Here is a 114,675-nt window from a genome sequence, read left to right on the forward strand (position 1 = left end):
TCCTCGCCGTCGGCACGACGTACGAAGCCGCGCGCATCAAGGACTGGTTCGGCGGCGACCTGCTGGTGCTGACGCCGTACCGCCGGGGCGAGGAGCCCGTGCCGCTGCCGGACCGGGTCATCCGCTCGGTCTCGTCGATCGACGGCGTGTACGGCCTCGTGGGTGCCCGCGTCGTCATCGAGGTGATGTCCTCGATGAAGCGGCACGGCATCAGCGAGCAGGACCTCGCGCAGCTGCACTCCGCGATCGAGAACGTCCGGCTGGAGGGCTTCGCCATCCACCTGCCGCTGGACCGCACCGACGGATCCGACGCCGTCGAGGAGGTCATCGGCTGGATGGACCGGCTGCGCGCCGCCCGGCTCCCGCTGCACACGATGTTCGTCAGCCACCTCAAGGCCGAGGAACTGGCCCGGCTGCGGCAGCAGTTCCCGCAGACCCGTTTCCGTGCCCGTATCGGCACCCGGCTGTGGCTCGGGGACCACGACGCCACGGAGTACCGCGGCGCCGTGCTGGACGTCACCCGCGTCGCCAAGGGCGACCGTTTCGGCTACCGGCAGCAGAGGGTGGCGTCGGACGGCTTCCTGGTGGTCGTGGCGGGCGGTACGTCGCACGGGGTGGGCCTGGAGGCCCCCAAGGCGCTGCACGGCGTCATGCCGCGCGCCAAGGGCGTCGCCCGCGCCGGTCTCGCCACGGTGAACCGGAACCTCTCGCCGTTCGTCTGGGGCGGCAAGCAGCGCTGGTTCGCCGAACCCCCGCACATGCAGGTGTCCATCCTCTTCGTGCCGTCGGACGCCCCGGAGCCGAAGGTCGGTGACGAGCTGGTGGCCCATCTGCGGCACACCACCACGCAGTTCGACCGCATCGTCGACCGCTGACGGCGGCCACCTGCCCCGACAGCCCGAAAGGCCGTACACGCCGTCCGCGTGCACGGCCTTTCCCGTCGGTCCGCCCCGAAGGTCTGTTCGCTCAGAGCGAACCGTCCGCCGCCTTGCCGTTGCCCCACTCCACGTGGGGCCCCTCGAACTGGGCCGCGTGCCGCGGGGGATGAGCCGCGGCACCGAGGACGAACACGTCCTCCGCGCGGTCGAGCACACCCCCGGAGGGATCGTCCTCACCGTCGCGGCGCACCACGTCCCGGTCCGGCATGAGGATGTCGCGCACGACGAGGACGCACAGGTACAGGGTCCCCAGCAGGTGTACGGCGATCGCCCAGTGATAGCCGTCGGTCGGCAGTCCCTTGTGGGCGTCCCCGCTGGTCGTGTACGCGAGGTACATCCAGATCCCCAGGAAGTACGCCACTTCGCACGCCTGCCAGATCAGGAAGTCCCGCCACTTCGGCCGGGCCAGCGCGGCCAGCGGGACCAGCCACAGGACGTACTGCGGTGAGTAGACCTTGTTGGTGAGGATGAACGCCGCGACGATCAGAAAGGCCAACTGGGCGAAGCGCGGACGGCGCGGCGCGGTGAGGGTGAGTGCCGCGATGCCCACGCAGCACAGCAGCATCAGAAGCGTGGCGAGGGTGTTGACCGTCTCGGTGCTGAGCGGGTCGCTGGAGTTCTGCACCAGGATCAGCCAGAAGGATCCGAAGTCGACACCCCGCTCCTGGCTGAACGTGTAGAACTTCGACCAGCCCTCGAAGGCGAAGAGCATCACCGGCAGGTTCACGACCAGCCAGGCGACGCCCGCGCCCGCCAGTGCCTTGCCGAAGTCCCGCCACTTGCCGGCACGCCAGCACAGCACGAACAGCGGCCCGAGCAGGAAGAGCGGATAGAGCTTGGCGGCCGTGGCGAGGCCCAGGAGCACGCCGAAGGCCACGGAACGGCCCCGAGCCCACATCAGCATCGCCGCGGCCGTCAGAGCGACCGCCAGCAGGTCCCAGTTGATGGTGGCGGTCAGGGCGAAGGCGGGTGCCAGGGCGACCAGCAGGCCGTCCCAAGGGCGGCGCGCGTGCGTCCGGGTCACACAGACGGCGATGACGGCCACGCAGACCATCAGCATCCCGGTGTTGACCATCCAGTACCACTGCTGCTGGTCCTGGATGCTGCCGCTGCCGGGCGTGATCCAGGCCGCGACCTCCATGAACACACCGGTCAGCACCGGGTACTCGAGGTACTCCATGTCGCCGGGGAGTCGGTCGAAGTACGGCACCAGCCCCTCGGAGAAGCCGCGCCCGCTGTACAAGTGCGGAATGTCCGAGTAGCAGGCGTGCGTGTACTGCGAACTGGCTCCGTAGAACCAGGCGCCGTCGTAGCAGGGTGCCTTCTGGACCAGCCCGAGGACGAAGACACCGATCGCCACGAGCACGATCACCCGCACCGGAGTCCACCAGGACGTCCCGAGCAGGGCGCGCCGTCCGAGGGGACCGCCGATCAGCTCGCTGCCACGCGCGGCGACCTCGTCGACCCTGGTGGGCCGCACCGGGTCGGGCTCGCGCTCGCTCGCTTGCGTCGTCTGTGCACTGGGCATGGGGCACATCCTGCCGTACGTGTCCGGGAATACGACGAGGGCCGCCGCACCTGTCAGGTGCGGCGGCCCTCGTTTCACGTGAAACAACGATCCGGTTTCACGTGAAACACCCACGATGGGCGATACGTCGGCTACTCGTCCGGGCCTCCGAAGAGCCCGCCCTGGCCGCCGTTGTTGTTACCGCCACCGTTGTTGTTACCGCCGTCCTCATCCGTCTCACTGGGTGAGGGCGACGTCGTCACACCACCGTCGGTACCACCCGCGTCCGTCCCGCCGGGCCCGGTGCCACCGGTCTCGTCGCAGTCCCAGTCGAAGGGACGGCAGGTCTCGGTCACCGAGGGCGAGGGAAGGACCTCGGACTCCGTGGGCGTCGGGGTGGGCGACGGGCTCTCCTCCTCGGTCTCGGTGACCGAGGGAGTCGGCGTCGGGATCGGGTCCTCGTTGAGCACCTCTCCGATGGGCTCGGGAACGGGGAACTTCACGACCGGCTTGCCCTTGAGCGCCAGCTCCATGTAGTCGTGCCAGATCTCGGACGGGAACGAGGCACCGTGAATCGACTCCTGACCACCGGTGCCGTACATCTCCAGGAACGTACGGTTCTTGATGTTCTCGTCGTCGGGGTAGCGGAACATGCTGATCGCGGTGGACAGCTGCGGGGTGTAGCCGACGAACCAGGCCGACTTGTTGCCGTCGGTCGTACCGGTCTTGCCGGCCACCTCCCGGCCCGTGAGCTGGGCGTTGGTGCCCGTTCCGTCCTCGACCACGGTCTTCAGCACGTCGGTGACGTTGTCGGCGACCTTGGAGCTGAAGGCCTGCTTGGCCGACGTCTCGTGCTCGAAGAGCGTGCCGTCCTTGTCGGTGACCTTCTGGACGGAGTACGGGTCGCGCTGCTTGCCGCTGGCGGCGAAAGTGGCGTACGAGCCCGCCATGCGGATCGCGCTGGGGTCGGAGATGCCCAGGGAGAACGACGGGTAGTCGATGCCGGCCAGGCTGCTCTCCAGGACACCCGAGTCGGTGGCGGCCTCCTTGACCTTGTCCAGGCCGACGTCCATGCCGAGCTGCACGTAGGCCGAGTTCACCGAGAACTGCATCGCCTCACGGAGGTCGATCTTGTGGTTCGGTGCGTCGCCGTAGGTCTCGTCACCGTCGTTGACCTGCAGCCACTCCTTGCCCTTGTCGTCGTGCCAGACCGACTTGTCGTAGTTCTTGATCTTGAGCTTGTTCTTGCCGCTGTACAGGCTCTTGGGGGAGACGACGGTCCGCTCGTCCTGGGCCTGGGTCGGCCCGAGGTCGGGATCGCGGACACCCCACTTCATGGCCGCCGCGAGCACGAACGGCTTGAACGTCGATCCGACCTGGGCGCCGGTCTCGTTGGCGTTGTTGGTGAAGTGCTTGGTCGCGTCCTCACCGCCGTAGATCGCCACGATGGCGCCGGTGGCCGGATCCACGGAAGCGCCGCCGAACTGGACGTGCGTGTCCTTGTCCGGCCGCTTCTTGGGATCGATGTTGGCCTTCTGGACCTTCTTGACCGACTTCTCGAGCGCGTCGATCTTCTTCTTGTCGAAGGTCGTCTTGATCGTGAGACCGCCCTCCCGGAGCTTGCGCTCGGTGACGCCGGTCTTCTCGCTGTTGTTGACCAGGTAGCCGTTCGCGAGGTCGACCAGGTAACCGATCTGCCCGCTCAGGGCCCGGTTCGCCCGGGGGTTCTCGACCTTGGGCAGCTTGGTGTGCTTGGCCCGCTCCGCGGCGTCCAGATGGCCGTACTCGACCATCTTGTCCAGCGTGTCCTGCATCTGCCGCAGCGCACGCCGCTTGTTGGCTTCCTCGGTGGCGGCGGGGTCGATGGACGTCGCGCCGGCCGGGTCGTAGTAGGTGGCGCCCTTGAGCATGGCCGCCAGGAAGGCGCACTCGCCCGCGTCCAGGTTGATGGCGTCCTTGTTGAAGTACGCCCGGGCCGCGGCCTGGATACCGAAGGCGCTGCGGCCGTAGTAAGCGGTGTTGAGGTAGCCCTCCATGATCTTGTCCTTGGGGATGGAGGCGCCCACCTTGATGGAGACGAAGAGCTCCTTGAACTTACGCGTGGCCGTCTGGGACTGGTCGTCCAGCATGGCGTTCTTGACGTACTGCTGGGTGATGGTGGAACCACCCTGCGTCTCGCCGCCCCGGGCCATGTTGAACACCGCGCGGGCGATGCCCTTGGGGTCGATGCCGCTGTCCGTCTCGAAGGTCTTGTTCTCCTGCGAGATGACCGCATTTCGCATGTTCTTGGGGATCTGCGACAGATTGATGATCTGCCGGTTCGTCTCCCCGCCCGTGGACACCATCTCGGAGCCGTCGGCCCAGTAGTAGACGTTGTTCTGTGCCGTGGCTGTGTCGGCGACGTTGGGCACACCCACCATGGCGTATCCGATGCCCGCGACGGCGATCATGCCGCCGAAGAAGCCCAGGCACAGGCCGGAGAAGAGTTTCCAGGAGGGGGTCCAACGGCGCCAGCCGTCGCGGCCGGCACGCGGATAGTCGATGATCCGCTTCTTGTCGGAGGCGGCACGCCCTCGACCCGGTCCGGCCGCGGCCGCGCGTCGGCCGCCCCGGCCGGGGTCTGCTGGTCTGCGGCGACTGCCACCACTCCTCTGTGCCGCGCGCCGGGCCTCGGCTCGGCCGGTGTACGGCCGCTCCTCGCCTCCCGGCCCAGAGGAATCCGACGCGTACGCGTCGGAAGGAGACCCGGTGGCGCCTCGCGGTGCCGCACGGCGGCCGGAGGACGAACCGGACTGGCCGCGTCGGGCCGCGGCACGTCCGCCTCCCTGCGGCTGCGGCGGTTTGCGACGGTGCTCGCTCATCGAACGACTACTCCTAGGGCAGGCGCACCCTGGCGCGCCTGGAAACGGCGGCTGGTTTCCGGTCCCCCCGAAGTACGGATGTGGTCGGTTCCTCATTCACCCGTACTGCACCGGGGACAAGGACGCCCCCGGAGGCAACTTGGTTCCCGGTGGTGTGCATGCCGCACAGACTACGCAGCTCCAAAACGCGCCTAGTCCTGAAGTTCACCCCAAAACAGGCAACTTGCTTCTCACGAATCAGTGATGTGACGCCGTTCACGATTCCCCCTCTTGTCGCATTCAAGGAGGCGTTCTATCGTGCTGATGTATCGAGTCGATACATCAGCTCGGCATAGAGACCGTGACGGCACACGACCGCGGCAGTGAGGAGGCGACCATGAGCCGGCGTTCCGGGATCCTTGAGTTCGCCGTCCTCGGCCTGCTCCGCGAGTCCCCGATGCACGGCTACGAGCTGCGCAAACGGCTCAACACGTCACTGGGTGTGTTCCGGGCGTTCAGCTACGGGACGCTTTACCCCTGCCTCAAGACGCTGGTCGCCAACGGCTGGTTGATCGAGGAGCCGGGAAACACCACCGAGGACGCCCTCGCCGCTCCCCTCGCCGGACGTCGCGCCAAGATCGTCTACAGGTTGACGGCGGACGGTAAGGAGCACTTCGAGGAGCTGCTCGCCCAGACGGGTCCGGACGCGTACGAGGACGAGACCTTCGCCGCCCGGTTCGCCTTCTTCGGCCAGACCTCCCGTGACGTACGCATGCGCGTGCTGGAGGGCCGCCGCAGCCGGCTGGAGGAGCGCCTGGAGAAGATGCGCGCCTCCCTCGCCCGCACCCGGGAGCGACTCGACGACTACACGCTTGAGCTCCAGCGCCACGGGATGGAGTCCGTGGAGCGCGAGGTGCGCTGGCTGAACGAGCTCATCGAGAGCGAGCGGGCCGGGCGGGACCTTCACGGTTCCGCCGCCGGGGGGTCCGCTCCGCAGGACACCACATCTGGAGCGTCGGGCGACCTGCCCCGGCCCGGGGACACCACCCGGCCGGATTCGCCCGACGACACCGCCACGTGAGGCCCCCGTCAGGGCCTCACCGAATACACACAGGGAGCAACCGGAATGGGTTCGGTTCGCGTAGCCGTCGTCGGCGTGGGCAACTGCGCCGCGTCGCTGGTGCAGGGAGTCGAGTACTACAAGGACGCCGACCCGGCGTCCAAGGTCCCCGGCCTGATGCACGTCCAGTTCGGCGACTACCACGTCCGTGACGTGGAGTTCGTCGCCGCGTTCGATGTCGACGCGAAGAAGGTCGGTCTCGACCTCGCGGACGCCATCGGCGCCTCGGAGAACAACACCATCAAGATCTGCGACGTTCCGAGCACGGGCGTGACCGTCCAGCGCGGCCACACCCTGGACGGTCTCGGCAAGTACTACCGCCAGACCATCGAGGAGTCCGCCGAGGAGCCGGTCGACGTCGTCCGGATCCTCAAGGACAAGCAGGTCGACGTACTCGTCTGCTACCTGCCCGTCGGCTCCGAGGCGGCGGCGAAGTTCTACGCCCAGTGCGCCATCGATGCCAAGGTCGCCTTCGTCAACGCCCTCCCGGTCTTCATCGCCGGCACCAAGGAGTGGGCGGACAAGTTCACCGAGGCCGGTGTCCCGATCGTCGGCGACGACATCAAGTCCCAGGTCGGCGCCACCATCACGCACCGCGTGATGGCGAAGCTGTTCGAGGACCGGGGCGTCATCCTGGACCGCACGATGCAGCTGAACGTCGGCGGCAACATGGACTTCAAGAACATGCTCGAGCGCGAGCGCCTGGAGTCCAAGAAGATCTCCAAGACGCAGGCCGTCACCTCGCAGATCCCCGACCGGGACCTCGGCGAGAAGAACGTCCACATCGGCCCGTCCGACTACGTCGCCTGGCTCGACGACCGCAAGTGGGCCTACGTCCGCCTGGAGGGCCGTGCCTTCGGTGACGTCCCGCTGAACCTGGAGTACAAGCTCGAGGTCTGGGACTCCCCGAACTCGGCCGGTGTCATCATCGACGCCCTGCGCGCCGCGAAGATCGCCAAGGACCGCGGCATCGGCGGCCCGATCCTCTCCGCGTCGAGCTACTTCATGAAGTCCCCGCCGGTGCAGTACTTCGACGACGTGGCCCGCGAGAACGTCGAGAAGTTCATCAAGGGCGAGGTCGAGCGCTAAGGCTCTCCCTCTCCGGGCAGAGGGTCCCCGAGGCAGTGCGCCCGGGGACCCTCCCCGTATGTGAGGCTGTGCCCATGGCCGTCGTACGCGATCTACGCGTCCTGCTCCGCTTCCGGAACTTCCGGCGCCTGCTCGCCGTGCGGCTGCTGTCCCAGGGCGCCGACGGCGTGTACCAGGTCGGCCTCGCCACCTACGTCGTCTTCTCCCCGGAGCGGCAGACCTCGCCCGTGGAGATCGCCTCGGCCATGGCGGTACTGCTCCTTCCCTACTCCCTGGTGGGCCCGTTCGCCGGCGTCCTGCTGGACCGCTGGCGCCGCCGCCAGGTCTTTCTGTACGGCAACCTGCTGCGCGCCCTGCTCGCGTCGGCGACGGCGCTGCTGATGATCAGCCAGGTCCCGGACTGGCTCTTCTACGTCTCCGCCCTGTGCGTCACCGCCGTCAACCGGTTCGTCCTCGCGGGCCTGTCCGCGGCGCTGCCCCGCGTCGTCGACGAGGACCGCCTCGTGATGGCCAACTCCCTCTCCCCGACGGCCGGGACGCTCGCCGCGACCGCCGGCGGCGGCCTCGCCTTCCTCGTACGGCTGGTTTTCGCGGACTCGGACGCCGCCGTGGTGCTGGTCGGCGCCGCGCTGTACCTCTGCTCGGCGCTGGCGTCCCTGCGGATCGGGCGCGAACTGCTGGGCCCCGACCGCACACTGGTGCCCCGTCGCCTCGGGCCAGCGCTCACCGGCACAGCCCGCGATCTCGTGGCGGGCCTGCGTCATCTCACCGCTCCCGCACGGCGGGAGGCCGCCTGGGCGCTGGCGTCGATGACGCTGATGCGCTTCTGCTACGGCGCCCTGACGGTCATGCTGCTGATGCTCTGCCGATACGCCTTCAGCGCGAACACCGACGACGGACTCGCCCTGCTGGGGCTGGTGGTGGGTGTTTCGGGCGCCGGCTTCTTCGTGGCGGCGGTGCTGACGCCGTGGGCAGCCGGCCGATTCGGTCCCGGACGCTGGATCGTGCTCTGCGCGGCCTTCGCCGCCGTCCTGGAGCCCGCGCTCGGCCTGCCCTTCGCCATCGGGCCGACGCTCGTCGCCGCCTTCGTCCTGGGCCTGACCACCCAGGGCGCGAAGATCTCCACGGACACGCTGGTGCAGTCGGCGGTCGACGACGGCTTCCGCGGCCGGGTCTTCTCGCTCTACGACGTCCTGTTCAACGTCGCCTTCGTCGCCGCCGCCGGAGTGGCCGCCCTGATGCTGCCGCCGGACGGACGCTCGGTGCCCCTCGTCCTGACGGTGGCGGTCATCTACGGGTTGGTTGCGGCGACTATGGCCCGCTTTGCACGCCAGTAAGTGTCACATCAAAGACACAGAGTCACTCCTGGCTGCCGAGTTGTCAGTGTGGCGCTGTAACTTACGTGCGTCTTATGCGCGGGGGGCTGCTCCCACGCTTCTCACGTCTACGTTTCCAGGGGGACCCCCAAGTGACCACTCCGCCGCCCCAGGGCAATCCGTACGCACAGGGCCAGCAGCCGCAGGGCCAGCAGCCCCAGGGCCAGAACCCCTTCGCCCAGGGCCAGAACCCCTACGCGCAGGGCCAGCCCCCGCAGCCCGGATTCCCGCAGCAGGGCGCCCCGTACGCGCCGGTCCCGCCGGAGCAGCCGCGCCGCAAGCTGGGCTTCAAGCAGATCAAGAACATCGTGGTGGGTGTCGTGGTCGCCGGTGTCGTGATCGGCGGCTTCATAGCCAGCCGCGACGACGCCAACACCGCGTCGGTCGGCGACTGCATGAGCATCTCCAACCCGGACAGCATCACCGACCCGGACCTGGAGGTCGTGGACTGCGGCGACGCCAAGGCGGCGTTCAAGGTAGCCGACAAGAAGGATGGCACGTCGGAAGGGTGCGACCGCACCAAGTACAGCGAGTACACCGAGACGGGCGGCAGCAGCGACTTCACGCTGTGCCTGGAGGAGCTCTCGGCCCAGTAAGCACCTGGGAACAGACGAAGAGGGGCCTATGTTTCACGTGAAACATCGCCCCTCTTTCGCTTCCGGAAGTCTCCTGAAGACCCTGTGACGGGCCTATGTTTCACGTGAAACATAGGCCCGTTTCACGGTCTCAGCTCTGCTCGGCCCACCACTCCTTGAGTGCCGCGACCGCCTCGTCGTGTCCCATCGGACCGTTCTCCAGACGAAGTTCCAGCATGTGCTTGTAGGCGCGGCCGACCGCTGGGCCCGGCTTGACGCCCAGGATCTCCATGATCTGGTTGCCGTCGAGATCGGGACGGATGGCGTCCAGTTCCTCCTTCTCCTGGAGCTCGGAGATGCGCTCCTCCAGGCCGTCGTACGCCCGCGACAGCGCCGCGGCCTTGCGCCTGTTGCGCGTGGTGCAGTCCGAGCGGGTCAGCTTGTGGAGCCGGTCGAGAAGGGGCCCCGCGTCCCGGACGTAACGGCGGACGGCGGAGTCGGTCCACTCGCCGGTGCCGTACCCATGGAAGCGGAGGTGGAGCTCGACCAGACGCGAGACGTCCCTCACGAGATCGTTCGAGTACTTGAGTGCCGTCATCCGCTTCTTGGTCATCTTCGCGCCGACCACCTCGTGGTGGTGGAACGAGACCCGGCCGTCCTTCTCGAAGCGACGTGTCCTCGGCTTGCCGATGTCGTGGAGCAGAGCGGCCAGCCGAAGGGTCAGGTCCGGGCCCTCCTCCTCCAGCTCCATCGCCTGCTCCAGGACGATCAGCGTGTGGTCGTAGACGTCCTTGTGGCGGTGGTGCTCGTCACTCTCCAGCCGCAGGGCCGGCAGCTCCGGCAGCACGTGCTCGGCGAGCCCGGTGTCGACCAGCAGCCTCAGGCCCTTGCGCGGGTGCCGGGAGAGGATCAGCTTGTTCAGCTCCTCCCGGATCCGCTCGGCCGAGACGATCTCCAGGCGGCCCGCCATCTCCCGCATCGCCGTGACGACCTCGGGCGCGACCTCGAAGTCGAGCTGGGCCGCGAAGCGCGCCGCGCGCATCATCCGCAGCGGGTCGTCCGAGAAGGACTCCTCAGGGGTGCCCGGCGTGCGCAGTACCCGCGCGGCGAGATCGTCGCGACCGCCGTGCGGATCGATGAACTCCTTCTCCGGCAGCGAGACGGCCATCGCGTTCACGGTGAAGTCCCGGCGGACGAGATCCTCGTCGATGGAGTCGCCGTAGGAGACCTCGGGCTTGCGCGAGGTACGGTCGTAGGCCTCCGAGCGATAGGTCGTGACCTCGATCTGGAAGCCGTCCTTCTGCGCACCGACCGTGCCGAAGGCGATACCGACGTCCCATACGGAGTCCGCCCACGGCCGGACGATCTTCAGCACGTCCTCGGGGCGGGCGTCGGTGGTGAAGTCGAGATCGTTGCCGAGCCGTCCGAGCAGTGCGTCCCGGACCGATCCGCCGACCAGGGCGAGTGAGAACCCGGCCTCCTGGAAACGGCGGCCAAGGTCGTCGGCGACAGGCGCGACCCGCAGCGGCTCATTCGTCGCATGGGGCGGCACCTGACTCAGGGCACGGGTGTCTTCGTTGGCGTTCGGCACAACAGAACAGGGTACGTGGCCCGGACCACCGCGAGCGTCTCGATTAAGGGCGTGCGAACACCCGCCCCGATACGGCACAAGCCCAGCCCTCACGACGTTCGGAAGTGTTCCTCTTCATAGGCGCACATAGGGGACAGCGGGCCCGGCTCCCCCGATCTTGTGGACCGGACCGCGGCACTTCCCCTCAGCGGGCATCGTTACCATGCGTGGACGCACATCCGAACGACCACTGACGACGACGAGGGACGGGCAAGCGCGTGGCCGAGGCGGCAGACTTCCAGGGGACGAGTCCCTCAGCTGCCCGCCGGTGGCTGAGGCGCACCGGAGCGTTGCTGGCCGGGGCGCCGCTGCTGGCGGGGTTCTTCCAGCTGCCCGCCGCCCCTGCCGCGCAGGCCGCCGGCCAGGACTCCGCACAGCAGGTCTCCGGCTCCCGCACCGTGTCCGTCGCCCTCGACTCGCTCAGCCCCAGCGCCCCCACCGGCGGCGACATCCTGACCATCTCCGGCACGGTGACCAACAAGGGCAAGCAGCCGATCACCGACGCCCATGTGGACTTGCGCACCGGACCTGAGATCGACACCCGCTCGTCGATCGACAGCGTCGCCAAGCGCACCGGGCACTCCCCGGAGTCCGACGGCACCCAGATCGACGACACCTACCGTCAGGACTTCGCGAGCCTCACGCCGGGCGTCGCCCAGCGCTTCGACATCGCCGTGCCCGTCGACGAGCTCGACCTCGGCGACGCCGGGGTCTACCAGCTCGGCGTCACCCTCTCAGGAGAGACCGCCGCCCAGCCCTGGGACCAGGTGCTGGGCATCCAGCGGACGTTCCTGCCCTGGCAGCCCGAAGAGGCCGACACGAAGACCAGGACGACGTTCCTGTGGCCGCTGATCTCGACGGCCCACATGACGGCGGAGACGGGTTCGAACGAGCAGCAGACGCCGGTCTTCCGCACCGACGAACTGGCCAAGGAGATCTCCCGGGGCGGCCGCCTGGAACAGCTCGTCTCGCTGGGCAGGAACCTCGACGTCACCTGGGTGATCGACCCTGACCTCCTGGCCTCCGTCGACGCGATGGCGCGCGGCTACCGCGTCCAGGGCGAGGGCGACGCCACCGCTCCGGGCAGGCAGCAGGCGGTCGCCAAGCAGTGGCTGGCCGACCTGCAGAAGGCGGTGACGGACAAGGAGGTCGTCGCCCTGCCCTACGCCGACCCCGACCTCGCCTCCCTCGCCCACAACGGCACGAACGTCACCGGCTCGCTGAGCCGCCTCAAGGAGGCCACGGACGTCGTCGCCAACACGGTGGAGCCGATTCTCCATGTGAAGCCGAACACGGACTTCGCGTGGCCCGTCGAGGGGGCCGTCGATCCGTCGATCGTGAAGGTCGCCACCTCCGCCGGCGCCGACAAGGTGATCGCCCGCAGCGACAGCCTGGAGGAGACCGGCGCACTGTCGTACACGCCGTCCGCGGCGCGTCCCATCGGCGGCGGCACCACGGCGGTGGTCGCGGACACGCGGCTCTCCAAGGCCTTCGAGGGCGATCTGACGCGGGCCTCCGCGAAGACGCTGTCCGTGCAGCGCTTCCTGGCCCAGAGCCTCGCCCTGAACCTCCAGACGAACCAGCAGCGCAGCATCGTCGTCGCCCCGCAGCGCATGCCGACCGCGAGCCAGGCCCAGGCCATGGCCGAGGCGATCTCGTCGCTGCAGACCGGCGGCTGGAGCGAGGCGCAGAACCTGAGCGCGGCCGCGAGGGCCAAGCCGGACCCCGCGGCCGCCACGAAGGTGCCGTCGGCCTCCGAGTACCCCTCCGCCCTGCGCAAGCAGGAGCTGCCGCGCTGGGCCTTCGACCAGATCGCGCGGACGCAGGCCAAGCTCGACAGCTTCCGGGTCATCCTCACCGACCAGTCCCGCGTGGTGACCCCCTTCGGCAGGGCCATAAACCGCGAGATGTCCACGTCCTGGCGTGGCCGGGCCACCGAGGCCCAGAACTACCGGGACGGCGTGGAGGACTACCTGGACGGCCTCGCCGCGGGGGTCACGCTGATCGACAAGTCGGAGACCAAGCTCTCCGGCCGCAGCGCCACGATCCCGGTGACCGTCCAGAACAACCTGGTGCAGGACGTGGACCACCTGGTCCTGCGGCTCACCTCGACGAGTCCCACCCGGCTGGAGTTCGGCGGGACCGGCTACGCCGAGCAGCCCGTCACCGTCTCGGGCGGGCACAGCCAGTCGGTGAAGTTCGGCACATCGGCCAACGCCAACGGCCGGGTGACCGTGAAGGCCCAGTTGTTCACCAAGGACGGCAAGGCCTACGGGCCGCCCAAGTACTTCGACGTGAAGGTCACCGAGATCACCGCGACGGTGATGCTGGTCATCGGCGGCGGCGTCCTGCTCCTTGTCCTCGCCGGCTTCCGGATGTACACCCAGCGCAAGCGGGCGGCCTCCCGGGAGGCCGACGAGGAGGGTGAGGAGGGCACGGACCCGTCCGGCGAGCCCGACGAGGCCCCGCAGAACCCTGAGGGCCCCGCGGAGCGTCTCCAGGAGGAGTCCGGCTCCCGGCCGGGGGCAGGCGACCCGGAGCAGCCGAGTGACCCTGGGCCGGACACCCCAGCGGAAAGCGCCGACCCGTCCGGGACGGGTGAGAGAGTGGACCGTTGACATGTCGTGGCCGGTGGGCCCGGGACGATGAGGTGGGGTAACCATGAACGCGCCGTACGACGGTGACCGCGGCCAGGCCGCGGGCAGCTCGGGGCACCCCGAGGGTCCGCCGCCCGAGCGCGGCCAGGTGCCGCCGCAGCACCCCGCGGACATGTACCTCCAGGACGCCTACGAGCAGGACCCCTACCGGTCGCAGGACCTGGCCGCCCAGGACCCGGTCACCGAGGCGCTCTACGACCGCGCCGCGCACCCCCCGCCGCCGCCGGGGACGTACCCGCCGCCGCAGCAGCTGTACGCGCAGCCGCCGCAGTCGCCGTACGCCCCCGACCCGCGCGTGTGGGCCCAGACTCCGGCCCCCGAGCCGGCGGGCCCCACGCAGCACCTGCCCTACGGCGACGACCCGCGCACGACCCAGTACGTGGGCGTGGACGACCTGGTGACCGAGGCCGGTGACCAGCGTCACGAGCCCGACGCCTTCGCCCATCTGTTCCGGGACCAGCAGCAGACCGGCGCCCGCCCGCCGATGGACTACGCGGGCGTGCCGGGCCCGGCCGCGGCGCCGGGTCAGTACGAGGGGGCGCACGGCCAGGAGGGCCAGTACGGCGGCCCCCAGGCTCCCGCAGGGCAGTACCAGGCGCCCACGCCCCGGCACGCCGCCGAGCCGGCCCCCGCCGCCCCTCCGGCCGCCCCCGCCGCTCCGGCGAAGAGCGGACGCGCCGCGGGGCTGCTGAAGTCGAGCGCGGTGATGGCGGCCGGCACGATGGTGTCCCGCCTCACCGGGTTCATCCGGTCGGCGATGATCGTCTCGGCGCTCGGCGTCGGCCTGCTCGGCGACACCTTCCAGGTGGCGTACCAGCTGCCGACCATGATCTACATCCTGACGGTCGGCGGCGGGCTCAACTCGGTCTTCGTGCCGCAGCTCGTGCGCGCCATGAAGGAGGACGACGACGGCGGCGAGGCCTACGCGAACCGGCTGCTGACGCTCGTCATGGTGGCGCTCGGCGCGCTCACCGTGCTCTCGTTCCTCGGCGCCCCCCTGCTGATCCGCATGCTGTCCGACGCGGTGGCCAGCGATCCCGCGGCCAACGAGGTCGGCGTCACCTTCGTGCGCTTCTTCCTGCCCTCGATCTTCTTCATGGGCATCCACGTCGTGATGGGGCAGATCCTGAACGCGCGTGGCCGGTTCGGCGCGATGATGTGGACCCCGGTCCTGAACAACATCGTCATCATCACCACGCTCGGCATGTTCCTCTGGGTCTACGGCACGGCCGAGCGCTCGGGGATGACGGTCACGAACATCCCGCCGGAGGGCGAGCGGCTCCTCGGGGTCGGTGTGCTGCTCGGTCTGGTCGTGCAGGCGCTCGCGATGATCCCGTACCTTCGCGAGACCGGTTTCCGGATCCGGCTGCGGTTCGACTGGAAGGGTCACGGACTCGGCAAGGCGGTCACCCTCGCCAAGTGGACCGTCCTGTTCGTCCTCGCGAACCAGGCGGGCGCCATCGTCGTCTCCCAGCTGTCCACGGCGGCCGGCAAGGACTCGCCCGTCGACGGCACCGGCTTCGCGGCCTACGCCAACGCCCAGCTGATCTGGGGCCTCCCGCAGGCCATCATCACCGTCTCCCTGATGGCCGCCCTGCTGCCCCGCCTCGCGCGCTCCGCGGCGGAGGAGGACACCGGCGCCGTCCGTGACGACATCTCCCAGGGCCTGCGGACGACGGCGGTGGCGATCGTGCCCATCGCCTTCGGCTTCCTCGCGCTCGGCATCCCGATGTGCACCCTGATGTTCGGCTCCTCGGGCAGCAGCGAGGCCACCAACATGGGCTTCATGCTCATGGCCTTCGGCCTCGGGCTGATCCCCTACTCGGTGCAGTACGTCGTCCTGCGGGCCTTCTACGCCTACGAGGACACCCGCACCCCCTTCTACAACACGGTGATCGTGGCCGCCGTCAACGCCGGTGCGTCCGCCCTCTGTTACTTCGCGCTCCCCTCCCGCTGGGCCGTCGTAGGCATGGCCGCCTCCTACGGCCTCGCCTATGTGATCGGCGTCGGTGTCGCCTGGCACCGGCTGAGCAAGCGGCTGGGCGGCGACCTCGACGGCGCCCGCGTCATGCGGACGTACGCGCGCCTGAGCATCGCCTCGGTACCCGCCGCACTGCTGAGCGGCGCGGCCTGCTACTACATCTCCAAGGCACTCGGACAGGGTGTCGCCGGATCGTTCGCCGCGCTGGTCGCCGGCGGGGCCGTCCTGCTGGGCGTCTTCTACGTCGCCGCCCGGCGGATGCGCATCGAGGAGCTGAACTCGCTCGTCGGTATGGTCCGGGGGCGTCTGGGCCGCTGAATCGGGGGGTACGCGCACAACCATCGTCCGCCATCGCGTGTCGTGCATAGCGGCGGACTGTGGGCACAATTGGTTTCGGCGTCGGACGGCGCGCAACGGAGTTCGCCGGCGCGCTATGAATGGGGAGGCAGGAACGACGGTGGCGGAACGGAGCACGGCTGCCGTCGACGTGGCAGACAACAGCGGCGACGAGCCGCTGACCGCCAAGGCGGACCAGTCCACGGCCGACGGGGTGGCCAAGAACCCGGAGCGGGACACGGAACACAACCAGGCACAGGGGAGTGGGGGGACCGAGGGTCCCGGAGCCAAGGGTGCATCGCCCGAACTGCACAGCGGTCACAAGCTCGCCAGACGCTATCGGCTCGAGGACTGTGTCACCCGTCTGGACGGTTTCAGCAGTTGGCGCGCGTTCGACGAGAAGCTGCGCCGCGCCGTCGGCGTGCACGTCCTGCCGGCCGACCACACACGGGCCCGGGCGGTGCTGGCCGCGGCCCGCTCGTCCGCCCTGCTCGGCGACCCGCGCTTCGTCCAGGTGCTGGACGCCGTCGAGGAGAACGACCTCGTCTACGTCGTGCACGAGTGGCTGCCGGACGCCACGGAGCTCACCACGCTCCTGTCCGCCGGGCCACTGGAGCCGCACGACGCCTACCAGATGGTCAGTCAGGTCTCCGCCGCCATGGCCGCCGCCCACCGCGAGGGCCTCGCCCATCTCCGGCTGAACCCCAACGCCATCCTGCGCACCTCCAGCGGACAGTGGCGCATCCGCGGCCTCGCCGTGAACGCCGCGCTGCGCGGCATCAGTTCCGACACCCCGCAGCGCACCGACACCGAGGCCATCGGCGCCCTGCTGTACGCGTCCCTGGTGCAGCGCTGGCCCTACGAGAGCGACGCCTACGGTCTCTCGGGCCTGCCCAAGGACGTCGGCCTCATCCCACCGGACCAGGTGCGCGCCGGCGTCCACCGCGGACTCTCGGAGCTCGCCATGCGCGCGCTCGCCAACGACGGCGCGACCGCCTCCCGGCACGAGTCCCCGTGCACGACGCCGGAGGAGCTGGGCAAGGCGATCGGGGAGATGCCCCGCATCCGGCCGCCGGAACCCGCGTTCGGCGCGCCTCTGGACTACCAGCGCACCACCTACCAGCAGGGCACGTACGGCCGCACCGCCTCGCACCCCGGCGCCACCCAGCCCGTGGCGTCCCCGCCGCCCCCGCTGCAGAGCCGTACCGGCAAGGCCCTGAAGTGGGCCGTCTCCGCGCTTCTCATCGCCGCGCTGGGACTGGGCAGCTGGCAGCTCGCGGACGCGCTGATGGAACGCGGCAACCAGTCGGACGACCCCAACAAGTCGCAGACGACGGACGGGAACGAGAAGGGCTCCACGGAGAACAAGGTCACGGCCAAGCCGCTCACCATCGAGGGGGCCCAGGAGTACGTCGCCAGCGGCGAGGCCCAGGCGGCCGCCGACGTCGGACTCACCTACGACGGCGACAGCTCGACGTACTGGCGTACCAGGCGCTACAACGACGGCCCGGAGCTGGCTCCCTACAAGCCCGGTGTGGGCATCGTCTACGACCTCGGCTCCTCCCAGAAGATCTCGGCCGCGTCGATAGGGCTCCGGTACGCGGGTGACCACACGACGGTCCACCTCTACGCGGCCGACTCGCTGACCCCGTCGACCGGGGTCGACGGAATGCAGGAGATCGGAACCGCGACGTCCAGCGGCACCTCTCTGAGCGTGAAGGCGTCGAAGTCGGTGAAGTCGCAGTACGTGCTGCTGTGGATCACGGCGGTGCCCAACGCGCCCTCCGACGGCTACAGCGGCCCCGGCTACAAGCAGGCCGTGACCGATGTGAAATTCACGGGCTGACGTCTCACCGAGGGGAGAGGGGGTCCGATGGCGGAGGGCGCCGGGTACGAGACGGCCAGCGACCAGGATCTGCTCGCCCGCCACGTGGAGGGCGACCCCGATGCCTTCGGTGAGATAGTGCGGCGGCACCGCGACCGTCTCTGGGCGGTCGCGCTGCGCACGCTGGGCGACCGCGAGGAAGCCGCTGACGCCGTCCAGGACGCTCTGGTCTCCGCCTATCGGGCCGCCCACACCTTCCGCGGCCAGTCGGCCGTCACCACCTGGCTGCACCGCATCACGGTGAACGCCTGCCTCGACCGGGCCCGCAAAGCGGCGTCCCGCAAGACGTCCCCGGTCGACGACACCGAGCGGCTGGAGCAGCTGCTGGAGCCGCACGAGTCGGCGTCCGCGCCCGCCGAGCGCAACGACCTGCACCGCCAGCTCCTCGAAGCGCTCGGCACCCTTCCCCACGACCAGCGGGCCGCCCTCGTCCTGGTGGACATGCAGGGCTATCCCGTCGCCGAGGCCGCCCGCGTCCTGGACGTCCCGACCGGCACGGTGAAGAGCCGCTGTGCCCGCGGCAGAGCCAGACTCCTGCCGCTGCTCACCCATCTGCGACCGGGGAGCACCGGCGAGGGCGAAGATCCGGCCGCCGGACGGAACCGGGCGGAGGGGACATCCGTCCCACCGGCAGCGGGCCCGCACGACGCGGGTCCAGGCACTGCAGGGCCAGGCGACTCAGCTGCTGTGAAGGGCGGAGGTGGGCGAGCGTGACTTCCAGGACGGACACGGCCGGGCACCCGGACGTCTCGGAGATCTCCGACCTCACCGAGGGCCTGCTTCCACCCGACCGGACAGCGGATGTACGACGCCACCTGGACGAGTGCGAGCTCTGCGCGGACGTCTTCGCCTCGCTGGAGGAGATCCGCGGCATGCTCGGCACCCTGCCGGGCCCCTCCCGCATGCCCGCCGACGTCGCCGAACGGATCGACGCCGCCCTCGCCGCTGAGGCGCTGCTCGACGCCACAGCTCCCGACCCGGCAGACACTGCGCCCGGCACAGCGAACACCACCGCACCCGTCGCGGCGGCCCACACGGGCGAGGGCGCGGATGTTTCACGTGAAACATCGCCTCCCGCCACCCGCCCCACGGGTCGCGCCCGCACCTCCACCACCGGTCCGGGCCGTAAGGAACGCAAGCCCGGCAGGCGCCGCAAGGTGGCCGTTCTGGGAGCCGTCCTCTCGGTCGGCGCTCTGGGACTGGCATCCCTCCTCGTGTCCTCGATGGACGGCGACCAGGGCACCACCGCCGAGGGACACCACTCCACGGCTCCGGACACCTTCGCCGCGAGCAAGCTGGAGAAGCAGGTCACGGATCTTCTGGCCAAGAGCGAATCCGGTGGTACCCCCCGCACGCCCCGCGAGAGGGGTGCGGAGCCGAACGTCGACTCCGAAGGCCCCCGCGTCCTCACCAAGCCCGCTGTCCCGGTCCCCGAGTGCGTGCAGAACGGCATCGGTCGCGACGACGACGCCTTGGCGACCGAGCCCGGCACGTACAAGGGGACGACGGCTCTGCTCGTGGTCATGCCCGACACCGTGAACCCCGCACAGGTGACGGCCTACCTCGTGGATGCCACCTGTGTGGAGCAGTCCCCCAAGGGGTCGGCCGAGGTGTTTCTGAAGCAGTCATACGCGCACCCCTGAGACAGCCGGAGCTCCTGAGGGGCAAGCCGTTCCGAGAAGGCATGCCCACCCCTCGCCTGGCCCGTTCTCCCACGGGTATCCGCTCCTGTGACGGCACTCCGTGTGCCCGGGCACAGCGGGAATGCGAGCCCCTTAGGATCCGTTGGGTGGGGTGAGAGTCCGCAGAGGTCTCCCACCGGTCGAAGACGCAGTCCAGAGACGAGGAATCAAGCCGTGAGCGACGTCCGTAACGTGATCATCATCGGCTCCGGGCCCGCCGGCTACACGGCGGCGCTCTACACCGCGCGCGCGTCGTTGAAGCCACTGGTGTTCGAGGGAGCCGTCACCGCCGGCGGCGCCCTGATGAACACCACGGAGGTCGAGAACTTCCCCGGCTTCCAGGACGGCATCATGGGCCCCGAGCTCATGGACAACATGCGCGCCCAGGCGGAGCGCTTCGGTGCCGAGCTCGTTCCGGACGACGTCGTCTCCGTCGACCTGACCGGTGAGATCAAGACCGTCACCGACACCGCCGGCACGGTGCACCGTGCGAAGGCCGTGATCGTCAGCACGGGCTCCCAGCACCGCAAGCTGGGCCTGCCGAACGAGGACGCGCTGTCCGGCCGCGGCGTCTCCTGGTGTGCCACCTGTGACGGCTTCTTCTTCAAGGATCAGGACATCGCCGTGATCGGCGGCGGTGACACCGCCATGGAAGAGGCCACCTTCCTCTCGCGCTTCGCCAAGTCCGTGACGATCGTCCACCGCCGGGACACCCTGCGCGCCTCCAAGGCGATGCAGGAGCGTGCCTTCGCCGACCCGAAGATCACGTTCGTCTGGGACAGCGAGATCGCGGAAATCCAGGGCGACCCGAAGCTCGCCGGCCTGAAGCTGCGCAACGTCAAGACCGGTGAGCTCTCGGACCTGCCGGTGACCGGTCTCTTCATCGCCATCGGCCACGACCCTCGCACCGAGCTCTTCAAGGGTCAGCTGGAGCTGGACGAGGAGGGCTACCTCAAGGTCGAGGCCCCCTCGACGCGGACGAACCTGACCGGTGTCTTCGGCGCCGGAGACGTGGTGGACCACACCTACCGCCAGGCCATCACCGCGGCCGGCACCGGTTGCTCCGCCGCCCTGGACGCCGAGCGCTTCCTCGCCGCCCTGGCGGACGAGGAGAAGGCCGAACCCGAGAAGACCACTGTCTGATCCCCTCCCCACCCCCACGCACCAACCAGTTAAGGAGCCCGCCGTGGCCGGCACCCTGAAGAATGTGACCGACGATTCCTTCGAGCAGGACGTCCTCAAGAGCGACAAGCCCGTACTGGTGGACTTCTGGGCCGCCTGGTGCGGACCGTGCCGCCAGATCGCGCCGTCCCTCGAGGCGATCGCCGCCGAGTACGGCGAGAAGATCGAGATCGTCAAGCTGAACATCGACGAGAACCCGGGCACGGCGGCCAAGTACGGTGTCATGTCGATCCCGACCCTGAACGTCTACCAGGGTGGCGAGGTCGCCAAGACCATCGTCGGCGCCAAGCCGAAGGCCGCGCTTCTGCGTGACCTTGAGGACTTCATCGCCGAGTAGCGGACTGCGCCGTCGCATCGGCGGCGCATGTTTCACGTGAAACACGAATGGGCCAACCCCCACGGGTTGGCCCATTCGTTTGCCGTCAGTCCCAGAGCCGCAGCGGGCTACAGCGGTCGCAGCGCCGGCTCCTTCTGGACTGCGCCGAGCAACCGGTCCAGTGCCATCTCGACGTCCTCCTTCCAGGAGAGAGTCGTCCGCAGCTCCAGCCGCATACGCGGGTAGGCGGGATGCGGCCGGACCGTCTTGAAGCCCACCGCCAGCAGATGGTCGGCGGGAAGCACACAGGCGGGTTCCTTCCAGCGCGCGTCCCCGAACGCCTCGATCGCCTTGAAGCCCCGCCGCAGCAGGTCCTTGGCGACCGTCTGGACCATCACGCGCCCGAGCCCCTGACCCTGGTACCCGGGGACGATGAACGCGGTCATCAGCTGCACCGCGTCGGGCGACACAGGGCTGGTGGGGAACGCCGTCGAACGCGGCACATAGGCCGGCGGCGCGTAGAGCACGAAACCGACCGGCACGTCGTCGACGTAGACGACCCGGCCGCAGGAGCCCCACTCCAGCAGGACGGCCGAGATCCAGGCTTCCTTCTCGTCGGCGGCGGTGCCCGCCTTTACCGCTGCCTCGCCGCTGACCGGGTCGAGTTCCCAGAAGACACACGTGCGGCAGCGCCGGGGAAGGTCCGGAAGGTTGTCCAGCGTGAGCGGTACGAGCCGACGCCCCATGAAGGCTGTTCCTCGCTTCCCTCGCCCGCGGCATCACGGGCGGCAGTCAGAGCACTCCGTTCCCTGAGCAGGCTGCCGACGAACCCGCCGACCGCCCCCAGGCCCAGTCCCGCGCTCAGCAGTCCGGTCCGGCTCATCGTTCGCATGGCCCCCGCCTCCCCATAGACGTACCGCAGTCGTACTGCCAGGTGGATGCGCCATACCCGATCGCATCGTATCCATGAAGCGATTCCATCGATACCGCCAGAAAGCAAAGTGCGGGCCGTGTTCCGGTACACACCGGACACGACCCGCACGAGCGGCCACCGAGCGGGACCATGTCGCCGCCCGGGGCCTCAGTCCTCCGTCTCCTCGGCGTCGTCGCCGTCCAGGAGACTCCTCTGCAGGACGGGGCCCTCGCCCGGGGCCAGCGAGCCGAGGATCCGCTCCAGGTCCTCCATGGAGGCGAACTCCACGGTGATCTTGCCCTTCTTCTGGCCGAGGTCGACCTTGACCCGTGTCTCGAAGCGGTCCGACAGTCGCCCCGCGAGGTCGGTCAGCGCCGGGGAGACCCGGGCACCGGCCCGCGGCCCCTTGGAGCGCTGGGCCGTCGTCGGCCGTGATCCCATGAGGGTCACGATCTCCTCGACCGCGCGTACCGAGAGACCCTCCGCCACGATCCGGTGGGCCAGCCGGTCCTGCTCCTCCGAGTCCTCCACGGAGAGCAGGGCGCGGGCGTGTCCGGCGGACAGCACGCCTGCCGCCACCCTCCGCTGCACCGCCGGCGAAAGCTTCAGCAGACGCAGCGTGTTGGAGACCTGCGGACGGGACCGGCCGATCCGGTCGGCCAGCTGGTCATGGGTGCAGTTGAAGTCCTTCAGCAGCTGGTCGTAGGCGGCCGCCTCTTCCAGCGGGTTCAGCTGCGCCCGGTGCAGGTTCTCCAGCAGTGCGTCGAGGAGAAGCTTCTCGTCGTCCGTGGCACGGACGATCGCCGGGATGGCTTCCAGGCCCGCCTCACGGCAGGCCCGCCAGCGCCGCTCGCCCATGATGAGCTCGTAGCGCGCGGGCCCCAGCTGACGTACGACGACGGGCTGGAGAAGGCCGACCTCCTGGATGGAGGTGACGAGCTCCTGGAGCGCATCCTCGTCGAAGACCTCACGCGGCTGACGCGGGTTGGGTGTGATGGAGTCGAGCGGCAGCTCGGCAAAGTGGGCGCCCATGGGAGGTGCGGGCATGTCCACCGCGTCGTCCACCGGCGGCTCTTCGGTTTCACGTGAAACAGGCGGCAGTGTGGCCACCTTGGCCGCGGCCACGCCGCGGTCGGACGTCAGCACCGGTACCGCCGTGGGAGACGCGGAGGCGGCACCTCCCACCGCTGCCTGGGCCGGCGTCCTCTCGGTCGGGGCCGCAGGGATCAGTGCCCCGAGTCCACGGCCCAGTCCCCTCCGTCGCTCGCTCACTGGATCCCCTCCACCATGCTGTGGTCGCTCTGGGCGCCGATATGGGCGTGCGTCGCGTCGTAGCTGACGCCGACACCCCTCAGCGCGATTTCTCGTGCCGCCTCCAGATAGGAGAGGGCACCACTCGAACCTGGATCGTAGGTCAGGACCGTCTGCCCGTAGCTCGGCGCCTCGGAGATACGGACCGAGCGCGGGATGCTCGTCCTCAGCACCTCGTCACCGAAGTGGCTACGCACCTCGTCGGCGACCTGGGACGCGAGGCGTGTCCGGCCGTCGTACATGGTGAGCAGAATCGTCGAGACGTGCAGCGCGGGGTTGAGGTGCCCCCGCACCAGGTCGACGTTGCGCAGCAGCTGACCCAGTCCCTCCAGCGCGTAGTACTCGCACTGGATCGGGATGAGGACCTCCTGGCCCGCCACAAGGGCGTTGACCGTCAGCAGGCCCAGCGAGGGCGGGCAGTCGATCAGGATGTAGTCCAGCGGCTGCTCGTATGCCTGAATCGCTCGCTCGAGACGGCTCTCGCGCGCCACCAGGGACACCAGCTCGATCTCCGCACCGGCGAGATCGATCGTGGCGGGGGCGCAGAAGAGACCCTCGACGTCGGGGACCGGCTGGACGACCTCCGAGAGCGGCTTGCTCTCGACCAGCACGTCGTAGATCGAGGGAACCTCGGCGTGGTGGTCGATCCCCAGCGCGGTGGACGCGTTGCCCTGCGGGTCGAGGTCGATCACCAGGACGCGACCGCCGTGCAGAGCCAGCGAAGCGGCCAGGTTGACGGTCGTCGTCGTCTTGCCCACCCCACCCTTCTGGTTGGCGACCACGATGACACGGGTCTGTTCAGGTCTCGGCAGACCCTCTCCGGCCCGGCCCAGAGCCTCGACCGCCAGTTGGGCAGCACGACCGATGGGAGTGTCGTCCATCGGGGGCGGTGTTTCACGTGAAACATCCTCCCCCGGCGACTCGGTACGGGGACCGGGGACCGGATCGGTCATCGGTCCCGCGATGTTGGCGTCGGACCGCAAGGATTCACTCTCCTCGACTTCAGGCTCGCAATGAACAGAGCCTCCCATGCCTTCGGGGTCGTGAACCAGTGAGGCCTGTTGTTCTGTGGAGAAATCCACCTCTGTGGACAACTCCGGACCCCCTGAGGGGGACGGAGCGTCATCGGAAACGGCCGGAGCCTCGCCGAGTGAGCCGAGGGGCTTGCGGTCTCGGGGTTCGGCCGCGGCCCGGCCGCGGCTGATAATGCCGTGCAACAGTGAGCGACGTTTCACGTGAAACACGATGCACAGCAGCCGCGACCGGACTGTCGCGACACTCCGGGTTGCATAGGTTTGGCAGCTTGTGTGGAGTACGTCTCGTCCTCAGGACGGATCAGCGGCGCCGGCGTACCCGTCCCGTCCGCGCGGCCTTCGCCCGCTTGGCGGCGAACCGCACACCGCCAGGGCTCTCCCCGACCTCGACCCGTACGACGGTGGACTGGGGATCCACGACGCCTTCACCCACATGCAGGATGGAAGTGCCCACCGCCCCGAGCTTGGTCAGCGCGGTACCCGCTGCCTTGAGCTCCTCCTCCGCGGTGTCGCCCTTGAGCGCGAGCATCTCGCCGTAGGGACGCAGCAGCGGGATACCCCAGGTGGCCAGCCGGTCCAGCGGGGCCACCGCCCGCGCCGTCACCACATGCACCGGGGGGAGCGTGCCCATGACTTCCTCGGCGCGACCGCGCACGACGGTGACATGGTCGAGGCCGAGCAGCTCGACGACCTCGGTGAGGAAGTTCGTCCGGCGCAGCAAGGGCTCCAGCAGTGTGATCTTGAGGTCCTCGCGGACCAGGGCCAGCGGGATACCCGGCAGACCGGCGCCCGAGCCGACATCGCAGACGGTGACGGCCTCGGGGACGACCTCCGAGAGAACCGCACAGTTCAGGAGATGCCGCTCCCACAGGCGGGGCACCTCCCGGGGGCCGATGAGCCCTCGCTGTACGCCTGCCTCGGCCAGCAGTTCCGCGTACCGGACCGCGTCCGCGAAGCGATCGCCGAATACCGCACGGGCTTCCTCGGGAGCGGGGGGGAGCTCCGCTGCCTCCGTCACGGGGACCGTCCTTCCGTACCCTCCAGCGCTCGCGCGCTGACTACCAGGCTGACAAAGATCGGCCCCGCCTGCGCAACAGACGGGGCCGGTGGAGCGTGGGACCGCTCAGGCGGGCAGCACGACGACGAAGCGCTGCGGCTCCTCGCCCTCGGACTCGCTGCGCAGCCCCGCGGCCTTGACGGCGTCGTGCACGACCTTGCGCTCGAACGGCGTCATCGGCTTGAGCTTCACGGGCTCGCCGCTGTTCCTGACCTCGGTGGCGGCCTTGGCGCCCAGCTCGGAGAGCTCGGAGCGCTTCTTGGCGCGGTAGCCCGCGATGTCCAGCATCAGCCGGCTGCGGTCACCGGTCTCCCGGTGCACGGCCAGGCGCGTGAGCTCCTGGAGCGCCTCCAGCACCTCACCGTCCCGGCCGACCAGCTTCTGCAGGTCACGGCCACCCGCGTCACTGATGATCGAGACAGCGGCGCGGTCGCTCTCGACGTCCATGTCGATGTCGCCGTCGAGATCGGCGATGTCCAGCAGGCCTTCGAGGTAGTCCGCCGCGATCTCGCCCTCCTGCTCCAGGCGGGTCAGGGTGTCTGCACCCTCGGCAGCGGCGGAGGTGGTGCCTTCCGTCACGGGATGGACTCCTTCTTACTTCTTGGAAGAGGACTTGGGCCGCTGCGGGCCCTTGCGCTGGCCGGACTGGGCCCGACTGCGGCCGCCGCCGGACTTGGGGGCCGCCTTGCCGGCCGCGTCCGACGATCCCGCGTCCGCCGGTTCGTCGGACTTGCTGAGCGAGGTCGTCGGCGCGGTGCTCTCGGCGCCGGTCTTCTCGGCACCGCCCGCGGGCTTGGGACCGCCGGCGCCCTGGCGCTTCGCCTTCGGCTGCCGCTTGGGCTGCTGACGCTTCGCGACGCCGGTGGTGGCCGGCGTACCGTCCTCGGTCAGGGTGGCCACGGCGCCCTCGCTCTTCACGACGTTGCCGTCGGGCTGGGCCGCGAGACCCGCCTTGCTGAGGCCGTTGATGAACTTGCGCTCGTAGTCGTTGCGGTCCCGGCCCTTGGCGACGATCGCCTTGATGATGGCGCGCTGACCACGTCCGCGGGTCTTGCCGTTCTGCGCGACGTGCTTGGTCAACCGCTCCAGGTACGCGGCCTGCGCCTTGGAACCCGGCGTCGGGTTGTTGTGGATGACGTACATCTGCTGGCCCATGGTCCACACGTTGGTGGTCAGCCAGTAGACGAGGACACCGACCGGGAAGTTGATACCGAAGACGGCGAACATGATCGGGAAGATGTACATCAGCATCTTCTGCTGCTGCATGAACGGCGTCTTCACCGAGGTGTCGACGTTCTTCGTCATCAGCTGGCGCTGCGTGTAGAACTGCGACAGCGACATCAGGACGATCATGATGGCGGTGACGATCCGCACGTCGAGGATCGACGAGCCGAGCGCCTCGACCTTGTCCGCGCTGTCGGTGAACTTCGCGGCGAGCGGGGCACCGAAGATGTGCGCCTTCTGCGCGCTCTCCAGGAGCCGCTCGTTGATCACGCCGATCGTGTCGTTCGACGCGATGCTGTTCAGCACGTGGTAGAGGGCGAAGAAGAACGGCGACTGCGCCAGGATGGGAAGGCACGAGGAGAGCGGGTTGGTGCCCGTCTCCTTGTACAGCTTCATCATCTCTTCGGACTGACGCTGCTTGTCGTTCTTGTAGCGCTCCTGGATCTTCTTCATCTCGGGCTGGAGCGTCTGCATGGCCCGGGTCGCCTTGATCTGCTTCACGAAGAGCGGGATCAGGCAGATGCGGATCAGGATCACCAGCGACACGATGGACAGGCCCCAGGCCCAGCCCGTGTCAGGGCCGAAGATCGCACCGTACAGCGAGTGGAACTGGACGATGACCCACGAAACGGGTGTGGTGATGAAGCTGAAGAGGCTGGCAATCGTGTCCACTAATCATGCTCCTTGGGCATGGGACGGGGTCTCTGCGGCCGGGCTTGAAGGAACGTCGCTCGCGGTAGGCGAGTGAACGCTCTCTTCGGTGGCCGTTTCGGCGGCGGAGGGCCCGCCCTTGCGTGCGCGCCATGTGTTGCGCAGCATCTCGTGCCACCGCGGGCGCTTACGCGGCGGGACATGGTCCACGCCGCCCAGCGACCACGGATTGCAACGCAGGATGCGCCAGGCCGTGAGTGCGGTGCCCTTGAGGGCACCATGCCGGTCAATGGCCGTGTAGCCGTAGTGGGAACACGACGGGTAGTACTTGCACACCGGCCCCAGCAGCGGGCTGATGGTCCACTGGTACAGCTTGATCAGCGCCAGCAGCGGGTACTTCATCGCGCGCCCCCTCCCAGCAGCCGCTGTAGGGCGGCATCCAGGTCTCGGGCCAGCTGTGCGTGGTCGGCGTCGCCCGCACCGGGCAGCGCTCGTACCACTACCAGGCTACCGGGGGGCAGCAGGTCGACTCTGTCACGCATCAGATGGCGCAGTCTGCGCTTCACTTTGTTGCGTACGACCGCGCCACCGACAGCCTTGCTCACGACGAAACCCGCACGTGTCCGGGGAGCGCTCTCCCCAGGCGCGTGCGGGTCCGTGGCACCGCTACGAAGGTGGACGACGAGGAGCGGGCGTCCGGCCCGGCGCCCTCGTCGTACCGCGGTCGCGAAGTCCTCGCGCCGCCTCAGCCGGTTCTCGGTGGGCAGCACGACGTCATGACCTGATCGGGATCAGGCGGACAGACGGGCGCGACCCTTGCTACGGCGGGACGCGAGAATCGCGCGGCCGGCACGGGTACGCATACGCAGCCGGAAGCCGTGGGTCTTGGCGCGACGACGGTTGTTCGGCTGGAAGGTGCGCTTGCTCACTCGGGGGCTCCAGAAGAAATCGGGGTTTGCGGGGTGCCGTCCTGGCTGTCACCGTGCGCCCACGAGTAGCTCGCGTTACGCCCGAGTGCACCGCTTTCCGATCACCTTGACGCGATCTGTGCCCATCGGAGGCAGGCGGCAGCAGCCATCGACAACTCGACCTGGTTACGGTACGCGCGGCTACGCCATTCGGTCAAACCAGGGGCGGCGGGGAGACACTGTCCACAGGCTGGGGACAACAACTTGAACCGTACCCGTCGCCCTGACTACCGTGACTGGACTCCGATTCGTTCCCTTATCCCCGCCCGACCCGATTTACATCCCGACCCGTCCCACAACCACACGTTCGTGGGACCCGTGAGAGAGCGTGCCCTGTGGCTGACGTACCTGCCGATCTTGCCGCAGTGTGGCCACGAGTACTCGAGCAACTTCTCGGTGAGGGCCGTGGACAGGGCGTCGAGACCAAGGACGAACACTGGATCCGGCGTTGCCAGCCGCTCGCGCTGGTCGCCGACACCGCACTGCTCGCCGTGCCGAACGAGTTCGCCAAGGGTGTCCTGGAGGGACGCCTCGCACCGATCGTGAGCGAGACGCTCAGCCGTGAGTGCGGCCGTCCGATCCGGATCGCGATCACCGTCGACGACTCCGCGGGCGACCCCCCGCCCTCGCCGCCCCCGGCCCAGCACCAGCACCAGCACCAGCACCGCTACGAGGAGCCCGAGCAGCTCCCCTCGCAGGGTCAGTACGAGGGATACGGCCGCCACCGTGCCGAGCAGCTCCCGAACTCGCCCGGCGATCAGCTCCCCAACCCGCGCCCGGCCTATCCCTCGGAGTACCAGCGCCCCGAGCCGGGTGCCTGGCCGCGGCAGCAGCAGGACGAGTACAGCTGGCAGCAGCCGCGCCTCGGCTTCCCCGAGCGCGACCCGTACGCGACGCCGTCCCGGGAGTCGCACGACGCGCAGGACTCCTACGGTCCGCAGGACACGTACGGCTCACAGGACTCGTACGGTCCGCAGGACGGCTACGGCTCGCAGGACTCGTACGGTCCCCCGTCCCGCGACTCCTACGGCCCGCCCGGGCAGGACTACCGTCCGCAGGGCCGGGAGCGGCCGTACGACCAGCAGCGCTCCGAGTACGAGCCGTCGCGGGGTGACTACGACCAGCGCGACGCCCGGCGGGAGCTGCCCGAGCAGTCGGTCGGCGGCGGCCGGCACCGCGGTCCGGCCGGCGCCACGATGCCGGTGTCCAGCGGCGCCCCCGGCCCGCTGGCCGCGCAGCCCGCGCCGGCGACCGGTCCCGGGGAGCCGACGGCGCGCCTGAACCCGAAGTACCTCTTCGACACCTTCGTCATCGGCGCCTCGAACCGCTTCGCGCACGCGGCCGCCGTGGCCGTCGCGGAGGCGCCGGCGAAGGCGTACAACCCCCTCTTCATCTATGGGGAGTCGGGGCTCGGCAAGACCCACCTGCTGCACGCGATCGGACACTACGCGCGGAGCCTGTACCCGGGCACGCGCGTGCGGTACGTGAGCTCGGAGGAGTTCACCAACGAGTTCATCAACTCCATCCGCGACGGCAAGGGCGACAGCTTCCGCAAGCGGTACCGGGAGATGGACATCCTGCTTGTCGACGACATCCAGTTCCTCGCGGACAAGGAGTCGACGCAGGAGGAGTTCTTCCACACCTTCAACACGCTCCACAACGCGAACAAGCAGATCGTGCTGTCCAGCGACCGGCCGCCGAAGCAGCTGGTGACGCTGGAGGACCGGCTGCGCAACCGTTTCGAGTGGGGACTGATCACGGACGTCCAGCCGCCGGAGCTGGAGACCCGGATCGCGATCCTGCGCAAGAAGGCGGTGCAGGAGCAGCTCAACGCCCCCCCGGAGGTGCTGGAGTTCATCGCCTCGCGGATCTCGCGGAACATCCGTGAGCTGGAGGGCGCGCTGATCCGGGTGACGGCGTTCGCCTCGCTCAACCGGCAGCCCGTGGACCTGGGGCTGACGGAGATCGTCCTCAAGGACCTGATCCCCGGCGGCGAGGACTCGACTCCGGAGATCACCTCCACGGCCATCATGAGCGCCACCGCCGACTACTTCGGCCTGACGGTCGAGGACCTGTGCGGCAGCTCCCGCGGCCGCCAGCTCGTCACGGCCCGCCAGATCGCCATGTACCTGTGCCGTGAGCTGACCGATCTGTCGCTGCCGAAGATCGGCGCGCTGTTCGGTGGGCGCGACCACACGACGGTGATGCACGCGGACCGCAAGATCCGCAATCTGATGGCCGAGCGGCGCTCCATCTACAACCAGGTGACCGAGCTGACGAACCGCATCAAGAACGGCTGAGCACCCGCCTGCCGGCCCGCCGCAGGGCCGCCACGGACCGCCGAGGGCGCCCCGGGAGGAGATCTCCCGGGGCGCCCTCCGTCGTTCCGCCGTCATCCCGTGTTCGAATCCGTGCCGGGTTACGGCCACTCTCCACAGATTCGGCGAGTTTTTCCCGTCCACATGCTGGGGACTGGGAAGTTGTCCAGATCGTGTCCACAGCCGCGCCTGTTGAAAGACCATCAGACCAGGTCAACTGCTTGTGGATTGGTGGACGAACGATCTCCACAGACTGTGGACGGACGAGGGATCCACACCCTGTGCACGAAGTTGTCCACGGGCAACCCACAGGCCGGGGGCGGTTGTCCCCAGCGATCCCCAGCTTCTCCACAGCCCTGTCCACTGTTCGGCAACGCGACGCGCCTGATCACCGGGTCGAGTGAAAGGCGTCACACAAAGGTGCCAGGTTGGGCTGTGGGAAAGCTGGGTAAAGCTGGGGACGGCGCTGGGGAGAAGTCGCCTCGACCTGTGCACGGGGTGTGCAGAACTTTCTTTTCTCCACAGACAGCCCCGGTTGTCCACCGCCGTCGCCCACAGGGCCCGTGGACAAAATTTCCGCTCTGAGCTGCGAAAACGCGGTTATCCACGGTATCCACAGCCCCTACTACTACTCCCGACTAGAGAGAGTGGGAAATTCGCTTCGAAGGGGGTCCTGTGCACAACTCGCCCTTCGAGGCCCGGCTGCCCCTCGTCACGACTTGACCCCGAGAGGCACCTACTGTCAGTGCGGTGCGTCAGACTGGTCCCCGGTGTTCTTCCCACCCCAGGGCCAGCGACACCGAGACAGACGACGAAGCCAGGCAGGGCGAGAAGCGCCGGCAACAGCAGGAGGCGGCAACAGTGAAGATCCGGGTGGAACGCGACGTACTCGCGGAGGCCGTGGCCTGGGCGGCGCGCAGCCTCCCGGCGCGGCCGCCGGCGCCTGTCCTCGCCGGCCTGCTGCTGAAGGCCGAGGACGGCCAGCTGAGCCTGTCCAGCTTCGACTACGAGGTCTCCGCGCGCGTGTCGGTGGAGGCCGAGGTCGACGAGGACGGCACGGTGCTCGTCTCCGGCCGCCTGCTCGCCGACATCTCCCGCGCCCTGCCCAACCGGCCGGTGGAGATTTCCACAGACGGTGTACGGGCGACGGTGGTGTGCGGCTCCTCGCGGTTCACACTCCACACCCTGCCTGTGGAGGAGTACCCGGCGCTGCCGCAGATGCCGAACGCGACGGGCACGGTCCCCGGTGAGGTCTTCGCCTCCGCGGCCGCCCAGGTCGCCATCGCCGCCGGCCGGGACGACACGCTGCCCGTGCTGACCGGCGTGCGCATCGAGATCGAGGGCGACCGGGTCACGCTCGCCTCCACCGACCGCTACCGCTTCGCGGTCCGCGAGTTCCTGTGGAAGCCGGAGAACCCGGAGGCCTCCGCGGTCGCCCTGGTGCCCGCCAAGACGCTCCTGGACACCGCCAAGGCGCTCACCAGCGGCGACAGCGTCACGCTGGCGCTGTCCGGCTCGGGTGCGGGCGAGGGCCTGATCGGCTTCGAGGGCGCCGGGCGGCGTACGACGACCCGTCTGCTGGAGGGCGACCTCCCGAAGTACCGCACGCTCTTCCCGACGGAGTTCAACAGCGTCGCCGTCATCGAGACCCCGCCCTTCGTCGAGGCCGTCAAGCGCGTGGCCCTGGTCGCCGAGCGGAACACCCCGGTGCGACTGAGCTTCGAGCAGGGCGTGCTGATCCTGGAGGCCGGCTCCAGCGACGACGCACAGGCTGTGGAAAGGGTCGACGCGCAGCTGGAGGGCGACGACATCTCGATCGCCTTCAACCCGACCTTCCTGCTGGACGGCCTGAGCGCCATCGACTCCCCGGTGGCCCAGCTGTCCTTCACGACGTCCACCAAGCCCGCCCTGCTCAGCGGCAAGCCGGCGCTGGACGCCGAGGCGGACGAGGCGTACAAGTACCTGATCATGCCGGTGCGGCTCAGCGGCTGACGAGGTCCGGGCCGGGCGGTCCGGTGATCCACAGCCTTCGCGGTCCTGTGGATCACCGGATGCGAAAGCCGCAGGTGGGGCGGTACGCGTGAGCGCGTATGCCCACAGATGTGCGCGACCGTCCGGGTCTAGGCTCGGACACGGGTACGAACGTGCCCGACGCCACCTCGCAACACCTGTCGCAACCTAAGGAACACAACTGATGGAGCTCGGTCTCGTCGGCCTCGGCAAGATGGGCGGCAACATGCGCGAGCGGATCCGCCGCGCGGGCCACACCGTCGTCGGATACGACCGCAATCCGGACCTCGCCGATGTCCACAGCCTGGAAGAACTTGTGGGCAAGCTCAGCGGCCCGCGCGTCGTGTGGGTGATGGTCCCGGCCGGGGCAGCCACCCAGTCGACCATCGACCAGCTGGCCGAGCTCCTGGAGCCCGGGGACGTCGTCGTGGACGGCGGCAACTCCCGCTGGACGGACGACGAGAAGCACGCCGAGGAACTGGCCGCCAAGGGCATAGGCTTCGTCGACTGCGGCGTCTCCGGCGGCGTCTGGGGCCTGGAGAACGGCTACGCGCTGATGTACGGCGGCTCCGCGGCGGACGTCGCCAAGGTGCGGCCCGTCTTCGACGCGCTCAAGCCGGAGGGCGACTTCGGCTCCGTGCACGCCGGCAAGGTCGGCGCGGGCCACTTCGCGAAGATGGTCCACAACGGCATCGAGTACGCCATGATGCAGGCCTACGCCGAGGGCTGGGAGCTGCTGGAGAAGGTCGACTCCGTGACCGACGTCCGGGAGGTCTTCCGCTCCTGGCAGGAGGGCACCGTCATCCGCTCCTGGCTGCTGGACCTCGCGGTCAACGCCCTCGACGAGGACGAGCACCTGGACAAGCTGCGCGGTTACGCACAGGACTCCGGCGAAGGCCGCTGGACCGTGGAGGCCGCCATCGACAACGCCGTGCCGCTGCCCGCGATCACGGCCTCCCTCTTCGCGCGGTTCGCGTCGCGCCAGGAGGACTCCCCGCAGATGAAGATGATCGCGGCGCTGCGCAACCAGTTCGGCGGCCACGCGGTCGAGAAGAAGTAGTCCCGAGAAGCAGCCCGAAGCAGCATCAGCCAGCAGCAACCAAGCGGACCGGGGGAGGTCGGCGCACCACCATGCACGTCACGCATCTGTCGCTCGCCGACTTCCGCTCGTACGCCCGGGTCGAGGTCCCGCTCGACCCGGGCGTCACCGCCTTCGTCGGCCCCAACGGCCAGGGCAAGACCAACCTCGTCGAGGCCGTCGGCTACCTGGCCACCCTCGGCAGCCACCGCGTCTCCTCCGACGCTCCGCTGGTCCGCATGGGCGCCGAGCGGGCGGTGATCCGCGCCCAGGTCCGCCAGGGCGAACGGCAGCAACTGGTCGAGCTGGAGCTGAACCCCGGCAAGGCGAACCGCGCCCGTATCAACAGGTCCTCGCAGGTCAGGCCGCGTGACGTACTCGGCATCGTCCGGACGGTGCTGTTCGCTCCCGAGGATCTCGCCCTGGTCAAGGGCGACCCCGGCGAGCGGCGCCGCTTCCTGGACGAGCTGATCACCGCCCGCTCCCCGCGGATGGCCGGCGTGCGCTCCGACTACGACCGCGTCCTCAAGCAGCGCAACACCCTGCTGAAGTCCGCCGCGCTGGCCCGGCGGCACGGCGGCCGCGCCATGGACCTGTCCACCCTGGACGTCTGGGACCAGCACCTCGCGCGCGCGGGCGCCGAGCTGCTCGCCCAGCGCCTCGAACTGATCTCCGCGCTCCAGCCGCTCGCGGACAAGGCCTACGAGCAGCTCGCGCCCGGCGGCGGTCCGGTCACCCTGGAGTACAAGCCGTCGTCCCCGGGCGACGCCCACACGCGCGAGGCGCTCTACGAGCAGCTCATGGCCACGCTCGCCGACGCCCGCAAGCAGGAGATCGAGCGCGGCGTCACCCTGGTGGGACCCCACCGGGACGATCTGAACCTCAAGCTCGGCGAGCTGCCCGCCAAGGGCTACGCCTCCCACGGCGAGTCCTGGTCCTACGCCTTGGCGCTGCGTCTGGCCTCCTACGACCTGCTGCGCGCCGAGGGCAACGAGCCCGTGCTGATCCTCGACGACGTCTTCGCCGAGCTCGACACCCGCCGCCGCGAGCGGCTGGCCGAACTCGTCGCGCCCGGCGAGCAGGTGCTGGTGACGGCCGCGGTCGACGACGACGTACCGCATGTGCTGGTGGGGGCGCGGTACACCGTGGCCGACGGGGCGGTGGAGCGGGTATGACGGCGGACGGACCGGCCCCGGGGAAGAACCCCGAACCGTCCGGCGTCGACCTCGCGCGGGTGGCGCTGCGGGCGGCGAAGGAGGCGGCACGCGCGCGGGGTGACGCGGTGCAGCAGAAGAGGCAGGCGCGCCGCGGCGGCCTGCGCTCCGGCGCACGCGCCGACGGCCGCGACCCCATGGCGCTCGGCTCGGCGATCAACCGGCTGATCAGCGAGCGCGGCTGGGAGGCGCCGGCCGCGGTGGGCGGGGTGATGGGCCGCTGGCCGCAGATCGTCGGCGACGACGTGGCCAAGCACTGCGTCCCCGAGAGGTACGACGAGGACGAGCGGGTGCTGCTCGTGCGCTGCGACTCCACCGCCTGGGCCACCAACCTGCGGCTGCTCGCCCCCACCCTGGTCGCGCGGCTCAACGAGGACCTCGGCCACGGCGCGGTCAAGGCGATCAAAGTGCAGGGCCCCAGCGGCCCCACCCGTCGCTACGGCCCCCTGCGCGCCCCCGGCAGCACCGGTCCCGGCGACACCTACGGCTGAACCGCGCCGCGCACAGCTGCGTCGCGCGCCTTTCGGAAGTGAACTGCATCACGTCCCGGATGTGACCGACACCACGTCGACAGCCCTCCATGGCCGGGGTTCTCCACAGGCCCGCTCTGATCGTCGTACAACCGCACGCGGTTGCGAATCCTGACCTGACGCCGGAGTAGCGAAGGGTTGACGCCCGGAAGCGCTGAGTGCCTCCGTGAGCCTCTTGGAGCCCCCTTCCACATATCGGGACCCGGAAGAGGATGGTTCAGGGCGGCACATGCGGACTCAGGTACCGGCAAACCCCCATCACTGTCGGCGCTACCGGTAGACTGGGAGACAATCCCGCCCCGATCGTGGGGACCGTCCGGGAAAAGCTGAGCAACGCTGAACAAGGCTTACCAACGCAACATGCCGCAGCCGCTCCGGCAACCCGCCGACGAGCCCGGCTCGTGCTGTGCCAGAAAGGGCGCTTCGTGGCCGATTCCGGCAACCCCAACGAGAACATCCCGTCCACCGACGCCGGCGCGACCGCCGCGGCCACCGCATTGAGCGGCGAGGTCACGGCCTCGTACGACGCCAGCGCCATCACCGTCCTCGAGGGTCTGGACGCGGTCCGCAAGCGACCCGGCATGTACATCGGCTCGACCGGTGAACGCGGCCTTCACCACCTCGTGTACGAGGTCGTCGACAACTCCGTCGACGAGGCGCTGGCCGGCCACGCGGACACCATCGACGTCACGATCCTCCCCGACGGCGGGGTCCGGGTCGTCGACAACGGCCGAGGCATCCCGGTGGGCATCGTTCCGTCCGAGAACAAGCCCGCCCTGGAGGTCGTGCTGACCGTCCTGCACGCGGGCGGCAAGTTCGGCGGTGGCGGCTACGCGGTCTCCGGCGGTCTGCACGGCGTCGGCGTCTCCGTCGTCAACGCCCTGTCCTCCAAGGTCGCCGTCGAGGTCAGGACCGACGGCCACCGCTGGACGCAGGACTACAAGATGGGCGTCCCGACGGCCCCGCTCTCCCAGCACGAGGCGACCGACGAGACCGGTACGTCGGTGACGTTCTGGGCCGACGCGGACATCTTCGAGACCACGGAGTACTCCTTCGAGACGCTCTCGCGGCGTTTCCAGGAGATGGCGTTCCTGAACAAGGGCCTCACGATCAAGCTCACCGACGAGCGCGAGTCGGCCAAGGCCACGGCGGGCGCGGACGAGGCGGGCGCGGACGAGAAGCAGGAGCCCAAGACCGTCACGTACCACTACGAGGGCGGCATCGTCGACTTCGTGACGTACCTCAACTCCCGCAAGGGGGACGTGGTGCACCCCTCGGTCATCGACCTGCAGGCGGAGGACAAGGACAAGAACCTGTCCCTCGAGGTCGCGATGCAGTGGAACAGCGGTTACACCGAGGGCGTCTACTCGTTCGCGAACATCATCCACACGCACGAGGGCGGTACGCACGAAGAGGGCTTCCGCGCCGCGCTGACCTCGCTGATCAACAAGTACGCGCGCGACAAGAAGCTGCTGCGCGAGAAGGACGACAACCTCACGGGTGACGACATCCGCGAGGGTCTGACGGCGATCATCTCGGTCAAGCTGAGCGAGCCCCAGTTCGAGGGCCAGACCAAGACCAAGCTGGGCAACACGGAGGCGAAGACCTTCGTGCAGAAGGTCGTCTACGAGCACCTCAACGACTGGCTGGACCGCAACCCGGTCGAGGCCGCGGACATCATCCGCAAGGGCATCCAGGCGGCCACCGCGCGCGTGGCGGCCCGCAAGGCGCGTGACCTCACCCGGCGCAAGGGCCTGCTGGAGAGCGCGTCGCTGCCGGGCAAGCTGTCCGACTGCCAGTCGAACGACCCCATCAAGTGCGAGATCTTCATCGTCGAGGGTGACTCCGCCGGCGGCTCGGCCAAGTCCGGCCGCAACCCGGAGTACCAGGCGATCCTCCCGATCCGAGGCAAGATCCTCAACGTCGAGAAGGCGCGCATCGACAAGATCCTGCAGAACCAGGAGATCCAGGCGCTGATCTCCGCCTTCGGCACCGGTGTGCACGAGGACTTCGACATCGAGAAGCTCCGCTATCACAAGATCATCCTGATGGCGGACGCCGACGTCGACGGCCAGCACATCAACACCCTGCTGCTGACCTTCCTGTTCCGCTTCATGCGGCCGCTGGTGGAGGCGGGCCACGTCTTCCTGTCCCGTCCCCCGCTCTACAAGATCAAGTGGGGCCGGGAGGACGTCGACTACGCGTACTCCGACCGCGAGCGCGACGCGCTGATCGAGATGGGCCGCCAGCGCGGCAAGCGGATCAGGGAGGACTCGATCCAGCGCTTCAAGGGTCTCGGCGAGATGAACGCCGAGGAGCTGCGCATCACCACGATGGACCAGGAGCACCGCGTCCTCGGCCAGGTCACCCTCGACGACGCCGCGCAGGCCGACGAGTTGTTCTCGGTCCTGATGGGCGAGGACGTCGAGGCCCGCCGCCAGTTCATCCAGCGCAACGCCAAGGACGTCCGCTTCCTCGACATCTGAGTCGGTCTCAGCTGACCGCACCAGGAAGGATCTTCACCAGCTATGGCCGACGAGAACACTCCTGTCACGCCTGAGGACGAGGGCCAGATCCTCCGTGTCGAGCCCGTCGGGCTCGAGACGGAGATGCAGCGCTCGTACCTCGACTACGCGATGTCCGTCATCGTCTCCCGTGCGCTGCCGGACGTCCGGGACGGCCTCAAGCCCGTCCACCGCCGCGTCCTGTACGCGATGTACGACGGCGGCTACCGCCCCGAGCGCGGCTTCTACAAGTGCGCGCGCGTGGTCGGCGACGTCATGGGCAACTACCACCCCCACGGCGACAGCTCCATCTACGACGCCCTGGTCCGCCTGGCCCAGCCGTGGTCGATGCGCATGCCGCTCGTCGACTCCAACGGCAACTTCGGCTCGCCGGGCAACGACCCGGCGGCGGCCATGCGCTACACCGAGTGCAAGATGGCGCCGCTGTCGATGGAGATGGTCCGCGACATCGACGAGGAGACCGTCGACTTCACGGACAACTACGACGGCCGCTCCCAGGAGCCGACCGTCCTGCCCGCCCGTTTCCCCAACCTGCTGATCAACGGCTCGGCCGGCATCGCGGTCGGCATGGCGACCAACATCCCGCCGCACAACCTGCGCGAGGTCGCTGCCGGTGCCCAGTGGTGCCTGGAGAACCCGGAGGCCTCGCACGAGGAGCTCCTGGACGCGCTGATCGAGCGCATCAAGGGCCCGGACTTCCCCACCGGCGCCCTGGTCGTGGGCCGCAAGGGCATCGAGGAGGCGTACCGCACCGGGCGCGGCTCGATCACGATGCGCGCGGTGGTCGAGGTCGAGGAGATCCAGGGCCGCCAGTGCCTGGTGGTCACCGAGCTGCCGTACCAGGTGAACCCGGACAACCTCGCGCAGAAGATCGCCGACCTGGTGAAGGACGGCAAGGTCGGCGGCATCGCCGACGTGCGGGACGAGACCAGCTCCCGTACCGGTCAGCGACTCGTCATCGTGCTGAAGCGGGACGCGGTCGCCAAGGTCGTGCTGAACAACCTCTACAAGCACACCGACCTCCAGACGAACTTCGGCGCCAACATGCTGGCGCTGGTCGACGGGGTGCCGCGCACGCTGTCGCTGGACGCGTTCATCCGCCACTGGGTGACGCACCAGATCGAGGTCATCGTCCGCCGTACGCGCTTCCGGCTGCGCAAGGCCGAGGAGCGGGCGCACATCCTGCGCGGCCTGCTGAAGGCCCTGGACGCCATCGACGACGTCATCGCCCTCATCCGGGCCAGCGACACGGTCGAGATCGCGCGCACGGGCCTGATGGAGCTGCTGGAGATCGACGAGATCCAGGCCAACGCCATCCTGGAGATGCAGCTGCGCCGACTGGCCGCCCTGGAGCGCCAGAAGATCGTCCAGGAGCACGACGAGCTCCAGGCGAAGATCACCGAGTACAACGCGATCCTGGCCTCGCCGGTCCGTCAGCGGGGCATCGTCAGCGAGGAGCTGGCGGCGATCGTCGAGAAGTACGGCGACGACCGCAAGACCACGTTGGTGCCCTACGACGGTGACATGTCCATCGAGGACCTGATCGCCGAAGAGGACATCGTCGTCACCATCTCGCGCGGCGGGTACGTCAAGCGGACCAAGACGGACGACTACCGTTCGCAGAAGCGCGGCGGCAAGGGCGTGCGCGGGACGAAGCTGAAGGAAGACGACATCGTCGACCACTTCTTCGTCTCCACCACGCACCACTGGCTGCTGTTCTTCACCAACAAGGGCCGCGTCTACCGGGCGAAGGCCTACGAGCTTCCCGACGCCGGCCGCGACGCGCGCGGGCAGCACGTCGCGAACCTGCTGGCCTTCCAGCCGGACGAGGCGATCGCCGAGATCCTCGCGATCCGTGACTACGAGGCGGCGCCGTACCTGGTCCTGGCGACCAAGGGCGGTCTGGTGAAGAAGACCTCGCTCAAGGACTACGACTCCCCGCGTTCGGGTGGTGTCATCGCGATCAATCTGCGCGAGCGGGAGGACGGATCCGACGACGAACTGATCGGGGCCGAACTCGTGTCGCCGGACGACGATCTTCTGCTGATCAGCAAGAAGGCGCAGTCGATCAGGTTCACCGCGACGGACGAGTCGCTTCGCCCGATGGGACGTGCGACATCCGGTGTGAAGGGCATGAGTTTCCGCGAGGGGGACGAACTGCTCTCGATGAATGTTGTTCGACCCGGTACGTTCGTGTTCACTGCCACGGACGGCGGGTACGCGAAGCGGACCGTCGTCGACGAGTACCGCGTCCAGGGTCGCGGCGGCCTCGGCATCAAGGCTGCCAAGATCGTCGAGGACCGTGGTTCGCTCGTCGGCGCACTGGTGGTCGAGGAGACCGACGAGATCCTCGCCATCACGCTGTCCGGCGGTGTGATTCGCACGCGAGTCAACGAGGTCAGGGAGACGGGCCGTGACACCATGGGCGTCCAACTGATCAATCTGGGCAAGCGCGATGCCGTGGTCGGTATCGCTCGTAACGCCGAGGCGGGACGCGAGGCGGAAGAGGTCGACGGCGGTCTGGCTGTCGACGACTCCGCCGAGGGTGCCGAGGGTGCTGTTACCACCGGCACGGACGAGGGCGCGGCGCCCTCGTCCGAGTAGCACGAGGAGTGAGTCAGCGTGAGCGGAGCCACGGGCGCCGGATCGACCGGTATCCCGGCCGGTAGTTCGACCGGCGCGGAGACGGGCGGCGGCGGCCGTGGCTCCGCCGCGTCTGCGACGGACCCGCACACCACCCAGTTGCGGGCGATCAAGTCGCCCGCGAAGGATGCTCAGACGCCCTCCAACTCGCCTGACACTCATGGATCCCAGGGGGGAACTGTGACGGACACCCGTGGCCCGCAGACCCAGCACTACGCGGCTGGAGCGGGCCCGGCCGCTCCAGCGGGCGCCCAGCCGCAGCCGGCGGGCGCCCCGCAGACGGCTTCCCCGCTGCCCGGCGAGCGACCGGCCGAGCAGCAGGCCTCCGGGCCGTACCACCCGCCGCAGGCCTACCCGGCAGCGCCGGGCGCCGCGAACGCGGTCCGCCGGCCGCGCACCGGCGCGCGCACCACGCCGCGGGTGCGCAAGGCGCGGCTGCGGGTGGCCAAGGCCGACCCCTGGTCCGTGATGAAGGTCAGCTTCCTGCTCTCCATCGCGCTCGGCATCTGCACGATCGTGGCGTCGGCGGTGCTGTGGATGGTCATGGACGCCATGGGCGTCTTCTCCACGGTCGGCGGCACGATCTCCGAGGCGACCGGCTCGAACGAGTCGAACGGCTTCGACCTGCAGGCGTTCCTGTCGCTGCCCAACGTCCTGATGTTCACGGCGATCATCGCGGTCATCGACGTCGTCCTCGCGACGGCGCTGGCGACGCTCGGCGCGTTCATCTACAACCTCTCCGCGGGCTTCGTCGGCGGGGTGGAGCTGACGCTGGCCGAGGACGAGTGACGGTCCCCTAAACGTCCTGCGACTATCGATTTTGGGAGTGCCGCAGTCGTGCGCTAATCTTCAGGAGTCAGCGCGCGGGACACACACCGCAGAGCGCGGCGGGGCTATAGCTCAGTTGGTTAGAGCGCATCCCTGATAAGGATGAGGCCACAGGTTCAAATCCTGTTAGCCCCACCAGCACGAAGACCCCCGGTCCACTGGACCGGGGGTCTTTGACATCCACGGGTGACATCAACCGATGAGTGGATCTTCCATGCTGATCTGACTGTGCCGGAGGATCGCCTGGGCGGCCTGGCCGTCCTCGTCCCATCCGGCCGGGGTGGTCTCTTGGTTCCAGGGCCTGTCCGACGGGTCGCGTCACCGACCCCGCACCCGACAGCGCTGTCACCCGAATGGCCTAATAAGACGTGCCACCCATATGGGTGAACATAAGGCTGAATAGTGCCCAATCGAGGCAATCCGTGAAAGGCGAACCACATGCGCATTCGACGAATCCTCGCCGCAGTCATCGCCACGGCAGCCCTCGCCGGACTCGGCCTCACAGGCGCCGCCACCGCCACCGCCAGCAGCGTGACCCTGGCCGACAGCGTCACCCCGGGTGAGTGCACGGACGGCGGTGGAACGATCGATCGGTCGACGCCCGTGCTCCCGACCTGCAGGGGCGGTACGCACGACGGGCAGACGGTCGACTAGACCCCCCTGTGGCCTGTTGCGAAAGTGGATCGGTGCCCCGCAGCCACGCGCTGCGGGGCGCTGGGTTGCTGACGGCCGGCAGTGCGGAGTCTGCCGCTACCAGGCCAGACCAGCACACTCCTCGCCACGCGCAGTACGGGTCAACGCTTTCAGGATGAGGCCACAGGTTCAGATCCTGTCGGCCCACCAGCACGAAGACCCCCGGTCCACTTGGGCCGGGGGTCTTCGGCATGTACGGGCGACACCAGGTGAGGTGCCACCAGGGTCGGGGGCGGCGTTGGTTGCCCGGGTTCGGCAGTTTCGAGGCGCTGTGTGCTGCTGGGCAGGGGCATGGGAGGCCGTGGGCCGGTGTGTTCGGATGCGGGGTGAGGGGTCGGGGAGGCGTGAGGGGGAGCGGTGGAGTCGAAGACGGAAAGAATCGGCGGGGCCGTGGCGTGGCTGGTGCTCGCTCTGGTGACGCTCGTCGTGGGTGTGGCGATGGCCTTCCAGGTCCCCGAGGCGCTGGAACGGGAGCGGGAGTTCCGTGCCGCGCCGGCATGCGCCTCCGTACCGGTGGAGGTGTCGGGGTGCGTGTGGAAGCAGGACTTCACCGTGCGGAAGGCCGACATGCACAGGGGGGAGCGGGGCGAGTCGCCTGAGGCGGAGTTGGTGCTGCCGTCCGGCAGGACGTGGGACGTGACGTTCCGCACCGCGGACCCCGTGGCGTCGTGGCTGGAGCCGGGCGACAAGATCGTGGGCCTGATCTGGTACGGGCAGGTCGTGGAGGTGCGGGACGCCGACGGTCGGCGGCAGCAGACGTCCGAGGGGCCCGTGGAGTGGCCGGAGGACCGCCTCGGTGGCGCGCTCGCCTGCATCTCGTTCGGTGCGACGGCCCTCGTCGGAGCGCTGTGGTCGCTCTTCGCGCGAGGTGGTCGCCGCCATATGAGAGCCGCGGCCGTGGTGCGGTGGCACGGCGTGGGCCTGGGCGCCGCGGCCATCCTGACCCTGTGGGCGCAGCAGGCCGGCGACTGGCCCCTGTGGACGATCCCGGCGGTCTGGGGCCCGCTCGCGCTGTTGCTCGTGGCCTCCATGGTCGCCTTCGCCATCGCAGCCCTGCGCGGCGCCCCGGGCAAGGACGATCCGCGGGCCGCCGTGTCGTCCGCCCTCTGATCAACGAGCGCCGGGGTCGGCTCTCGTGCCCTCGCGGGACTGCTCCAGGTAGGTGCGGGACAGCGTGCCGGCGCGGGTGAACCAGTCGGTGATGAGCGCGATCTCGTCCGGCGAGTAGCGCGTGAAGAGCTCGGCGAGAAGGACGTAGTACGGCTCGTAGATGGCGCGTACCCGTTCGGCGGCGGCCGGGACGGCGGCCACGCGTACGCGGCGGCGGTCGGCGGGGTCGGGCTGCCGGGTCACGAAGCCGCCACGCTCCAGGCGGTTCAGGATGCCGGTCACGGCGCCCGTGGTGACATGCACGCGCTCCGCCAGGTCCCCGGCGGTGAGGGGGGAGTCCGGGCCGGCCTGGAGGACGTACGCGAAGCAGATGAGGTCGGTGACGCCGAGGCCCAGGTTCCGGGCGAACTCCTGCTGGCCGAACATGGCCGTCGCCACGAAGTCGTCCATCGCGTTGATCGCGGCCCAGACGGGCGCGGGGGGTGGGGGCGAGCCCTCCATTGAAATCCCTTAGTTGCTAAGTTAAATTGCTTACCTGCTAAGGCAGTGTAGGCACGGGCGGACAAAACCTAGGGGTGACGAGACGTGGGCGGACATGAATACGACGAGGGACACACCATCGCAGGGTGGTCGGGGGTGGCGATCGCCACGGTGGGGTGTGCGGGGCTGGGCCTCGGGGTGTGCGGGTGGCGGCCGGGCCTGTGGCTGGGTGCGGTCATCGTGGTCGTGGCCGCACTGGTCACTTGGGGTCTGCATCTCGCCGGGTGGGGAAAGCCGCCCGGGCCGCGACCCGAGGCGGAATGGGGGCTGCGGGTGAGGGACACGGCCGCGCGTGCGGGGCATACGGGGTGCCTTGGCTGTCGGATGGCGGGGCGGCGGGGTGAGGGGGCTGCCGGGCGGGCGACGCCTGGTACGTCGACTGCGCCTGCTGCGCCAGCCGCACCTGCCGCACCTGCCGCACCTGCCGCGCGGCCGACCGTGTCGTCCGGGGCGCCGGAGTCCGGTCCGAGCTGGTGAGCTTCGCCCTGACGGGCTCCGCCGGCCTCAGTGGCTTTCCGTCGTCAGGCGTTCCACGCGCGCGGCCGCTGTCCTGGCCTTGCGACGGGCCTCGCTCACACGACGTTCGGCGAACCGGGTACGCTCCCGCGCCTGACGTTCGGCGGCGGCGGCCTGCCGGTGCTCCTCCTCGGCCCGTTCCAGCTCCTCGCCCAGGTCGCTGACACGCTGTCTCAGCTGGTCGGCGTGGCTCTTGGCGTTCTGCGCGTCGTGCGCGGCCGCCGACGCCTCCTCTTCCGCGGCCCGGAGGTCGTCTTCGGCGGCACCGGCCTCCGCACGTGCCTTCGTCAGACGTTCCCGCTTGCTCTCGTCCGTCGCGCGCCGACGCTTGGCGGCCGGCGCCGGCGCCTCGGAGACGGGGGGAGCGGCGCGTACGGCGCCCTGTGCGGCCGCCGGGAACCCGACGGCGGGGGTGAGCGGTTTGACCAGCCTGCCCGCCGCCCACTCCCGGGCCCCGTCCGGGTCGGCGAGGACGGCCTGCAGGGTGCTTTCGACCTCGCGTTGGGCGTCCGGCGTGATCGGACGGCCTGCCTGTGCGGCGAGTTGGGCGGCCTGGCGGGACAAGGTGCCCACCAAGAGGCGCTGTTGGCGCATGAGTTCGCGCAACTGGGCGCCGTCCAGGTCGTGGTGTGCCTGGCGCAGGCCCTCCCCGAGTCGCAGCAGTGGGGCGACCTCGTCCGACCGCTCACGGACCAGGAGGTTGCTGGCCCACGCGGACAGGCTCGGGCGGCGCAGCTTGCCGATCTTCTCGGCGAGGGCGCGGTCACCGGCCTTGCGGGCCGCCGCGGCGTGGGTGTCGCGGGCGCTCGTGAACTGCTCCGGCCGCAGCGCGTACAGCTCGTCGGCGACAGTGTCGAAGTCCACGGGCGTTCCTCTCGATGTGACGGAGGTGGCACATGAGGCAGGACGGCGAAGGGATGTCCAGAAGGGTGTCCAGTAGGGATGTCCAGGGTGGCTCAGGGGTGGTCGTCGTGCGGGCCGTCGGCATCGATTTTCCCCCGGAGGGGACGTGGCGGAGGGGATGGACGGCAGGAAAGACAAGCCGACAACACGAAGGCCCGGCCACTGTGGAGTGGCCGGGCCTCGGATTGGACGCGGGGTACGCAAGTTCGCCGCGACGACTGGGTGAAGAGAGAGGGACGGGTGGGGCGGGAGGAGCAGAAGGTGCGGGTGGAGCAGGTGGAGCAGAAGGGATAAGAGGAGGCGGAGCGGCGGCCTCAGCGCTGGAGCGGCATCGACTCGGGTCCGGAGGTGAGGGGTGTCTGTGCCTCGCAGTCCTCGGTCCGCTCGGCGGTGGCGGTGTCCGGGGCTTCGGCTGCGGTCTGGTCGGTCTCGGCGAGCGGACGGTTCCGGCAGCTCGGTGACTTTCCGTGGGCCTCGGCCCGGATCCGCTGTTTCATCGTGGGGGGCAGTGACCTGGCGTGTACCCAGGCCCAGGGAGACATCGTCGGCACGGTGATGCTCGCGGCGCTGTTGCGAGCCGGCTCGGGCTGCGGTACCGCCGCGGAGGCGGAGGTGGTGATGAGTCCGAGCGCCGTGAACAGCGCGAGGAAGGCGGTGACGAGGACATTCCACAGTTTCATGACCGAGTTCCGGGCCATGGCCCCTCACTTTCGGGTTGGGCGATTTGCGTACTTTCCTCATGATGTGTATGAGGCTCGCGAAGTGTTGGACCGACGCCCGCGGCGCGTGGATCTTCCGATGAACACCACTCGGATGGACGCAAGAGCCCAAAAAAGCTGGGAAGCCGGGAGGAGAGAGGGGAAGTCGGGGCAAATCTCACCCTCTGTGAAGGGGTGATCACACGGGGATGGGGGTGGTGCGGCCCGTCGTGAGTCCGCTTCCGGCCTGCCCTCTAGTGCGCGATTCCGGAGGGAAGTTGGGGCCCCCACGCAGGTCACCGATCGATATCGGACGGTGTGTATAGTCGGGCGCCAGAGGTCCCCTACGTCAAGGAAAGACGAGGTCGCGCGGTGAAGAAGCTTCTCCTGGTCGCACTGGCCGCCATCGGCGGGCTCCTCGTGTACCGCCAGATCCAGGCGGATCGCGCCGAGCAGGATCTGTGGACGGAGGCGACTGACTCCGTGCCCACGGGTTCGTGAGTACCGACAACCGAATCTGAACAGACCCCGGCCGCCTTGCGGTCGGGGTTTTGCGTGTGATGCGGGTGCTCGCCCAGGTGCTCGCGGTGCAGGATGTGCCAGGCACGGACGGTACGTGGTCGGAACTCCCGGGGGTGGGTTGCGCGTGATCGGGCGGCGGTGTACGGAGTGGGGACGGGCGGTGGGTCGCGCTGTGCCGGGGTCCGTGGGGCTCGCGGTGCTGGTGGGGTCGCCGGGACTTGGGCTGTCCGGGGTCGCTGTGGCCGGTGAGGCGACGCCGGGGCTGTCCTCGTCGTCCGCTTCTTCACCGTCGAGCTTCTCTTCGGCCTCCTCCTCGCCGTCCTCTTCGTCTTTGTCGTCCCCTTCGTCGTCCTCTTCCTTCGCGTTCGCGGAGGACGCCCGGACCGTCCCCGGGGCCTCGGCTACCACCGACGCGGCTCGCCTGGAGCCGGGACGCACCTACCGGAGCACGCTGCCGGGCAGCGGGGAGGCGTACTACCGCCTCGTGCTCGACGCCACCTCGAACGCGTACGTCTCCGCCACCGCCGTGCCCGACCCGGACGCCTCCGTCTCCGCGATCGAGGGCATCAAGGTGTCCGTGCAGGACGCCGACGGCAGGTCCTGCTCGTCCGAGACGACCACGTTCGGGGCCGCCCGCAGCCCGCATCCGATCGCGGCGGGGGGTGCGCGCGAGGTCGGCGGGAGCCGTTGCCAGGGCGCCGGCACGTACTACGTGGTCGTCGAACGCTCGGGTACGACCGACTTCGCGCCGGCCCAGTGGGAACTCGAGCTCACCGCGGTCCAGGAGCCCGGGCTGGCGCGGGCCGGCGCCACTGAGGCGCCCGAGGACTGGGACTCCGCGACGCCCGCACCGCCGACGGACGAGCCGCGGGGCCGCCGGGGCGGTGCCGGGTTCGCGACGGCGGCCGCGCTGGGCCGCGGTGTCTGGACCGACGACATCGCACCCGGGCAGACGCTCTTCTACCAGGTCCCGGTCGACTGGGGCCAGCAGGTGTCCGCCACGGCCGAGCTCGGCACGGCCTCCGGAGGTTCCGGTTACGCCGGCAGCGCGCTGGACTTCTCCCTCTACAACCCCGTGCGCGCCTTCGTCGCGGACCGGAGCGTGGGGTACGACGGCAAGCAGCGGGCGGCCGCGCTGGCTCCGCTTCCGCCGGTCGACCACGCCAACCGCCTCTCCTTCAGCAGCCGTGTGGACGGGATGCGCTTCGCGGGCTCCTATTACCTCGTCGTGCATCTTTCCTCGGAGGTTGCCGAGCAGTTCGGGGACGGGCCGTTCGGGCTGATGTTGCGGGTGGGCGTGAAGGGTGACGCGCAGGACGGGCCCGCTTATGCGGGGGAGTCCGTGCCGGAGGGTCTCTTCTCCGTGCGGGGAGGCGGCCTGGGCGGTGGCCGGGGGGCCGTGGTCGGGGGTGCGGGTCAGGGCGACGGTGGTGACGAGGCCATGACGGCCGTGGCGGTGGGCGGGATCGGTGCGGGCAGCGTGATCCTCGTGGGGCTCGGCGTGTGGGCGGCCGTGGCACGGCGGAGGGCCGGGGGCGCCGGATAGGCGGTCGGGCCTCTCTCCCGCGGTGCCTTCAAGTGCGATCCCCTCGGAAGTCGTTCCGTCAGATACGGGTCAGCGCCCAGAACCCCACGGCGTAGCAGGCCAGGGCCAGCATGAGCAGCGGGATCACTGCCTTTGCGGGTGGGCCGGGGCGCCGGGCACGTCGGCCGCCGCGTCGATGCCCGGCGGGCAGCCGGGAAATTGGGGGCGCGGAAGACGGAACCTGCGGGTCTTGAGCGGTGTACGAAGCAGTAGAGGGATCAGCGTGCTGCGGCGGCACCGAGGGGGCCTGGAGGGGCGCCGAGGGGGCAGGGCGCGGCGTGTGCGGCTGGGGGGAGGCGAAGGAAGGGTGCTGTGGTCGCGCGGGGTGCTCGGGCTGTGGGTCGTGCTGGGGCTGTTGGGCCTGTTGTTGCGGCTGTGGCGGACTGGCAGGGGATCGGCGCGTGGTGACGGTCGGCTGCGGTGGCGGCAGATGGAAGCTGCCGGTGTCGGACATGCCGGCCGGTTGCGCGGGCGTTGCCTGCGGGTGACGGGGATCAGCGGGTACGTTCACGGCGCCGGCCCTGCCGGTTCCCGAACCCGTGCCGGGCCATGGGTCCTCGGGCGGCGGCGCACCGCCAGCTGGACGCGGGCCTGCGGGTGGCATCCCGGACGGCATGGAACCGGCTCTCGCCGACGGGCCCTCGCCCGGCACGAAGCCGCTTCCCGCGGACGAGCCCTCGGGCTGCGAGTCCACGGACGCGGGGTCACCCCCCGCTGCTCCGGAGCGCTCGGGCCGCACCTCTCCGCGTCCGCCGCGCGAGCCCTCGGCCGGTCCCGTCGCCCGCACCCCACGCGTCGGCGTGAGTGGCCCGCTCGGCCCGAACCCCGGTGGAAGCGGACCGACTTGGTCGAAGATCTCGATCTGCTCGTCGTCAGGACCAGGCTCCGGCAGCAGCTCGGCCGCCGCCGCGAGCGCCTTCCGCGCCCCCGTGGCCGTGCGGAACCGGGCCATCGGATCCGGCTGCAGCAGCGAGGCCACGACCTGCCACAGCGGTTCCGGAACGCCCGTGGGCGCGCCCGGAGTTCCGTGCTCGGCGAAGTACTGGACGAGCGCCTTGGCGTCCGGCTTCGCGCCTTCCAGCAGATACAGCGCGACCAGCCCCACGGCGAACAGGTCGGCAGGGAAGTCCGGTTCCGCGCCCATCATCTGCTCGGGTGCGAGATATCCGGGCGTCCCCACCACGAGGTTGGTCTCGGTCAGCCGCGGTTCGCCAAGCCGCATGGCTATCCCGAAGTCGGAGAGCCGCAGCCGCGGCCGCCCGGTGCCGGTCGCCTCCAGCAGGACGTTGGCGGGCTTGATGTCGCGGTGCACGACATCCTCCGCGTGCACCGCGGCCAGACCCGACAGGAGCTGGTCCAGCAGGGTGCAGACGAAGCGCGGCGGCAGCGGACCGTAGTCCCCGACGACGTGTACCAGGGACCCCCCGGCGACCAGGTCCATGGTGAACAGGACCTTGTCGTCGTCGGCGGCCCAGCTGGCCGGCGCGAGGACATGGGGGTGGTCGATGCGCAGTGCCTGCTCACGGACGAAGCGCAGCAGGGAGTGCGCGTCGCGCTGTTGCAGCACCTTGGCGGCCACATAACGGCGGCGGCGGTGGTCCCAGGCGCGCCAGACGGCGCCCACTCCTCCGCGTCCGATCGGGTCGACCAGTTCGTAACGCCCGGCGAAGATCTCTCCCATCGCGGTGCGCCGCTCCTCCCCCTGCGGTCCCTTCAGTCCCAGTTCGGTCCGGGGCTCCCCCGTTGCCTGCCCCTCGACGTGTGGGAGAACCCCTCCCGGACGTGTGCCGCACCCCCTGCGGCACACCCGTCACGGGTGAGCGCCGCACCCCCCGGCGGCACCCGCTGCCGTGACCGGCCCCCGGTTCAGTTCTGGTGCGACTGGTAGTGCGCGACGGCGTCCGATGTGCGGCCAGCGCCGTACACCCTGAGGAACTCTGCCAGCTCGGGGTGGGTCGGGGCGAGGGTGTCCGCGGCGTCGATGATGTCCCCCGCGGCGGCGACGGACCGCAGCAGGGACTGGATCTCGCGGACCACCCGCTTGACCGTCGGTGCCCCCGAACTGTTCGTCGTGTGCGTGGTGTTGCTGAGCACCGAGCCCCCCTGGGACTTCTTGATCTCGTCCATCCGGTCGGTGGCCTCGGCCGCGCTCACGCTGCCGTCCGCCACCTGTGCGGCCAGGTCCTGGAGCAGCTGCACCCGCTGCACCACGGCCGGATTGCCGATCTTCGCCCGCTGACCGCTCATCAGCTGGGACAGCATGGGTGCGGACAGTCCCAGCACCCCCGCGAGACGAGCCTGGTTGAGACCAAGATCGTCGATGAGCTTACGGAAGAGCGCCCCCAGCGGCTCCCCGTACCAGTTCCGCTGCAGTTCCCGCGCTCTTGCGGTGGCTTCCTGCTGTGCGGCGTCCATTGCGTCTCCCCATCGCTTCCCCTAAAACGGCGGTTCGCTGTCGCGAACCACGCCGAGCATCTTACGGAGAGTGGTCGTTCACGGGGACCCCCCAATCTTTTTGCGGGATACCGGGGGTGACCCGCTACTCTGGTCTGCGGCGCCTGCCGGTACGCGTACTTCCGGCGGATGTCCTCTTTTCGGGGCCTTAGCTCAGTTGGTAGAGCGCTGTCTTTGCATGGCAGATGTCAGGGGTTCGACTCCCCTAGGCTCCACCACAGGAAAGCCCTCTGAACTGCGGAAACGCGGTTCAGAGGGCTTTTTTCGTCGAGGAGGGCGGGCCCCGGACGGCCGGGGAGGGGGAACCGGCGGTGGCGGCGCCCCGGCCCGATCCGACGGCACCGGCTTATCCCCTGTCCTCGGCACCGGCCGATCCCTTGTCCTCGGTACCGCCGTGCCGGCTCGGGAGCGGTGATCGACGCCACGGTCGGTCCCCGGGCCTCCCGCCCGCGACGCCTGCGCCTTCGGGGTCCGGGACCCGAGCCCGGCAGAGCCCGGCCGACCTGAGAGCCGATCGGCAGTGGCCTTGGCCCGCCCACGGCTGAGCAGGGCGCTCTCCCGTTTGCGCAAATGCCCGCTGCTTATCTCTTCCGTCACACCGTGACGAGGTACGAACCCGGCTCGCCATTGCATCCGCGATCACTCTCATCGCGGCGCATGCGGCTCGCCGCACCTCCAAGGCCCCAAATCTCCGCCACCGGAGGTCGGTTGTGGTTCCACGTGAAACATCGCTGTGGGGCGGGCGACCCTCAGGTCACCCGCCCCACAGTCGTTCGGCGATCTCGACTCAGCCGCGGTCGTCGCGGTGGGCGGCCTCGTCCTCGGCCTGCTTGGCCTGCACCTCGGGGTCGAGAACCGACTGGCCGCTCCCGTCCACCGACGTGAGCCGGCCGGACTCGGAGACCTCGGTCGCGGCGGGGGGCTCGACCAGCCAGTCGGGGTTGGCCTGCTTGTCCCACCACTTCCAGGCGGCGAAGGCGCCACCCGCGACGACGCCGATCACGGCCAGTGCCTTCATGGCCCGGCCGGTCCGGGCCCGGCGCTCGTGCTTGCGGACGAGCTTCTGGATCTCCTTGGGCGAGACCTGGCCGCGCAGCGCGGCCAGCGCGGCGACGCCCCGGGCCGCGGCCTCGTCCTTGACGGGCCCGGCCGCGGCCACCGCCTGCTCGATCCTCGGCAGGGAGTAGTCGGCGGCCTGGCGGGCGGCCTCGCGGGCGCGGGATGCGGCCTCGTGGGCGGCGTGGTCGACCTTCGGCGGCACATGCGTGCGGACCTGGTAGCGGGCCTGCTCCACATGCGGCGCGAGATGCGCGGCGTACTGGACACGAGCCTGTCCGGCGGCTTGGGACACCTTGGGCGCGAGCCGTACGCGTGCCTCGTGTGCGTAGTGCGCTGCCCGGTCCTTGGCCGTGTCGGCGTAGGGCGCCACCACTTCCGCGGCGTGCAGCACGCTGTCCTTCGCCGAGCCGGTCGCGGCGCGCACGCTGTCGATGCGGGTCACGGGTTTCCTCCTCCTCGGTGGCGTACGGTAATTCGACTTTCCACCCTTTTACGGATCATGCCTGTCGGAGAGCGATGCGGCATGCGAGGGCGGGCATCCGGGTCACGATTGCGGTGCAATAGCGGATGAATAAGGGACAACAGGAGCTTGTCGTCGACAATGCCACGGATCGGGGCTGAGCGCCCGTGTCCCGGGGCGACTCGTCGGGAATTCCGCAAGCGAAACGCCCGGATACACGGCTGGAGGCGGGCGCCGGGCGACGCCGGGCGTGGACCGTGCGAGGATCGTGGAGTCACAGGAAGACAACGGAAGGCAGATCGTGGCTGAGCAGCTTTACGCCACCCTGAAGACCAACCACGGCGACATCGCGGTTCGGCTGTTCCCGAACCACGCGCCGAACACGGTCAAGAACTTCGTCGAGCTCGCCAACGGCGAGCGGGAGTGGACCAACCCCGCGACGGGTGAGAAGTCCACGGACAAGCTGTACGACGGCACGGTCTTCCACCGGGTCATCAGCGGCTTCATGATCCAGGGCGGCGACCCGCTGGGCAACGGCACGGGCGGCCCGGGCTACCAGTTCGGGGACGAGTTCCACCCCGACCTGCAGTTCGACAAGCCGTACCTGCTGGCCATGGCGAACGCCGGCCCGGGCACCAACGGCTCGCAGTTCTTCATCACCGTCTCCCCGACGGCCTGGCTGAACCGCAAGCACACCATCTTCGGCGAGGTCACGGACGCGGCCAGCCAGAAGGTCGTGGACACGATCGCGGGCGCGCAGACCAACCCGCGCACCGACCGTCCGCTCAACGACGTCGTCATCGAGTCGGTCGTCGTCGAGTCCCGCGAGGCCTGAGTCCGGCTCCCGCACGGGCTCGGTTCCCGTGAGTGCCGAGGTCGGGCCCCGACGAGGGGCCCGAGACCTCCCGGTGGGGAACCAAACGCCCCGCTCGTCCGTAAAGATGAGCGGGGCGTTGCAGTGCCACGACGACGACTTAGGGGTGCTCATGGACCAGGCGCAGGGCAGTCGGCCGGACGCGCAGAGCGCGCCCGTCTGCTATCGCCACCCGGGTCGTGAGACCGGTGTGCGCTGCACGCGCTGTGATCGTCCGATATGCCCCGACTGCATGATCAGCGCCTCGGTCGGCTTCCAGTGCCCCGAGTGTGTCCGCGGCGCCGCAGGCACCGGCCACGCGCCGGGTGCCTCCCGCCCCCGCACCCTCGCGGGCGGCACCGTCGCCGCCGACCCCCGGCTGGTGACCAAGATCCTGATCGGGATCAATCTCGCGGTCTTCCTCCTCGTCAAGGCCCGTCCCTCGGTGCTGAACGATCTGGTGCTGACGGGTGCGTGGCCGCCCGCGCCCTGGGGTCCCACGGAGGGTGTGGCCGAAGGCGAGTGGTACCGCCTGGTCACCTCGATGTTCACGCACGAGGCGATCTGGCACATCGCGTTCAACATGCTCAGCCTGTGGTGGCTCGGCGGCCCCCTGGAAGCGGCGCTCGGACGCGTCCGCTACCTGTCGCTGTACCTGATCTCCGGACTCGCGGGCGGCGCCCTGACCTTCCTGCTGGCGGCTCCCGCGACCTCCTCGCTCGGTGCCTCCGGCGCGGTCTACGGGCTCTTCGGCGCGACAGCCGTCCTGATGCGCCGGCTCAACTACGACCTGCGGCCCGTCCTCGCGCTGCTGGTGATCAACCTGATCTTCACGTTCACGGTGGCCGGCATCGCCTGGCAGGCGCACGTGGGTGGTCTCTTCGCCGGTCTGGTGATCGGCTACGTGATGGTCCACGCCCCGCGTGAACGCAGGGCCCTGGTGCAGTACGGCGTCTGCGCGCTGATGCTGGCCGTGGTGGTCGGGGTGACGCTGCTGCGAACGGCCCAGCTCACTTGAGCCCGAGGGTTATCCACTGAGCTGGACAGTTGTCCACAGCGTGTGCCGGATCTTGTGCACGCTGTGCGAGAACACATGTGCCCCCTGTCGCTGACCGGTGTTTCTGCAGGTCAGGAAGAGGGCGAACAGGCATTCGGGGGATCGTGTGACGGTCGTACCGGCGTCAACGTCCGATGGGTTATCCACAGATCGTCGTCTTTTCCCCAGGTCAGGTGTGGAAATTCTCCCCGGGCTGTGGATAACTCAGCGGATAGTCATGGGCAGAACTCCGTTCACCGCCCGGTGGCCTGCCCTTCGACGGGCCGCGCACCGGGCGGAGACCGGCTACTTCCACTGCGTGGAGACGCCGAACCCGGCCGCGATGAAGCCGAAGCCGACCACGATGTTCCAGTTGCCCAGCGACTCGATGGGCAGCGAACTGTTGGTCACATAGAAGACGACGATCCAGGCCAGGCCGACGAGGAACAAGGCGAGCATGACCGGTGCGACCCATGCACGGTTCGTCAGCTTGATGCTGGTCGCCTGCTTCGAGGGCGGCGGCGTGTAGTCGGCCTTCTTGCGGATACGTGACTTCGGCACGAGGGTCTCTCCTGTCGATGCGCTGCGTGGCCGCGCAGGGAACTGGGTCGGGCTCGGGGGCAGCGTACAAGGGGACACTGAGCGCTCCCCCGGGCGTCCGTTAGCGTAGTGCTTCCGTGGCGCCGAAGGAGATAAGGGTACGTTGAGCAATTCTGCCGACTCCCCCGGGACGGGATCCAGCGCCGGGCGCCGAGGGGCCTTCCGGCCCGTGCGGCTGCTCACGGTGGCGGTCTTCGCTCTCGCGGGCCTCATTTTCTTCACCAGCTTCCACACGGCCAAGGGCACCAACATCCGCACGGACACGTCCCTGCTGAAGCTCTCGGACCTGATCCACGAACGCAGCCGCAACAACGGCGAACTGGGCGAGGCCAACGCCGCCCTGCGTCGGGACGTGGAGTCCCTGGCCGACCGGGGCGACGGCAGCACCAAGGCGGAGGACGACAAGCTCGCCGCACTGGAGAAGGAGGCCGGGACCCACAAGCTCACCGGTGAGGCGATCTCGGTGACCCTGGACGACGCCCCGCCGAACGCCACGGCCAAGCTCCCCGGCTACCCCGAGCCCCAGCCCGACTACCTGGTCATCCACCAGCAGGACCTCCAGGCCGTGGTGAACGCCCTGTGGCAGGGCGGTGCCAAGGGCATCAAGGTCATGGACCAGCGGCTGATCTCCACCAGCGCCGTGCGCTGCGTGGGCAACACCCTGATCCTCCAGGGCCGCGTCTACTCACCGCCGTACAAGATCACCGCGGTCGGGGACCCCGAGAAGCTCCAGCAGGCGCTCTCCGCCTCCCCGGCGATCCAGAACTACATGGTGTACGTCAACGTGTACGGCCTCGGCTGGAAAGTCGAGGAGAACGGGACGGTGACTCTGCCCGGCTACTCGGGCACAGTGGATCTGCGGTACGCCCAGCCCATGGAGTGAGCGCCTTCCCAGGAGCCGCCGGTGCGCTTAGTCGTCAGGACCGTCAGCGAACTGTGCATCACCGTCGGCACCGTGATCGTGCTGTTCGTCGCCTACGTGCTCTTCTGGACCGGTGTGAAGGCCGACACCGTGATGGACGACGAGATCGACCGGCTCCAGCGGCAGTGGGCCGAGGGCGAGATCCGTCCGACGCGGACGGCGGCGGCCCCGGGCGCCCCCGCCGCGCCCGCGGAACCCGCGGCCTACGAGAACGGCCGGGCTTTCGCGATCATGTACATCCCGCGGCTCGGTTTCACGTGGAACAAACCCGTCCTCGAAGGCACCCGCACCGACACCCTGAAGAAGGGCCTCGGGCACTACGCCGGCACGGCGCAACTCGGGCAGCGGGGCAACTTCTCCGTCGCGGGGCACCGGCGGACGTACGGCGACCCCTTCAAGGACTTCCCGCGGCTGCGGCCCGGTGACGCGGTGGTGCTGACGGACGGGACGACCTGGTTCACGTACCGGATCGACAAGGGGCCGTACAAGACCGTGCCGACGGACATTGAGGTGATCGACCCGCTGCCACGTATGTCGGGGTACACACGCCCGGGCCGCTATCTGACCCTCACGACCTGCGAACCGGAGTGGGGCCACAGCCACCGCCTGATCGTCTGGGCCCATCTGGATTCCACACAGCCCGTGGAGGCCGGGAAACCAGCCGCCCTGCGCCGTTAGTCTGGTGGAGTACGGCGTGGGTTTCTGGTGCCGTGGTGCGACGGAAGGGACGGCATGTACGGCTGGATCTGGCGGCATCTGCCGGGGAACGCTTGGGTCAGGGCGTTGATCTCACTGGCACTGATCCTGGCCGCGGTCTACGTCCTGTTCCAGTACGTCTTTCCCTGGGCCGAACCACTGCTGCCCTTCAACGATGTGACGGTGGACAACCAGTGAGCGCGCGCATTCTCGTCGTGGACAACTACGACAGCTTCGTCTTCAACCTGGTCCAGTACCTGTACCAGCTGGGCGCCGAGTGCGAGGTCCTGCGCAACGACGAGGTCTCGACCACGCACGCGGGCGACGGCTTCGACGGCGTGCTGCTGTCACCCGGCCCCGGCGCCCCCGAGCAGGCCGGCGTCTGCATCGAGATGGTCCGGCACTGCGCCGCCACCGGCGTGCCCGTCTTCGGCGTCTGCCTCGGCATGCAGTCCATGCAGGTGGCCTACGGCGGGGTCGTGGACCGCGCGCCGGAGCTGCTGCACGGCAAGACCTCGCTCGTCGAGCACGAGGGCAAGGGCGTCTTCGCCGGCCTGCCGACGCCGTTCACCGCGACCCGCTACCACTCCCTGGCCGCCGAGCCCCCGACCGTGCCGGCCGAGCTGGAGGTCACGGCGCGCACGCACGACGGCATCATCATGGGCCTGCGGCACCGCGAACTCCCGGTCGAGGGCGTGCAGTTCCATCCCGAGTCGGTGCTGACCGAGCACGGTCACAGGATGCTGGCCAACTGGCTGACGGAGTGCGGCGACGAGGGCGCGGTGGCGAGGTCGGCGGGGCTCGCCCCGGTGGTGGGCAGGGCCACGGCGTGACCGCGCTGCGCCCCGAGCGCGAGTCCGGCACCGCCTACGGCGACGCCGGCGACCAGGGCTCCTCGTACGGGCAGCAGCCGTACGAGGCGGCGGGTGCGTTCGGGGACTGGTACGGGCAGCAGCACTACCCGGGGCCGGCGGGCGGTGTCCCGGGCCCGGCACCGACGGGCGGGGCCCGGGTGGACGACGAGACGATGGCCCTGCGGATACCGGAGCCACCGGGCGGACCCGGAGCGACGGGGACCGCGGCGGGCCGGGGCAGGGCCGTACGAGCCGCGGGCGCCACAGGAGCGTCAGGAACGCCGGCGGGCGCCGGTGCGCCCGGAGCCGCTCCGGGTGGCCGTGCGGCCCGCAGAAAGGCCGCCAAGCGCCGCCACGGGCGCCATGGTGCCCAAGCCGACCCCGCCACCCAGGCCGGATCGCCCGCGGAGGGCGGCGACCGGGGCAGGCCGCTCTCCCGTGTCGAGGCGCGCAGGCTCGCGCGGGAGCGCAAGCCCGGTGCCGCCGTCGTGGCCAGCCGGCTGATCGGCGAGGTGTTCATCACCACCGGCGTGCTGATGCTGCTCTTCGTGACCTACCAGCTGTGGTGGACCAACGTCCGGGCACACGCGCAGGCCGGGAACGAGGCCAGCCAGCTCCAGGACGACTGGGCCAACGGCAAGCGCAACCCGGGTGCCTTCCAGCCGGGACAGGGCTTCGCGCTGCTGCACATCCCCAAGCTGGACGTGGTCGTGCCGATCGCCGAGGGCATCAACAGCGACAAGGTGCTCGACCGGGGCATGGTCGGCCACTACGCCGAGGGCGCGCTGAAGACGGCGATGCCCGACGACAAGACCGGCAACTTCGGGCTCGCGGGCCACCGCAACACGCACGGCGAGCCCTTCCGTTACATCAACAAGCTCCAGCCGGGCGATCCGATCGTCGTCGAGACGCAGGACACGTACTTCGTCTACGACATGGCGTCGATCCTGCCGGTGACCTCGCCGAGCAACGTGAGCGTGCTCGAACCGGTACCCCGGGGGTCGGGCTTCACCGAGCCCGGTCGCTACATCACCCTGACGACGTGCACGCCGGAGTTCACCAGCAAGTACCGGATGATCGTCTGGGGCAAGATGGTCGAGGAACGGCCGCGCAGCAAGGGCAAGCCGGATGCGCTCGTCAGTTAAGGGCAGATGACACGTGGCAGCGACCACCGATCGTGAAGAGCACACCGACGCCGTTCCCGGGGGTCCCGAGCCACGGCGCCGCGGACCCGGACCGATCGCCATGGCGGTCAGCGTCTTCGGTGAACTCCTCATCACCGCGGGCCTCGTGCTCGGCCTGTTCGTCGTCTACTCGCTGTGGTGGACGAACGTCCTCGCCGACCGCAAGGCGCACCAGGAGGGCGACAGGGTCCGCGACCACTGGGCCACCTCCGAGCCCACCGGTCCCGGCCGGCTGGACACCAAGGACGGCATCGGCTTCCTGCACGTGCCGGCGATGAACAGGGACGAGATCCTGATCAAGAAGGGCACCTCGACGGAGCTGCTCAACAACGGCGTCGCCGGCTACTACACCGACCCCGTCAAGGCGACCCTCCCCAGCAGCGGCAAGAACGGCAACTTCTCGCTCGCCGCCCACCGGGACGGCCACGGCGCCAAGTTCCACGACATCCACAAGCTAAAGAAGGGCGACCCGATCGTCTTCGAGACGAAGGACAAGTGGTTCGTCTACAAGGTCTACGCCGTCCTGCCCGAGACCTCGAAGTACAACGTCAAGGTCCTCGACGCGATCCCCGCGGAGTCCGGGCGCAAGAAGGCCGGCAAGTACATCACCCTGACCACCTGCACCCCGGTCTTCACCAGCCGCTACCGGTACGTCGTCTGGGGCGAGCTGGACCGCGTGGAGAAGGTGAACGGCGACCGCACACCGCCGAAGGAACTGCGCCGCTAGCACCGCGCCGCGCCTCGCCACACGGCGACGGCGACGGCGACGTACGTACGACGGAGCCCCGGCACCCTGAGAGGGGGCCGGGGCTCCGTCGTGTGCGGCGGGGGCGGTCAGTCGCCGTCGTTGCCTCCGAAGATGCCGCCGTTGTTGCCTCCGTTGTTGCCGCCCAGGCCCACGGTGCGCAGCGTGATCTGCGTCGCGCCCGGGTTGTCGACCTCCTGGTCACCAGGCGGGTTCTGCGCGGCGACGAACGCTCCGTCGCTCTGGTCGCTGCCGCCCTCGAACTGGATGTTGGTGAAGCCGGCCTGGTTCAGGATCTGCTTGGCCTGCCCCACCGTCTGTCCGACGACGTTCGGGACCTTGGTCTTCTGCTGCTGGAGCTTGCCGACCTTCAGGTTCACCATCGAGCCCTTGTCGATCTGCGAACCGGCGGGCGGGTTGACCTCGATGACCTTGCCGTCCTGGTTGGGGTCGGTGACCGGCACGTCGGTGCAGTTGCCGGTGAGGTCGTTGTCCTCCAGCTGCCGCTTGGCGTCGTCGCAGGACTGACCGCCTACGTTCGGGACGGTCGCCTTCTCCTCGGCCTTCGCGATCGTCAGGGTGATCGTGGAGCCCTTCTCGACCTCCTTGCCGGAGACCGGGTCCTGCTCCAGAACGGTGCCCGGGTCGTCCGAGGACTCACGGACCTCCGTCTTCACCTTGAACTCGTACTCGTCGCCCTCGAGCTTCGCCGTGGCGTCCTCGACGTTCTCGTTGATGACGTTGGGTACCGCGACCTTCGGGGCGCCGGTCGACACCACGACGTTGATCGCCGTGTTCTTGTCGACCTCCGTGCCCCGCGGCGGGTCCTGGGAGCAGACGTTGCCCTTCTGCTGGTCCTCGCAGGGCTTGTTGCTGACGGACAGCTCGAGATCGGCGTTGGTCGCCTGTTTCTGCGCGTCGTCCTGGGTGAGCCCCACGAAGTTCGGCACCGGCACCGTGTCGTTGCTCACCCCGTTGTCGCCGAACGCCCAGCGGCCGATCAGGATCGCGCCGACCAGGACCAGGACCGCGGCGACGACCAGCAGGATCGTCGAGGTGTTGGACTTCTTCTGACGACGCCGGTCGGGGCGGTCGTCGTAGCCGAAGCCGCCGTCGTCCGGGTTGGTCGGGGGCAGCAGGGTGGTCGCGCCACCGTGGCCGTCCGAGCGCAGGGCCGTCGTCGGCTGGTCGTCCGGGTAGCCGCCGTAGCCGACCGCGCCCATCGCCGCCGTGGCGCCGACCGGCTGGCCGTCGAGGCAGGCCTCGATGTCCGCGCGCATCTCGTCGGCGGACTGGTAGCGGTAGTTCGGGTCCTTGACCAGCGCCTTCAGGACGATCGCGTCCATCTCCGGCGTGATCTCGGGGTCGAACACCGACGGCGGCTGGGCCTCCTCCCGGACGTGCTGGTAGGCGACCGCAACCGGGGAGTCGCCCACGAACGGCGGGCGTACCGTCAGCAGCTCGTACAGCAGGCAGCCGGTGGAGTACAGGTCACTGCGCGCGTCGACCTGCTCACCCTTGGCCTGCTCGGGCGAGAGGTACTGCGCGGTGCCGATCACGGCGGCCGTCTGCGTCATCGTCATGCCGGAGTCGCCCATGGCCCGGGCGATGCCGAAGTCCATGACCTTGACCTGGCCGTTGCGCGTCAGCATGACGTTCGCCGGCTTGATGTCGCGGTGGACGATGCCGTTGCGGTGGGCGTACTCCAGGCCCTGGAGGATGCCGATCGTCATCTCCATGGCGCGCTCCGGCAGCAGCTTGCGGCCGGAGTGCAGCAGCTCACGGAGCGTGGAGCCGTCGACGTACTCCATGACGATGTACGGGATCGAGACCCCGTCGATGTAGTCCTCGCCCGTGTCGTAGACCGCGACGATCGCGGGGTGGTTGAGCGAGGCGGCCGACTGGGCCTCCCGGCGGAAGCGGGCCTGGAACGACGGGTCGCGTGCGAGATCCGCGCGCAGCGTCTTCACGGCCACCTGGCGCCCCAGCCTGGTGTCATGCGCGTGGTAAACCTCCGCCATGCCACCACGGCCGAGCACCGGGCCCAGCTCGTACCGGCCGCCTAGGCGACGCGGCTCTTCCATAGCTACCTACCAGCCCTCTCCGTCGGTCCCGGCCGGCATGTCGTGCGGCCGGAGACTGCCGTCCGGGCCTACCGTACCCGGCTCGCTTTGTATGACCTGGCCAAGCCCGTCAGCCGATACAGGACCGGTATCGCAACGTGCATCAATGTGAAGGCGACGTGACGGGGCTCTCACTGCTTGCTCTGGATGACCGCCTCCATCACGCTCTTCGCGATGGGCGCCGCGAGGCCGCCGCCGGAGATGTCGCCGCGGTCCGCCTCCTGGTCCTCGACCACGACGGCCACGGCCACCGGCGAGCTGCCGTCGGGGAGCTTGGCGTACGAGATGAACCAGGCGTACGGCTTCTCACTGTTGTCGACGCCGTGCTGGGCGGTACCGGTCTTGCCGCCCACGGTCACGCCGTCGATCTTCGCGTTGCTTCCCGTGCCCTTGTCGACGACGGTCTCCATCATCGACTGCAGCACCTGCGCGTTGTCCGAGGACAGCGGCTTGCTGAGCTCCTCCGGCTCGGTCTGCTCGATGGTGTCGACGTTGGACGCCTGGAGCTTGTCGACCATGTACGGCTTCATCAGCGTGCCGTCGTTGGCGACCGCGGCGGCGACCATGGCCATCTGCAGCGGCGTCGCGGCGGTGTTGAACTGGCCGATCGAGGACAGCGCCACCTCGGAGGGGGCCATGTCCTCGGAGAACACGGAGGCGTTCGCGCGGACCGGCGTGAACTGCTCCTCGGTGAAGCCGAACTTCTTCGCCGTCTCCAGCATCTTGTCGTTGCCGAGGTCGGAGCCGACCTTGCCGAAGACGGTGTTGCAGGACCACTGCAGGGCGACCCTGAGGGTCGCGTTCTTGCAGGGGATGGTCCCCTCGTTCTTCAGCTCGGTCGTGGTGCCCGGCATCGTCCACGGCAGCGGCGTCTTGGTGGGCGAGTCCGCCTCCGGGTACAGGCCGTGCTCCAGGGCCGCCGCCGCGGTGACGACCTTGAAGGTCGAGCCCGGCGGGTAGGTCTCGCGCAGCGCCCGGTTGAGCATCGGGTCGTTCGCGTCGCCCTTCTTCTGGAGCTTGTTCCAGGCCTTCTGGTCGTCGTCGGAGTACCCGGCGATCGTCGAGGGGTCGTAGGACGGGTAGGAGGCCTGCGCCAGGATCGCGCCGGTCTCCGGGTCGAGCGCCACCACGGCGCCCTTGCCGCGCTTGGCCAGGCCCTCGTACGCCGCCTTCTGCGCGGCCGCGTTGAGGGTCGTGACGACGTTGCCGCCGGCCTTCTTCTTGCCCGTGAGCATGTCGAGGGTGTTGCGGAAGAACAGCCGGTCGTCGTTGCCGGTGAGGATGCCGTCCTCCAGGTTCTCCAGCTGGTTGGTGCCGAAGGCCTGGGAGGCGAAGCCGGTGACCGGGGCCCACATGGGGCCGTCCTTGTAGGTGCGGACGTACTCGAAGTCGCCGCTGGCGGCCCGCTTGGATCCGGTGATGGCCTTGCCGTCGACGATTATGTCGCCGCGGGGGGTGGCGTACCGCTCGATCGCCACCCGGCGGTTGTCGGTGTCGGTGGCCAACTCGTCCGCCCGGACGTACTGGAGCCAGTTGTCGCGGATCAGCAGCGTCAGGATGAGCAGTCCGCAGAAGATCGCGATCCGGCGCAGGGGCTTGTTCATGACGGGCGGACCACCTGGGTCATCTCGGCGTCGGGGTTCGGGGCGGGGGCGGGCGCCGGGCGGCGCGCGGTGTCGCTGATGCGCAGCAGGATGCCGATCAGGGCCCAGTTGGCGATCACGGACGAGCCGCCGTAGGCCAGGAACGGCATCGTCATACCGGTCAGCGGGATGAGCCCCATCACACCGCCGGCGACGACGAACACCTGGAGGGCGAAGGCGCCGGACAGGCCGATGGCGAGCAGCTTGCCGAACGGGTCGCGGGCGGCGAGGGCGGTGCGCACGCCGCGCTCCACGATCAGCGCGTACAGCAGCAGCAGCGCCATCACACCGGCCAGGCCCAGCTCCTCGCCGAAGGTGGCGAGGATGAAGTCGGAGTTGGCGGCGAACCGGATCAGCTCGGAGTGCCCCTGGCCCCAGCCGGTGCCCAGGGTGCCGCCGGAGCCGAACGCCCACAGCGCCTGCATCGCCTGCTCGGAGTGGCCGACCACACCCTCACGGGAGAGCGCGTACTCGCGCATCGGGTCCAGCCAGGCGTCGACGCGCTGCTGGATGTGCGACTCGAACGAGGCCACACCGACGGCGCCGACCGCCGACATCAGCAGACCGAAGACGATCCAGCTGGTCCGCTCGGTGGCGACGTACAGCATGATGACGAACATTCCGAAGAACAGCAGCGACGTACCGAGGTCGGTCTCGAAGACCAGGATCAGGATCGACATCGCCCAGACCACGAGGATCGGGCCGAGGTCGCGGCCACGCGGCAGGTACAGGCCCATGAAGCGGCGGCTGGCCAGGGCCAGCGCGTCCCGCTTGACCATCAGGTACCCGGCGAAGAAGACCGCGAGGACGATCTTCGCGAACTCGCCCGGCTGGATGGAGAATCCGCCGACGTTGATCCAGATCTTGGCGCCGTAGATGTTCTGGCCGAGGCCCGGCACCAGCGGCAGCAGCAGCAGGAACAGCGCGCCGACCATCGAGATGTACGTGTAGCGCTGCAGCGCGCGGTGGTCCTTGAGGAAGATCAGCACCACGATGAACAGCGCGATGCCCATCGCCGTGTAGAGCAACTGGCGCGGGGCGGCGGTGCCGGCCTGGCCGATGTCCTGCAGCAGCTCGGACTGGTCCAGCCGCCAGATGGCGACCAGGCCCAGCCCGTTGAGCAGGGTGGCCAGCGGCAGCAGCAGCGGGTCCGCGTACGGCGCGAACTTGCGGACGACGACATGGCCGACGCCGGCCAGCAGGCCCAGACCGAGCCCGTAGCTCAGCAGGCCGGCCGGTACCTCGTCGTTGATGGCGAGGCCGACGTTGGCGTAGGCGAAGACCGGGATGAGGACGGCGAACACCAGGAGCCCGAGCTCGGTGTTGCGCCGGCTCGGCGTGCCGATCGAGCCGATCGTGGACGTGTGCTGCGTCGACGGATTGGGAGTACTGCTCATCGTGTGACGGGGCCTCTCACGGCTTGCCTACTGCTTACCGCACAGCGAGACGACCTTCTGCTCTTCCTCCGAGAGGCTGGGGCCGGGGCTGGGAGTGGGCGCGGTCGCGGACTGGCTCGGGGACGTGGAACCGGTGGCCGACGGTGTCGGTGTGGCCTTGGACGTGACAGAGGTACGGGTGGTTCCCGTGGTGCCGCCTGCCTCGCCCTGGCCGGTCTGCGCGCTGTTCTCGCTCTCGGCGGCGCGTCGCTGCGCCTCCTTCTTGCACGCGGAGGCCTGCACACCCAACTCGTCGATCTTGGCCTGGGCGTTCTTCAGCCCGCCCTCGGCGATCGTCGCCTCGACCAGCTTCTGCTGGTAGGGCGGCAGGTACTTGAGTTCGATCTCGGGGTGGTCCTTCTCGACCTTCGACAAGGAGACCCAGGCCAGATCCTGGCTGATGCCCCGGTACAGGGCGACGTGCTCGTCGTTGGTGCCGACGTAGTACTGCGTCTGCGTCCAGCGGTGGCCCGCGTACAGGCCGCCGCCGATGACGGCCAGCGCGAGGACGCCGTAGAAGGATCGCTTCAGCCAGCGGCGCCGCGGCCGGGGTTTGACGAAATCGTCGTCGCCGTAGCCGCCGAAGCCGTCCGCCGGGATGTAGCCGGTGGTGTCGCCGGAGCCGGGCGGGCCGAACTCGCCGCCCCCGCCGCCCTGTCCGGGCACCTGGCGGCCGAGGCCGGCGGCGCGGCCGGCCGGGGTCTGCATGATGCCGTTGTCGTGCAGGTGGTTCTGGTTCTCGGCGACGGCACCGACCACGACCGGGGTGTCGGACAGCTGCCCGGCGAGGGTGTCACCGGTGTCCAGGTCGAGCACGTCGGCGACGATCACGGTGATGTTGTCCGGGCCGCCGCCGCGCAGCGCCAGCTCGATCAGCTGCTGCACGGTCTCCTGCGGGCCCTGGTAGCTGGCGAGCGTCTCCTCCATCGTCTGGTGGGAGACGACGCCGGACAGGCCGTCGGAGCAGATCAGATAGCGGTCGCCGGCCCGCACCTCGCGGATCGACAGATCGGGCTCGACGTGGTCGCCGCTGCCGAGCGCGCGCATCAGCAGGGAGCGCTGCGGGTGGGTGGTGGCCTCTTCCTCGGTGATCCGGCCCTCGTCGACGAGGCGCTGCACCCAGGTGTGGTCCTGCGTGATCTGCGTGAGGACACCGTCGCGCAGCAGGTACGCGCGCGAGTCGCCGACGTGCACCAGGCCGAGCCGCTGGCCCGTCCACAGCAGGGCGGTGAGGGTCGTGCCCATGCCCTCCAGCGAGGGGTCCTCCTCGACCATCTGGCGCAGCTGGTCGTTGGCGCGCTGGACGGCCGTGCCGAGCGAGGTGAGGACGTCCGAGCCGGGGATGTCGTCGTCGAGCTGGACGATGGTGGAGATCGCCTCGGAGGAGGCGACCTCGCCGGCCGCGGCGCCGCCCATGCCGTCGGCGATCGCGAGCAGGCGCGGACCGGCGTATCCGGAGTCCTCGTTGCCCTCGCGGATCATGCCTTTGTGCGAACCGGCGGCGAAGCGCAGTGACAGACTCATGCGCACCTCGCCCGTCGGCTCCGGGTACAGCCGATCGTGTCGAGCCACACTGCCCACCCTCCGGTCGGGAGCGCGCCGGGGCCCCGGGTGTGGACCGCCGCTGCGTGCTCGCTCCGCTCGCGCTCATTCATGATGTAGCACTACTTCCGCAGCTCGATGACGGTCTTGCCGATGCGGATCGGTGCACCCAACGCGATCGGCGTGGGGGTCGTGAGGCGGGTCCGGTCGAGATAGGTGCCGTTCGTGGACCCGAGGTCCTCGACGATCCACTGACCGTCCCGGTCCGGGTAGATCCTGGCATGCCGGCTCGAGGCGTAGTCGTCGTCCAGCACGATGGTGCTGTCGTGCGCCCGGCCCAGGGTGATGGTCTGGGACTGGAGCGCGACGGTGGTGCCGGTGAGTGTGCCTTCGGTCACCACCAGTTTGGTCGGCGCGTTCCGCCGCGACCGGCCGCCGGCCGGCTGCTGGCGCTGCTGCGGAGGCGCCTGGCGCGTGGCCTGCTGCGCCCGGCCCGCGTCCCGTCGGGATCCGCGCTGTGTGACGCGCGTACCGAACAGATCGCTGCGGATGACCTGCACGGCCACGATCACGAACAGCCACAGTACGGCCAGGAAACCCAGCCGCATGACCGTGAGGGTCAGCTCTGACATTGCCCCCGGATCACCCTTCGGCTTGCCTATAGATAACGGTGGTGCTGCCCACGACGATCCGCGAGCCGTCGCGGAGCGTAGCGCGGGTGGTGTGCTGCCCGTCCACCACGATGCCGTTGGTGGACCCGAGATCCTGGATCGTCGAGGGCGTTCCGGTCCGGATCTCGCAGTGCCGGCGGGACACGCCGGGGTCGTCGATCCGCACGTCGGCCTCGGTGCTGCGGCCCAGCACCAGGGTCTGGTGGGAGATCTGGTGGCGGGCGCCGTTGATCTCGATCCAGTACCTGGTGCGGGAACCAGGGGAGGCGCCGGGCGCGGCACCGGGACGCTGCGCGGCGGGCTGGGCCGGCTGCGGATAGCCGTACCCGCCGGGGCGGGCGCCGGGTGGGGGTGCCGAAGGCATGGGGGGAGCGCCGGCGGGCTGCGGCGGGGCAGCCGCGGGCGGGTACCCGTAGCCACCCGCGGCGGCCGCGGGGCGGGCGCCGCCGGCCGCGGAGCCGGGGGCCTGCTGGTCGGTGGAGGAGGCGAGCGTACGGCTGCGCACCCGGTACAGACCGGTGTCCAGGTCGTCCGCCTTCTCCAGGTGGACCTTGATCGGCCCCATGAAGGTGTAGCGCTGCTGCTTGGCGTAGTCGCGGACCATGCCGGCGAGCTCGTCGCCCAGCTGGCCCGAGTAGGGGCTGAGGCGCTCGAAGTCCGGGGCGCTCAGCTCCACGATGAAGTCGTTGGGCACAACGGTGCGGTCGCGGTTCCAGATGGTCGCGTTGTTGTCGCACTCCCGCTGGAGCGCTCCCGCGATCTCCACGGGCTGCACCTCGGACTTGAACACCTTGGCGAAGGTGCCGTTGACCAGACCTTCGAGACGCTGCTCGAACTTCTTCAGGACTCCCATGGGGCACCTCCTCCGGTGTTGCCGTCCTGTGTACTGCCTACCCGTGTACTGCCTACCCGGTACTGCTTACTGATCGTATCCACGCCCCGGTTAATCGGCTGGTTCCCCCTGTCAGCCCGGTCGACGGGTGTCGACGGGTGTCGACGCCTGACGAAGTTCCCTGCGGCGCTCCCCTTCGAACTTCTGGCATGGATCGTAGAGGGGGTCGCAAACAAGTGTCCCGCACCGGACTGCGGACTCGGTCCGGCTCCTGGGCAGACGGGCAGGACCGGTACGAGGTTGATACGTGCGGAGGCGTTCCGGCCGGTCGGCGTGCCCGTGTGAGGGTGCCCCTGCCCTGGATAAGGGATGTGAACCCACCCCGTCCAGCGTGCTAATGTTCTGGGTGTCGGAAGGCGCCAAGCCCAAGGGGACGGGGCCGGAGACACACCCAATGCGCGGGTGGCGGAATAGGCAGACGCGCTGGATTCAGGTTCCAGTGCCCGCAAGGGCGTGGGGGTTCAACTCCCCCCTCGCGCACAGCTGAAGCGGTCGGCATCGTGATCACGATGCCGACCGCTTCTCTTTGTTCTCCCGTCGTTCTCCCGGGCCTTCGGAGGCGCACCCCGTGAAGCCCCTCACCGTGCTGCCCGTTCCTGTGTGAGCAACGTCTCAGGTCGTGGTGGTCGTGTGTGGGGCTGCGGGACCGGCGTCGGCCACCTGCCGCGGGACCGGGCCGGGCAGGTCGGGGAGTTGACGCACGCCGGGGTTTTCCACAGGTGGGGAGTTGTCCACAGGGTCTGACGGGATGCCGTCCGCCGGTTGTACGGTCGGCACGAGTTGATGTTCCGGCGAGTCACGGGGGAGGCGGTCGCGGTGACCGAGACCGGTGTGCGGGAAGCGGGTTCCGGGACGGTGCGGATTCCGCGGGTGCGGGGCTTCGCCGAGCCGTCCGCGCAGGGCGCGCACTCGCCCAAGGCGGAGGGCAAGGCCCTGCGCGAGCGGGTGCCGCGCGGCGCCCACGCCACCCTCGACGTCGACGGCGCCCGGCCCGACGCGGTGACCGCGGTGGAGGAGTCCAACCAGGGCCGGATCCCCGGGCTCACGCCGATAAGGGTCGGCAGGATGGTGGCGACCCCGTTCGCCTTCCTGCGCGGAGCGGCCGGCCTCATGGCGTACGACCTCGCCCGCACCCCCATGACCCGCATCCGCGCGCAGATCTGCGGCGACGCGCACGCGGCGAACTTCGGTCTGTACGGGGACGCGCGCGGCGGCCTGGTCATCGACCTGAACGACTTCGACGAGACGGTGCACGGCCCCTGGGAGTGGGACCTCAAGCGGCTCGCCGCCTCACTGGTGCTCGCGGGCCGGGTGGCGGGCGCCGACGAGGACACCTGCCGGGCGGCCGCCCACGACGCGGCCGGCGCCTACCGCCGCACCATGCGGCTGCTGGCCAAGCTCCCGGTGCTGGACGCGTGGAACGCCATCGCGGACGAGGAGCTGGTCTCCCACACCGACGCCCACGATCTGCTCGGCACGCTGGAGCGGGTCTCGGAGAAGGCGCGGGCCAACACCAGCGGACGGTTCGCGGCGCGTTCGACCGAGCCGTCCGAGGAGGGCGGCAGGCGGTTCGTGGACGCGCTGCCGGTGCTGCGCCGCGTCCCGGACGCCGAGGCGGCGGCGGTCGCCGGCGCCCTGGAGGAGTACGTGACGACGCTGTCCGAGGACCGGCTGCCGCTGCTGTCCCGGCACGCGGTGCACGACGTGGCCTTCCGCATCGTCGGCACGGGCAGCGTCGGCCTGCGTTCGTACGTCGTCCTGCTGCTGGACCACCGTGGTGAGGCGCTGATCCTCCAGGTGAAGGAGGCCCGCGAATCGGCGCTCCTGCCGCATCTGCGGACCGCCGGGTTCGAGACGCCGTCCGTCGATCACGAGGGCCGGCGGGTGGTCCTCGGGCAGAAGCGGATGCAGGTGGTCAGCGACATCCTGCTCGGCTGGACGACCGTCCAGGGCCGCCCCTTCCAGGTCCGCCAGTTCCGCAACCGCAAGGGCAGCGTGGACCCGGCGGCCCTCTCCGCCGACCAGCTCGACGACTACGCCCGCATGACGGGCGCGCTCCTGGCGCGCGCCCACTCCCACAGCGCCGACCCGCGCCTGGTCTCCGGCTACTGCGGCAAGAACGAGGAGCTGGACGAGGCGCTCGCCACCTTCGCCGTCGCGTACGCCGACCGGACCGAGGCCGATCACGAGGCGCTGGTCGCGGCCGTCCGGGCGGGGCGGGTCGCGGCGGAGGAAGGGGTGTGAGCGCGGGTGATCGGCGATGAAGGGCTCGTGCACGGCGAGGGGCCTGCCGGTGTCGGCGAGGCGCCTGCCGGTGCCGGCGAGGGGTCTTCCCGTGCTGCGGAGCGGGCGGGTGCGGCCGGGGTTCCGAAAGCCGGCGGTGGCGTGGCCTACGCTGGTCGGGTGACGACCCCGGAAGCTGAGCAGGGTGGTGTCGCCGATGAGGCGCAGGCGACGCCCGAGGACGGCGCCCCCCGGCCCGAGGAGCGGCTGGAGCGGGCCGTGCGGGCGGCCGAGCAGGCGCTGATCGAGTACGAGATCGCGGTCGAGACCTTCCGGGTCGAGATCGAGAACTTCTCCCGGCTGCACCACCAGCGGCTCGGGCCGATGTACGCCCGGCTCGAAGAGCTGGACGCGCAGATAGCCGAGGCGAAGGCGGCCCGCACGGGCGACGCCGAGGACCTGCGCCGCGCGCAGGAGCTGCGGGCCCGGGTGCTGCCCATGCCCTCCGTGGAGGAGCTGTTCCACGGCTGGATGGACGGCGACGGCCTGTTCCCCGAGGCCGCCGCGATGCTCACGGACCGGCCCGTCCGGCCGCCGCAGCGGGTGCGCCCCAGCGACGAGGCCCGCCGCCTCTACCGCGAGCTGGCCCGCAAGGCCCACCCCGACCTCGCGCAGGAGGACGGTGAGCGCAAGCGGCGTGAGGAGTTCATCACCCGGGTGAACACCGCCTACGGCCGCGGTGACGAGGCGCTGCTGCGCGAGCTGGCCGAGGAGTGGGCGGCGGGTCCGGTGCCCGAGGAGCGCCAGCCGAGCCCCAGCGAGGAGCTCTACGCCCGGCTGGACTGGCTCGCCCGCCGCAAGGAACTGCTCTCGGTCGTCGCCCGTGACCTGGAGGAGAGCGCGATCGGCTCCATGCTGCGGCTGGCGCCCGACGACCCGGACAGCCTGCTCGACGAGATCGCCGAGCAGTTGCTCAAGGAGGTCGCGGGGCGCGAGGCGGAGCTGGCGGCGCTGGTCGGTCAGTGAGCGGCCGGGCGGCCTCCGGGCCGCCTCGAGGAGCGCTTCGGGTAGCGTCGGGACCATGAACTTCGGAGCTGTTCCCACGGTCGGGGTCACCGACCTCAAGGACGACGACTTCCTGCTGGACGTCCGTGAGGACGAGGAGTGGCAGGCCGGTCACGCGGAGGGCGCGCTGCACCTGCCCATGAGCGAGTTCGTGGCCCGGTACGGCGAGCTGACCGAGGCCGCCCCGCAGGACGGCCGCGTCCACGTGATCTGCCGCTCCGGCGGACGCTCGGCCCAGGTCGCGATGTACCTCAACCAGCAGGGCGTCGAGGCCGTGAACGTCGCGGGCGGCATGGAGGCCTGGCAGGCGACCGGGCGCCCGGTGGTCACGGACGCGGGGGAGCCGGGAGCGGTCGTCTGAGTCCGGCCAGGTGAGGTACGGGCGCGGTTTCGCGCCCGTAACGCGGATGCCGGTGCTCCGGTGCTCCGGCGCTGCCGACCGCGTGTGCGTCCACGGTCGCCGTGCGCCCGGGCTCCGACCTCGCCGCGTCACCCACCGGGCCGCCTCCGCGGCCGGCGGGTCGGCGGGTCGGCAGATCGGTAGGTCGGCGGGTCTGCGGGTCCGCGGGTCCGCGGGTCCGCGGGGATGCTCATCCAGGCGCGTGCGCCGCGAGCAGGTCGCCCAGGGTCTCCTCATGGGCCGCCGCCGGTCCCAGGGACAGCTCCAGGTGCTTGGCCCAGGCGTGGTAGCGGTGCAGGGGATAGTCGACGTCCGCCCCGAAACCCCCGTGCAGATGCTGTGCCGTCTGCACCACCCGCCGCACCCCCTCCGCCGCCCAGATCTTGGCGACGGCCACATCGGCGGCGGCCGGCAGCGCGCCGGACGCCGCGGAGCTGATCCGCCACGCCGCCTGCCACAGCGTGGCCTCCATCGCCCGCAGGTCGATGTAGCGGTCGGCGGCCTGCACGGCGACGGCCTGGAACGTCGCGACCGGGTGGCCGAACTGCTCGCGCTTCCCGGTGTACTCGCCGGTCATCCGCAGCACCCGCTCCCCGAGCCCCAGCGCCAGCGCACAGGTCCCGGTGGCCAGCAGCTGCCGCAGCCACTCCCAGGCCCCCTCGGCCCCGACGACGTACCGCTCCGGAATCCGTGCCGACTCCAGCCGCAGTTCCCCGAGCCGCTCGCCGTTGGTCGCGAACTGCTCGGCGAGCGCGGCGCCTTGGTGGCCCCGGGGGACGAGCGCGAGTACCTCGCGGTCGGCGTCGGTGTGCGCCGGTACGACGGTGAAGTCGGCTTCATAGGCCCACGGCACCGCCGTCTGCACCCCGTCCAGGATCCAGTCGTCGCCGTCCCGCCGAGCGGTCACCGCCCGCTCGGCCGGATCGTGGCCGCCGGTACGCCCCTGTGCGGCGACGGTCAGCACGACCTCTCCCCGCCCGGCCCGTTCGAGCAGCGCGGCCTTCAACTCGGCCCCGCCGTAGGCCTGTACGGCCGCCAGTGCCGCACTGCTCTCCAGCAGCGGCACCCGCGCCAGCACCTTGCCCGCCTCGCGCAGCACCAGGCACAGCGCGAGGGCGTCGAGGCCCGCTCCGCCGTGCTCCGGGTCGAGCAGCAGGCCCAGCAGATCGGCGTCGGCGAGCCTGCCCCACAGGGCGCGGTCGAAGTCGTCGGCCACGGCGCCCCTGGTCAGCGTGGGGCTCGGCACCGTGTCCGGCGCGACGTCGGCGAACACCCCCCGCGCCGCCTCGGCAGCCGCCTGCTGTTCCTCGGTGAAGGTGAAGTCCACGGTCCTGTCCTCCCGGCGGCTCCCGCTGTCTGACGGAGCGTCAAGATAGAACAGGTTCTAGGAGAAGGGAATGGGCGTCGGCGCCCGAAGAGGGGCGGCGCCGGCGCCCGCGCCGGTCAGCGGTCGAAGTCCAGCTCCACCTGTTCCGTCACCGGATGGGACTGGCAGGCCAGCACGTACCCCGCCTCCGTCTCCTCGCGTTCCAGCGCGAAGTTGCGGTCCATGCGGACCTCCCCGGAGACCAGGAAGGCCCGGCACGTGCCGCACACCCCGCCCTTGCAGGCGTAGGGGGCGTCGGAACGGTTGCGCAGCACCGTCTCCAGCAGCGACTCGCCGGATCGCACCGGCCAGGTCCCCCCGCGGCCGTCGAGCCGCGCGGTCACCGTGCTGTGGGCGGGCGCCGCCGACGGGGCGGCCGCCGGAGCGGCGTCCACATGGAAGATCTCCTCGTGGATGCGGCCGCGCGGCACCTCGAGTCCGCGCAGCGCCCGCTCGGCCTCCTGCACCAGCCCGTAGGGCCCGCACAGGAACCAGCCCGCCACCTCGGCCACCGGCAGCAGCGCCGGCAGCAGCCCCGACAGCCGTTCGTGGTCGAGTCGTCCGGTCGGCAGTCCCGCCTGCTGCTCCTCCCGGGAGAGCGCCGTCACCAGCTGGAACCGCTCGGGGAAGCGGTCCTTCAGGTCGGCGACCTCCTCCAGGAACATCGTCGAGGCGGCCGTACGGTCGCTGCGGATCAGGCAGAAGCGCGCCCTCGGCTCGCGGGCCAGCAGCGTCGACGCGATCGACAGCACCGGTGTGATGCCGCTGCCGCCGACGATCGCCGCGTACAGGCCGGGCGCGGGATCGAGGGTGAAGCGGCCGGCCGGTGTCATCACCTCCAGCTCGTCCCCGATGTTGATCTCCTTCAGCGCGTACGTGGAGAAGGCCCCGCCCTCCACCAGCCGCACGCCCACCCGCAGGGCGTGCGGTCCCGCGCCGTCCCGCGGTGCCGGGGAGCAGATCGAGTACGTCCGGCGGATGTCGACGCCGTCGACCGTGCGCCGCAGCGCGATGTGCTGTCCGGGCGCGTACCGGAACTCCTCGCGCAACTTCTCGGGGACGGCGAGCGTGACGGCGACGGCGTCGTCGGTGAGCCGGTCGACCGCGGTCACCCGGAGCGTGTGGAAGCGGGCCATCACAACTCCTTGAAGTGGTCGAACGGTTCACGGCAGGACAGGCAGCGGCGCAGTGCCTTGCAGGCCGTGGACGAGAAGCGGCTCAGCAGCTCGGTGTCGGCGCAGCCGCAGTGCGGGCAGAGGACCGGCTCGGCCTCCTCGCGTGCTTCGGTGAGCGTGCGCACCGGGCCCAGCTCCAGCGGCACCGGCCCGGACCGCGCCCCCGCGCGCGGCGGCGCGATGCCGAACTCGCGCAGCTTGCGGCGCCCTTCGGGCGTGATGTCGTCCGTCGACCAGGCCGGCGAGAGCACCGTGCGCACGGTGACGTCGCGTACGCCGTGCTCGTGCAGCGCGCGCTCGATGTCCAGGGACATGGCCTCGACGGCGGGGCAGCCCGTGTACGTCGGGGTCAGCTCCACCTCGACCGCGTCCTCGCCGCGCAGGTGCACCGCGCGCAGGACGCCCAGTTCCCGCAGGGTGAGGACCGGCAGCTCGGGGTCGGGCACCGAGCCGGCGATCGCGACGAGCCGCTCCTCCAGGGCGGTGGTGGTCACCATGACGCCCCCGGGTGGCTGCGGTGCAGGTGCTGCATCTCGGCGAGCATCCGCCCGAACGACTCGGTGTGCAGGCCCTGGCGGCCCGCTCCGGCGCGCCAGGCGCCCGTCTGCGGTCCCTCGGGGACCGTGAGGGTGGCGCGCTGCAGCACCTCGCCGACGGATTCCCGCCAGGCCGTCCGCAGCCGCTCGCCGTCGACGTCCAGGCCCTCGACGGGCTGGAACATCTCGCCGGTGAAGCGCCACAGCGCCTCGCACGCCCGGCGGATGCGCTCATGGCTCTCGTCCGTGCCGTCGCCGAGGCGCAGGGTCCACTGCCGGGCGTGGTCGCGGTGGTAGTCGACCTCCTTGACGGCCTTCGCGGCGAGCGGGGCGAAGGGGCCGTCGCCGGTGGCCAGTTCGGCGTACAGCAGGTGCTGGTAGGTCGAGAAGTACAGCTGGCGGGCGATGGTGTGGGCGAAGTCGCCGTTCGGCTGCTCCACCAGCTGGAGGTTGCGGAAGGCGCGCTCCTCGCGCAGGTAGGCCAGCTCGTCCTCGTCGCCGACCAGCGACAGCAGCACGCGGGCCTGGCCGAGCAGGTCGAGCGCGATGTTGGCGAGGGCGACCTCCTCCTCCAGGACGGGGGCGTGGCCGGCCCACTCCCCCAGGCGGTGGGAGAGCACCAGGGCGTCGTCGCCCAGGGCGAGGGCGGCCGTCGTGGGAACCGTGGTCGTCACAGGTGCTGCACCCCCTCGGGGATCTCGTAGAAGGTGGGGTGGCGGTAGGGCTTGTCGGCGGCCGGCTCGAAGAACGGGTCCTTCTCGTCGGGGGAGGACGCCGTGATGGCGGAGGAGGGCACGACCCAGAGGGAGACGCCCTCGCCGCGACGGGTGTAGAGGTCGCGCGCGTTGCGCAGGGCGAACTCCGCGTCCGGGGCGTGCAGGCTGCCGGCGTGGGTGTGGGACAGGCCCCGGCGCGAGCGCACGAAGACCTCCCACAGGGGCCAGTCGGTGTTCGTCATGCGCGCGTTGCTCCTGTCTCGCTGTGCTTGACCGCGTACGCCGCGGCCGCCTCCCGGACCCAGGCGCCCTCTTCGTGGGCCTGCCTGCGCTGTGTGATGCGCTGGTCGTTGCACGGGCCGTTGCCCTTGAGGACGTCGCGGAACTCCGTCCAGTCGATCGCCCCGAAGTCGTGGTGTCCCCGCTCCTCGTTCCACCGCAGGTCCGGGTCGGGGAGGGTGAGGCCGAGGGACTCGGCCTGGGGGACGCAGATGTCGACGAAGCGCTGGCGCAGCTCGTCGTTGGAATGCCGCTTGATCTTCCAGGCCATCGACTGCGCGGAGTGCTGCGACTCGTCGTCGGGCGGGCCGAACATCATCAGGGACGGCCACCACCAGCGGTCCACCGCGTCCTGTGCCATCGCGTGCTGCTCGGGGGTGCCCTTGCTGAGGGCGAGCAGCAGCTCGTACCCCTGGCGCTGGTGGAAGGACTCCTCCTTGCAGATGCGGACCATCGCGCGGGCGTACGGGCCGTAGGAGCAGCGGCACAGCGGCACCTGGTTGGTGATCGCCGCGCCGTCCACCAGCCAGCCGATCGCGCCGACGTCGGCCCAGGTCAGCGTGGGGTAGTTGAAGATCGAGGAGTACTTCTGGCGGCCGCTGTGGAGCTTGTCGAGGAGTTCGTCGCGGCTGGTGCCGAGGGTCTCCGCCGCGCTGTACAGATACAGGCCGTGGCCCGCCTCGTCCTGGACCTTGGCCATCAGGATGGCCTTGCGGCGCAGCGAGGGCGCGCGGGTGATCCAGTTGGCCTCCGGCTGCATGCCGATGATCTCGGAGTGCGCGTGCTGGGCGATCTGCCGGACCAGCGTCGCCCGGTAGGCGTCGGGCATCCAGTCGCGTGGCTCGATGCGCTCGTCGGCGGCCACGGCGGCGTCGAAGGCGTGCTCGTACCCGGCGAGGGCGCTGTCCCCCTCGCCGTACGACGCTGTCCGGTCCGTCTTCTGCGCGGCTGCTGTCGCCATGTGGCCCCCTCGACCTGTGGGTCCGTCCGGAGCTTGCTCCCGACCGATCGTTCGGTTCGTGCGGTTCCATGGTCGGACGGGCGCCGTAAGGTGTCAACCGCTGTGGAAAACCCGTCGGCGCGGCCCCGCGCGAGCTGATCGAAGGGGCTGTGCCCGACGGGTCGGCCTGAGTAGCGTTCGCGTGCGAGGGGGCTGCGGGCGGCGGACGAGGACCGGATCGGGAACGGAATCGGGGCGGAATGGACGCGCAGGGCGCGAAGGACACGTACGACAGGGGTGCAGGCGTCCCGCACGCGCGGGACGAGCCGGGCACCCCCGACGTGCGCGCGCCCCTGGCGGAACCCCGCACCGGGGTCGCGGCCCTCTCCCCGCGCTACCAGGTCGGCGTCGCACTGGCCCTCGCCGTCGTGGCGATCGCCGTCTGTGTGCACATCGGCATGGTCTTTCTGCACGTCGCCCCGTCGAACACGGTCACCAAGCAGCACAGCGCGACGATCGAAGACTGGATCTACCCCGAGTTCGAACAGAACTGGAAACTGTTCGCGCCGAACCCACTCCAGCAGAACATCGCCGTCCAGGTCCGTGCCCAGATCCGAACGGGTGACGGCGGCAGCCGTGTCACCGGCTGGTACGACCTGTCCGCGCAGGACGGCCAGGCCATCGACGGCAACCTGCTGCCGAGCCACACCCAGCAGAACGAGCTGCGCCGCGCGTGGGACTTCTTCACCGCCACGCACGACGGCGGCAACCGCCCGTCGGGCCTGCGCGGCGCGCTGAGCGAGACCTACATGCGCCGGATCGTGCTGATGCGCCTGGACCGCGTGGACGCGGCCGGGCCGGGCGGCGCCGTCGAGCGGGTCCAGATCCGCTCGCGCACCACGAGCGTCCGCCCGCCCCACTGGAGCGAGGAGCGGATCTCGCTCAAGCCGGTGTACCGGGAGCTGCCCTGGTGGTCGGTGTCACGTGACGAGGCGCGGGGAGGCGACCGGTGAGCCGCTTCGCCCTGGCCGTCTCCCGTGGCATCGCCCGGGTGACCGAGTCCCCTCTCGGTCCGTACCAGACCGCCGTGATCCGGATCGGCTTCGCCGCCACCTGGCTGCTGTTCCTGCTGCGGGAGGTCCCGCACCGGCACGAGCTGTACGGCCCCGACGGCCCGTGGAGCTGGGATCTCGCCGAGCAGCTGGTCGGCGCGAACGGGGCCTTCACCGCCCTGCTGTGGTCGGACGGCCGGCTGTGGTTCGAGGCCGTCTACGCGCTCGGCGTGCTCTCCGGCCTGCTGCTGATGCTGGGCTGGCGTACCCGCACGATGTCGGTGCTCTTCATGGTCGGCGTGCTCTCGCTGCAGAACCGCAGCGTCTTCATGGGCGACGGCGGCGACAACGTCCTGCACCTGATGTGCATCTACCTGGTGTTCACGCGCTGCGGCCAGGTCTGGTCGCTGGACGCCCGCCGTGCCCGGCGCACCCGCGAGGCGCACGCGCGCGGGGAGCGGGTCGCCGACCGGACGGGCCCGCTGCTGTGGGGCGTCCTGGGGCTGGTGCTGGCCGGCGTGACCGTGCTGGGCCGGCTGGACGGCGACTGGATGGTCCCGGCGCTGTTGTGGGGCGCGTGGGTGGCGCAGGCCCTGTGGTGGCTCGCCGGCCGCCTCACCCGCACCGGTGAGCCACGGATCATGCTCGACGTGATCGCCAACATCCTGCACAACGGCGCTCTGTTCGTGATCATGGCCGAGGCCTGTCTGATCTACGCCACGGCCGGCTGGTACAAGATCCAGGGCTCCCGCTGGCAGGACGGCACCGCCGTCTACTACCCGCTGCAACTGGACTACTTCTCGCCCTGGCCCGCCCTGGCCGAGCTGATGTCCACCAGCGGCATCGTGGTCATGCTCGTGACGTACGGGACCGTGCTCGTGCAGGTCGCCTTCCCGTTCACGCTGTTCCACCGCCGGGTCAAGAACGTGCTGCTGGCCGTCATGATCCTCGAACACGCGGTGATCGCCGTGATGCTCGGGCTGCCGTTCTTCTCGCTGGCGATGATCGCGGCGGACGCCGTCTTCCTGCCGACGTCGTTCCTGCGCCGCCTCGGCCACTGGAGCGCCCGCGCGCGTGGGCGCCTGTCCAGGCCCCGCCTTCCCAAGGTGCCCGCGCAGCGGACGCCGGACGACGCCGAGCGCCACGGGGACGCCGCGCAGTCCCACGTAGGCTTCAGGGCATGAACGACCCCGCGGACAGGGGAACCGGCTCCCCGTCGCCGCCGGTGAGCGCCTGGCACCGTCTCGCCGGGAGCTCCGTCCTGCTCGACGGCTTCCACGCGCTCAAGCACGCCCTGCGCTTCGGCGCCGAGGTACCCCTCGCCGTGACCGCGGACCGGGAGGCCACGCTCGCCCTCGCCGACGAGCTCGCTCCGGACGTACGACAGCCGCTGGCCGCGCTGCTCACGGAGGTCCCGGAGGCGGTCTACGCCTCCCTGGTGCCGCGCCCGCATCCCACCGCCGTGGCCGCCCTGGCCGTACGCCCGCCGCGCGAGGACGGTCTGCGGAGGCTGGCCCGCACGCCCCGCGGCGCCCCCGTCGTGGTCCTCGACCAGCCGCGCAACCTCGGCAACGCCGGGGCCGTGATCCGGCTCGCGGCCGGCTTCGGGGCGACCGGCGTGGTCACGACGGGCACGCTCGACCCCTGGCATCCCACGGTCGTCCGCGGCGGCGCGGGGCTGCACTTCGCCACCGCCGTGGAGCGGCTGGACGTCGTGGACCTGCCGCCCGGGCCGCTGTTCGCCCTGGACCCGGAGGGCGAGGACATCCGCGGACTGAAGCTGCCCGACGACGCCCTGCTCGCCTTCGGCTCGGAGCGCAGCGGCCTGTCCGCGGACGTACGCGCGCGTGCCGACCAGCTGGTGGCGTTGCCGATGCGCCCCCAGGTCTCCAGCTACAACCTCGCGACCAGCGTGGCCATGACGCTGTACCACTGGAGCGCCACCGGGGGCGCGCCGGCCTGAGGGTCACGCCTCCCGGCGCACCTCCACCACGCGGAACCGGTTGGCCACGAAGGCCCCGTCGGTCAGCGCCGAGTTGGCCGCCGGGTTGCCGCCCGAGCCGTGGAAGTCGGAGAAGGCCGCGGTCTGGTTGACGTACACCCCGCCCGTCAGGTTCAGCGAGAGCTGCGCGGCCTCGTCCAGGCAGACCTCCTCGATCGCCCGCTCGACGTCCTCGTCGGTCGTGTAGGCGCCGACCGTCATGGCGCCCTTCTCGCGGACGGTCCGGCGCAGCAACTCGACAGCGTCGGCGGCCGAGTCGACGGCGACGGCGAAGGCGACCGGGCCGAAGCACTCGCTCATGTAGGCGGCCTCGTCGTCCGGCTTGGCGCCGTCCAGCTTCACGAGGACGGGCGACCGGACCACCGCACCCGGGAACTCCGGGTTGCTGATCTCCCGGGAGGCCAGGGCGACTTCGCCGAGACCGGCCGCGGCCTCCAAGCGGGCCTTGACGTCCGGGTTGACGATGGCGCCGAGCAGCGCGTTCGCGCGCGCGTCGTCACCGAGCAGGCCGTCGACCGCCTGGGCGAGGTCGGCGGTCACCTCGTCGAAGGACTTGGGGCCCTGGTCGGTGCGGATGCCGTCGCGGGGGATCAGCAGGTTCTGCGGGGTCGTGCACATCTGGCCGCTGTAGAGCGACAGCGAGAACGCCAGGTTGGACAGCATCCCCTTGTAGTCGGCGGTCGACTCCACGATCACCGTGTTGACGCCGGCCTTCTCCGTGTAGACCTGCGCCTGGCGGGCGTTGGCCTCCAGCCAGTCGCCGAAGGCCGTCGAGCCGGTGTAGTCGATGATCCGGACCTCGGGGCGGAGCGCGAGGGTCTTCGCGATGCCCTCGCCGGGCGCCTCCGCGGCCAGCGCGACCAGGTTCGGGTCGTAGCCGGCCTCGGTGAGCACCTGGCGGGCGACCTGCACGGTGAGCGCGAGCGGCAGCACCGCGCGCGGGTGGGGCTTGACCAGGACCGCGTTGCCCGTGGCCAGCGAGGCGAACAGGCCCGGGTAGCCGTTCCACGTGGGGAAGGTGTTGCAGCCGATCATCAGGGCGATCCCGCGCGGGACCGCGGTGAAGCGCTTGGTCAGCGCGAGCGGGTCACGCTTGCCCTGCGGCTTGGTCCACTCGGCGGTGTCGGGGGTGCGGACCTGCTCCACGTACGCGTACGCCACCGCCTCCAGGCCGCGGTCCTGCGCGTGCGGGCCGCCCGCCTGGAAGGCCATCATGAAGGCCTGGCCGGAGGTGTGCATGACCGCGTGCGCGAACTCGTGCGTCCGGTCGCTGATCCGCTTGAGGATCTCCAGGCAGACCATGGCCCGGGCCTCCGGCCCCGCGTCGCGCCAGGCACGCTGTCCGGCGCGCATCGCGGGCAGCAGCACGTCGACGTCCGCGTGCGGGTAGCCGACGCCCAACTCGATGCCGTAGGGCGAGGTCTCGCCGTCCACCCAGCCGTCCGTGCCCGGCTGGCCGAGGTCGAGCCGGGTGCCGAGCAGGGCGTCGAAGGCGGCCTTGCCCGCGGCCGCGTCCAGGCTGCCGTTCTCCCCGTAGGCCTTCGGGTGCTCGGGATGCGGGGACCAGTACGCGCGCGTGCGGATCGCTTCCAGCGCCTGGTCGAGGGTGGGCCGGTGCTGGGCGATCAGCTCGTGGGCGGTGAGTTCGGCGGCCATGCGGGACCAACTCCTCGTCTTGTGAGCTCTTCGTCGAGCTCATGACCTGGGCAGAAACAGGGGCGGGATCGGGCGGTCAGGGTTAGAGTAACCGAACGATCGGTCGGTTCAAGGGGGTCCGCCGCATCTGTGGAAAACCCCGTGCGGGAGGATCGCGTTCATGACAGCACTCGACCTCAGCAGCCCCGTGGCAGTCGTCGGCAGCGGCACCATGGGCCAGGGCATCGCCCAGGTGGCGCTGGTCGCGGGCCACCTCGTACGGCTGTACGACGCCGTCCCCGGGCGCGCCGACGAGGCCGCCGCCGCGATCGGTGCCCGGCTCGACCGGCTCGTCGAGAAGGAACGGCTGAGCGGCGCCGACCGGGACGCGGCACGCGCCCGTCTGCTGCCCGCCCGGAGCCTTGCCGAGCTCGCCGACGCCACCCTGGTCGTCGAGGCAGTCCTGGAGCGCCTGGACGTCAAGCAGCACCTGCTGCGCGAGCTGGAGGACGTCGTCTCCGAGGACTGCCTGCTGGCCACCAACACGTCCTCCCTGTCGGTGACCGCCATCGGGGGCGGCCTGCGCACCCCCGGGCGCTTCGTGGGCCTGCACTTCTTCAACCCCGCCCCGCTGCTGCCGCTGGTCGAGGTGGTCTCCGGCTTCGCCACCGACGTCAGCTCGGCCACGCGCGCGTACGAGACGGCCCGCGCCTGGGGCAAGACGCCGGTGGCCTGCGCCGACACCCCCGGATTCATCGTCAACCGCATCGCCCGGCCCTTCTACGCCGAGAGCTTCGCCGTCTACGAGGCCCACGGCGCCGACCCCGCCACCATCGACGCCGTGCTGCGCGAGAGCGGCGGGTTCCGGATGGGCGCCTTCGAGCTGACCGACCTCATCGGGCAGGACGTCAACGAGTCCGTGACGCAGTCCGTGTGGCAGTCCCTCTTCCAGGACGTGCGCTTCACTCCGTCACTCGCCCAGCGCCGCCTGGTCGAGTCCGGCCGGCTCGGCCGCAAGTCCGGACAGGGCTGGTACGACTACCGGGAGGGCGCCGAGCGCGCCGAACCCCACACCGCCGAGGCCGCTCCGCCGCCCGCGTACGTCGTCGCGGAGGGGGACCTGGGTCCTGCCTCCGAGCTGCCGGCGCTGATCCGTGAGGCGGGCGTCCTCGTGCGCGAGGAGGACGAGGAGAGCGGCGCGTGTCTGGTGCTGCCGAGCGGCGGCCGGCTCGTCCTCGCCGACGGCCAGACCTCCGTGGAGTTCCGGGACGTCGTCCACTTCGACCTCGCCCTGGACTACCGCAAGGCCACCCGCGTGGCCCTGTCCGCCTCCAAGGACACCCCCTCGCAGACCCTCGCGGAAGCGGTCGGCCTCTTCCAGGCGCTGGGCAAGGACGTCAGCGTCATCGGGGACGTGCCCGGCATGATCGTCGCCCGCACGGTCGCGCGGATCGTCGATCTCGCGTACGACGCGGTCGCCAAGGGCGTGGCCACGGAGGAGGACATCGACACCGCGATGCGCCTCGGTGTCAACTACCCCCTCGGCCCCTTCGAGTGGAGCCGCCGGCTCGGCCGGGTCTGGGCCCACGACCTGCTGGAGGAGCTGCATCTGCGCGAGCCGTCGGGCCGCTACGCGCCCTCCTTGGCGCTCTACCGCCACGGACACTCCGCCGACAAGCGGGAGGGCACCCCATGACCACGGCCAAGCGCGACACGTACACCCCGGAGACCCTGCTGTCGGTCGCCGTCCAGGTCTTCAACGAGCGCGGCTACGACGGCACCTCCATGGAGCACCTGTCCAAGGCGGCCGGCATCTCCAAGTCGTCGATCTACCACCACGTCACGGGCAAGGAGGAGCTGTTGCGCCGGGCGGTGAGCCGGGCGCTGGACGGGCTCTTCGGGATCCTCGACGAGGAGCACGCGCGCGGGGGGCCCGCGTCCGCGCGGCTGGAGTACGTCGTCCGGCGCATGGTCGAGGTGCTCATCGCCGAGCTGCCCTACGTGACGCTGCTGCTGCGGGTGCGGGGCAACACGGGCACCGAGCGGTGGGCGCTGGAGCGGCGCCGGGACTTCGACCACCGGGTCGCCGAGCTGCTGAAGGCCGCCGCCGCGGAGGGCGACGTGCGCGGCGACGTGGAGGTGCGGCTGGCCACCCGGCTGGTCTTCGGCATGATCAACTCGATCGTCGAGTGGTACCGGCCCGAGGGGCGCGGCATGGGGGAGCGCGAAGTGGCCGACGCGGTCACGCAGTTGGTGTTCGAGGGACTGCGCCGGGCGCGCTGACGCCCGGACCGGCGGCACGGCATCCCCGGACCGGGGCTCCCCCCGACGACCGGCCCGCTCCGTGCCCCGCCGGGGCGGCTCAGCCCTGGGGCTCCAGGTCCTCCTCCTCGAACACCAGCAGCGTGCGCGTGCTGAGGACCTCGGGGATCGCCTGGAGCCGGGTCAGCACCACCTCGCGCAGCGCCCGGTTGTCGGAGGTGTGCACCAGCAGCAGCACATCGAAATCGCCCCCGACGAGGGCGATGTGTGAGGCGCCGGGCAGCTGTCTGAGCTGCTCGCGCACCGTGCGCCAGGAGTTCTGGACGATCTGCAGGGTGATGTACGCCGAGGTGCCGTGCCCCGCCCGTTCGTGGTTGACGCGGGCTCCGAAGCCGCGGATGACGCCGTCCTCGAGGAGCCGGTTGATCCGCGCGTAGGCGTTGGCCCGCGAGACGTGGACCCGCTCGGCCACGGACCGTATCGACGCGCGGCCGTCCGCCTGGAGCATCCGCAGGATGTCCTCGTCGATCGCGTCGAGGGGACGGGGTGGCGGCGGGGCGGCGGGCTCCGTCCCTTCGGCCATTTGTTCAGATGCCATGTCCCCCCACCTCTCTACCATGGACGTAATGCGTCCATCTCAGGTTGTGGAGAACCGTTTGTCCACAGCCCTGGGGCGCCTGTAGCCAAAATGTGCCGTCGACCGAACAATCGGTAGGTGAGGCGCATCACAGACCTGCGCCTCCCCGAAGCCGCTCCCACGAGGAGGTGCCGTCATGACGGTCATGGAGCAGCGTGGCGCGTATCGGCCGTCGCCACCGCCCGCCTGGCAGCCCCGCACCGACCCCACGCCGCTGCTGCCCGACGCGGCTCCGTACCGCGTGCTCGGCACCGAAGCCGCCGCCAAGGCCGACCCCGAGCTGCTGCGCCGGCTGTACGCACAGCTGGTGCGCGGCCGCCGGTACAACGCGCAGGCGACCGCCCTCACCAAGCAGGGCCGTCTCGCCGTCTACCCCTCCAGCACCGGCCAGGAGGCCTGCGAGGTCGCCGCCGCGCTGGTCCTGGAGGAGCGCGACTGGCTCTTCCCCAGCTACCGCGACACCCTCGCCGCCGTCGTCCGCGGTGTGGACCCCGTCGACGCGCTCACCCTGCTGCGCGGCGACTGGCACACCGGCTACGACCCGCACGCCCACCGCGTCGCCCCCCTGTGCACCCCGCTCGCCACCCAGTTGCCGCACGCTGTCGGGCTCGCCCACGCCGCCCGCCTCAAGGGCGACGACGTGGTCGCGCTCGCGATCGTCGGGGACGGCGGCACCAGCGAGGGCGACTTCCACGAGGCGCTGAACTTCGCCGCCGTCTGGCGCGCACCGGTCGTCTTCCTGGTCCAGAACAACGGCTTCGCGATCTCCGTCCCGCTCGCCAAGCAGACCGCCGCCCCCTCCCTGGCCCACAAGGCCGTCGGGTACGGGATGCCGGGCCGCCTGGTCGACGGGAACGACGCCGCCGCGGTGCACGAGGTGCTCGCCGACGCCGTGCGGCACGCGCGCGCGGGTGGCGGTCCGACGCTCGTCGAGGCGGTGACGTACCGCCTGGAGGCGCACACGAACGCCGACGACGACAAGCGTTACCGCGCGGACTCCGAGCTCGACGCCTGGCGCGACCACGACCCGATCACGCTCCTGGAGCGGGAGCTGACCGAGCGCGGCTGGCTCGACGAGGCCGGTGTGCACGCCGCGCGCGAGGACGCCGAGACGCTCGCCGCCGACATGCGCGCCCGGCTGAACCAGGACCCCGGGCTCGACCCCATGGACCTGTTCGCCCACGTCTACGCCGAGCCGACCCCGCAGCTGCGTGAGCAGCAGGCCCTGCTGCGGGCCGAGCTGGAGGCGGGCCAGGAGGAGGAGCTGTCATGACCACGGTTGCCGTGAAGCCCGCGACCATGGCCCAGGCCCTCACCCGCGCGCTGCGCGACTCCATGGCCGCCGACCCGTCCGTGCACGTCCTGGGCGAGGACGTCGGCACCCTCGGGGGCGTCTTCCGCGTCACCGACGGGCTCGCCAAGGAGTTCGGCGAGGACCGCTGCACGGACACCCCGCTCGCCGAGGCGGGCATCCTGGGCACGGCCGTCGGCATGGCGATGTACGGGCTCAGGCCGGTCGTCGAGATGCAGTTCGACGCGTTCGCCTACCCCTCGTTCGAACAGCTCGTCAGCCATGTGGCGCGCATGCGCAACCGCACGCGCGGGGCCATGCCCCTGCCGATCACCATCCGCGTCCCCTACGGCGGCGGCATCGGCGGCGTCGAGCACCACAGCGACTCGTCCGAGGCGTACTACGTGGCGACCCCGGGCCTGCACGTCGTCACGCCCGCGACCGTCGCCGACGCCTACGGTCTGCTGCGCGCCGCCATCGCCTCCGACGACCCGGTCGTCTTCCTGGAACCCAAGCGTCTGTACTGGTCGAAGGACGCCTGGAACCCGGAGGAGCCGGCGACCGTTGAACCCATCGGCCGCGCGGTGGTGCGGCGCTCCGGCCGGAGCGCCACGCTCATCACGTACGGCCCGTCGGTACCTGTCTGCCTCGAAGCCGCCGAGGCGGCCCGGGCCGAGGGATGGGACCTCGAAGTCGTCGACCTGCGCTCCCTGGTGCCGTTCGACGACGAGACGGTCGCGGCCTCGGTGCGACGGACCGGGCGGGCGGTCGTCGTCCACGAGTCGGGCGGGTTCGGCGGACCGGGCGGCGAGATCGCGGCCCGGGTCACGGAACGCTGCTTCCATCACCTGGAGGCGCCGGTGCTGCGCGTGGCCGGATTCGACATCCCCTACCCGCCGCCGATGCTGGAGAGGCACCATCTTCCTGGCGTCGACCGCATCCTGGACGCCGTGGCGCGTCTGCAATGGGAGGCCGAGAGCTGATGGCACAGGTGCTGGAGTTCAAGCTCCCCGACCTCGGAGAAGGACTCACCGAGGCGGAGATCGTGCGCTGGCTGGTGCAGGTCGGCGACGTCGTCGCCGTGGACCAGCCGGTCGTCGAGGTGGAGACGGCCAAGGCGATGGTCGAGGTCCCCTGCCCCTACGGCGGCGTGGTCACGGCCCGTTTCGGTGAGGAGGGCGCCGAACTCCCGGTGGGGGCGCCGCTGCTGACCGTGGCGGTGGGCGCGGAGGCCTCCGGCGAGGGCCCGGACGACGGTTCCGGGGCGGCCGTGGAGATGGCTCCCGGTGCGGCGAACGGCTCGGCTCCGGGGGCGGGCTCCGGCTCCCCTTCGGGCTCCGGCGGTTCCGGTACGGCCTCGGCCAACGGCTCCGGCGCACGCTCCGGTGGCGGCTCCGGCAACGTCCTCGTCGGCTACGGCACCGGTGCCCCTCCGGCGCGGCGCCGAAGGGTGCGTCCGCAGGCCCCGATAGCTCCCCAGCGGGCCGCGGCGGCCCTGGACACCCAGGCCGCCGCCCCGGCACCGGAAGCCCTGGACGACTACCGCGTCAGCGGTGACAGCGGCCGCGGCGAGGGCCCCGTGCCGGTGATCTCGCCCCTCGTGCGGCGGCTCGCCCGCGAGAACGGGCTGGACCTGCGGGAGCTGACGGGCTCCGGCCCCGACGGGCTGATCCTGCGCGCGGACGTGGAGTACGCGCTGCGGGCCGCCGCCGCGCAGGGCCGCCTCGCCCCGCCGCAGACCGGTCCGCAGCCACGGGTGACGCCCGTACCGGCCGCGCCGGTCGTGGTCCCCGCTTCGGCGGACACCGTCCGGACGGCCGAACCGGCCACCTCGACCTCGGGCCTCACCTCCGGCACCCGCGTGCCGCTCAAGGGCGTCCGGGGCGTCGTCGCCGACAAGCTCTCCCGCAGCCGGCGGGAGATCCCGGACGCGACCTGCTGGGTCGACGCCGACGCCACCGAGCTGATGCGGGCGCGCACCGCGATGAACGCGTCCGGCGGTCCCAAGATCTCCCTGCTCGCGCTGCTGGCCCGGATCTGCACCGCCGCCCTCGCCCGCTTCCCCGAGCTGAACTCCACCGTGGACACGGCGGCCAGGGAGATCGTCCGGCTGGACCAGGTGCACCTGGGCTTCGCCGCGCAGACCGAGCGGGGACTGGTCGTCCCGGTCGTCCGGGACGCGCACACCCGGGACGCCGAGGGTCTGACCGCGGAGTTCGCCCGGCTGACCGAGGCCGGCCGGGCCGGGCGGCTCACCCCCGCGGACCTGACCGGCGGCACCTTCACGCTGAACAACTACGGAGTGTTCGGCGTCGACGGCTCCACCCCGATCATCAACCACCCCGAGGCGGCCATGCTCGGTGTCGGCCGGATCATCCCCAAGCCCTGGGTGCACGAGGGCGAGTTGGCGGTGCGCCAGGTCGTCCAGCTCTCGCTCACCTTCGACCACCGGGTGTGCGACGGCGGCACGGCGGGCGGTTTCCTGCGCTATGTCGCCGACTGCGTGGAACAGCCGGCGGTACTGCTGCGCACGTTGTGATCGGGCGGTCCGCCCGCGTTCCCTGAGACGGCCGGCGGACCCCATACTCAGGGGGTGAGCGAGAAGCAGCGCACCGCGTCCGGTGACCCCGGCTACGACGCCGTGGTCCTCGCCGGCGGTGCCGCCCGGCGGCTCGGCGGGGCCGACAAACCCGGCGTGCGGGTCGGCGGCCGCTCACTGCTGGACCGGGTGCTCGCCGCCTGCGCCGACGCCCGGACCACCGTCGTCGTCGCCGACCCCAGACCCACGGCACGGCCGGTGGCCTGGGCGCGTGAGCACCCGCCGGGCGGTGGACCACTGGCCGCCCTCGCGGCCGGTCTGCCGTCGGCGGGCACCGGCCGGGTGGTGGTCCTCTCCGCGGACCTGCCCTTCCTCGGCGCGCCCACGGTCAAGGGGCTGCTCGCCGAGCTGGACGCGGGCACCGGCGACGGCGTGCTGCTCACCGACCCCGACGGCCGCGACCAGCCACTCGTGGCCGCCTACCGCGCGGAGCGCCTGCGCGCCACGCTCGCGCACCTCGGAGCCCGGCACGGCGGGCTCACCGGTCTGCCGCTGCGGCTCCTCACCGCCGAACTCCGCCTCACCCGCGTCCTCGACCCCGTCGCGTCCTTCGACTGCGACACCTGGGACGACATCGCCACTGCCAGATCACGCATCAGGGAGCATGGGCTCGTGTTGGACGAATGGATCTCCGCAGTCAAGGACGAACTGGGCATCGACATCGACGTCGACACCGGTGTCCTGCTCGATCTCGCCCGCGACGCGGCCCACGGGGTGGCACGCCCCGCGGCACCGCTGACGACCTTCCTCGTCGGTTACGCCGCGGCACGCGCCGGCGGCGGACCCGAAGCCGTCGCCGAGGCCTCCCGCAAGGCCGCCGCGCTCGCGCTGCGGTGGGCGGAGGAGGACGGCGCCGGCGCGGACGGCGGGCCCTCCACCGATTCCCGCCCGGACGCCGGATGACCGGCCCCGGGCTCCAGGACGGCGAGGCCGTCAGGGGCAGGGGCATCGCGGACCGGGACGTCGAGGAGGCGCTGGCGCTCGTGAAGGAGGACCGGGACAAGGCCCGTCACCGGGGCGACGCACCTGACCGTGCCGACGCCTCTCGGCGCGAGGACACCGACGGCCCGGGCACCGCCCCTCACCGGGACAGCGCCCCTCACCGGGACAGCGCCTCCGCCCGCGACGCCCGCGCGCCGCAACCTCAGGGCCGCACCTCCGATCGGGGCGCCTCCCACCAGGTCCCCTCCGAGTCTTCCCGGTCCGGCGGCCCTCAGGACCGTCATCACCAGGCCACCCCCTGGCCCGAGGCCCGCGAGATCGCCGCGCGGGCCGCCAGGAACGGCCGGCGCGGCGCGCCCGTCGCGGTCCCCCTGGACGCCGCGCTCGGCCTCGGCCTGGCCGCTCCGCTCACCGCCCTCACCGACCTTCCCTCCTTCGACACCTCGGCCATGGACGGCTGGGCGGTCGCCGGACCGGGCCCCTGGATGGTCCGCGAGGAGGGCGTCCTAGCGGGCCACGCCGCACCCGCGCGCCTCGGCGACGGCGAGGCCGTCCGGATCGCGACCGGCGCCCGGGTCCCGCCGGACACCACCGCCGTGCTGCGCAGCGAGCACGGCCGCACGGACGACCGGGGAAGGCTGCACGCCACCCGCGACCTCGGGCACGGTCAGGACATCCGCCCGCGGGCCCAGGAGTGCCGCAGCGGCGACCAGTTGCTGCCCGCCGGCACCCTCGTGACCCCCGCCGTGCTGGGCCTCGCCGCGGCGGCCGGGTACGACACCCTCACCGCCGTCCCCCGCCCGCGCGCCGACGTCTTCGTCCTCGGCGACGAACTGCTCACCGAGGGCCTCCCGCACGACGGGCTCATCCGCGACGCCCTGGGTCCCATGCTGCCGTCCTGGCTGAAGGCGATCGGGGCGGACGTCACGTCCGTGCGCAGGATCGGCGACGACGCCGACGCCCTGTACGAGGCGGTCACGGCGAGCGAGGCCGACCTCGTCGTCACCACCGGCGGCACCGCCGCCGGCCCCGTCGACCACGTCCAGCCCACCCTGCGCCGCAGCGGCGCGGAACTCCTGGTCAACGGCGTCAAGGTGCGACCGGGCCACCCGATGCTGCTGGCCCGCACCAAGGAGAACCAGCACCTCGTCGGCCTGCCCGGCAACCCCCTGGCAGCGGTCTCGGGGCTGCTCACCCTCGCCGAACCCCTGCTGCGCACGCTCGCCGCCCGGCCGGCGCGGGAGCCGTACGCGCTGCCCCTGCGGGACGCGGTGCAGGGGCATCCGTACGACACCCGGCTCGTGCCCGTGGTCCTGCGCGCCGACCGCGCGGTGCCGCTGCACTACAACGGCCCCGCGATGCTGCGTGGCGTGGCCGTTGCCGACGCCCTCGCGGTCGTACCGCCCGGCGGCGCACGGCCCGGTCAGGCGGTGGAGATCCTTCAGCTGCCGTGGGCCACGGCCGCCCCCGGCGGGTGTTTCACGTGAAACATGGGCGGAAGGTCCGTCAGGCGACGGTGACCGGGCGGCTGACCGTGATGACCCGGTCCCCCGCCCGCAGCTCCGTCCGCCAACCGTCGGTGTAGCCCAGCATCTTCCGGTCCCGTACGACCGCCACCACCAGATCGGCGCACTCGCGGGGGGTCCGGCCCACCTCGGCCGGAGTGACCGGCCGTTCGATGAGGTCCATGCCGCTGCCGAGGGTCATGAGGTCCTCCAGCGTCCGGGCCACGGCGGGGCTGGCGGTGAACGTGCCGAGCAGGCGGCCGGCCGAACTGGAGCTGGTCACGACGGTGTCGGCGCCGCTCTGCTTGAGCAGCGGCACGTTCTCGTCCTCGCGGACCGCCGCGACGATCGTGGCGTGCTTGTTCAGCTGGCGTGCGGTGAGGGTGATCAGGGTGGCCGTCTCGTCGCGCTGCGGGGCGATGATCACGCGGGTGGCGCGGTGGATCTCCGCCTTGAGCAGGGTCTCCGAGCGGGTGGCGTCGCCGGTCACCGCGACCAGCCCGTCGTCGCCGGCCGCGTCGGCCGTCTTGCGCTGGGCGTCGACGACGACGATCCGCTCCTTGCCGATGCCCTGGCCGACCAGGGTCTCCACGGCGTGCCGGCCCTTGGTCCCGTACCCGACGACGACCACGTGGTCGCGGGTGCGGGCGCGCCAGCGGTGGATGCGGACCTGCTGGCGGGTGCGCTCGGTGAGCACCTCCAGGGTGGTGCCGACCAGGATGATCAGGAAGAGCACGCGCAGCGGTGTGATGACGAAGATGTTGGTGAGCCGCGCGGTCTCGCTGACCGGCGTGATGTCGCCGTAGCCGGTGGTGGAGAGCGTGACGGTGGCGTAGTACGCGGCGTCGAGGAGGTCCACGGAGCCGTCGGAGTTGTCGTTGTACCCCGCGCGGTCGAGGTAGACGATCAGGACCGTGAGGGCCAGCACCAGTATGGCCACGAACAGGCGCTTGAGGACCTGCTGGAGCGGGGGCACCACGTTCAGCACGGGCATGGTGATGGACCGGCCTGCCTCGGCGTCGGCGCGGGCCTCCTTGCGCGAGCGGCTCCACAGGGACCGCAGGAGTGCGGACCTCGCACCCTGCGTGGTCGGCTGCTCGTCGTCCCTCATGGCTTGCCCCCTGCGGCTCCGTCCGGCTGTCGGGTCCATCGTTTCGCACAGCACCTGCTGCGGACGCCGTGCCCCCCGCCCCGACACGCCGACCGGGGTGGGCGCGCGTCCGGGCGCTGGGTAGCGTCGGACCCGACGTCCGAGCCGTACCCGCTCGGCTGCCCGCAATTCCCCGCTGGAGGTCCTCCTTGCGCGAGCACACCGTCGTCGTCGGCTTCGGCACGAAGGGCCGGGCGGCGATCCAGGCCGTCTGTGCCACGGGGCTGAACAAGGACCGGGTCGTGGTGATCGACCCCAGCGCCAAGGCCGTCGACGCCGCGACGGCCCAGGGCTACGACGCCGTGCTCGGGGACGCGACCCGCAGCGACGTGCTGAAGCGGGCCGAGGTGCAGCGGGCGCGGCAGATCATCATCGCGACCCAGCGGGACGACACGGCCGTACTGGTGGCGTTGACGGCCCGCCAGCTCAACCAGGGCGCGACGATCGTGGTCGCGGTGCGCGAGGAGGAGAACGCGCCGCTGCTGCGGCAGTCCGGTGCCGACGAGGTCATCACCAGCGCGGGAGCCGCGGGGCGGCTGCTCGGGCTGTCCGTGCTCAGTCCCACCGCCGGGCTGGTCATGGAGGACCTGATCCGCCAGGACAGCGGGCTGGACGTGGTCGACCGGCCGGTGACCCGGGCGGAGGTGGGCAGGAGCCCGCGCGAGACCGAGGATCTGGTGATCAGTGTGGTGCGCGGGCACCGGGTGCTGCACTACGACGATCCGGCCGTCCGGACGCTGGAGCTGACCGACCGCGTGATCACCGTCGTGGCCCGGCCCACCTCCGACAGGCCGCGCGGTGCCACCCCCGAGGCGGCGTTGCGCAGTGCCGCCCCCGAGATGCCCCGGACCACCGGTCAGGAGAAGCCCCGGACCTCGGCGTCCGACCGCCCCCGGCCCTCCGTCGCATCCGACAGGACGCGGACGGCGGCACCGGACAGGCCCCGGACGGAGGGCCCGAAGACCCCCCGCACCGCCGCCCCCCAGAAGCCACGCCCCGCGGGGACGGAGAGGCCGGGGACCTCCGGGCCGGAGGCACCGCACGACGCGGACACGGAAAGCCCGTAGCGGATACCGAAAGCCCTTGGCGGATACGGAAGCCGGTAGCGGATACGGAACCCGCTGCCTGGGGAGTCCTGGCTACTTGCGGTTGTACAGCCGCATCGTGATCGGTCCGAAGACCAGGATGAACAGGCCCGTCCAGCCCAGCGTCCAGGCGACCTCGTCGGCGGGCCACTCGCCGCCCATCAGGCCCCGCACCGCGGACGCCAGGTGGGTGACCGGGCTGTTGTTGACGAAGGCCTGGAGCCAGCCCGGCATCGTCCGCGGGTCGACGAAGACGTTGGACAGGAAGGTCAGCGGGAAGATCACCATCATGCTGACGCCCATCACCGACTTCTCGGTCCGCAGCATCAGCCCGAACATCGTCCAGATCCACGAGAACGCGAACGAGAAGACCACCAGCAGCGCGATCCCGGCGAGCACGCCGCCGACTCCGCCGTCCGGCCGGTAGCCGAGGATCATGCCGACCGTCAGCATCACCACGGACGCGATGGAGTAGCGCAGCGCGTCGCCGAGCAGATAGCCGACCATGGTCGCCGGCCGCCAGATCGGCAGGCTGCGGAACCGGTCGAAGACGCCCTTCTCGATGTCCGTGTTGACCGAGATGCCCGTGTACATCGTGATCATCACGACCGACATCACGAGGATGCCAGGCAGCAGGAACTGGATGTACTCCTTCGGCGAACCGGCCAGCGCCCCGCCGAACAGGTAGGTGTACATCAGCACCATCATGATCGGGAAGGCGGTGACGTCGAAGAGCTGCTCCGGTACGTGCTTGATCTTCAGGATCGACCGCCAGCCGAAGGTCAGTGACGCCGACAGGGCGCTCGGCCGGGGTGGCCGCTCCTTGGCCACCAGCAGGGCGGCCAGCGACTCGGTGCTGACGGGGGCGAGTTCCTTGGTCTCGGTGCTGGTCGCGGTGCTCATGCGGCTGCCCCGTCCTTCGCGTCGTGTCCGTCGTGGGCCTGCGGCGCGTCCTGCGCCTGGGTGTCGTGTCCGGTGAGGGCGAGGAAGACCTCGTCCAGGCTCGGCTGGCCGAGGGAGAAGTTGTCGACCACGACACCGGCGCGGGCCAGTTCCGCGAGCGCCGCGGCGGCCTGCTCGGCGGCGCCCCGGCCGTCCGCGCCGTCGGCTGCGACCCGCGCGGTCAGCGCCACCGGGTCCGGCTCCAGCTGGACGTCCGCCCTGAGCACCTGCCGCAGCACCCGCGAGGCCTCCGGCCGCTGCTCCGCCGCGCGCAGCCGCAGATGCACGGAGCCGGCACCGACGGACGCCTTCAGCTCGCCCTTGGTGCCCTCGGCGATGACCTTGCCCCGGTCGATGACGGCGATCCGGGAGGCCAGCTGGTCGGCCTCGTCCAGGTACTGCGTGGTCAGCAGCACCGTGGTGCCCTGGGCGACGACCGCGCGCACGATGTCCCACACCTGGTTGCGGCTGCGCGGGTCGAGGCCCGTGGTCGGCTCGTCCAGGAACAGCAGGTCGGGCGTGTTCAGGATGGACGCGGCGATGTCGATGCGGCGCCGCATGCCGCCGGAGTAGTTCTTGACCTGCTTCGCGGCCGCCTCGGAGAGTCCGAACGCCTCCAGCAGCTGGGCGGCGCGTTCGCGCGCGGCCTTCTTCGGGTGGCCGAGGAGGCGGGCGAGCAGCACGAGGTTCTCGGTGCCGGTCAGGTCCTCGTCCACGGACGCGTACTGCCCCGTCAGGCTGACCCGGCCGCGTACCTCGTCCGCCTCGCGGACGACGTCGTGGCCGAAGACGTGGGCCTCGCCGCCGTCCGGCCGCAGCAGGGTGGCGAGCATCTTCACGGTGGTGGTCTTCCCGGCGCCGTTGGGACCGAGGACGCCGTACACCGTTCCGGTGGGCACGGCCAGGTCGACGCCGTCGACGGCCCTCGTCTCGCCGAACGTCTTCACCAGGCCCGCGGTCTCGATGGCCAGACCGGGCGTCTGCTGGCTCATGGTGTGTTGTCCTTCCCCGTACTTGGGTAACGCATGAGGAGACCTTTACCGTCGCGCAAACTCATCGGTCGCGCAGGGATTTGCCGGCGAACCGGACCGACGGCGGTGCGGGCCCGGCCCGAAGACGGAGGAGTAGCGTCCCCCTCATGCATGCGATCACGATTCCCGAACCTGGTGGGCCCGAGGCGCTGGTGTGGGACGAGGTCCCGGATCCGGTCGCCCAGGAGGGCGAGGTACTGGTCGAGGTGGTGGCCGGCGCCGTCAACCGGGCCGACGTCCTGCAACGTCAGGGCCACTACAACCCGCCGGCCGGCGCGTCCCCCTATCCGGGTCTGGAGTGCTCCGGCCGGATCGTCGCGCTCGGCGCCGGCGTCTCCGGCTGGGCCGTCGGAGACGAGGTGTGCGCGCTGCTCTCCGGCGGTGGGTACGCCGAGAAGGTCGCCGTTCCGGCCGGTCAGCTGCTGCCCGTGCCCGCCGGCCTCGACGTCCGGCAGGCGGCGGCACTGCCCGAGGTGACCTGCACGGTCTGGTCGAACGTCTTCATGGTGTCCCACCTGCGCCCCGGGGAGACCCTCCTCGTGCACGGCGGCTCCAGCGGCATCGGCACCATGGCGATCCAGCTCGCCAAGGCCGCCGACGTCAAGGTCGCCGTGACGGCGGGTACCAAGGAGAAGCTGGAGCGCTGTGCCGAGCTGGGCGCCGACATCCTGATCAACTACCGCGAACAGGACTTCGTCGAGGAGATCCGGCAGGCCACGGCCGGCGAGGGCGCCGACGTCATCCTCGACAACATGGGCGCCAAGTACCTCGACCGCAACGTCCAGGCCCTGGCCGTCAACGGCCGGCTGGCCATCATCGGCATGCAGGGCGGCGTCAAGGCCGAGCTGAACATCGGTGCGCTGCTCGCCAAGCGCGCCGCGATCAGCGCGACCTCGCTGCGGGCCCGCCCGCTCGGCGAGAAGGCGGCCATCGTGGCGGCCGTCCGCGAGCACGTCTGGCCGCTGCTCGCATCCGGCCAGGTCCGCCCGGTCGTCGACCGCGAGCTGCCGATGCGGGACGCCCCCGACGCCCACCGCCTGCTGGAGGAGAGCGGCCACATCGGCAAGATCCTGCTGGTCACGGCGTGACGAACGGCCCCGGGCCGCACCCTCGGGGCCTTCGCGCCGCACCCCGTCGCGCCGTACACCGTCGGGACCGTCGTGCCTCACCCCCGCACCCGGCGCACCCGCAGGGCCACGAAGGCGAGGCCCAGGCCCAGGCCGATGAGGACCAGGCCGCTGCCCAGCGGCAGGATCCGCAGCACCGGTCCGGACGGGTCGGCGTCCGGCACGGCCTGCACGTCCTCGTCCGCCCCGGGATCGGACGCCGACGCCGACGCGGACCCGTCGTCGGCGGTGTCGCTCCGGCTCGGGGGCGCCGTCTCCGTCCTGGGCTCCTCGGGCCGTCCCGGGCGCAGCCGCCCCTCCCCGGCCCTGCTGCCGGCCCAGCTCGGGTCCGCGGAGCCGGAAGCGGAGGGGGACGGGGCGGCGGACGGTTCGTCCCTCTCGTACGAGGACCCGGCCGTCCCGTACGAGGCCACGGGGCCGCACGCGACCAGCACCGTGCTCAGCGCCACCACCGGCACCGCTGCCGCCGCCCGCCTCGCGCGCCGTCTTGGAGTCACGTCGATGACCCCCTCCCGCAAACAGGTCGCCACAATCGACGGCACAAGCCTCGCATCGGCCGAAGAAACCGGCATTTCAGGCGCCGCCAAGCGGACGTAACGAAGGGGCATCTTCCGTGGATCACCCCCCGAGGGGGGCGCCTCGGTGATGGGGTGGACGGGTGCGAGAGAATGACGGCATGGAGATGCCGAGGAACGAACGGTCGTCGGAGAACGCCCAGAAGATCCTGGTCGTGGGCCAGGACGGCATGGCACTCGGCGGGGGCGGGGACGACGACTCCCATGAGACTCCGTTGACCGAGCAGGTCGAGCAGCCGGCCAAGGTGATGCGGATCGGCAGCATGATCAAGCAGCTGCTCGAGGAGGTGCGCGCGGCTCCTCTGGACGAGGCCAGCCGGGTCCGGCTCAAGGAGATCCACGCCAGCTCGGTGAAGGAGCTGGAGGACGGCCTGGCGCCGGAGCTCGTCGAGGAGCTGGAGCGGCTCTCCCTGCCGTTCACCGACGAGGGAACGCCCAGCGACGCCGAACTGCGGATCGCGCAGGCCCAGCTGGTCGGCTGGCTGGAGGGTCTGTTCCACGGGATCCAGACCACGCTGTTCGCCCAGCAGATGGCGGCGCGCGCCCAGTTGGAGCAGATGCGGCGCGCTCTGCCGCCCGGCATCGGCCAGGAAGGCGACGACCCCCGTACGGTCGGCCGCTCGGGCGGCCCGTACCTCTAGGCGACGAACCCCCAAGGACACCGCAAAAGGGCCCGGCATCCGCCGGGCCCTTCCTCTTTTCCCGCTCTTGCGTCTCTTCCGTCTCCTCCGTCGTCCGGGGGCGACGGCTCAGGACGGCGGGTACCCCGTCGAGACCTCCAGCAGGATCTCCGGCATGTCCTCCGGGTCCACGTCCGTCCCCGCGGACGGGAACTGGTTCATGACGGCGTCCTTGCCGTAGGTGTTCTCGTCGACCTCTTTGGTCTTCAGCTGCCAGCCAGCGGCCTGGAGGCACTCCCTGACCGAGGTGAGGTTCTTGAACTGGAAGTTCGGAATCCGGATCTTCTCGGGGTCGTTGTACGCCTCCTCCGGTTCCGAGCACTCCTCCTTCTCGATCGTCTTCGACGGGTCCGGGCCCCGGTAGCCCGGGACCTCGGTCGACGACGCCGAGGAGCTGGTCTGGCCGCCCCCGCCGCCCCCGCCACCCTTGTCGTCCTTGTCGCCGCCGTTCAGCGCGAGGGCCGTGACCAGGCCGCCGACCGCGAGCGCGGCGACGACGACCGAAGCGATGATCACCGACTTGTTGCTCCGGCCGCCGCCCGTGGGCGTCTGCGACTGCGGCGTGATGTTGTACGGCGGCGGCGTGCTCGACGTCGGCTGCGGCCCGTACGCGGCGTGCGGCGTCGGGTAGCCGCCCTGCTGCGGGTAGCCGTACGCGGGCGAGGGCGCCGGGTTGGGCGTCGGAGTGCCGTACGGGTTGGGCGTCGGGTGGGGCTGGTACGGGGTCTGCACGCTGCCGTGCGGCGGCGCCCCGGTCGTCTGGTCGACCGGCGGGAACACCGCGGAGCCGACGCCCGCGCCGCTCTGCGTCGGTGCGCCCGGCACGATGCTCGGCGGGGCCGCCTGGAAGGACGCCGCCACCCGCAGGCACTCGTCGCGCATGGCCTCGGCCGTCGGGAAGCGCTCGTTCGGGTTCTTCTTCAGCGCGCGGGCGATCAGCGCGTCCACGGCCGGGGGCAGCGCGCGGTTGATCGAGGACGCGGCGCCGGGTTCCTCCTGCACGTGCGCGTACGCGATGGCGAGCGGTGAGTCGGCGTCGAACGGCAGCCGTCCGGTGACCAGTTGGAAGAGCATGATGCCGACCGAGTACAGGTCGGAGCGGGCGTCGACGCCGCGGCCGAGCGCCTGCTCCGGCGAGAGGTACTGCGGGGTGCCGACGACCATGCCGGTCTGCGTCATCGACGTGACGCCGGACTGCATGGCGCGGGCGATGCCGAAGTCCATGACCTTGACCACACCGCGCTTGGTCACCATGACGTTGCCCGGCTTGATGTCCCGGTGGACCAGGCCCATCTCGTGGCTGATCTCCAGCGCGGCGAGCACGTCGGCGGTGACCTTCAGCGCCTTGTCGGCGGGCATCGCCCCGGCCCGCCGCACGTCCTCGTCGAGCACGGAGCCGAGCGGACGGCCCTCGACGTACTCCATGACGATGTAGGGCGTCGTCAGACCGTCGAGGTCGTCCTCGCCGGTGTCGAAGACCGAGACGATGTTGGTGTGCGTGAGCTTCGCCACGGCCTGCGCCTCGCGGCGGAAGCGTTCGCGGAACGCCTGCTCGCGGCCCAGCTCGGTGTGCAGGGTCTTGATCGCGACCTGGCGGTCCAGCACGGCGTCGTAAGCGAGGTGCACCGAGGCCATGCCGCCCTGGCCGAGCAAGTCACGCAGCTGATACCGGCCACCGGCGAGTGCCCGCCCCGTGTACCGGCCTTGTGCGCCGTCCTGGCTCATGTTCCGTATCCCCCGTGGGCCTTGAGGCGCCGTTGATCGAAAGTGCTATTCCCGGCCAAGTCTGCCCCAGGGCACCGACACGTCAAGCTCGGTGCCCGTTCCGTGACCGTACGCGAAAGAAGCGTCGCGGAAGCGTTACAGCGGCCGTACCGCCGGTACACAGGATTTGCACGACGCGACGGCACGAGGGTTTCATGACCGGTTCGACGGCCCGTCCGTCCTGGACCGGTCCCTGTATCCATCTCGGACCGGCGGCTTGCGCGAAGGCTGTAGCGTGGCCCGACGGAGACCGTAACAACACCGCGCGCACCGCGGGCAGAAACGACGGCGAGGACCGATGGCACAGCAGCAGCGCGCTCAGGGCCCGTCCGACCCCGAGGCGACTGGCGGCGGAATGTCAGATGCGCCGGAGATGTGGGGTAACGGCGGACTTGTCGGGGACGGCCGGTACCGGCTGACCGGCAGACTCGGCCGGGGCGGCATGGCCGAGGTGTTCGCGGCCGAGGACGTGCGCCTCGGGCGCACCGTGGCGGTCAAACTGCTGCGCGCGGACCTCGCCGAGGACCCGGTGTCCAAGGCCCGCTTCACGCGTGAGGCACAGTCGGTGGCCGGCCTCAACCACCATGCCATCGTCGCCGTGTACGACTCCGGCGAGGACTTCGTGGGTGGCCAGTCGGTGCCGTACATCGTGATGGAGCTGGTCGAGGGCCGCACCATCCGCGATCTGCTGCACAACGCCGAGGCCCCCGGCCCGGAGCAGGCGCTGATCATCGTGTCCGGCGTCCTGGAGGCGCTCGCCTACTCGCACCAGCACGGCATCGTGCACCGCGACATCAAGCCGGCGAACGTCATCATCACGAACAACGGCGCCGTGAAGGTCATGGACTTCGGCATCGCCCGCGCCCTGCACGGGGCGTCCACCACGATGACGCAGACCGGCATGGTCATGGGCACCCCGCAGTACCTCTCCCCGGAGCAGGCGCTCGGCAAGGCCGTCGACCACCGCTCCGACCTGTACGCGACCGGCTGCCTGCTGTACGAACTCCTCGCGCTGCGCCCGCCGTTCGTCGGTGAGACCCCGCTGTCGGTGGTCTACCAGCACGTCCAGGACATCCCGAACCCGCCGTCCGGGATCCACGAGGGCTGCCCTCCGGAGCTGGACGGCCTGGTCATGCGCTCGCTCGCCAAGGAGCCCGACGACCGTTTCCAGACCGCCGAGGAGATGCGCGGGCTGGTCCAGTACGGCCTGCAGATGCTCTACGACCAGGGTCCCCACACGGGCACCTGGAACACCGGCCCGGTCACCGGGCACGACTCGGGGAAGACCCCGGCGATGGGCATGGCGGGCACCGCCGTGCTGCCGCGCTCGGCCGAGGGCACCGCGCAGATCCCGCAGCCGATGATCCCCGGCAACGGCGGCCGTGACGACGGCGGTTTCGAGGGCCACGGCAACCAGGGCAGCGGGCGCGGCAAGCTGTGGATCCTCGCGGTGCTCGCGGTGATCGCGATCTCGGCCGGCGTCGCGCTCGCGCTGAACAACGGCGGTGGCGAACAGGGCGGTACGGGCACGAAGCCGACGCCGACCAGCTCGCAGAGCGACGACAAGCAGACGTCGAGCGAGACGCCCAGCGACAAGGCGAGCGACGAGTCCACGGACACCTCCACCGAGGACGAGGGCGACAACTCGGGCTCCGGATGGGGCGAGAACACCCCGTCGTACACCCCGTCGTACACCCCCTCCGACACCCCGAGCGACGAGCCGACCGACCCCGGTACGACGGACCCGGAGCCGACGGCCACGGAGCCCTCGGACCCGGAGCCCTCGGACCCGGAGCCCTCGGAACCGCAGGAGCCGACGGAGGAGCCCACGGGCGGCACGATCGAGGGCCTCACCGAGGGCACCACGGGCGGCTGATCCACCGGCCTCCTCCCACCGAAGACCCCCACGCGCGCGTGCGGCCCGACCGGGCCCACGCGCGCGGCCGTTGCCGAGGCCTGCGGCGCCGTCTCCCGGCTTAGTCCACGAACGCCCCGCACACCGCCTCGTACTGCCGTGTCCACCACACGGCCAGCGCGGACGCCGCCGGGAACTGGGGGTCGGCACGGGTGTCGCCGCGCTCGTAGTGCCAGCGGAGCATCCAGAAGTCGTTCAGCCGCTCCCACCACACCCGGTGCACCGCCGCGGCGAGCTCCGAGGGCGTGGCCCCGGCCGTGCGCAGGTACGCGCGCGCGTACGCCCGTACCTTCGGCAGGTCGAGGGTGCCGCCGGGCCGTACGAAGAAGATCGCGGCGGCGCGTACGGCCTCCTCCGCGCGGGGCTGGACCCCGAGCCGGTCCCAGTCGACGATCGCGGCCGGCGCGTCCCCCCGGTACAGCAGGTTGAACGGGTGGAAGTCGCCGTGCACCCAGCCCACCGAGCCCCCGCGCGGGGGACGCCGGTCGGCGTGCCGTTCCAGCAGCGCCCGCCGCTCCAGGAGCCGGTGCCGGGCCAGCTCGTCGAAGGAGTCCGCGGGGCGGTGCCGGCGCACGCGCGCGAGGAGGTCGTCGATGAGGTCGAACGTCTTCGCGGGGTCGGCGCTCTCCACGGGATGCGGGCCGGCCGCCGGGGCGGTGCGCCCCTTCGGCGGCATCACGCGCTCCAGCGTCGCGTGGACGGCGCCCAGCAGGGCTCCGAGGCGGGCGCACTGCCCGGTGCTGAGCTGCCCGCCGTGCCGGTGCCGCCCGTCGATCCACGGGTGCAGGGCGTACGCGTGGCCGCCCACCACCGCGACCGTGCGCCCGTCGCGCCCGGCCAGCGGCGGGGCCACCGGGACGCCCAGGTCGGCCAGCCGCTGGGTGGCCCGGTGCCGGCGTTCGATGGCGGCCGGGTCGGCGGTGTCGGGGTCGAAGTGGTGCTTGAGGAAGTAGCGGCCGCGGGTGGTGCAGAGCCGGTAGCCCCGGTTGAGCAGGCCCTGGTCGACGGGGTCGCAGGCGACGGCGGAACCGGCGGCGTACTGGCGCAGGAGGGCGCCCAGCGGGGGCGCGTGGGGTGCGGGGGGTGGTACACAAGGGCGCGGCACGCGGCAGATGCTAGGGCACGATCCAGGCGCGTGAGCTGGGCGTTGTCACAGGAAGTCGTCGGCGGTCGCTTTCGGTCACAAGTGGGGCGACAAAGGCGGTCACTGTTTCCCCGCCTGCATGCGCGCGACGTATGCCGCGGCCTGGGAACGCCTCTGCATTCCGAGTTTGGCGAGCAGGCTCGACACGTAATTCTTGATCGTCTTTTCGGCGAGGTGCAGTTGCCCGCCGATCTGCCGGTTGGTGAGTCCCTCGCCGATCAGTTCGAGAATGCGGCGCTCCTGGGCGGTGAGCCGCGTCAGCCGCTCGTCGTCCTCGGCGCCGCCCCCGCCGTCGCGCATGCGCTCCCGCACCCGGGCCGTCGCCACCGGGTCCAGCAGGGACTTCCCGGCCGCCACGGCCCGCACGGCCGACAGCAGCTCGTCGCCGCGCACGGCCTTCAGCAGATACCCGGACGCGCCCGCCACGACCGCCGCGAAGAGGGCCTCGTCGTCGGCGAAGGACGTCAGCATCAGGCACCCGACCGTGTCGTCCCGGGAGCGGATCTCGCGGCACACCTCGACGCCGCTGCCGTCGGGCAGGCGTACGTCGAGCACCGCCACGTCCGGCCGGGTGGCCGGGATCCGCACCAGCGCGTCGGCCGCCGTGCCGGCCTCGCCCACCACCTCGATGTCGCCCTCGACCGAGAGGAGCTCGTGCACGCCACGCCGGACCACCTCGTGGTCGTCGAGCAGAAATACCCGTATTTTTCGGTTTTCGCGCACGAGGTCAGTCTCACATACAGCTCTTCCCGAGAGCTGGGTGAGCGGGATAACGTGCCGGTGTTCCGGCCCCCTGCAAGGCTGTGACCAGGGCCCCCTCCCAGGCTTTTCGATTTACTTGGATTTCCAAGCAAAAACGCAGGTCAAGAGGGGTTTCACAGAAATGTGGAGCACTGGGTAACGTGACTGTTGCAGGGCGCTCGCCGGGGCACCTGTCACGCCTGTTCCGGCCGAGCGGCACCCACCCCGTGCACGGGAACGGAACAGGTGAGCCGCACTGGCTTTCCCGGCAATCCCGGGGGCCGGACCGACGGAGGAGCACACGTGACCGTGGAGAGCACTGCCGCGCGCAAGCCGCGACGCAGCGCCGGAGGCAAGGCCGGCACCAAGCGCACCACCCGCAACACCGCCCAGGACACCGACCCTGAGCTCGTACAGCTGCTGACGCCCGAGGGTGAGCGCGTCAAGAACGCCGAGTACGACCGGTACGTCGACGGCATCACCCCCGACGAGCTCCGCGGCCTCTACCGCGACATGGTGCTCACCCGTCGTTTCGACGCCGAGGCCACCGCCCTGCAGCGCCAGGGCGAGCTGGGCCTGTGGGCGTCCCTGCTCGGCCAGGAGGCCGCCCAGATCGGCTCCGGCCGGGCCACCCGCGAGGACGACTACGTCTTCCCGACCTACCGCGAGCACGGCGTCGCCTGGTGCCGCGGGGTCGACCCGACCAACCTGCTCGGCATGTTCCGCGGCGTGAACAACGGCGGCTGGGACCCGAACGGCAACAACTTCCACCTCTACACGATCGTCATCGGCTCCCAGACGCTGCACGCCACCGGCTACGCGATGGGCGTCGCCAAGGACGGCGCGGACTCGGCCGTCATCGCCTACTTCGGCGACGGCGCGTCCAGCCAGGGCGACGTGGCTGAATCGTTCACCTTCTCGGCGGTCTACAACGCCCCGGTGGTGTTCTTCTGCCAGAACAACCAGTGGGCGATCTCCGAGCCGACCGAGAAGCAGACCCGTGTGCCGCTGTACCAGCGCGCCCGCGGCTACGGCTTCCCGGGCGTCCGCGTCGACGGCAACGACGTCCTCGCCTGCCTCGCGGTCACCAAGTGGGCGCTGGAGCGGGCGCGCAGCGGCGAGGGCCCGACGCTGGTCGAGGCGTACACGTACCGCATGGGCGCGCACACCACCTCCGACGACCCGACGCGCTACCGGCACGACGACGAGCGCGCCGCCTGGGAGGCGAAGGACCCGATCCTGCGCCTGCGCCGCCTCCTGGAGGCCGCAAACCACGCGGACGAGGGATTCTTCGCGGAACTGGAGGCGGAGAGCGAGGCGTTGGGCAGGCGAGTGCGCGAAGCGGTCCGCGCGATGCCGGACCCGGACCGTTTCGCCATCTTCGAGAACGTGTACGCGGACGGGCACGCGCTCGTCGACGAGGAGCGAGCCCAGTTCGCCGCCTACCAGGCGTCGTTCGCGGACGTAGAGGGGGTCTGAACATGGCTGTGGAGAAGATGGCCCTGGCCAAGGCGATCAACGAGTCGCTCCGCCACGCCCTGGAGGCCGACCCCAAGGTCGTCGTCATGGGCGAGGACGTGGGCAAGCTCGGCGGCGTGTTCCGCGTGACCGACGGCCTGCAGAAGGACTTCGGCGAGAGCCGCGTCATCGACACCCCGCTCGCCGAGTCCGGCATCGTCGGTACGGCGATCGGCCTGGCCCTGCGCGGGTACCGCCCCGTCGTCGAGATCCAGTTCGACGGCTTCGTCTTCCCGGCGTACGACCAGATCGTCACGCAGCTCGCCAAGATGCACGCGCGCTCGCTCGGCAAGGTCAAGCTCCCGGTCGTCGTGCGCATCCCGTACGGCGGCGGCATCGGCGCGGTCGAGCACCACTCGGAGTCCCCGGAGTCGCTCTTCGCGCACGTGGCGGGCCTGAAGATCGTCTCCCCGTCGAACTCCTCGGACGCCTACTGGATGATGCAGCAGGCCATCCAGAGCGACGACCCGGTGATCTTCTTCGAGCCCAAGCGGCGCTACTGGGACAAGGGCGAGGTCAGCACCGAGGCCATCCCCGGCCCGCTGCACAAGGCCCGCGTCACCCGTGAGGGCACCGACCTCACGCTCGCCGCCTACGGCCCGATGGTGAAGCTCTGCCACGAGGTCGCGGACGCGGCCGCCGAGGAGGGCAAGTCGCTGGAGGTCCTCGACCTGCGCTCGATCTCCCCGCTCGACTTCGACTCCCTCCAGGCGTCGGTCGAGAAGACCCGCCGCCTGGTCGTCGTGCACGAGGCGCCGGTGTTCTTCGGTTCCGGCGCGGAGATCGCCGCCCGGATCACCGAGCGCTGCTTCTACCACCTGGAGGCCCCGGTGCTCAGGGTCGGCGGCTACCACGCCCCGTACCCCCCGGCTCGCCTGGAGGAGGAGTACCTGCCCGGCCTCGACCGGGTGCTGGACGCCGTCGACCGCTCGCTGGCGTACTGAGGAGAGGGTCGTGACGACGATGACGGAAGCTTCCGTGCGCGAGTTCAAGATGCCCGACGTGGGCGAGGGCCTGACCGAGGCCGAGATCCTCAAGTGGTACGTCCAGCCCGGTGACACGGTCACCGACGGCCAGGTGGTGTGCGAGGTCGAGACGGCGAAGGCGGCCGTCGAGCTGCCGATCCCGTACGACGGCGTCGTGCGCGCGCTGCATTTCCCCGAGGGCACCACGGTCGACGTCGGCACGTCGATCATCGCGGTGGACGTGAGCGGCGGGGCGGCACCCGCCGAGGAGACGTCCGCCGAGCCGGCGGCCGAGGAGCCGAAGCCGGAGGGCCGCCAGCCGGTGCTGGTGGGCTACGGAGTGGCCACGACCTCCACCAAGCGCCGCCCGCGCAAGGGCCCCGAGGTCCCCGTCCAGGCGGCCTCCGCCGCCCTCCAGTCCGAGCTGAACGGGCACGGCGGTACGGTCGCGCCGGCACCGGCGACCCCGGTTCCCGCCGCCACCCCGGTCCCGGCCGCCGCGGCTCCCGCGGCGGCGGTGCGGGAGCGCCCGCTCGCCAAGCCCCCGGTGCGCAAGCTCGCCAAGGACCTCGGTGTCGATCTGGCGGTGATCGTGCCGACCGGCCCGGACGGCGTCATCACGCGCGAGGACGTGCACGCGGCGGCGGCGCCCGCTCCGGCGCCGGTCGCCGAGCCGGCGGCGGCGCCCGCGCCCGTGGCCGACGCGGCGCTCGTGCCCGCGCAGGACACGGCGCGCGAGACGCGCATCCCGGTCAAGGGTGTCCGCAAGGCCACCGCCGCCGCGATGGTCGGCTCGGCCTTCACCGCGCCGCACGTCACGGAGTTCGTGACCGTCGACGTGACGCGCACGATGAAGCTGGTCGAGGAGCTCAAGGAGGACAAGGAGTTCGCGGGCCTGCGGGTCAACCCGCTGCTTCTGATCTCCAAGGCCCTGCTGGTGGCGATCAAGCGCAACCCGGACATCAACGCCTCCTGGGACGAGGCCCGCCAGGAGATCGTGGTCAAGCACTACGTGAACCTCGGCATCGCCGCGGCCACCCCGCGGGGCCTGATCGTGCCGAACATCAAGGACGCGCACGACAAGACCCTCCCGCAACTGGCCGCCTCCCTCGGCGAGCTGGTCGCCACGGCCCGCGAGGGGAAGACCTCGCCGTCGGCGATGCAGGCCGGCACGGTCACCATCACCAACGTCGGCGTCTTCGGCGTCGACACCGGCACACCGATCCTCAACCCCGGTGAGTCCGCGATCCTCGCGGTCGGCGCGATCAAGCTCCAGCCCTGGGTCCACAAGGGCAAGGTCAAGCCGCGCCAGGTCACCACGCTGGCCCTCAGCTTCGACCACCGCCTGGTGGACGGGGAGCTGGGCTCCAAGGTGCTGGCCGACGTGGCGGCGATCCTGGAGCAGCCGAAGAGGCTGATCACCTGGGCGTGACGGCCCACCGCCGCACACGAACGGGCCCACATCCTCGGCGCAAGCCGGGGTGTGGGCCCGTTCGTCGTCCGCGCTGCCTCAGCCCAGTCGGGCGAAGCCGTAGGTCAGGAGCTTCTTCGCGTCCGCCTCGCGCTGGGCGGCCGAGGTGGAGGTCAGGACCGTGCCGATGACGGTCTTGCCGTTGCGGGTGGCGGCGAAGACCAGGCAGTACTTGGCGATGCTGCCGGAGCCGGTCTTCACGCCGATCGCGCCGCTGTAGTTGCTGAGCAGCGTGTTGGTGTTGGTCCACGTGTAGTAGCGGTAGCCGCCGCTCTGGGTGGTGACCTTCTGCTTCGTGGTCTTCGTCTTCACGAGGGCCCGGAAGGTGGCGCTCTTCATCGCGTTGCTGGCGAGCTTCGTCAGGTCGCGCGGCGTCGAGTAGTTCGAGCCGTTGCTGATGCCGTCGAACGAGTCGAACTTCGTGTTCGTCAGGCCGAGCGACCGCGCCGTGGTGTTCATCTTGCCGATGAACGACTTCACGCGCGCGGACCGGGTCGAGCCGGTGCCGAACTTGTCGGCGAGCGCGTAGGCCGCGTCACAGCCGGACGGCAGCATCAGCCCGTAGAGCAGCTGGCGGACGGTGACCTTGTCGCCGACGATCAGTCGGGCGGACGAGGCGTTGTTCGACACGATGTAGTCGCTGTAGACCTTCTGGACCGTGACCTTGGCGTCCAGGTTCAGGTTCGGCTGGGACAGCACGACCTTGGCGGTCATGATCTTGGTGGTGGAGCCGGTGGCGCGCTTGGTGTTCGCGTACTTGTCGAACAGCGTCCTGCCGTTGGCGTTGTCCATGATGTAGCCGCCCCTGGCCACGATCGTGGGCGTGGCCACGGCCTGCGCGGGTGCCGCGGTGAGGGCACCGGTGGTGAACACAGCGCCGGCGGTCGCGGTGACGGCGACGGCTCTGCGGATACGAATGCCCTTGATGCCGGTTATCAACTGAGATACCCCGAATACGTCGAATGCCCCTATGGCGCGGCCGAGTTGAACGGGAGTACAGCAGGCCGCATGGGTGTGACACGTAAGTAGTACCAATGGTTGTGCGAGATCCGGGCCGGGGGTGAGGAAGTTCCCGAAAACACCCCGCGAGGCTCCCGGGCATGCTCCGCGAGGCCGCGCACAAGGTCCGCATGATGGACGGTCCAGGCCATGCGTACGTGTTGTATCTATCCTGTCGGCATGACCCTGGCAGCCGTGAAACAACCCCCTGCCGCCGACCGTGTCTACACCCACGTCAAGCAAGGCGTCCTGGACCGCCGTTACGAGGGCGGCACCCTCCTCACGGAGGGCGAGCTCGCCGACGCCGTCGGGGTCTCGCGCACCCCGGTGCGCGAGGCGCTGCTGCGACTGGAGGCCGAAGGCCTCATCAAGCTGTACCCGAAGAAGGGCGCCCTGGTGCTGCCGGTCTCCGCGCAGGAGATCGCGGACGTCGTCGAGACCCGCCTGCTGGTGGAGGAACACGCGGCGCGCAAGGCCGTACCCGCGCCCTCCGGACTCATCGTGCGCCTCGAAGAACTGCTGGAACAGCAGCGCGAGCAGGCCGCCGCCGGAGACCTGGCCGCCGCCGCCGTCACCGACCGCAGCTTCCACGCCGAGATCGTCCGCAGCGGCGGCAACGAGATCCTCTCCCGGCTCTACGACCAACTGCGCGACCGGCAGCTGCGGATGGGCGTCGCCGTCATGCACTCCCACCCCGACCGGATCGCCAAGACGCTCGCCGAGCACCAGGACATCCTGGACGCGCTGCGCTCCGGGGACCCCGACGCGGCCGTCGACGTGGTCCACCGGCACATCGGCTGGTTCTCGCACCTCGCGCGGGGTGAGGTCCGATGAGCTCCGCGGCGCTCTCGCTGCCCGGTGATCCTCCCGGCGGCCGGCGCGCCGTCGCCGTCTGGGGCACAGGCGTCTCGGTCTACTTCGTCGCCGTGATCTTCCGCACCTCGCTGGGGGTCGCCGGCCTCGACGCCGCCGACCGGTTCGACGTGGGCGCCTCCGCCCTGTCGACGTTCTCCATCCTCCAGCTGCTGGTCTACGCCGGCATGCAGATACCCGTCGGCCTCCTGGTCGACCGGCTCGGCACCAAGAAGGTGCTGGGCCTCGGCGTCGTCCTGTTCACGGCCGGGCAACTGGGCTTCGCCTTCTCGCCCACCTACGGCATGGCACTCGCCTCACGCGCGCTGCTGGGCTGCGGCGACGCGATGACGTTCATCAGCGTGCTGCGGCTCGGCACCCGCTGGTTCCCGGCCCGGCGCGGCCCGCTGATCGCCCAGCTCGCCGGCCTCGTCGGCATGGCGGGCAACCTGGTCTCCACCCTCGTCCTCGCCCGGCTGCTGCACGGCGTCGGCTGGACGGCCGCGTTCGCGGGCAGCGCGCTCGCCGGGGTCGTGGTCTTCGTGCTGCTCCTGCTGTTCCTGAAGGACCACCCCGAGGGGCACGAGCCGGATCCGGTGCCGCACCTGGGGGCCTCCTACGTACGACGGCAGATCGCCGCGTCCTGGCGGGAACCGGGGACCCGGCTCGGACTGTGGGTGCACTTCACGACCCAGTTCCCGGCGATGGTCTTCCTGCTGCTGTGGGGACTGCCGTTCCTGGTCGAGGCCCAGGGACTGTCCCGGGCCACCGCCGGCGAACTGCTGACCCTGGTCGTGCTGTCGAACATGGCCGTCGGACTCGTCTACGGCCAGATCGTCGCCCGGCACCACGGGGCGCGCCTGCCCCTGGCGCTCGGCACGGTGGCCGCGACGTCGCTGCTGTGGGCGGCGACCGTGTTCTTCCCGGCCGACCGGGCGCCGATGTGGCTGCTGATCGTGCTGTGCGTGGTGCTCGGCGCGTGCGGGCCGGCCTCGATGATCGGGTTCGACTTCGCCCGTCCGGCGAATCCGCCGGAGCGGCAGGGCACCGCGTCCGGGATCACCAACATGGGGGGCTTCGTCGCCTCGATGACCACGCTGTTCGCGGTGGGCGCGCTGCTGGACGCGACCGGGGACGACTACACCGTGGCCTTCTCGTCCGTGTTCGTGCTCCAGGCGCTGGGGCTCTCGCAGGTGCTGCGGCTGCGGAAGCAGGCGGCGCGACGGGAGCGGGAGCGGCTGGTGGCCAGCCGGGTGGAGACGGTGCACGTCCCGGCGTAGGCCCGCGGCGGGCTCTGCGGGGGTCCGGGCGGCGCGTCCGTGCGGGCGCCCCGGGGGCATGCGCCCCCGGACCCCGACGGCGTCAGTCGTCCTGCGTCATCCCTGCGGCGTCGTTCCTACTGCGTCACCGTGAAGTTGCGCAGGATCGCCGACGCCAGGTCCGGGTCGCCCTCCGCCTTGATCCGGTCCTTGGCCGCCTCGACCGTGACGCGCCCGCAGGCCAGGCGGACGTACGTCTCCCAGTCCAGGGTGAGGGTCGCGGCGGGGCCGAGGGCCGGGGCCGTCTCGAGGGTGCCGCGGCCCTGGATGTCGACGCGGATGGTGCGCAGGAACTCGACCGGGCCGTGCACGTCGAAGACCACCGCCGAGCTGCGCGGGGCGTTCGCCTTGCCGGCGACGACCTCCGGGAGTTCGGCCAGCAGGACGTCGCGGGCGATGTGCGCGCCGGGGGAGTCGAGGTTGCCCGGCCGGCCGAGGGCCACGCGCAGGTCCTGCTCGTGCGCCCACACCGCGAACGCGTGCCCCCGCATCGCGTCCTCCAGCGTGAGCTCGGTGCCGAGCGGGCCGCGCACCTTGGTGCCGGGGTCACGCGTCTCGTTACGGAGCTGCCGGTTGCGCCGGATGATCGTGTACTCCAGCTCGGAGGTCATCTCGGGAGCCGTGTGGTGCCGCCGGACGTCGACCTGCATCTCCGTGTAGCGCTGGTGGTCGTTGGTGACGTGGAACAGGTCGCGCGGAAGGGTGTGGATCGGGCGCGGGTCGCCGAGCATCTCGCAGTCCAGCCCGATCACATGCGAGACGACGTCCCGCACGGACCAGCCCGGGCACGGGGTCCGCCGGTTCCACTCGCCCTCGACTAGGGGCTGCACCAGCTCGGATATCGCTTCGATGGAGTGGGTCCAGGCGTCGGCGTAGGGCTGGAGGGTGGGATGCAGACTCACGGAACGGGACCCCTCGGCGGTCGGTACACGGGCAAATTGTGGCGGCGGTGCCAGTGGGAGGTGGCTGCACTCGGCGGGTGTCTCGAAACTCCCCCGGACTCTCGGCTGCGCTCGAGCAGGGGACCCCCAAGTTACGCTGCTGTGAGGCACCACGGCAGTGCTTTCGTGTGACGATCGTAGGCCCGTGTGGACGGCTCGAATGCCAGGACGGTGGTAGTGTGCGCGCCTCTCTGATCCAGATCGCCGTAGACGAGGGCGAATCGGTCGCGGAACGTCGACAGCGGGCGGTCTCTCTGGTAAGAGAGCAGGCCGGCGCCGATCTCGTGGTGCTGCCCGAACTGTGGACGACCGGGGCCTTCGCCTACGAGGACTTCGGCCAGGAGGCCGAGCCGCTCGAAGGGCCGACGTACGAGGCCATGGCCAAGGCGGCGAGCGACACGGGCGTGTGGCTGCACGCGGGTTCCATCCCGGAGCGCGACCCCGACGGGCCGCTCTACAACACCTCGCTCGTCCTGTCCCCCTCCGGCGATCTGGTCGCGGCCTACCGCAAGATCCATCGGTTCGGCTTCGACAAGGGCGAGGCCGTGCTGATGGGCGCGGGCGACGACCTGGTGACGGTCCGTCTGCCGGGCGCGACCACACTGGGTCTGGCCACCTGCTACGACCTCCGGTTCCCCGAGCTGTTCCGCGGGCTCGTCGACGCCGGGGCCGAGACCCTGGTCGTCCCGGCGGGGTGGCCGGAGCGCCGGCGCTCCCACTGGACGCTGCTGGCTCAGGCACGGGCGGTGGAGAACCAGGCGTTCGTCCTCGCGTGTGGAACGGCCGGGACGCACGCGGGAGTTCCGCAGGCCGGTCACTCGATCGTGGTCGACCCCTGGGGCGAGGTGCTGGCGCAGGCCGGCCCCGGCCAGGAGGTCCTCACCGTGGAGTTCGACCCCGGCAGGGTGGCGACGACCCGGGAGCAGTTCCCCGCCCTGAAGGACCGGGTCCTCGGGCTGGAACGCCCTCGACGCCGGACGCGCGAGGCCTAGTCGTCCTCCCGCTCCTTGTCCGCCAGATGGATCACGCACACCGTCACCGCGATCAGCAGCGCAGGGTCCGCGTCGTCCCGGACGACGTCCACGCCGTAGGTCTCCCGGACGTGCAGGAAACGCCGGGAGACCACGGCGAGCAGCTCACCGTCGTACTCGACGGCGAACTCACGGTCGAGGATCTTGCCGCTGACGTCGAGCTCGGTGCCGTCGACCAGGCTCACCCGGTAGTGGTTGCGCAGCAGGGACAGCCGCTTGCGCCTGATGCGGGCCAGCGGCTCGCCGCCCCGCTCGATCACCATGGTGTCCCGCAGGGCGAACATCTTCTGCCGGATGTCGGCGAGCACCTGCCCCTGGGTGTCCTTCAGCTCGAAGGTGTCACGCAGCCGCATCGCCTTGCCGTCGACCAGATAGGCCTTGTTGCCCCTGTCGTCCTCGATCCAGTAGTCGTCGCCGAAGCCGAGGAGCCGTTCGCGCACGAGGAATCTCATGCCATGACCGGTTCCCCCGCGGCCGGTCCGAAACGCCGCCGGTAGGCCGACGGGCTGAGGCCGGTCTCGCGCCGCAGCCGGGCCCGCAGGTTCGCCGCCGTGCCCAGTCCACTGCGCGCGGCCACCACGTCCAGCCGCTCCTCGCCCCGCTCGATCAGCCGGCACGCCAGGGCCACCCGCTCGCCGGTCAGCCACGCCAGCGGGGTCGTGCCGAGCTGCGCGCGAAAACGCCGGTGCAGGGTCGCCGGGGACACCGCCGCGCGCGCGGCGAGACCGGCCACGGTCAGCGGCTCGCCCAGCCGCTCCTGGGCCCACGCCAGCAGCGGCCCCAGGGACTCGTCGGGCACGTCGGGCACGGGCCGCTCCACGAACTGCTTCTGGCCCCCGTCCCGGTGCGCGGCGAACACCAGGCGCCGGGACACCGCGTTGGCGACCTCGGCACCGTGGTCCCGCCGTACGACGTGCAGGCCCAGGTCCAGCGCCGAGGCGCTGCCGGACGCGGTCAGGATGTCGCCGTCGTCCACGAACAGCACGTCCGGCTCCAGACGCACCCGCGGGAACCGCGCCCGGAACGACTCCGCCCACATCCAGTGGCAGGCCGCCCGGCGTCCGTCCAGCAGCCCCGCCTCGGCGAGGGTGAACGCGCCCGAGCAGAACCCGACCAGCCGGGCACCCCGCGCGTGTGCCCGGCGTACCGCGTCGAGCACCGCCGCAGCGCGCGGGGCGTCGGTGTCCGGCCGGTTCGGCACGATCAGCGTGTCCGCCTCCTCGGCGGCCTCCAGTGCGGCCACTCCCGTCAGCGTGAAGAAGCCGTCCCGCATCCGGGTGCGGGGTGCGGCCGCGCACAGCCGGAAGTCGTACAGCTGCCGGCCCAGCTCGGGGCGGCGCAGCCCGAAGACCTCGATCGCGCAGCTCATCTCGAAGGGGTTGGAGTTGTCGTCGACGATCAGGACGACGCGATGCGGTCCCGTCGACTGAGAGGATCCTTGCGGCATATGCAATTCCTAGCACTCGTCCGGCGCGGGCACCACGGCCGACGATGACCGCATGGAACCCATCGCCCTGGACGAGGCCCTCGCATCCTTCACCGACCGCTGGAGCCCTCGCATCGTCACCGCCGTCAACGACTACGACGTACGCGTCGCGAAGGTCGAGGGCGAGCACGTGTGGCACGTGCACGACCACACCGACGAGTTCTTCCTCGTCGTCGAGGGCGAACTGCACATCGCCCTGCGGGAATCCACCGGCGAGCGCACCGTCGTCCTGCCCCGGGGCTCCCTCTTCACCGTCCCGCGCGGCACCGGGCACAAGCCGTACGCCCCCGTCCCCACCGCGATCCTCCTGTTCGAACCGACCGGCACCCTCACCGTCGGCGACCGCCACGACGACGTCCCGGCACACGTGGACGCGACGACGGGCCACGCGCTGGGGTGACCGAGGGTCGCGAGACGGCCGGTCATGTGACTGTCAGTGGCGAGTGGCACTCTTGATTCATGAACGACTCCGCTTCGGCCCCGAGCCGCCGCCGTGCCCGTGTCCGTGCCCCCGAGCTGATCGGCAAGGGTGGCTGGCTGAACACGGGCGGGAAGCAGTACAGCCTGGCCGACCTGCGCGGACGCATTGTGGTTCTGGACTTCTGGACCTTCTGCTGCATCAACTGCCTGCACGTCGTCGACGAGCTGCGGGAGCTGGAGGCCAGGCATCGGGACACGCTCGTGGTCATCGGGGTGCACTCGCCGAAGTTCGTGCACGAGGCCGATCACGCGGCGGTCGTGGACGCCGTGGAGCGGTACGGGGTGGAGCACCCGGTGCTCGACGACCCCGAGCTGGGCACCTGGAAGCAGTACGCGGTGCGGGCCTGGCCGACGCTCGTGGTGATCGACCCCGAGGGGTACGTCGTCGCCCAGCACGCCGGTGAGGGGCATGTGCACGCGATCGAGCGGCTGGTGACGGAGTTGGAGGCGGAGCACGCCGCGAAGGGCACCCTGCGGCGGGGTGACGGGCCGTACGTGGCGCCGGAGCCGGAGCCGACGGTGCTGCGGTTCCCGGGCAAGGCGCTGCTGCTGCCCGGCGGGACGTTCCTGGTCAGCGACACGACCCGGCATCAGCTGGTGGAGCTGGCGCAGGACGGGGAGAGCGTGGTGCGGCGGATCGGGTCCGGCGCGCGCGGGTTCGCCGACGGTCCGGCCGCGACGGCGTCCTTCAACGAGCCGCAGGGCCTCGCCCTTCTCGACGACGGCTCGGTCGTGGTCGCCGACACGGTCAATCACGCCCTGCGGCGCCTGGATCCCGTCTCCGGCGAGGTCGTCACCCTGGCCGGGACCGGCAGGCAGTGGATGCAGGGCGACGCCACGTCGGGTCCGGCGCGCGACGTGAACCTGTCCTCGCCGTGGGACGTGGCGCTCTTCGGCGGCCGGGTGTGGATCGCCATGGCGGGAGTGCACCAGCTGTGGGCCTACGACCCGGTGGGCGGCGGTGTCGCCGTCGCGGCGGGCACCACCAACGAAGGGCTGGTCGACGGGCCCGGCGCCGAGGCCTGGTTCGCCCAGCCCTCCGGCCTCGCGGCCACGCCGGAGCGGCTGTGGCTCGCGGACTCGGAGACCAGCGCCCTGCGCTGGGTGGATCTCGACGGCGCGGTGCACACCGCCGTCGGCACGGGGCTGTTCGACTTCGGTCACCGCGACGGTCCGGCCGGTCAGGCCCTGCTCCAGCATCCGCTGGGCGTGACGGCCCTGCCCGACGGCTCGGTGGCCGTCAGCGACACCTACAACCACGCCCTGCGCCGCTTCGACCCCGCGACCGGCGAGGTCACCACCCTGGCCACGGACCTGCGGGAGCCGAGCGACGCGGTGCTGGCCGGTGACGACATCGTCGTCGTGGAGTCGGCGCGGCACCGCCTGACCCGGCTGCGGTTGCCGGAGGAGGCGGTCCGGGTGGAGGCGGTCGCCCACCGTACGCAGCGCGCGGCGACCGAAGTGGCCCCCGGGCGGCTCCGGTTGCACGTGATCTTCGAGGCGCCCGCGGGCCAGAAGCTCGACACCCGCTACGGTCCCTCGACCCGTCTGCTGATCTCCGCCACGCCTGCGGAGCTGCTGGTACACGGCGAGGGCGCGGGGACCGACCTGTCGCGCACCGTGGAGCTGGATCCCGCCGTGGCGGAAGGCGTGCTGCATGTCTCCGCGATGGCCGCGTC

At 70.7% G+C, this 114,675-nt stretch carries 101 protein-coding genes, 3 tRNA genes and 1 pseudogene (2 of these 105 cut by a window edge); 61 read left to right on the plus strand and 44 right to left on the minus strand.

Features of this window, described 5'->3' with window-relative positions; all coding sequences use genetic code 11:
- On the plus strand, positions 1-875 hold the 3' portion of the coding sequence (locus ACIP2X_RS20655; protein WP_401675005.1) for an alanine racemase. Its footprint begins 157 nt before the window's first position; the window shows 875 of its 1,032 coding nt (coding positions 158-1,032); its start codon lies off the left edge, out of view; the stop codon is at positions 873-875.
- A 91-nt stretch (positions 876-966) separates the two neighbouring features.
- Here ACIP2X_RS20655 and ACIP2X_RS20660 read toward each other — a convergent pair whose 3' ends face one another.
- Both ACIP2X_RS20660 and ACIP2X_RS20665 read right to left on the minus strand, forming a co-directional pair.
- Entirely contained in the window at positions 967-2,466 is a 1,500-nt protein-coding gene (locus ACIP2X_RS20660; RefSeq protein WP_401675007.1) for a glycosyltransferase family 87 protein, read from the minus strand.
- A gap of 131 nt (positions 2,467-2,597) precedes the next feature.
- A complete protein-coding gene (locus ACIP2X_RS20665; protein ID WP_401675010.1) occupies positions 2,598-5,306 on the minus strand; it encodes a transglycosylase domain-containing protein in 2,709 nt (902 codons plus the stop codon).
- Positions 5,307-5,682: 376 nt separating this feature from the next.
- Between ACIP2X_RS20665 and ACIP2X_RS20670 the strand changes: the two genes are divergently transcribed.
- The 4 genes from ACIP2X_RS20670 (at position 5,683) to ACIP2X_RS20685 (ending at position 9,466) form a co-directional block, all read left to right on the plus strand.
- Entirely contained in the window at positions 5,683-6,366 is a 684-nt protein-coding gene (locus ACIP2X_RS20670) for a helix-turn-helix transcriptional regulator (RefSeq protein ID WP_401675013.1), read from the plus strand.
- Between the two features lie 45 nt (positions 6,367-6,411).
- Positions 6,412-7,494, plus strand: coding sequence for an inositol-3-phosphate synthase (locus ACIP2X_RS20675; RefSeq protein WP_401675015.1), 1,083 nt, complete (start codon positions 6,412-6,414; stop codon positions 7,492-7,494).
- Positions 7,495-7,568: 74 nt separating this feature from the next.
- Complete coding sequence (locus ACIP2X_RS20680; protein WP_401675018.1) at positions 7,569-8,831, plus strand: MFS transporter; 1,263 nt, start codon at positions 7,569-7,571, stop codon at positions 8,829-8,831.
- A 131-nt stretch (positions 8,832-8,962) separates the two neighbouring features.
- The gene (locus ACIP2X_RS20685) at positions 8,963-9,466 is read left to right on the plus strand and encodes a hypothetical protein (protein WP_401675021.1); all 504 of its coding nucleotides are present in this window, start codon (positions 8,963-8,965) and stop codon (positions 9,464-9,466) included.
- Positions 9,467-9,596: 130 nt separating this feature from the next.
- On the opposite strand, the gene ACIP2X_RS20690 is transcribed toward ACIP2X_RS20685, so the two are convergent.
- Positions 9,597-11,036 carry a CCA tRNA nucleotidyltransferase gene (locus ACIP2X_RS20690; RefSeq protein WP_401675024.1) on the minus strand — a complete coding sequence of 480 codons (1,440 nt, stop codon included), beginning with the start codon at positions 11,034-11,036 and terminating at the stop codon, positions 9,597-9,599.
- A 257-nt stretch (positions 11,037-11,293) separates the two neighbouring features.
- Here ACIP2X_RS20690 and ACIP2X_RS20695 point away from each other — a divergent pair, with 257 nt between their 5' ends.
- The 7 genes from ACIP2X_RS20695 (at position 11,294) to trxA (ending at position 21,135) form a co-directional block, all read left to right on the plus strand.
- Positions 11,294-13,693, plus strand: a complete 2,400-nt coding sequence (locus ACIP2X_RS20695; protein WP_401675027.1) for a DUF6049 family protein — start codon at positions 11,294-11,296, stop codon at positions 13,691-13,693.
- A gap of 43 nt (positions 13,694-13,736) precedes the next feature.
- Complete coding sequence (gene murJ, locus ACIP2X_RS20700; RefSeq protein WP_401675029.1) at positions 13,737-16,031, plus strand: murein biosynthesis integral membrane protein MurJ; 2,295 nt, start codon at positions 13,737-13,739, stop codon at positions 16,029-16,031.
- A 139-nt stretch (positions 16,032-16,170) separates the two neighbouring features.
- Positions 16,171-17,895, plus strand: coding sequence for a protein kinase family protein (locus tag ACIP2X_RS20705; protein WP_401675032.1), 1,725 nt, complete (start codon positions 16,171-16,173; stop codon positions 17,893-17,895).
- A gap of 27 nt (positions 17,896-17,922) precedes the next feature.
- Positions 17,923-18,648, plus strand: a complete 726-nt coding sequence (gene sigM, locus ACIP2X_RS20710) for an RNA polymerase sigma factor SigM (RefSeq protein ID WP_401675035.1) — start codon at positions 17,923-17,925, stop codon at positions 18,646-18,648.
- Entirely contained in the window at positions 18,645-19,577 is a 933-nt protein-coding gene (locus ACIP2X_RS20715; RefSeq protein ID WP_401675037.1) for an anti-sigma factor family protein, read from the plus strand. The genes sigM and ACIP2X_RS20715 overlap by 4 nt, the downstream gene beginning before the upstream one ends.
- Positions 19,578-19,790: 213 nt before the next feature.
- A complete protein-coding gene (gene trxB, locus ACIP2X_RS20720; protein WP_401675040.1) occupies positions 19,791-20,759 on the plus strand; it encodes a thioredoxin-disulfide reductase in 969 nt (322 codons plus the stop codon).
- Positions 20,760-20,802: 43 nt separating this feature from the next.
- Positions 20,803-21,135, plus strand: a complete 333-nt coding sequence (gene trxA / locus ACIP2X_RS20725; RefSeq protein WP_401675042.1) for a thioredoxin — start codon at positions 20,803-20,805, stop codon at positions 21,133-21,135.
- Between the two features lie 107 nt (positions 21,136-21,242).
- Here trxA and ACIP2X_RS20730 read toward each other — a convergent pair whose 3' ends face one another.
- From ACIP2X_RS20730 to rpmH, 9 genes are all read right to left on the minus strand, one after another.
- On the minus strand, positions 21,243-21,860 hold the full coding sequence (locus tag ACIP2X_RS20730) for a GNAT family N-acetyltransferase (protein ID WP_401675044.1): 618 nt from the start codon (positions 21,858-21,860) through the stop codon (positions 21,243-21,245).
- Positions 21,861-22,195: 335 nt separating this feature from the next.
- Positions 22,196-23,299, minus strand: coding sequence for a ParB/RepB/Spo0J family partition protein (locus ACIP2X_RS20735; protein WP_401675046.1), 1,104 nt, complete (start codon positions 23,297-23,299; stop codon positions 22,196-22,198).
- Entirely contained in the window at positions 23,296-24,369 is a 1,074-nt protein-coding gene (locus tag ACIP2X_RS20740) for a ParA family protein (protein WP_401675048.1), read from the minus strand. The genes ACIP2X_RS20735 and ACIP2X_RS20740 overlap by 4 nt, the downstream gene beginning before the upstream one ends.
- A gap of 304 nt (positions 24,370-24,673) precedes the next feature.
- The gene (gene rsmG / locus ACIP2X_RS20745; protein ID WP_401675051.1) at positions 24,674-25,390 is read right to left on the minus strand and encodes a 16S rRNA (guanine(527)-N(7))-methyltransferase RsmG; all 717 of its coding nucleotides are present in this window, start codon (positions 25,388-25,390) and stop codon (positions 24,674-24,676) included.
- 105 nt (positions 25,391-25,495) lie between these two features.
- Positions 25,496-26,008 (minus strand): protein jag, encoded by a 513-nt coding sequence (locus ACIP2X_RS20750; protein ID WP_401675054.1) that lies wholly within the window; start codon positions 26,006-26,008, stop codon positions 25,496-25,498.
- A 15-nt stretch (positions 26,009-26,023) separates the two neighbouring features.
- Positions 26,024-27,325: a membrane protein insertase YidC gene (gene yidC / locus ACIP2X_RS20755; protein ID WP_401675056.1), complete on the minus strand. Its 1,302-nt coding sequence runs from the start codon at positions 27,323-27,325 to the stop codon at positions 26,024-26,026.
- A gap of 3 nt (positions 27,326-27,328) precedes the next feature.
- Positions 27,329-27,706: a membrane protein insertion efficiency factor YidD gene (gene yidD, locus ACIP2X_RS20760; RefSeq protein WP_401675059.1), complete on the minus strand. Its 378-nt coding sequence runs from the start codon at positions 27,704-27,706 to the stop codon at positions 27,329-27,331.
- Positions 27,703-28,074 (minus strand): ribonuclease P protein component, encoded by a 372-nt coding sequence (rnpA, locus tag ACIP2X_RS20765; RefSeq protein WP_401675061.1) that lies wholly within the window; start codon positions 28,072-28,074, stop codon positions 27,703-27,705. Before rnpA ends, yidD begins: the two co-directional genes overlap by 4 nt.
- Positions 28,075-28,095: 21 nt before the next feature.
- A complete protein-coding gene (gene rpmH, locus ACIP2X_RS20770) occupies positions 28,096-28,233 on the minus strand; it encodes a 50S ribosomal protein L34 (protein WP_003956500.1) in 138 nt (45 codons plus the stop codon).
- 374 nt (positions 28,234-28,607) lie between these two features.
- On the opposite strand from rpmH, the gene dnaA reads away from it, so the two are divergent.
- From dnaA to ACIP2X_RS20825, 11 genes are all read left to right on the plus strand, one after another.
- Positions 28,608-30,572 (plus strand): chromosomal replication initiator protein DnaA, encoded by a 1,965-nt coding sequence (dnaA, locus tag ACIP2X_RS20775; RefSeq protein ID WP_401675064.1) that lies wholly within the window; start codon positions 28,608-28,610, stop codon positions 30,570-30,572.
- An 879-nt stretch (positions 30,573-31,451) separates the two neighbouring features.
- On the plus strand, positions 31,452-32,582 hold the full coding sequence (gene dnaN, locus ACIP2X_RS20780; protein ID WP_401675066.1) for a DNA polymerase III subunit beta: 1,131 nt from the start codon (positions 31,452-31,454) through the stop codon (positions 32,580-32,582).
- A 202-nt stretch (positions 32,583-32,784) separates the two neighbouring features.
- On the plus strand, positions 32,785-33,660 hold the full coding sequence (gene gnd / locus ACIP2X_RS20785; RefSeq protein ID WP_401675069.1) for a phosphogluconate dehydrogenase (NAD(+)-dependent, decarboxylating): 876 nt from the start codon (positions 32,785-32,787) through the stop codon (positions 33,658-33,660).
- Positions 33,661-33,731: 71 nt separating this feature from the next.
- The gene (recF, locus tag ACIP2X_RS20790; protein ID WP_401675071.1) at positions 33,732-34,853 is read left to right on the plus strand and encodes a DNA replication/repair protein RecF; all 1,122 of its coding nucleotides are present in this window, start codon (positions 33,732-33,734) and stop codon (positions 34,851-34,853) included.
- Entirely contained in the window at positions 34,850-35,383 is a 534-nt protein-coding gene (locus tag ACIP2X_RS20795) for a DUF721 domain-containing protein (protein WP_401675073.1), read from the plus strand. Before recF ends, ACIP2X_RS20795 begins: the two co-directional genes overlap by 4 nt.
- A 440-nt stretch (positions 35,384-35,823) precedes the next feature.
- The gene (gene gyrB / locus ACIP2X_RS20800) at positions 35,824-37,908 is read left to right on the plus strand and encodes a DNA topoisomerase (ATP-hydrolyzing) subunit B (protein WP_401675076.1); all 2,085 of its coding nucleotides are present in this window, start codon (positions 35,824-35,826) and stop codon (positions 37,906-37,908) included.
- 42 nt (positions 37,909-37,950) lie between these two features.
- Positions 37,951-40,551 carry a DNA gyrase subunit A gene (gyrA, locus tag ACIP2X_RS20805; RefSeq protein ID WP_401675079.1) on the plus strand — a complete coding sequence of 867 codons (2,601 nt, stop codon included), beginning with the start codon at positions 37,951-37,953 and terminating at the stop codon, positions 40,549-40,551.
- Positions 40,552-40,569: 18 nt separating this feature from the next.
- Positions 40,570-41,379 carry a DUF3566 domain-containing protein gene (locus ACIP2X_RS20810; RefSeq protein WP_401675082.1) on the plus strand — a complete coding sequence of 270 codons (810 nt, stop codon included), beginning with the start codon at positions 40,570-40,572 and terminating at the stop codon, positions 41,377-41,379.
- A gap of 100 nt (positions 41,380-41,479) precedes the next feature.
- Positions 41,480-41,556 (plus strand) — tRNA-Ile (locus ACIP2X_RS20815).
- 300 nt (positions 41,557-41,856) lie between these two features.
- Complete coding sequence (locus ACIP2X_RS20820) at positions 41,857-42,072, plus strand: hypothetical protein (RefSeq protein ID WP_401675085.1); 216 nt, start codon at positions 41,857-41,859, stop codon at positions 42,070-42,072.
- A 396-nt stretch (positions 42,073-42,468) separates the two neighbouring features.
- Positions 42,469-43,221, plus strand: a complete 753-nt coding sequence (locus tag ACIP2X_RS20825; protein WP_401675087.1) for a hypothetical protein — start codon at positions 42,469-42,471, stop codon at positions 43,219-43,221.
- Here the strand turns inward: ACIP2X_RS20825 and ACIP2X_RS20830 are convergent, their stop codons facing one another.
- Positions 43,222-43,722 carry a MarR family winged helix-turn-helix transcriptional regulator gene (locus ACIP2X_RS20830; RefSeq protein WP_401675090.1) on the minus strand — a complete coding sequence of 167 codons (501 nt, stop codon included), beginning with the start codon at positions 43,720-43,722 and terminating at the stop codon, positions 43,222-43,224.
- An 84-nt stretch (positions 43,723-43,806) separates the two neighbouring features.
- Between ACIP2X_RS20830 and ACIP2X_RS20835 the strand changes: the two genes are divergently transcribed.
- A complete protein-coding gene (locus ACIP2X_RS20835) occupies positions 43,807-44,238 on the plus strand; it encodes an HGxxPAAW family protein (RefSeq protein WP_401675093.1) in 432 nt (143 codons plus the stop codon).
- 27 nt (positions 44,239-44,265) lie between these two features.
- Here the strand turns inward: ACIP2X_RS20835 and ACIP2X_RS20840 are convergent, their stop codons facing one another.
- On the minus strand, positions 44,266-45,141 hold the full coding sequence (locus ACIP2X_RS20840) for a hypothetical protein (RefSeq protein ID WP_401675096.1): 876 nt from the start codon (positions 45,139-45,141) through the stop codon (positions 44,266-44,268).
- A gap of 353 nt (positions 45,142-45,494) precedes the next feature.
- Positions 45,495-45,878, minus strand: a complete 384-nt coding sequence (locus ACIP2X_RS20845) for a DUF6344 domain-containing protein (RefSeq protein WP_401675098.1) — start codon at positions 45,876-45,878, stop codon at positions 45,495-45,497.
- Between the two features lie 372 nt (positions 45,879-46,250).
- Here ACIP2X_RS20845 and ACIP2X_RS20850 point away from each other — a divergent pair, with 372 nt between their 5' ends.
- Positions 46,251-46,379, plus strand: a complete 129-nt coding sequence (locus tag ACIP2X_RS20850) for a DLW-39 family protein (RefSeq protein ID WP_003999697.1) — start codon at positions 46,251-46,253, stop codon at positions 46,377-46,379.
- 352 nt (positions 46,380-46,731) lie between these two features.
- A complete protein-coding gene (locus tag ACIP2X_RS20855) occupies positions 46,732-47,946 on the plus strand; it encodes a hypothetical protein (RefSeq protein WP_401675101.1) in 1,215 nt (404 codons plus the stop codon).
- A 58-nt stretch (positions 47,947-48,004) separates the two neighbouring features.
- Here the strand turns inward: ACIP2X_RS20855 and ACIP2X_RS20860 are convergent, their stop codons facing one another.
- On the minus strand, positions 48,005-49,666 hold the full coding sequence (locus tag ACIP2X_RS20860) for a protein kinase (protein WP_401675104.1): 1,662 nt from the start codon (positions 49,664-49,666) through the stop codon (positions 48,005-48,007).
- Between the two features lie 185 nt (positions 49,667-49,851).
- Positions 49,852-50,400: a helix-turn-helix domain-containing protein gene (locus tag ACIP2X_RS20865; RefSeq protein ID WP_401675108.1), complete on the minus strand. Its 549-nt coding sequence runs from the start codon at positions 50,398-50,400 to the stop codon at positions 49,852-49,854.
- Between the two features lie 181 nt (positions 50,401-50,581).
- Between ACIP2X_RS20865 and ACIP2X_RS20870 the strand changes: the two genes are divergently transcribed.
- Positions 50,582-50,657 (plus strand) — tRNA-Ala (locus ACIP2X_RS20870).
- 569 nt (positions 50,658-51,226) lie between these two features.
- On the opposite strand, the gene ACIP2X_RS20875 is transcribed toward ACIP2X_RS20870, so the two are convergent.
- The gene (locus ACIP2X_RS20875) at positions 51,227-51,940 is read right to left on the minus strand and encodes a DUF5324 family protein (RefSeq protein WP_401675111.1); all 714 of its coding nucleotides are present in this window, start codon (positions 51,938-51,940) and stop codon (positions 51,227-51,229) included.
- Between the two features lie 319 nt (positions 51,941-52,259).
- On the opposite strand from ACIP2X_RS20875, the gene ACIP2X_RS20880 reads away from it, so the two are divergent.
- Positions 52,260-52,793 carry a peptidylprolyl isomerase gene (locus ACIP2X_RS20880; RefSeq protein WP_401675114.1) on the plus strand — a complete coding sequence of 178 codons (534 nt, stop codon included), beginning with the start codon at positions 52,260-52,262 and terminating at the stop codon, positions 52,791-52,793.
- 151 nt (positions 52,794-52,944) lie between these two features.
- Entirely contained in the window at positions 52,945-53,829 is an 885-nt protein-coding gene (locus ACIP2X_RS20885; RefSeq protein ID WP_401675117.1) for a rhomboid family intramembrane serine protease, read from the plus strand.
- 324 nt (positions 53,830-54,153) lie between these two features.
- On the opposite strand, the gene crgA is transcribed toward ACIP2X_RS20885, so the two are convergent.
- Positions 54,154-54,408 carry a cell division protein CrgA gene (gene crgA, locus ACIP2X_RS20890; RefSeq protein ID WP_365457356.1) on the minus strand — a complete coding sequence of 85 codons (255 nt, stop codon included), beginning with the start codon at positions 54,406-54,408 and terminating at the stop codon, positions 54,154-54,156.
- A gap of 142 nt (positions 54,409-54,550) precedes the next feature.
- Here crgA and ACIP2X_RS20895 point away from each other — a divergent pair, with 142 nt between their 5' ends.
- The 6 genes from ACIP2X_RS20895 to ACIP2X_RS20920 are packed head-to-tail and all read left to right on the plus strand — an operon-like array spanning position 54,551 to position 58,830.
- Entirely contained in the window at positions 54,551-55,330 is a 780-nt protein-coding gene (locus ACIP2X_RS20895; RefSeq protein ID WP_401675120.1) for a DUF881 domain-containing protein, read from the plus strand.
- Positions 55,331-55,351: 21 nt separating this feature from the next.
- On the plus strand, positions 55,352-56,047 hold the full coding sequence (locus ACIP2X_RS20900) for a class E sortase (protein WP_401675123.1): 696 nt from the start codon (positions 55,352-55,354) through the stop codon (positions 56,045-56,047).
- A 54-nt stretch (positions 56,048-56,101) separates the two neighbouring features.
- On the plus strand, positions 56,102-56,263 hold the full coding sequence (locus tag ACIP2X_RS20905) for a hypothetical protein (protein WP_401675125.1): 162 nt from the start codon (positions 56,102-56,104) through the stop codon (positions 56,261-56,263).
- Positions 56,260-56,898, plus strand: a complete 639-nt coding sequence (locus tag ACIP2X_RS20910; RefSeq protein WP_401675128.1) for an aminodeoxychorismate/anthranilate synthase component II — start codon at positions 56,260-56,262, stop codon at positions 56,896-56,898. Before ACIP2X_RS20905 ends, ACIP2X_RS20910 begins: the two co-directional genes overlap by 4 nt.
- Entirely contained in the window at positions 56,895-58,064 is a 1,170-nt protein-coding gene (locus ACIP2X_RS20915) for a class E sortase (RefSeq protein ID WP_401675131.1), read from the plus strand. Before ACIP2X_RS20910 ends, ACIP2X_RS20915 begins: the two co-directional genes overlap by 4 nt.
- A 13-nt stretch (positions 58,065-58,077) precedes the next feature.
- A complete protein-coding gene (locus ACIP2X_RS20920; protein WP_401675134.1) occupies positions 58,078-58,830 on the plus strand; it encodes a class E sortase in 753 nt (250 codons plus the stop codon).
- 107 nt (positions 58,831-58,937) lie between these two features.
- On the opposite strand, the gene pknB is transcribed toward ACIP2X_RS20920, so the two are convergent.
- The 6 genes from pknB to ACIP2X_RS20950 form a co-directional block, all read right to left on the minus strand.
- On the minus strand, positions 58,938-60,932 hold the full coding sequence (pknB, locus tag ACIP2X_RS20925) for a Stk1 family PASTA domain-containing Ser/Thr kinase (protein ID WP_401675137.1): 1,995 nt from the start codon (positions 60,930-60,932) through the stop codon (positions 58,938-58,940).
- Positions 60,933-61,102: 170 nt separating this feature from the next.
- Positions 61,103-62,575 carry a penicillin-binding transpeptidase domain-containing protein gene (locus ACIP2X_RS20930; protein WP_401675140.1) on the minus strand — a complete coding sequence of 491 codons (1,473 nt, stop codon included), beginning with the start codon at positions 62,573-62,575 and terminating at the stop codon, positions 61,103-61,105.
- Positions 62,572-64,011, minus strand: a complete 1,440-nt coding sequence (locus ACIP2X_RS20935) for an FtsW/RodA/SpoVE family cell cycle protein (protein ID WP_401675143.1) — start codon at positions 64,009-64,011, stop codon at positions 62,572-62,574. The genes ACIP2X_RS20930 and ACIP2X_RS20935 overlap by 4 nt, the downstream gene beginning before the upstream one ends.
- Before the next feature lie 27 nt (positions 64,012-64,038).
- Positions 64,039-65,574, minus strand: coding sequence for a Stp1/IreP family PP2C-type Ser/Thr phosphatase (locus ACIP2X_RS20940; RefSeq protein ID WP_401675819.1), 1,536 nt, complete (start codon positions 65,572-65,574; stop codon positions 64,039-64,041).
- A gap of 140 nt (positions 65,575-65,714) precedes the next feature.
- Positions 65,715-66,224: an FHA domain-containing protein gene (locus ACIP2X_RS20945; RefSeq protein WP_401675146.1), complete on the minus strand. Its 510-nt coding sequence runs from the start codon at positions 66,222-66,224 to the stop codon at positions 65,715-65,717.
- A gap of 10 nt (positions 66,225-66,234) precedes the next feature.
- On the minus strand, positions 66,235-67,116 hold the full coding sequence (locus ACIP2X_RS20950; RefSeq protein WP_401675149.1) for an FhaA domain-containing protein: 882 nt from the start codon (positions 67,114-67,116) through the stop codon (positions 66,235-66,237).
- Positions 67,117-67,551: 435 nt separating this feature from the next.
- Between ACIP2X_RS20950 and ACIP2X_RS20955 the strand changes: the two genes are divergently transcribed.
- From ACIP2X_RS20955 to ACIP2X_RS20970, 4 genes are all read left to right on the plus strand, one after another.
- A tRNA-Leu gene (locus ACIP2X_RS20955) sits at positions 67,552-67,635 on the plus strand.
- A gap of 303 nt (positions 67,636-67,938) precedes the next feature.
- Positions 67,939-69,399 (plus strand): DUF2252 domain-containing protein, encoded by a 1,461-nt coding sequence (locus tag ACIP2X_RS20960; protein ID WP_401675152.1) that lies wholly within the window; start codon positions 67,939-67,941, stop codon positions 69,397-69,399.
- A gap of 159 nt (positions 69,400-69,558) precedes the next feature.
- Positions 69,559-70,404, plus strand: a complete 846-nt coding sequence (locus tag ACIP2X_RS20965) for a hypothetical protein (protein WP_401675155.1) — start codon at positions 69,559-69,561, stop codon at positions 70,402-70,404.
- A gap of 55 nt (positions 70,405-70,459) precedes the next feature.
- Positions 70,460-70,804, plus strand: coding sequence for a rhodanese-like domain-containing protein (locus ACIP2X_RS20970; RefSeq protein WP_401675158.1), 345 nt, complete (start codon positions 70,460-70,462; stop codon positions 70,802-70,804).
- Between the two features lie 229 nt (positions 70,805-71,033).
- Here ACIP2X_RS20970 and ACIP2X_RS20975 read toward each other — a convergent pair whose 3' ends face one another.
- From ACIP2X_RS20975 to paaA, 6 genes are all read right to left on the minus strand, one after another.
- Complete coding sequence (locus ACIP2X_RS20975; RefSeq protein ID WP_401675161.1) at positions 71,034-72,170, minus strand: acyl-CoA dehydrogenase family protein; 1,137 nt, start codon at positions 72,168-72,170, stop codon at positions 71,034-71,036.
- Positions 72,171-72,286: 116 nt separating this feature from the next.
- Entirely contained in the window at positions 72,287-73,345 is a 1,059-nt protein-coding gene (locus ACIP2X_RS20980; RefSeq protein WP_401675164.1) for a 2Fe-2S iron-sulfur cluster-binding protein, read from the minus strand.
- On the minus strand, positions 73,345-73,881 hold the full coding sequence (gene paaD / locus ACIP2X_RS20985; protein ID WP_401675167.1) for a 1,2-phenylacetyl-CoA epoxidase subunit PaaD: 537 nt from the start codon (positions 73,879-73,881) through the stop codon (positions 73,345-73,347). Before paaD ends, ACIP2X_RS20980 begins: the two co-directional genes overlap by 1 nt.
- Positions 73,875-74,594 (minus strand): 1,2-phenylacetyl-CoA epoxidase subunit PaaC, encoded by a 720-nt coding sequence (paaC, locus tag ACIP2X_RS20990; protein ID WP_401675170.1) that lies wholly within the window; start codon positions 74,592-74,594, stop codon positions 73,875-73,877. The genes paaD and paaC overlap by 7 nt, the downstream gene beginning before the upstream one ends.
- A complete protein-coding gene (paaB, locus tag ACIP2X_RS20995) occupies positions 74,591-74,878 on the minus strand; it encodes a 1,2-phenylacetyl-CoA epoxidase subunit PaaB (RefSeq protein ID WP_401675172.1) in 288 nt (95 codons plus the stop codon). Before paaB ends, paaC begins: the two co-directional genes overlap by 4 nt.
- A complete protein-coding gene (gene paaA, locus ACIP2X_RS21000; RefSeq protein ID WP_401675174.1) occupies positions 74,875-75,876 on the minus strand; it encodes a 1,2-phenylacetyl-CoA epoxidase subunit PaaA in 1,002 nt (333 codons plus the stop codon). Before paaA ends, paaB begins: the two co-directional genes overlap by 4 nt.
- Positions 75,877-76,115: 239 nt before the next feature.
- Here paaA and ACIP2X_RS21005 point away from each other — a divergent pair, with 239 nt between their 5' ends.
- The 3 genes from ACIP2X_RS21005 to ACIP2X_RS21015 are packed head-to-tail and all read left to right on the plus strand — an operon-like array spanning position 76,116 to position 78,870.
- Complete coding sequence (locus ACIP2X_RS21005; RefSeq protein WP_401675177.1) at positions 76,116-76,868, plus strand: DUF5819 family protein; 753 nt, start codon at positions 76,116-76,118, stop codon at positions 76,866-76,868.
- The gene (locus ACIP2X_RS21010) at positions 76,865-78,091 is read left to right on the plus strand and encodes an HTTM domain-containing protein (RefSeq protein WP_401675180.1); all 1,227 of its coding nucleotides are present in this window, start codon (positions 76,865-76,867) and stop codon (positions 78,089-78,091) included. The genes ACIP2X_RS21005 and ACIP2X_RS21010 overlap by 4 nt, the downstream gene beginning before the upstream one ends.
- A complete protein-coding gene (locus ACIP2X_RS21015) occupies positions 78,088-78,870 on the plus strand; it encodes a TrmH family RNA methyltransferase (protein ID WP_401675182.1) in 783 nt (260 codons plus the stop codon). Before ACIP2X_RS21010 ends, ACIP2X_RS21015 begins: the two co-directional genes overlap by 4 nt.
- Before the next feature lie 3 nt (positions 78,871-78,873).
- On the opposite strand, the gene paaN is transcribed toward ACIP2X_RS21015, so the two are convergent.
- Positions 78,874-80,565 carry a phenylacetic acid degradation protein PaaN gene (gene paaN / locus ACIP2X_RS21020; protein ID WP_401675185.1) on the minus strand — a complete coding sequence of 564 codons (1,692 nt, stop codon included), beginning with the start codon at positions 80,563-80,565 and terminating at the stop codon, positions 78,874-78,876.
- Between the two features lie 160 nt (positions 80,566-80,725).
- On the opposite strand from paaN, the gene ACIP2X_RS21025 reads away from it, so the two are divergent.
- Both ACIP2X_RS21025 and ACIP2X_RS21030 read left to right on the plus strand, forming a co-directional pair.
- Positions 80,726-82,240 (plus strand): 3-hydroxyacyl-CoA dehydrogenase, encoded by a 1,515-nt coding sequence (locus ACIP2X_RS21025; RefSeq protein WP_401675187.1) that lies wholly within the window; start codon positions 80,726-80,728, stop codon positions 82,238-82,240.
- Positions 82,237-82,827 carry a TetR/AcrR family transcriptional regulator gene (locus ACIP2X_RS21030; protein ID WP_401675190.1) on the plus strand — a complete coding sequence of 197 codons (591 nt, stop codon included), beginning with the start codon at positions 82,237-82,239 and terminating at the stop codon, positions 82,825-82,827. Before ACIP2X_RS21025 ends, ACIP2X_RS21030 begins: the two co-directional genes overlap by 4 nt.
- A 79-nt stretch (positions 82,828-82,906) precedes the next feature.
- Here the strand turns inward: ACIP2X_RS21030 and ACIP2X_RS21035 are convergent, their stop codons facing one another.
- Positions 82,907-83,404, minus strand: coding sequence for an Lrp/AsnC family transcriptional regulator (locus ACIP2X_RS21035; RefSeq protein WP_401675193.1), 498 nt, complete (start codon positions 83,402-83,404; stop codon positions 82,907-82,909).
- 175 nt (positions 83,405-83,579) lie between these two features.
- On the opposite strand from ACIP2X_RS21035, the gene pdhA (ACIP2X_RS21040) reads away from it, so the two are divergent.
- From pdhA (ACIP2X_RS21040) to ACIP2X_RS21060, 5 genes are read left to right on the plus strand one after another with little or no spacing between them, the layout of a single operon-like run.
- Positions 83,580-84,716, plus strand: coding sequence for a pyruvate dehydrogenase (acetyl-transferring) E1 component subunit alpha (pdhA, locus tag ACIP2X_RS21040; protein ID WP_401675195.1), 1,137 nt, complete (start codon positions 83,580-83,582; stop codon positions 84,714-84,716).
- On the plus strand, positions 84,713-85,717 hold the full coding sequence (locus tag ACIP2X_RS21045; RefSeq protein ID WP_401675198.1) for an alpha-ketoacid dehydrogenase subunit beta: 1,005 nt from the start codon (positions 84,713-84,715) through the stop codon (positions 85,715-85,717). Before pdhA (ACIP2X_RS21040) ends, ACIP2X_RS21045 begins: the two co-directional genes overlap by 4 nt.
- A complete protein-coding gene (locus tag ACIP2X_RS21050; RefSeq protein ID WP_401675201.1) occupies positions 85,717-87,273 on the plus strand; it encodes a dihydrolipoamide acetyltransferase family protein in 1,557 nt (518 codons plus the stop codon). The genes ACIP2X_RS21045 and ACIP2X_RS21050 overlap by 1 nt, the downstream gene beginning before the upstream one ends.
- Before the next feature lie 54 nt (positions 87,274-87,327).
- Positions 87,328-88,236, plus strand: coding sequence for an NTP transferase domain-containing protein (locus ACIP2X_RS21055; protein ID WP_401675204.1), 909 nt, complete (start codon positions 87,328-87,330; stop codon positions 88,234-88,236).
- Positions 88,233-89,762 carry a molybdopterin molybdotransferase MoeA gene (locus ACIP2X_RS21060; RefSeq protein ID WP_401675207.1) on the plus strand — a complete coding sequence of 510 codons (1,530 nt, stop codon included), beginning with the start codon at positions 88,233-88,235 and terminating at the stop codon, positions 89,760-89,762. Before ACIP2X_RS21055 ends, ACIP2X_RS21060 begins: the two co-directional genes overlap by 4 nt.
- A gap of 19 nt (positions 89,763-89,781) precedes the next feature.
- Here ACIP2X_RS21060 and ACIP2X_RS21065 read toward each other — a convergent pair whose 3' ends face one another.
- Positions 89,782-90,891, minus strand: a complete 1,110-nt coding sequence (locus ACIP2X_RS21065) for a potassium channel family protein (protein ID WP_401675209.1) — start codon at positions 90,889-90,891, stop codon at positions 89,782-89,784.
- A gap of 173 nt (positions 90,892-91,064) precedes the next feature.
- Between ACIP2X_RS21065 and ACIP2X_RS21070 the strand changes: the two are divergent.
- A pseudogene (locus ACIP2X_RS21070) lies at positions 91,065-91,700 on the plus strand (potassium channel family protein); the annotation flags it as partial.
- 369 nt (positions 91,701-92,069) lie between these two features.
- Here the strand turns inward: ACIP2X_RS21070 and ACIP2X_RS21075 are convergent.
- Positions 92,070-92,918: an ABC transporter permease gene (locus ACIP2X_RS21075; RefSeq protein ID WP_401675212.1), complete on the minus strand. Its 849-nt coding sequence runs from the start codon at positions 92,916-92,918 to the stop codon at positions 92,070-92,072.
- Positions 92,915-93,949, minus strand: coding sequence for an ATP-binding cassette domain-containing protein (locus ACIP2X_RS21080; protein ID WP_401675214.1), 1,035 nt, complete (start codon positions 93,947-93,949; stop codon positions 92,915-92,917). Before ACIP2X_RS21080 ends, ACIP2X_RS21075 begins: the two co-directional genes overlap by 4 nt.
- Positions 93,950-94,095: 146 nt before the next feature.
- Between ACIP2X_RS21080 and ACIP2X_RS21085 the strand changes: the two genes are divergently transcribed.
- Positions 94,096-95,076, plus strand: a complete 981-nt coding sequence (locus ACIP2X_RS21085) for an NAD(P)H-quinone oxidoreductase (RefSeq protein WP_401675218.1) — start codon at positions 94,096-94,098, stop codon at positions 95,074-95,076.
- Between the two features lie 77 nt (positions 95,077-95,153).
- Here ACIP2X_RS21085 and ACIP2X_RS21090 read toward each other — a convergent pair whose 3' ends face one another.
- Positions 95,154-95,612, minus strand: a complete 459-nt coding sequence (locus tag ACIP2X_RS21090; RefSeq protein WP_401675220.1) for a hypothetical protein — start codon at positions 95,610-95,612, stop codon at positions 95,154-95,156.
- Between the two features lie 179 nt (positions 95,613-95,791).
- On the opposite strand from ACIP2X_RS21090, the gene ACIP2X_RS21095 reads away from it, so the two are divergent.
- Complete coding sequence (locus tag ACIP2X_RS21095; RefSeq protein ID WP_401675222.1) at positions 95,792-96,331, plus strand: bacterial proteasome activator family protein; 540 nt, start codon at positions 95,792-95,794, stop codon at positions 96,329-96,331.
- Between the two features lie 108 nt (positions 96,332-96,439).
- On the opposite strand, the gene ACIP2X_RS21100 is transcribed toward ACIP2X_RS21095, so the two are convergent.
- Positions 96,440-98,095, minus strand: a complete 1,656-nt coding sequence (locus ACIP2X_RS21100) for a protein kinase (protein ID WP_401675224.1) — start codon at positions 98,093-98,095, stop codon at positions 96,440-96,442.
- A 337-nt stretch (positions 98,096-98,432) separates the two neighbouring features.
- On the opposite strand from ACIP2X_RS21100, the gene ACIP2X_RS21105 reads away from it, so the two are divergent.
- On the plus strand, positions 98,433-100,010 hold the full coding sequence (locus ACIP2X_RS21105) for a protein kinase (protein WP_401675227.1): 1,578 nt from the start codon (positions 98,433-98,435) through the stop codon (positions 100,008-100,010).
- A gap of 100 nt (positions 100,011-100,110) precedes the next feature.
- Here the strand turns inward: ACIP2X_RS21105 and ACIP2X_RS21110 are convergent, their stop codons facing one another.
- Both ACIP2X_RS21110 and ACIP2X_RS21115 read right to left on the minus strand, forming a co-directional pair.
- Entirely contained in the window at positions 100,111-101,154 is a 1,044-nt protein-coding gene (locus ACIP2X_RS21110; protein WP_401675229.1) for a phosphotransferase, read from the minus strand.
- A 99-nt stretch (positions 101,155-101,253) separates the two neighbouring features.
- The gene (locus ACIP2X_RS21115) at positions 101,254-101,916 is read right to left on the minus strand and encodes a response regulator (RefSeq protein ID WP_401675232.1); all 663 of its coding nucleotides are present in this window, start codon (positions 101,914-101,916) and stop codon (positions 101,254-101,256) included.
- Between the two features lie 321 nt (positions 101,917-102,237).
- On the opposite strand from ACIP2X_RS21115, the gene pdhA (ACIP2X_RS21120) reads away from it, so the two are divergent.
- The 3 genes from pdhA (ACIP2X_RS21120) to ACIP2X_RS21130 are packed head-to-tail and all read left to right on the plus strand — an operon-like array spanning position 102,238 to position 105,849.
- A complete protein-coding gene (gene pdhA / locus ACIP2X_RS21120; protein WP_401675235.1) occupies positions 102,238-103,413 on the plus strand; it encodes a pyruvate dehydrogenase (acetyl-transferring) E1 component subunit alpha in 1,176 nt (391 codons plus the stop codon).
- 2 nt (positions 103,414-103,415) lie between these two features.
- Entirely contained in the window at positions 103,416-104,396 is a 981-nt protein-coding gene (locus ACIP2X_RS21125) for an alpha-ketoacid dehydrogenase subunit beta (protein ID WP_401675238.1), read from the plus strand.
- A gap of 10 nt (positions 104,397-104,406) precedes the next feature.
- Positions 104,407-105,849: a dihydrolipoamide acetyltransferase family protein gene (locus ACIP2X_RS21130; RefSeq protein ID WP_401675240.1), complete on the plus strand. Its 1,443-nt coding sequence runs from the start codon at positions 104,407-104,409 to the stop codon at positions 105,847-105,849.
- Positions 105,850-105,927: 78 nt separating this feature from the next.
- Here the strand turns inward: ACIP2X_RS21130 and ACIP2X_RS21135 are convergent, their stop codons facing one another.
- Complete coding sequence (locus ACIP2X_RS21135; RefSeq protein ID WP_401675243.1) at positions 105,928-106,827, minus strand: D-alanyl-D-alanine carboxypeptidase family protein; 900 nt, start codon at positions 106,825-106,827, stop codon at positions 105,928-105,930.
- Between the two features lie 240 nt (positions 106,828-107,067).
- Here ACIP2X_RS21135 and ACIP2X_RS21140 point away from each other — a divergent pair, with 240 nt between their 5' ends.
- Both ACIP2X_RS21140 and ACIP2X_RS21145 read left to right on the plus strand, forming a co-directional pair.
- Complete coding sequence (locus ACIP2X_RS21140; protein ID WP_401675245.1) at positions 107,068-107,721, plus strand: GntR family transcriptional regulator; 654 nt, start codon at positions 107,068-107,070, stop codon at positions 107,719-107,721.
- Complete coding sequence (locus tag ACIP2X_RS21145) at positions 107,718-109,019, plus strand: nitrate/nitrite transporter (RefSeq protein ID WP_401675248.1); 1,302 nt, start codon at positions 107,718-107,720, stop codon at positions 109,017-109,019. Before ACIP2X_RS21140 ends, ACIP2X_RS21145 begins: the two co-directional genes overlap by 4 nt.
- 116 nt (positions 109,020-109,135) lie before the next feature.
- Here ACIP2X_RS21145 and ACIP2X_RS21150 read toward each other — a convergent pair whose 3' ends face one another.
- Complete coding sequence (locus ACIP2X_RS21150) at positions 109,136-109,960, minus strand: maleylpyruvate isomerase family mycothiol-dependent enzyme (protein ID WP_401675251.1); 825 nt, start codon at positions 109,958-109,960, stop codon at positions 109,136-109,138.
- Between the two features lie 218 nt (positions 109,961-110,178).
- Between ACIP2X_RS21150 and ACIP2X_RS21155 the strand changes: the two genes are divergently transcribed.
- Entirely contained in the window at positions 110,179-110,991 is an 813-nt protein-coding gene (locus ACIP2X_RS21155) for a carbon-nitrogen family hydrolase (RefSeq protein ID WP_401675253.1), read from the plus strand.
- Here ACIP2X_RS21155 and ACIP2X_RS21160 read toward each other — a convergent pair.
- Both ACIP2X_RS21160 and ACIP2X_RS21165 read right to left on the minus strand, forming a co-directional pair.
- Positions 110,988-111,482 (minus strand): LURP-one-related/scramblase family protein, encoded by a 495-nt coding sequence (locus ACIP2X_RS21160; RefSeq protein ID WP_401675255.1) that lies wholly within the window; start codon positions 111,480-111,482, stop codon positions 110,988-110,990. The two genes, ACIP2X_RS21155 and ACIP2X_RS21160, sit on opposite strands and share 4 nt — an antisense overlap.
- Positions 111,479-112,477, minus strand: coding sequence for a GlxA family transcriptional regulator (locus ACIP2X_RS21165; protein WP_401675258.1), 999 nt, complete (start codon positions 112,475-112,477; stop codon positions 111,479-111,481). Before ACIP2X_RS21165 ends, ACIP2X_RS21160 begins: the two co-directional genes overlap by 4 nt.
- Before the next feature lie 52 nt (positions 112,478-112,529).
- On the opposite strand from ACIP2X_RS21165, the gene ACIP2X_RS21170 reads away from it, so the two are divergent.
- Together ACIP2X_RS21170 and ACIP2X_RS21175 are read left to right on the plus strand one after the other, a co-directional pair.
- Positions 112,530-112,916 (plus strand): cupin domain-containing protein, encoded by a 387-nt coding sequence (locus ACIP2X_RS21170; protein ID WP_401675260.1) that lies wholly within the window; start codon positions 112,530-112,532, stop codon positions 112,914-112,916.
- 59 nt (positions 112,917-112,975) lie between these two features.
- A protein-coding gene (locus ACIP2X_RS21175) for a thioredoxin-like domain-containing protein (RefSeq protein WP_401675263.1) crosses the window boundary here: on the plus strand, positions 112,976-114,675 show its 5' portion. Its footprint extends 130 nt past the window's final position; only the first 1,700 of its 1,830 coding nucleotides appear in the window; the start codon lies at positions 112,976-112,978; its stop codon lies beyond the right edge, outside the window.

The sequence above is a fragment of the Streptomyces sp. NPDC089424 genome (assembly GCF_044749345.1).
Classification (GTDB): domain Bacteria; phylum Actinomycetota; class Actinomycetes; order Streptomycetales; family Streptomycetaceae; genus Streptomyces.

Bases quoted from the DNA above. Each gene is read 5' to 3' on its own strand.
- ACIP2X_RS20660 (WP_401675007.1), bottom strand. From the start codon at position 2,466: ATGCCCAGTGCACAGACGACGCAAGCGAGCGAGCGCGAGCCCGACCCG.
- ACIP2X_RS20665 (WP_401675010.1), bottom strand. From the start codon at position 5,306: ATGAGCGAGCACCGTCGCAAACCGCCGCAGCCGCAGGGAGGCGGACGT.
- ACIP2X_RS20670 (WP_401675013.1), top strand. From the start codon at position 5,683: ATGAGCCGGCGTTCCGGGATCCTTGAGTTCGCCGTCCTCGGCCTGCTC.
- ACIP2X_RS20675 (WP_401675015.1), top strand. From the start codon at position 6,412: ATGGGTTCGGTTCGCGTAGCCGTCGTCGGCGTGGGCAACTGCGCCGCG.
- ACIP2X_RS20680 (WP_401675018.1), top strand. From the start codon at position 7,569: ATGGCCGTCGTACGCGATCTACGCGTCCTGCTCCGCTTCCGGAACTTC.
- murJ (WP_401675029.1), top strand. From the start codon at position 13,737: ATGAACGCGCCGTACGACGGTGACCGCGGCCAGGCCGCGGGCAGCTCG.
- sigM (WP_401675035.1), top strand. From the start codon at position 17,923: ATGGCGGAGGGCGCCGGGTACGAGACGGCCAGCGACCAGGATCTGCTC.
- ACIP2X_RS20730 (WP_401675044.1), bottom strand. From the start codon at position 21,860: ATGGGGCGTCGGCTCGTACCGCTCACGCTGGACAACCTTCCGGACCTT.
- ACIP2X_RS20740 (WP_401675048.1), bottom strand. From the start codon at position 24,369: ATGGGAGGCTCTGTTCATTGCGAGCCTGAAGTCGAGGAGAGTGAATCC.
- yidD (WP_401675059.1), bottom strand. From the start codon at position 27,706: ATGAAGTACCCGCTGCTGGCGCTGATCAAGCTGTACCAGTGGACCATC.
- gnd (WP_401675069.1), top strand. From the start codon at position 32,785: ATGGAGCTCGGTCTCGTCGGCCTCGGCAAGATGGGCGGCAACATGCGC.
- recF (WP_401675071.1), top strand. From the start codon at position 33,732: ATGCACGTCACGCATCTGTCGCTCGCCGACTTCCGCTCGTACGCCCGG.
- ACIP2X_RS20795 (WP_401675073.1), top strand. From the start codon at position 34,850: ATGACGGCGGACGGACCGGCCCCGGGGAAGAACCCCGAACCGTCCGGC.
- gyrA (WP_401675079.1), top strand. From the start codon at position 37,951: ATGGCCGACGAGAACACTCCTGTCACGCCTGAGGACGAGGGCCAGATC.
- ACIP2X_RS20820 (WP_401675085.1), top strand. From the start codon at position 41,857: ATGCGCATTCGACGAATCCTCGCCGCAGTCATCGCCACGGCAGCCCTC.
- ACIP2X_RS20830 (WP_401675090.1), bottom strand. From the start codon at position 43,722: ATGGAGGGCTCGCCCCCACCCCCCGCGCCCGTCTGGGCCGCGATCAAC.
- ACIP2X_RS20845 (WP_401675098.1), bottom strand. From the start codon at position 45,878: ATGGCCCGGAACTCGGTCATGAAACTGTGGAATGTCCTCGTCACCGCC.
- ACIP2X_RS20860 (WP_401675104.1), bottom strand. From the start codon at position 49,666: ATGGGAGAGATCTTCGCCGGGCGTTACGAACTGGTCGACCCGATCGGA.
- ACIP2X_RS20865 (WP_401675108.1), bottom strand. From the start codon at position 50,400: ATGGACGCCGCACAGCAGGAAGCCACCGCAAGAGCGCGGGAACTGCAG.
- ACIP2X_RS20885 (WP_401675117.1), top strand. From the start codon at position 52,945: ATGGACCAGGCGCAGGGCAGTCGGCCGGACGCGCAGAGCGCGCCCGTC.
- ACIP2X_RS20905 (WP_401675125.1), top strand. From the start codon at position 56,102: ATGTACGGCTGGATCTGGCGGCATCTGCCGGGGAACGCTTGGGTCAGG.
- pknB (WP_401675137.1), bottom strand. From the start codon at position 60,932: ATGGAAGAGCCGCGTCGCCTAGGCGGCCGGTACGAGCTGGGCCCGGTG.
- ACIP2X_RS20930 (WP_401675140.1), bottom strand. From the start codon at position 62,575: ATGAACAAGCCCCTGCGCCGGATCGCGATCTTCTGCGGACTGCTCATC.
- ACIP2X_RS20935 (WP_401675143.1), bottom strand. From the start codon at position 64,011: ATGAGCAGTACTCCCAATCCGTCGACGCAGCACACGTCCACGATCGGC.
- ACIP2X_RS20940 (WP_401675819.1), bottom strand. From the start codon at position 65,574: ATGAGTCTGTCACTGCGCTTCGCCGCCGGTTCGCACAAAGGCATGATC.
- ACIP2X_RS20945 (WP_401675146.1), bottom strand. From the start codon at position 66,224: ATGTCAGAGCTGACCCTCACGGTCATGCGGCTGGGTTTCCTGGCCGTA.
- ACIP2X_RS20950 (WP_401675149.1), bottom strand. From the start codon at position 67,116: ATGGGAGTCCTGAAGAAGTTCGAGCAGCGTCTCGAAGGTCTGGTCAAC.
- ACIP2X_RS20960 (WP_401675152.1), top strand. From the start codon at position 67,939: ATGTTCCGGCGAGTCACGGGGGAGGCGGTCGCGGTGACCGAGACCGGT.
- ACIP2X_RS20970 (WP_401675158.1), top strand. From the start codon at position 70,460: ATGAACTTCGGAGCTGTTCCCACGGTCGGGGTCACCGACCTCAAGGAC.
- ACIP2X_RS20980 (WP_401675164.1), bottom strand. From the start codon at position 73,345: ATGGCCCGCTTCCACACGCTCCGGGTGACCGCGGTCGACCGGCTCACC.
- paaD (WP_401675167.1), bottom strand. From the start codon at position 73,881: ATGGTGACCACCACCGCCCTGGAGGAGCGGCTCGTCGCGATCGCCGGC.
- paaB (WP_401675172.1), bottom strand. From the start codon at position 74,878: ATGACGAACACCGACTGGCCCCTGTGGGAGGTCTTCGTGCGCTCGCGC.
- paaA (WP_401675174.1), bottom strand. From the start codon at position 75,876: ATGGCGACAGCAGCCGCGCAGAAGACGGACCGGACAGCGTCGTACGGC.
- ACIP2X_RS21005 (WP_401675177.1), top strand. From the start codon at position 76,116: ATGGACGCGCAGGGCGCGAAGGACACGTACGACAGGGGTGCAGGCGTC.
- ACIP2X_RS21015 (WP_401675182.1), top strand. From the start codon at position 78,088: ATGAACGACCCCGCGGACAGGGGAACCGGCTCCCCGTCGCCGCCGGTG.
- paaN (WP_401675185.1), bottom strand. From the start codon at position 80,565: ATGGCCGCCGAACTCACCGCCCACGAGCTGATCGCCCAGCACCGGCCC.
- ACIP2X_RS21025 (WP_401675187.1), top strand. From the start codon at position 80,726: ATGACAGCACTCGACCTCAGCAGCCCCGTGGCAGTCGTCGGCAGCGGC.
- ACIP2X_RS21030 (WP_401675190.1), top strand. From the start codon at position 82,237: ATGACCACGGCCAAGCGCGACACGTACACCCCGGAGACCCTGCTGTCG.
- ACIP2X_RS21035 (WP_401675193.1), bottom strand. From the start codon at position 83,404: ATGGCATCTGAACAAATGGCCGAAGGGACGGAGCCCGCCGCCCCGCCG.
- pdhA (WP_401675195.1), top strand. From the start codon at position 83,580: ATGACGGTCATGGAGCAGCGTGGCGCGTATCGGCCGTCGCCACCGCCC.
- ACIP2X_RS21045 (WP_401675198.1), top strand. From the start codon at position 84,713: ATGACCACGGTTGCCGTGAAGCCCGCGACCATGGCCCAGGCCCTCACC.
- ACIP2X_RS21050 (WP_401675201.1), top strand. From the start codon at position 85,717: ATGGCACAGGTGCTGGAGTTCAAGCTCCCCGACCTCGGAGAAGGACTC.
- ACIP2X_RS21060 (WP_401675207.1), top strand. From the start codon at position 88,233: ATGACCGGCCCCGGGCTCCAGGACGGCGAGGCCGTCAGGGGCAGGGGC.
- ACIP2X_RS21065 (WP_401675209.1), bottom strand. From the start codon at position 90,891: ATGAGGGACGACGAGCAGCCGACCACGCAGGGTGCGAGGTCCGCACTC.
- ACIP2X_RS21075 (WP_401675212.1), bottom strand. From the start codon at position 92,918: ATGAGCACCGCGACCAGCACCGAGACCAAGGAACTCGCCCCCGTCAGC.
- ACIP2X_RS21080 (WP_401675214.1), bottom strand. From the start codon at position 93,949: ATGAGCCAGCAGACGCCCGGTCTGGCCATCGAGACCGCGGGCCTGGTG.
- ACIP2X_RS21085 (WP_401675218.1), top strand. From the start codon at position 94,096: ATGCATGCGATCACGATTCCCGAACCTGGTGGGCCCGAGGCGCTGGTG.
- ACIP2X_RS21095 (WP_401675222.1), top strand. From the start codon at position 95,792: ATGGAGATGCCGAGGAACGAACGGTCGTCGGAGAACGCCCAGAAGATC.
- ACIP2X_RS21100 (WP_401675224.1), bottom strand. From the start codon at position 98,095: ATGAGCCAGGACGGCGCACAAGGCCGGTACACGGGGCGGGCACTCGCC.
- ACIP2X_RS21105 (WP_401675227.1), top strand. From the start codon at position 98,433: ATGGCACAGCAGCAGCGCGCTCAGGGCCCGTCCGACCCCGAGGCGACT.
- ACIP2X_RS21125 (WP_401675238.1), top strand. From the start codon at position 103,416: ATGGCTGTGGAGAAGATGGCCCTGGCCAAGGCGATCAACGAGTCGCTC.
- ACIP2X_RS21140 (WP_401675245.1), top strand. From the start codon at position 107,068: ATGACCCTGGCAGCCGTGAAACAACCCCCTGCCGCCGACCGTGTCTAC.
- ACIP2X_RS21145 (WP_401675248.1), top strand. From the start codon at position 107,718: ATGAGCTCCGCGGCGCTCTCGCTGCCCGGTGATCCTCCCGGCGGCCGG.
- ACIP2X_RS21160 (WP_401675255.1), bottom strand. From the start codon at position 111,482: ATGAGATTCCTCGTGCGCGAACGGCTCCTCGGCTTCGGCGACGACTAC.
- ACIP2X_RS21165 (WP_401675258.1), bottom strand. From the start codon at position 112,477: ATGCCGCAAGGATCCTCTCAGTCGACGGGACCGCATCGCGTCGTCCTG.
- ACIP2X_RS21170 (WP_401675260.1), top strand. From the start codon at position 112,530: ATGGAACCCATCGCCCTGGACGAGGCCCTCGCATCCTTCACCGACCGC.